Source organism: Mycetocola sp. Y171 (genome assembly GCF_056713165.1).
This window is the reverse complement of the sequence record NZ_JBWYGX010000002.1, coordinates 1,071,692-1,184,188: the sequence shown is the minus strand read 5'-3', so window position 1 is coordinate 1,184,188 and position 112,497 is coordinate 1,071,692. Positions and strand designations below refer to the sequence as shown.

At 66.7% G+C, this 112,497-nt stretch carries 114 protein-coding genes (2 of these 114 only partly in view); 73 read left to right on the top strand and 41 right to left on the bottom strand.

Going from position 1 to position 112,497, the window contains the following annotated elements; all coding sequences use genetic code 11:
- Positions 1-1,453, top strand: partial view of a M66 family metalloprotease gene (locus AC1M2K_RS15370; RefSeq protein ID WP_480241610.1) — the 3' portion only. The gene continues 713 nt to the left of window position 1, outside the view; only the last 1,453 of its 2,166 coding nucleotides appear in the window; its start codon lies beyond the left edge, outside the window; the stop codon is at positions 1,451-1,453.
- Positions 1,454-1,475: 22 nt separating this feature from the next.
- On the opposite strand, the gene AC1M2K_RS15365 is transcribed toward AC1M2K_RS15370, so the two are convergent.
- From AC1M2K_RS15365 to AC1M2K_RS15335, 7 genes are all read right to left on the bottom strand, one after another.
- A complete protein-coding gene (locus AC1M2K_RS15365; protein WP_480241609.1) occupies positions 1,476-1,694 on the bottom strand; it encodes a helix-hairpin-helix domain-containing protein in 219 nt (72 codons plus the stop codon).
- Positions 1,684-2,751 carry a S66 family peptidase gene (locus AC1M2K_RS15360; RefSeq protein ID WP_480241608.1) on the bottom strand — a complete coding sequence of 356 codons (1,068 nt, stop codon included), beginning with the start codon at positions 2,749-2,751 and terminating at the stop codon, positions 1,684-1,686. The genes AC1M2K_RS15365 and AC1M2K_RS15360 overlap by 11 nt, the downstream gene beginning before the upstream one ends.
- Positions 2,748-3,305: a hypothetical protein gene (locus AC1M2K_RS15355; RefSeq protein WP_480241607.1), complete on the bottom strand. Its 558-nt coding sequence runs from the start codon at positions 3,303-3,305 to the stop codon at positions 2,748-2,750. The genes AC1M2K_RS15360 and AC1M2K_RS15355 overlap by 4 nt, the downstream gene beginning before the upstream one ends.
- 97 nt (positions 3,306-3,402) lie before the next feature.
- A complete protein-coding gene (locus AC1M2K_RS15350; RefSeq protein WP_480241606.1) occupies positions 3,403-4,485 on the bottom strand; it encodes an NYN domain-containing protein in 1,083 nt (360 codons plus the stop codon).
- A gap of 98 nt (positions 4,486-4,583) precedes the next feature.
- Entirely contained in the window at positions 4,584-4,880 is a 297-nt protein-coding gene (locus tag AC1M2K_RS15345) for a DUF503 domain-containing protein (RefSeq protein WP_480241605.1), read from the bottom strand.
- A gap of 75 nt (positions 4,881-4,955) precedes the next feature.
- A complete protein-coding gene (locus AC1M2K_RS15340) occupies positions 4,956-6,746 on the bottom strand; it encodes a DEAD/DEAH box helicase (protein WP_480241604.1) in 1,791 nt (596 codons plus the stop codon).
- Between the two features lie 78 nt (positions 6,747-6,824).
- Positions 6,825-7,115, bottom strand: a complete 291-nt coding sequence (locus AC1M2K_RS15335) for a DUF4287 domain-containing protein (protein ID WP_480241603.1) — start codon at positions 7,113-7,115, stop codon at positions 6,825-6,827.
- 195 nt (positions 7,116-7,310) lie between these two features.
- On the opposite strand from AC1M2K_RS15335, the gene msrA reads away from it, so the two are divergent.
- A complete protein-coding gene (gene msrA, locus AC1M2K_RS15330; protein WP_480241602.1) occupies positions 7,311-7,829 on the top strand; it encodes a peptide-methionine (S)-S-oxide reductase MsrA in 519 nt (172 codons plus the stop codon).
- Between the two features lie 244 nt (positions 7,830-8,073).
- Here msrA and AC1M2K_RS15325 read toward each other — a convergent pair whose 3' ends face one another.
- Genes AC1M2K_RS15325 through AC1M2K_RS15305 form a run of 5 tightly spaced genes read right to left on the bottom strand, consistent with a single transcriptional unit; the run spans position 8,074 to position 10,325 of the window.
- Positions 8,074-8,574 carry an SRPBCC family protein gene (locus AC1M2K_RS15325; RefSeq protein WP_480241601.1) on the bottom strand — a complete coding sequence of 167 codons (501 nt, stop codon included), beginning with the start codon at positions 8,572-8,574 and terminating at the stop codon, positions 8,074-8,076.
- Entirely contained in the window at positions 8,571-8,921 is a 351-nt protein-coding gene (locus tag AC1M2K_RS15320) for an ArsR/SmtB family transcription factor (RefSeq protein ID WP_480241600.1), read from the bottom strand. Before AC1M2K_RS15320 ends, AC1M2K_RS15325 begins: the two co-directional genes overlap by 4 nt.
- A 57-nt stretch (positions 8,922-8,978) precedes the next feature.
- A complete protein-coding gene (locus tag AC1M2K_RS15315) occupies positions 8,979-9,194 on the bottom strand; it encodes a helix-turn-helix transcriptional regulator (RefSeq protein ID WP_480236301.1) in 216 nt (71 codons plus the stop codon).
- On the bottom strand, positions 9,188-9,613 hold the full coding sequence (locus AC1M2K_RS15310) for a hypothetical protein (protein ID WP_480241599.1): 426 nt from the start codon (positions 9,611-9,613) through the stop codon (positions 9,188-9,190). Before AC1M2K_RS15310 ends, AC1M2K_RS15315 begins: the two co-directional genes overlap by 7 nt.
- Positions 9,603-10,325 (bottom strand): DUF4386 domain-containing protein, encoded by a 723-nt coding sequence (locus AC1M2K_RS15305; protein WP_480241598.1) that lies wholly within the window; start codon positions 10,323-10,325, stop codon positions 9,603-9,605. Before AC1M2K_RS15305 ends, AC1M2K_RS15310 begins: the two co-directional genes overlap by 11 nt.
- Before the next feature lie 193 nt (positions 10,326-10,518).
- Between AC1M2K_RS15305 and AC1M2K_RS15300 the strand changes: the two genes are divergently transcribed.
- Both AC1M2K_RS15300 and AC1M2K_RS15295 read left to right on the top strand, forming a co-directional pair.
- Positions 10,519-11,298, top strand: coding sequence for a class I SAM-dependent methyltransferase (locus tag AC1M2K_RS15300; RefSeq protein WP_480241597.1), 780 nt, complete (start codon positions 10,519-10,521; stop codon positions 11,296-11,298).
- Positions 11,299-11,530: 232 nt separating this feature from the next.
- The gene (locus AC1M2K_RS15295; protein ID WP_480241596.1) at positions 11,531-12,079 is read left to right on the top strand and encodes a nitroreductase family deazaflavin-dependent oxidoreductase; all 549 of its coding nucleotides are present in this window, start codon (positions 11,531-11,533) and stop codon (positions 12,077-12,079) included.
- A gap of 64 nt (positions 12,080-12,143) precedes the next feature.
- On the opposite strand, the gene AC1M2K_RS15290 is transcribed toward AC1M2K_RS15295, so the two are convergent.
- Complete coding sequence (locus tag AC1M2K_RS15290) at positions 12,144-12,653, bottom strand: ASCH domain-containing protein (RefSeq protein ID WP_480241595.1); 510 nt, start codon at positions 12,651-12,653, stop codon at positions 12,144-12,146.
- 101 nt (positions 12,654-12,754) lie between these two features.
- On the opposite strand from AC1M2K_RS15290, the gene AC1M2K_RS15285 reads away from it, so the two are divergent.
- The 4 genes from AC1M2K_RS15285 to AC1M2K_RS15270 all read left to right on the top strand — a co-directional run bounded on the left by AC1M2K_RS15285 (position 12,755) and on the right by AC1M2K_RS15270 (position 15,614).
- Positions 12,755-13,300 (top strand): TetR/AcrR family transcriptional regulator, encoded by a 546-nt coding sequence (locus AC1M2K_RS15285; RefSeq protein WP_480241594.1) that lies wholly within the window; start codon positions 12,755-12,757, stop codon positions 13,298-13,300.
- A gap of 38 nt (positions 13,301-13,338) precedes the next feature.
- Entirely contained in the window at positions 13,339-13,908 is a 570-nt protein-coding gene (locus AC1M2K_RS15280; RefSeq protein WP_480241593.1) for a GNAT family N-acetyltransferase, read from the top strand.
- Between the two features lie 4 nt (positions 13,909-13,912).
- Positions 13,913-14,401, top strand: coding sequence for an N-acetyltransferase family protein (locus AC1M2K_RS15275; protein WP_480236309.1), 489 nt, complete (start codon positions 13,913-13,915; stop codon positions 14,399-14,401).
- Positions 14,402-14,585: 184 nt separating this feature from the next.
- Positions 14,586-15,614 (top strand): ScyD/ScyE family protein, encoded by a 1,029-nt coding sequence (locus AC1M2K_RS15270; protein WP_480241592.1) that lies wholly within the window; start codon positions 14,586-14,588, stop codon positions 15,612-15,614.
- Between the two features lie 80 nt (positions 15,615-15,694).
- Here the strand turns inward: AC1M2K_RS15270 and AC1M2K_RS15265 are convergent, their stop codons facing one another.
- Positions 15,695-16,528 (bottom strand): class I SAM-dependent methyltransferase, encoded by an 834-nt coding sequence (locus AC1M2K_RS15265; RefSeq protein WP_480241591.1) that lies wholly within the window; start codon positions 16,526-16,528, stop codon positions 15,695-15,697.
- Positions 16,529-16,669: 141 nt separating this feature from the next.
- Between AC1M2K_RS15265 and ligD the strand changes: the two genes are divergently transcribed.
- Positions 16,670-17,719: a non-homologous end-joining DNA ligase gene (gene ligD, locus AC1M2K_RS15260; protein ID WP_480241590.1), complete on the top strand. Its 1,050-nt coding sequence runs from the start codon at positions 16,670-16,672 to the stop codon at positions 17,717-17,719.
- Positions 17,720-17,827: 108 nt separating this feature from the next.
- Here the strand turns inward: ligD and AC1M2K_RS15255 are convergent, their stop codons facing one another.
- Positions 17,828-18,880, bottom strand: a complete 1,053-nt coding sequence (locus tag AC1M2K_RS15255; protein WP_480241589.1) for an ATP-dependent DNA ligase — start codon at positions 18,878-18,880, stop codon at positions 17,828-17,830.
- Between the two features lie 99 nt (positions 18,881-18,979).
- Here AC1M2K_RS15255 and AC1M2K_RS15250 point away from each other — a divergent pair, with 99 nt between their 5' ends.
- On the top strand, positions 18,980-19,417 hold the full coding sequence (locus AC1M2K_RS15250) for an MSMEG_6728 family protein (protein WP_480241588.1): 438 nt from the start codon (positions 18,980-18,982) through the stop codon (positions 19,415-19,417).
- Between the two features lie 4 nt (positions 19,418-19,421).
- Complete coding sequence (locus AC1M2K_RS15245) at positions 19,422-20,267, top strand: DUF72 domain-containing protein (protein ID WP_480241587.1); 846 nt, start codon at positions 19,422-19,424, stop codon at positions 20,265-20,267.
- An 18-nt stretch (positions 20,268-20,285) separates the two neighbouring features.
- On the opposite strand, the gene AC1M2K_RS15240 is transcribed toward AC1M2K_RS15245, so the two are convergent.
- The gene (locus tag AC1M2K_RS15240) at positions 20,286-21,992 is read right to left on the bottom strand and encodes an NAD(P)/FAD-dependent oxidoreductase (RefSeq protein WP_480241586.1); all 1,707 of its coding nucleotides are present in this window, start codon (positions 21,990-21,992) and stop codon (positions 20,286-20,288) included.
- 159 nt (positions 21,993-22,151) lie between these two features.
- Here AC1M2K_RS15240 and AC1M2K_RS15235 point away from each other — a divergent pair, with 159 nt between their 5' ends.
- The 4 genes from AC1M2K_RS15235 to AC1M2K_RS15220 all read left to right on the top strand — a co-directional run bounded on the left by AC1M2K_RS15235 (position 22,152) and on the right by AC1M2K_RS15220 (position 27,937).
- On the top strand, positions 22,152-24,797 hold the full coding sequence (locus AC1M2K_RS15235; protein ID WP_480241585.1) for an ATP-binding protein: 2,646 nt from the start codon (positions 22,152-22,154) through the stop codon (positions 24,795-24,797).
- On the top strand, positions 24,790-25,668 hold the full coding sequence (locus AC1M2K_RS15230) for a hypothetical protein (RefSeq protein WP_480241584.1): 879 nt from the start codon (positions 24,790-24,792) through the stop codon (positions 25,666-25,668). The genes AC1M2K_RS15235 and AC1M2K_RS15230 overlap by 8 nt, the downstream gene beginning before the upstream one ends.
- Before the next feature lie 64 nt (positions 25,669-25,732).
- Positions 25,733-26,512 carry an alpha/beta fold hydrolase gene (locus tag AC1M2K_RS15225; RefSeq protein ID WP_480241583.1) on the top strand — a complete coding sequence of 260 codons (780 nt, stop codon included), beginning with the start codon at positions 25,733-25,735 and terminating at the stop codon, positions 26,510-26,512.
- A gap of 63 nt (positions 26,513-26,575) precedes the next feature.
- Positions 26,576-27,937, top strand: a complete 1,362-nt coding sequence (locus tag AC1M2K_RS15220; protein ID WP_480241582.1) for a maltokinase N-terminal cap-like domain-containing protein — start codon at positions 26,576-26,578, stop codon at positions 27,935-27,937.
- 4 nt (positions 27,938-27,941) lie between these two features.
- Here the strand turns inward: AC1M2K_RS15220 and AC1M2K_RS15215 are convergent, their stop codons facing one another.
- From AC1M2K_RS15215 to AC1M2K_RS15205, 3 genes are all read right to left on the bottom strand, one after another.
- On the bottom strand, positions 27,942-28,451 hold the full coding sequence (locus tag AC1M2K_RS15215; protein WP_480241581.1) for a mycothiol transferase: 510 nt from the start codon (positions 28,449-28,451) through the stop codon (positions 27,942-27,944).
- 26 nt (positions 28,452-28,477) lie between these two features.
- Positions 28,478-28,876: a DoxX family protein gene (locus AC1M2K_RS15210; RefSeq protein ID WP_480241580.1), complete on the bottom strand. Its 399-nt coding sequence runs from the start codon at positions 28,874-28,876 to the stop codon at positions 28,478-28,480.
- A gap of 66 nt (positions 28,877-28,942) precedes the next feature.
- The gene (locus AC1M2K_RS15205; protein ID WP_480241579.1) at positions 28,943-30,139 is read right to left on the bottom strand and encodes a baeRF2 domain-containing protein; all 1,197 of its coding nucleotides are present in this window, start codon (positions 30,137-30,139) and stop codon (positions 28,943-28,945) included.
- 275 nt (positions 30,140-30,414) lie between these two features.
- On the opposite strand from AC1M2K_RS15205, the gene glgX reads away from it, so the two are divergent.
- From glgX to treZ, 3 genes are read left to right on the top strand one after another with little or no spacing between them, the layout of a single operon-like run.
- The gene (gene glgX / locus AC1M2K_RS15200; protein ID WP_480236323.1) at positions 30,415-32,625 is read left to right on the top strand and encodes a glycogen debranching protein GlgX; all 2,211 of its coding nucleotides are present in this window, start codon (positions 30,415-30,417) and stop codon (positions 32,623-32,625) included.
- A complete protein-coding gene (gene treY / locus AC1M2K_RS15195; protein ID WP_480241578.1) occupies positions 32,622-34,952 on the top strand; it encodes a malto-oligosyltrehalose synthase in 2,331 nt (776 codons plus the stop codon). Before glgX ends, treY begins: the two co-directional genes overlap by 4 nt.
- 1 nt (position 34,953) lies before the next feature.
- Entirely contained in the window at positions 34,954-36,696 is a 1,743-nt protein-coding gene (gene treZ, locus AC1M2K_RS15190; RefSeq protein ID WP_480241577.1) for a malto-oligosyltrehalose trehalohydrolase, read from the top strand.
- Here the strand turns inward: treZ and AC1M2K_RS15185 are convergent, their stop codons facing one another.
- A complete protein-coding gene (locus AC1M2K_RS15185) occupies positions 36,697-37,203 on the bottom strand; it encodes an O-acetyl-ADP-ribose deacetylase (protein ID WP_480241576.1) in 507 nt (168 codons plus the stop codon).
- Between the two features lie 93 nt (positions 37,204-37,296).
- Between AC1M2K_RS15185 and AC1M2K_RS15180 the strand changes: the two genes are divergently transcribed.
- Positions 37,297-37,656, top strand: a complete 360-nt coding sequence (locus tag AC1M2K_RS15180; protein WP_480241575.1) for a nuclear transport factor 2 family protein — start codon at positions 37,297-37,299, stop codon at positions 37,654-37,656.
- 25 nt (positions 37,657-37,681) lie between these two features.
- Here the strand turns inward: AC1M2K_RS15180 and AC1M2K_RS15175 are convergent, their stop codons facing one another.
- Positions 37,682-38,656, bottom strand: coding sequence for an LLM class F420-dependent oxidoreductase (locus tag AC1M2K_RS15175; RefSeq protein WP_480241574.1), 975 nt, complete (start codon positions 38,654-38,656; stop codon positions 37,682-37,684).
- A gap of 70 nt (positions 38,657-38,726) precedes the next feature.
- Positions 38,727-39,098 carry a VOC family protein gene (locus AC1M2K_RS15170; RefSeq protein WP_480236329.1) on the bottom strand — a complete coding sequence of 124 codons (372 nt, stop codon included), beginning with the start codon at positions 39,096-39,098 and terminating at the stop codon, positions 38,727-38,729.
- A gap of 160 nt (positions 39,099-39,258) precedes the next feature.
- Between AC1M2K_RS15170 and AC1M2K_RS15165 the strand changes: the two genes are divergently transcribed.
- Positions 39,259-39,645, top strand: coding sequence for a VOC family protein (locus AC1M2K_RS15165; protein ID WP_480241573.1), 387 nt, complete (start codon positions 39,259-39,261; stop codon positions 39,643-39,645).
- Between the two features lie 4 nt (positions 39,646-39,649).
- Here the strand turns inward: AC1M2K_RS15165 and AC1M2K_RS15160 are convergent, their stop codons facing one another.
- Genes AC1M2K_RS15160 through AC1M2K_RS15145 form a run of 4 tightly spaced genes read right to left on the bottom strand, consistent with a single transcriptional unit; the run spans position 39,650 to position 42,412 of the window.
- Positions 39,650-40,774, bottom strand: coding sequence for an acyl-CoA dehydrogenase family protein (locus AC1M2K_RS15160; RefSeq protein WP_480241572.1), 1,125 nt, complete (start codon positions 40,772-40,774; stop codon positions 39,650-39,652).
- Between the two features lie 22 nt (positions 40,775-40,796).
- The gene (locus AC1M2K_RS15155; protein WP_480241571.1) at positions 40,797-41,195 is read right to left on the bottom strand and encodes an RNA-binding S4 domain-containing protein; all 399 of its coding nucleotides are present in this window, start codon (positions 41,193-41,195) and stop codon (positions 40,797-40,799) included.
- A gap of 9 nt (positions 41,196-41,204) precedes the next feature.
- A complete protein-coding gene (locus AC1M2K_RS15150) occupies positions 41,205-42,044 on the bottom strand; it encodes an MBL fold metallo-hydrolase (RefSeq protein WP_480241570.1) in 840 nt (279 codons plus the stop codon).
- Between the two features lie 29 nt (positions 42,045-42,073).
- Positions 42,074-42,412, bottom strand: a complete 339-nt coding sequence (locus AC1M2K_RS15145; RefSeq protein WP_480236334.1) for a hypothetical protein — start codon at positions 42,410-42,412, stop codon at positions 42,074-42,076.
- 209 nt (positions 42,413-42,621) lie between these two features.
- On the opposite strand from AC1M2K_RS15145, the gene AC1M2K_RS15140 reads away from it, so the two are divergent.
- Both AC1M2K_RS15140 and AC1M2K_RS15135 read left to right on the top strand, forming a co-directional pair.
- Positions 42,622-42,948 carry a DUF7882 family protein gene (locus AC1M2K_RS15140; protein ID WP_480241569.1) on the top strand — a complete coding sequence of 109 codons (327 nt, stop codon included), beginning with the start codon at positions 42,622-42,624 and terminating at the stop codon, positions 42,946-42,948.
- On the top strand, positions 42,945-43,181 hold the full coding sequence (locus AC1M2K_RS15135) for a hypothetical protein (RefSeq protein WP_480241568.1): 237 nt from the start codon (positions 42,945-42,947) through the stop codon (positions 43,179-43,181). Before AC1M2K_RS15140 ends, AC1M2K_RS15135 begins: the two co-directional genes overlap by 4 nt.
- Here the strand turns inward: AC1M2K_RS15135 and AC1M2K_RS15130 are convergent.
- Positions 43,178-43,717, bottom strand: coding sequence for a Dps family protein (locus AC1M2K_RS15130; protein ID WP_480241567.1), 540 nt, complete (start codon positions 43,715-43,717; stop codon positions 43,178-43,180). The genes AC1M2K_RS15135 and AC1M2K_RS15130 overlap by 4 nt on opposite strands.
- A 174-nt stretch (positions 43,718-43,891) precedes the next feature.
- On the opposite strand from AC1M2K_RS15130, the gene AC1M2K_RS15125 reads away from it, so the two are divergent.
- From AC1M2K_RS15125 to AC1M2K_RS15115, 3 genes are read left to right on the top strand one after another with little or no spacing between them, the layout of a single operon-like run.
- Complete coding sequence (locus AC1M2K_RS15125; protein ID WP_480241566.1) at positions 43,892-45,025, top strand: type III polyketide synthase; 1,134 nt, start codon at positions 43,892-43,894, stop codon at positions 45,023-45,025.
- Positions 45,022-45,747, top strand: a complete 726-nt coding sequence (locus AC1M2K_RS15120) for a methyltransferase domain-containing protein (RefSeq protein ID WP_480241565.1) — start codon at positions 45,022-45,024, stop codon at positions 45,745-45,747. Before AC1M2K_RS15125 ends, AC1M2K_RS15120 begins: the two co-directional genes overlap by 4 nt.
- Entirely contained in the window at positions 45,740-46,864 is a 1,125-nt protein-coding gene (locus AC1M2K_RS15115) for an FAD-dependent oxidoreductase (RefSeq protein WP_480241564.1), read from the top strand. The genes AC1M2K_RS15120 and AC1M2K_RS15115 overlap by 8 nt, the downstream gene beginning before the upstream one ends.
- Positions 46,865-46,868: 4 nt before the next feature.
- Here AC1M2K_RS15115 and AC1M2K_RS15110 read toward each other — a convergent pair whose 3' ends face one another.
- Positions 46,869-47,732, bottom strand: coding sequence for an SGNH/GDSL hydrolase family protein (locus tag AC1M2K_RS15110; RefSeq protein ID WP_480241563.1), 864 nt, complete (start codon positions 47,730-47,732; stop codon positions 46,869-46,871).
- A 128-nt stretch (positions 47,733-47,860) separates the two neighbouring features.
- On the opposite strand from AC1M2K_RS15110, the gene pgsA reads away from it, so the two are divergent.
- From pgsA to AC1M2K_RS15090, 4 genes are all read left to right on the top strand, one after another.
- Positions 47,861-48,478, top strand: coding sequence for a CDP-diacylglycerol--glycerol-3-phosphate 3-phosphatidyltransferase (gene pgsA, locus AC1M2K_RS15105; RefSeq protein WP_480236342.1), 618 nt, complete (start codon positions 47,861-47,863; stop codon positions 48,476-48,478).
- A 51-nt stretch (positions 48,479-48,529) separates the two neighbouring features.
- Positions 48,530-48,997 carry an FHA domain-containing protein gene (locus AC1M2K_RS15100; protein WP_480237333.1) on the top strand — a complete coding sequence of 156 codons (468 nt, stop codon included), beginning with the start codon at positions 48,530-48,532 and terminating at the stop codon, positions 48,995-48,997.
- Positions 48,998-49,000: 3 nt separating this feature from the next.
- Positions 49,001-49,732, top strand: a complete 732-nt coding sequence (ftsR, locus tag AC1M2K_RS15095) for a transcriptional regulator FtsR (RefSeq protein ID WP_480236343.1) — start codon at positions 49,001-49,003, stop codon at positions 49,730-49,732.
- Positions 49,733-49,883: 151 nt separating this feature from the next.
- A complete protein-coding gene (locus tag AC1M2K_RS15090) occupies positions 49,884-50,429 on the top strand; it encodes a MerR family transcriptional regulator (protein ID WP_480236344.1) in 546 nt (181 codons plus the stop codon).
- Positions 50,430-50,461: 32 nt separating this feature from the next.
- On the opposite strand, the gene AC1M2K_RS15085 is transcribed toward AC1M2K_RS15090, so the two are convergent.
- Both AC1M2K_RS15085 and AC1M2K_RS15080 read right to left on the bottom strand, forming a co-directional pair.
- Positions 50,462-51,043, bottom strand: a complete 582-nt coding sequence (locus AC1M2K_RS15085; RefSeq protein WP_480241562.1) for a dihydrofolate reductase family protein — start codon at positions 51,041-51,043, stop codon at positions 50,462-50,464.
- 213 nt (positions 51,044-51,256) lie between these two features.
- Positions 51,257-52,075, bottom strand: coding sequence for a ParA family protein (locus AC1M2K_RS15080; RefSeq protein WP_480237334.1), 819 nt, complete (start codon positions 52,073-52,075; stop codon positions 51,257-51,259).
- A 75-nt stretch (positions 52,076-52,150) separates the two neighbouring features.
- On the opposite strand from AC1M2K_RS15080, the gene AC1M2K_RS15075 reads away from it, so the two are divergent.
- From AC1M2K_RS15075 to def, 3 genes are all read left to right on the top strand, one after another.
- Positions 52,151-55,558, top strand: coding sequence for a pyruvate carboxylase (locus AC1M2K_RS15075; protein WP_480241561.1), 3,408 nt, complete (start codon positions 52,151-52,153; stop codon positions 55,556-55,558).
- A gap of 69 nt (positions 55,559-55,627) precedes the next feature.
- Positions 55,628-56,890 (top strand): MinD/ParA family ATP-binding protein, encoded by a 1,263-nt coding sequence (locus AC1M2K_RS15070; RefSeq protein WP_480241560.1) that lies wholly within the window; start codon positions 55,628-55,630, stop codon positions 56,888-56,890.
- Positions 56,891-56,915: 25 nt separating this feature from the next.
- Complete coding sequence (gene def / locus AC1M2K_RS15065) at positions 56,916-57,407, top strand: peptide deformylase (protein WP_480236348.1); 492 nt, start codon at positions 56,916-56,918, stop codon at positions 57,405-57,407.
- Between the two features lie 103 nt (positions 57,408-57,510).
- Here def and AC1M2K_RS15060 read toward each other — a convergent pair whose 3' ends face one another.
- Positions 57,511-59,337, bottom strand: coding sequence for an AMP-dependent synthetase/ligase (locus AC1M2K_RS15060; RefSeq protein WP_480236349.1), 1,827 nt, complete (start codon positions 59,335-59,337; stop codon positions 57,511-57,513).
- Between the two features lie 176 nt (positions 59,338-59,513).
- Here AC1M2K_RS15060 and AC1M2K_RS15055 point away from each other — a divergent pair, with 176 nt between their 5' ends.
- The 3 genes from AC1M2K_RS15055 to AC1M2K_RS15045 all read left to right on the top strand — a co-directional run bounded on the left by AC1M2K_RS15055 (position 59,514) and on the right by AC1M2K_RS15045 (position 62,617).
- On the top strand, positions 59,514-60,479 hold the full coding sequence (locus AC1M2K_RS15055) for an ROK family glucokinase (RefSeq protein WP_480241559.1): 966 nt from the start codon (positions 59,514-59,516) through the stop codon (positions 60,477-60,479).
- Positions 60,480-60,496: 17 nt separating this feature from the next.
- Positions 60,497-61,186: a lysophospholipid acyltransferase family protein gene (locus AC1M2K_RS15050; protein ID WP_480236351.1), complete on the top strand. Its 690-nt coding sequence runs from the start codon at positions 60,497-60,499 to the stop codon at positions 61,184-61,186.
- 105 nt (positions 61,187-61,291) lie between these two features.
- Positions 61,292-62,617 carry a class II 3-deoxy-7-phosphoheptulonate synthase gene (locus AC1M2K_RS15045; RefSeq protein ID WP_480237335.1) on the top strand — a complete coding sequence of 442 codons (1,326 nt, stop codon included), beginning with the start codon at positions 61,292-61,294 and terminating at the stop codon, positions 62,615-62,617.
- Positions 62,618-62,674: 57 nt separating this feature from the next.
- Here AC1M2K_RS15045 and pknB read toward each other — a convergent pair whose 3' ends face one another.
- Entirely contained in the window at positions 62,675-64,615 is a 1,941-nt protein-coding gene (gene pknB, locus AC1M2K_RS15040) for a Stk1 family PASTA domain-containing Ser/Thr kinase (protein WP_480241558.1), read from the bottom strand.
- A 120-nt stretch (positions 64,616-64,735) separates the two neighbouring features.
- Positions 64,736-65,815, bottom strand: a complete 1,080-nt coding sequence (locus AC1M2K_RS15035) for a LysM peptidoglycan-binding domain-containing protein (RefSeq protein ID WP_480241557.1) — start codon at positions 65,813-65,815, stop codon at positions 64,736-64,738.
- 150 nt (positions 65,816-65,965) lie between these two features.
- Here AC1M2K_RS15035 and AC1M2K_RS15030 point away from each other — a divergent pair, with 150 nt between their 5' ends.
- Positions 65,966-66,310, top strand: a complete 345-nt coding sequence (locus AC1M2K_RS15030) for an Rv2175c family DNA-binding protein (RefSeq protein WP_480241556.1) — start codon at positions 65,966-65,968, stop codon at positions 66,308-66,310.
- Positions 66,311-66,338: 28 nt separating this feature from the next.
- Here AC1M2K_RS15030 and AC1M2K_RS15025 read toward each other — a convergent pair whose 3' ends face one another.
- Positions 66,339-67,433, bottom strand: coding sequence for a polyprenyl synthetase family protein (locus AC1M2K_RS15025; RefSeq protein ID WP_480241555.1), 1,095 nt, complete (start codon positions 67,431-67,433; stop codon positions 66,339-66,341).
- 78 nt (positions 67,434-67,511) lie between these two features.
- Between AC1M2K_RS15025 and AC1M2K_RS15020 the strand changes: the two genes are divergently transcribed.
- The 21 genes from AC1M2K_RS15020 to AC1M2K_RS14920 all read left to right on the top strand — a co-directional run bounded on the left by AC1M2K_RS15020 (position 67,512) and on the right by AC1M2K_RS14920 (position 91,482).
- The gene (locus tag AC1M2K_RS15020) at positions 67,512-67,895 is read left to right on the top strand and encodes a DUF3040 domain-containing protein (RefSeq protein WP_480236356.1); all 384 of its coding nucleotides are present in this window, start codon (positions 67,512-67,514) and stop codon (positions 67,893-67,895) included.
- 329 nt (positions 67,896-68,224) lie between these two features.
- On the top strand, positions 68,225-68,656 hold the full coding sequence (gene mraZ / locus AC1M2K_RS15015; protein ID WP_480236357.1) for a division/cell wall cluster transcriptional repressor MraZ: 432 nt from the start codon (positions 68,225-68,227) through the stop codon (positions 68,654-68,656).
- Positions 68,657-68,759: 103 nt separating this feature from the next.
- Positions 68,760-69,716, top strand: coding sequence for a 16S rRNA (cytosine(1402)-N(4))-methyltransferase RsmH (rsmH, locus tag AC1M2K_RS15010; RefSeq protein WP_480241749.1), 957 nt, complete (start codon positions 68,760-68,762; stop codon positions 69,714-69,716).
- Positions 69,713-70,300, top strand: coding sequence for a cell division protein FtsL (ftsL, locus tag AC1M2K_RS15005; protein WP_480236358.1), 588 nt, complete (start codon positions 69,713-69,715; stop codon positions 70,298-70,300). The genes rsmH and ftsL overlap by 4 nt, the downstream gene beginning before the upstream one ends.
- Before the next feature lie 42 nt (positions 70,301-70,342).
- Positions 70,343-72,127 carry a peptidoglycan D,D-transpeptidase FtsI family protein gene (locus AC1M2K_RS15000; RefSeq protein ID WP_480241554.1) on the top strand — a complete coding sequence of 595 codons (1,785 nt, stop codon included), beginning with the start codon at positions 70,343-70,345 and terminating at the stop codon, positions 72,125-72,127.
- A gap of 71 nt (positions 72,128-72,198) precedes the next feature.
- Positions 72,199-73,614, top strand: a complete 1,416-nt coding sequence (locus AC1M2K_RS14995; protein WP_480241553.1) for a UDP-N-acetylmuramoyl-tripeptide--D-alanyl-D-alanine ligase — start codon at positions 72,199-72,201, stop codon at positions 73,612-73,614.
- The gene (gene mraY / locus AC1M2K_RS14990) at positions 73,608-74,702 is read left to right on the top strand and encodes a phospho-N-acetylmuramoyl-pentapeptide-transferase (protein WP_480236361.1); all 1,095 of its coding nucleotides are present in this window, start codon (positions 73,608-73,610) and stop codon (positions 74,700-74,702) included. The genes AC1M2K_RS14995 and mraY overlap by 7 nt, the downstream gene beginning before the upstream one ends.
- A 4-nt stretch (positions 74,703-74,706) precedes the next feature.
- Positions 74,707-76,224 carry a UDP-N-acetylmuramoyl-L-alanine--D-glutamate ligase gene (murD, locus tag AC1M2K_RS14985; protein WP_480241552.1) on the top strand — a complete coding sequence of 506 codons (1,518 nt, stop codon included), beginning with the start codon at positions 74,707-74,709 and terminating at the stop codon, positions 76,222-76,224.
- On the top strand, positions 76,193-77,398 hold the full coding sequence (gene ftsW, locus AC1M2K_RS14980; RefSeq protein ID WP_480236363.1) for a putative lipid II flippase FtsW: 1,206 nt from the start codon (positions 76,193-76,195) through the stop codon (positions 77,396-77,398). Before murD ends, ftsW begins: the two co-directional genes overlap by 32 nt.
- Positions 77,395-78,471, top strand: coding sequence for a UDP-N-acetylglucosamine--N-acetylmuramyl-(pentapeptide) pyrophosphoryl-undecaprenol N-acetylglucosamine transferase (locus AC1M2K_RS14975; RefSeq protein ID WP_480241551.1), 1,077 nt, complete (start codon positions 77,395-77,397; stop codon positions 78,469-78,471). Before ftsW ends, AC1M2K_RS14975 begins: the two co-directional genes overlap by 4 nt.
- 69 nt (positions 78,472-78,540) lie before the next feature.
- Positions 78,541-79,938, top strand: a complete 1,398-nt coding sequence (gene murC, locus AC1M2K_RS14970) for a UDP-N-acetylmuramate--L-alanine ligase (RefSeq protein WP_480241550.1) — start codon at positions 78,541-78,543, stop codon at positions 79,936-79,938.
- Positions 79,939-79,941: 3 nt separating this feature from the next.
- Positions 79,942-80,886: a cell division protein FtsQ/DivIB gene (locus AC1M2K_RS14965; protein WP_480241549.1), complete on the top strand. Its 945-nt coding sequence runs from the start codon at positions 79,942-79,944 to the stop codon at positions 80,884-80,886.
- A 158-nt stretch (positions 80,887-81,044) separates the two neighbouring features.
- Positions 81,045-82,244 (top strand): cell division protein FtsZ, encoded by a 1,200-nt coding sequence (ftsZ, locus tag AC1M2K_RS14960; protein WP_480236367.1) that lies wholly within the window; start codon positions 81,045-81,047, stop codon positions 82,242-82,244.
- Positions 82,245-82,246: 2 nt separating this feature from the next.
- Positions 82,247-82,954, top strand: coding sequence for a YggS family pyridoxal phosphate-dependent enzyme (locus AC1M2K_RS14955; RefSeq protein WP_480241548.1), 708 nt, complete (start codon positions 82,247-82,249; stop codon positions 82,952-82,954).
- A gap of 37 nt (positions 82,955-82,991) precedes the next feature.
- Positions 82,992-83,495 (top strand): cell division protein SepF, encoded by a 504-nt coding sequence (locus AC1M2K_RS14950; protein ID WP_480236369.1) that lies wholly within the window; start codon positions 82,992-82,994, stop codon positions 83,493-83,495.
- A gap of 7 nt (positions 83,496-83,502) precedes the next feature.
- Positions 83,503-83,805, top strand: a complete 303-nt coding sequence (locus AC1M2K_RS14945) for a YggT family protein (protein ID WP_480236370.1) — start codon at positions 83,503-83,505, stop codon at positions 83,803-83,805.
- A gap of 123 nt (positions 83,806-83,928) precedes the next feature.
- The gene (locus AC1M2K_RS14940) at positions 83,929-84,561 is read left to right on the top strand and encodes a DivIVA domain-containing protein (protein ID WP_480236371.1); all 633 of its coding nucleotides are present in this window, start codon (positions 83,929-83,931) and stop codon (positions 84,559-84,561) included.
- A gap of 4 nt (positions 84,562-84,565) precedes the next feature.
- Entirely contained in the window at positions 84,566-85,255 is a 690-nt protein-coding gene (gene lspA / locus AC1M2K_RS14935) for a signal peptidase II (RefSeq protein ID WP_480241547.1), read from the top strand.
- A complete protein-coding gene (locus AC1M2K_RS14930) occupies positions 85,255-86,175 on the top strand; it encodes an RluA family pseudouridine synthase (protein ID WP_480241546.1) in 921 nt (306 codons plus the stop codon). The genes lspA and AC1M2K_RS14930 overlap by 1 nt, the downstream gene beginning before the upstream one ends.
- A gap of 89 nt (positions 86,176-86,264) precedes the next feature.
- Positions 86,265-89,729 (top strand): DNA polymerase III subunit alpha, encoded by a 3,465-nt coding sequence (gene dnaE, locus AC1M2K_RS14925; RefSeq protein WP_480241748.1) that lies wholly within the window; start codon positions 86,265-86,267, stop codon positions 89,727-89,729.
- Positions 89,730-89,805: 76 nt separating this feature from the next.
- Positions 89,806-91,482, top strand: coding sequence for a hypothetical protein (locus tag AC1M2K_RS14920; protein ID WP_480241545.1), 1,677 nt, complete (start codon positions 89,806-89,808; stop codon positions 91,480-91,482).
- On the opposite strand, the gene AC1M2K_RS14915 is transcribed toward AC1M2K_RS14920, so the two are convergent.
- A complete protein-coding gene (locus tag AC1M2K_RS14915) occupies positions 91,479-91,964 on the bottom strand; it encodes a flavin reductase family protein (protein WP_480236375.1) in 486 nt (161 codons plus the stop codon). The two genes, AC1M2K_RS14920 and AC1M2K_RS14915, sit on opposite strands and share 4 nt — an antisense overlap.
- Positions 91,965-92,084: 120 nt before the next feature.
- Here AC1M2K_RS14915 and hisD point away from each other — a divergent pair, with 120 nt between their 5' ends.
- The 3 genes from hisD (at position 92,085) to AC1M2K_RS14900 (ending at position 95,083) form a co-directional block, all read left to right on the top strand.
- A complete protein-coding gene (gene hisD / locus AC1M2K_RS14910; RefSeq protein ID WP_480241544.1) occupies positions 92,085-93,395 on the top strand; it encodes a histidinol dehydrogenase in 1,311 nt (436 codons plus the stop codon).
- 129 nt (positions 93,396-93,524) lie between these two features.
- Positions 93,525-94,019 carry a transcriptional regulator NrdR gene (gene nrdR, locus AC1M2K_RS14905; protein WP_480236377.1) on the top strand — a complete coding sequence of 165 codons (495 nt, stop codon included), beginning with the start codon at positions 93,525-93,527 and terminating at the stop codon, positions 94,017-94,019.
- A gap of 29 nt (positions 94,020-94,048) precedes the next feature.
- Positions 94,049-95,083: a quinone-dependent dihydroorotate dehydrogenase gene (locus AC1M2K_RS14900; protein ID WP_480236378.1), complete on the top strand. Its 1,035-nt coding sequence runs from the start codon at positions 94,049-94,051 to the stop codon at positions 95,081-95,083.
- A 15-nt stretch (positions 95,084-95,098) separates the two neighbouring features.
- On the opposite strand, the gene AC1M2K_RS14895 is transcribed toward AC1M2K_RS14900, so the two are convergent.
- Positions 95,099-95,692, bottom strand: a complete 594-nt coding sequence (locus AC1M2K_RS14895; RefSeq protein ID WP_480236379.1) for a DUF3043 domain-containing protein — start codon at positions 95,690-95,692, stop codon at positions 95,099-95,101.
- 39 nt (positions 95,693-95,731) lie between these two features.
- Here AC1M2K_RS14895 and AC1M2K_RS14890 point away from each other — a divergent pair, with 39 nt between their 5' ends.
- The 5 genes from AC1M2K_RS14890 (at position 95,732) to AC1M2K_RS14870 (ending at position 100,845) form a co-directional block, all read left to right on the top strand.
- The gene (locus tag AC1M2K_RS14890) at positions 95,732-97,150 is read left to right on the top strand and encodes a M20/M25/M40 family metallo-hydrolase (RefSeq protein WP_480241543.1); all 1,419 of its coding nucleotides are present in this window, start codon (positions 95,732-95,734) and stop codon (positions 97,148-97,150) included.
- A gap of 107 nt (positions 97,151-97,257) precedes the next feature.
- Entirely contained in the window at positions 97,258-97,617 is a 360-nt protein-coding gene (locus AC1M2K_RS14885) for a HesB/IscA family protein (protein ID WP_480241542.1), read from the top strand.
- Positions 97,618-97,790: 173 nt separating this feature from the next.
- Positions 97,791-98,696, top strand: coding sequence for an aa3-type cytochrome oxidase subunit II (gene ctaC / locus AC1M2K_RS14880; protein ID WP_480241541.1), 906 nt, complete (start codon positions 97,791-97,793; stop codon positions 98,694-98,696).
- 2 nt (positions 98,697-98,698) lie between these two features.
- Positions 98,699-100,429 carry an aa3-type cytochrome oxidase subunit I gene (ctaD, locus tag AC1M2K_RS14875; RefSeq protein WP_480236383.1) on the top strand — a complete coding sequence of 577 codons (1,731 nt, stop codon included), beginning with the start codon at positions 98,699-98,701 and terminating at the stop codon, positions 100,427-100,429.
- Complete coding sequence (locus tag AC1M2K_RS14870) at positions 100,429-100,845, top strand: cytochrome c oxidase subunit 4 (RefSeq protein ID WP_480236384.1); 417 nt, start codon at positions 100,429-100,431, stop codon at positions 100,843-100,845. Before ctaD ends, AC1M2K_RS14870 begins: the two co-directional genes overlap by 1 nt.
- 83 nt (positions 100,846-100,928) lie before the next feature.
- On the opposite strand, the gene AC1M2K_RS14865 is transcribed toward AC1M2K_RS14870, so the two are convergent.
- From AC1M2K_RS14865 to ctaE, 5 genes are all read right to left on the bottom strand, one after another.
- Positions 100,929-101,705 (bottom strand): methyltransferase domain-containing protein, encoded by a 777-nt coding sequence (locus tag AC1M2K_RS14865; protein ID WP_480241540.1) that lies wholly within the window; start codon positions 101,703-101,705, stop codon positions 100,929-100,931.
- Positions 101,706-101,798: 93 nt separating this feature from the next.
- Positions 101,799-103,418, bottom strand: coding sequence for a cytochrome bc1 complex cytochrome b subunit (qcrB, locus tag AC1M2K_RS14860; protein WP_480236386.1), 1,620 nt, complete (start codon positions 103,416-103,418; stop codon positions 101,799-101,801).
- Positions 103,415-104,497 carry a cytochrome bc1 complex Rieske iron-sulfur subunit gene (gene qcrA / locus AC1M2K_RS14855; RefSeq protein ID WP_480236387.1) on the bottom strand — a complete coding sequence of 361 codons (1,083 nt, stop codon included), beginning with the start codon at positions 104,495-104,497 and terminating at the stop codon, positions 103,415-103,417. Before qcrA ends, qcrB begins: the two co-directional genes overlap by 4 nt.
- 41 nt (positions 104,498-104,538) lie before the next feature.
- Positions 104,539-105,354 (bottom strand): cytochrome bc1 complex diheme cytochrome c subunit, encoded by an 816-nt coding sequence (qcrC, locus tag AC1M2K_RS14850; protein WP_480236388.1) that lies wholly within the window; start codon positions 105,352-105,354, stop codon positions 104,539-104,541.
- Between the two features lie 21 nt (positions 105,355-105,375).
- A complete protein-coding gene (gene ctaE, locus AC1M2K_RS14845) occupies positions 105,376-106,005 on the bottom strand; it encodes an aa3-type cytochrome oxidase subunit III (protein ID WP_480236389.1) in 630 nt (209 codons plus the stop codon).
- A gap of 142 nt (positions 106,006-106,147) precedes the next feature.
- On the opposite strand from ctaE, the gene trpD reads away from it, so the two are divergent.
- The 8 genes from trpD to AC1M2K_RS14805 form a co-directional block, all read left to right on the top strand.
- Positions 106,148-107,206 (top strand): anthranilate phosphoribosyltransferase, encoded by a 1,059-nt coding sequence (gene trpD / locus AC1M2K_RS14840; protein WP_480241539.1) that lies wholly within the window; start codon positions 106,148-106,150, stop codon positions 107,204-107,206.
- 93 nt (positions 107,207-107,299) lie between these two features.
- Positions 107,300-108,298 carry a dihydroxyacetone kinase subunit DhaK gene (gene dhaK, locus AC1M2K_RS14835; protein ID WP_480241538.1) on the top strand — a complete coding sequence of 333 codons (999 nt, stop codon included), beginning with the start codon at positions 107,300-107,302 and terminating at the stop codon, positions 108,296-108,298.
- Between the two features lie 32 nt (positions 108,299-108,330).
- Positions 108,331-108,978: a dihydroxyacetone kinase subunit DhaL gene (dhaL, locus tag AC1M2K_RS14830; protein ID WP_480241537.1), complete on the top strand. Its 648-nt coding sequence runs from the start codon at positions 108,331-108,333 to the stop codon at positions 108,976-108,978.
- Positions 108,975-109,652 (top strand): dihydroxyacetone kinase phosphoryl donor subunit DhaM, encoded by a 678-nt coding sequence (gene dhaM, locus AC1M2K_RS14825; protein WP_480241536.1) that lies wholly within the window; start codon positions 108,975-108,977, stop codon positions 109,650-109,652. The genes dhaL and dhaM overlap by 4 nt, the downstream gene beginning before the upstream one ends.
- A gap of 194 nt (positions 109,653-109,846) precedes the next feature.
- The gene (locus tag AC1M2K_RS14820) at positions 109,847-111,175 is read left to right on the top strand and encodes a C40 family peptidase (RefSeq protein ID WP_480241535.1); all 1,329 of its coding nucleotides are present in this window, start codon (positions 109,847-109,849) and stop codon (positions 111,173-111,175) included.
- 52 nt (positions 111,176-111,227) lie between these two features.
- A complete protein-coding gene (locus AC1M2K_RS14815) occupies positions 111,228-111,542 on the top strand; it encodes a hypothetical protein (RefSeq protein WP_480241534.1) in 315 nt (104 codons plus the stop codon).
- On the top strand, positions 111,539-111,856 hold the full coding sequence (locus AC1M2K_RS14810) for a 4a-hydroxytetrahydrobiopterin dehydratase (RefSeq protein ID WP_480241533.1): 318 nt from the start codon (positions 111,539-111,541) through the stop codon (positions 111,854-111,856). Before AC1M2K_RS14815 ends, AC1M2K_RS14810 begins: the two co-directional genes overlap by 4 nt.
- Positions 111,857-111,998: 142 nt before the next feature.
- Positions 111,999-112,497: the 5' end (the start) of an arylsulfatase gene (locus AC1M2K_RS14805; RefSeq protein ID WP_480241532.1), read on the top strand. Its footprint extends 1,043 nt past the window's final position; 499 of the gene's 1,542 nt are visible here — the first part of the coding sequence; its start codon is at positions 111,999-112,001; its stop codon lies off the right edge, out of view.

Genomic DNA, 112,497 nt, shown 5'->3' with positions numbered 1-112,497 from the left:
GGCGGTGTTCCCGACGTCCGGCTGCGGTCCGGGCTGGGACGCCCTCCACTCTCAGGTGGCGAATGCCAGGACGGCGGACGGGAACCAGCCTGGCTGGGTGTACTACGGTCTGCTCCCGGCCGGTGTCCCGATGGGGCCGGTCGGCGGGTGTGGCGGCGGAGGAGTCGCGGTCGGTCCGATCAACCAGCCGGGGACACTGGCCCACGAGGCAGGACACGCCTGCGGACTCGAACACGCGCCGGCCGGCGGTGCGCCCAACCCCGACCCTTCGTATCCCGTCTACGAGCCGTACGCGCCTGCGTCGATCGGCGAGTTCGGTCTCGACGTCAACAACGGCGCCATCGCGTCGCCGCAGTCCTTTCGTGACTTCATGGCATACGGAGGCCCAAGCTGGATCGGGCTTTACCACTACGGGCGTCTCCTCAGCAACGACAGGCTGTCACCGAGGACCGTTGGCATCGACGAGTGGTGGTGGAAGGATCTGGTGTGGCAGGAGATCAGGAAGTGGCCGCCGATCCCCGAACCTGATCCGCCCTTCGACCTGCCACCGTTCGAGTTGGAGTTGCCGATGTCACCGCCCTCGCGTGCTGAGCAGGTCCTCTCGCTCATCGTGAAGGTTGTCGACGGCAGCGTTGCCGACGTGCTCCACGTCGCACGGGTCGAGGCGCACACCGCGCTTCATCGGGCGACGGAGACGTCGTTCACAGCGAACCTCAGAGACGAGGGTGGCGGACTGCTCGCCAGCGGCTCGTTCTTCCGGCTGGAGACCTCCGCGTGCGGATGCGGCGACGGTGGAGGCGGTCATCACGGCCACCGGGCACCGAAGACCTACCTCGCCCAGGCGTTCGTGGCGGATGTCGCACCCGGCTCCTCGATCGAGATCACGGATCGGGACGACAAGACCGTGTGGCGTCGAGAAGCACCTGCAGAGCCGCCGGTCGTCAAGGTCGGCGACGCCAGGCAGGACGACAACGGCGACCTCTGGGTGCAGTGGGATTCATCGGGAGACGTGGCCGAATATTGGCTCCGCTGGTCCGCCGACGGGCGGAGCTGGAGGTCGGTGGCCACAGGCCTCACCGAGCGCGAGGCCCAGATCCCGACGGCCGACCTGCCCGGGGGAGACGGATTGCTGCAAGTCGTGGCGCACGACGGATTCTTCTCCGCGTACTCCGAGCCATTCCCCGTCCCGCTCCGCAAGCAGCGGGGGTCCGTCGTCATCCTTCATCCGGTGGAGCAGTTCACATACCGGGCCGGTCAGACGGTCCGACTGTGGGCATCCATCGCCGGAACGGAAGGGGTCGGCGACGAGGCCGCATGGGCGGTCGACGGCAACGACGTCGCTCACGGACTGGACGCCTGGGTCACCCTCGAGCCGGGGGAGCGTGTCGTGACGGTCCGGATCGCCGATGCGGAGGCGAGTGTCACCGTTCAGGTCGAGCGTTCGCCTGAGTGAATCCAGCGCGGTCGCGGAGCCCTCAGTCGGGCTCCGCGAACGCCAGCCCGCGCGCGGCGAGCTGCTCGGCGAGGATGCGCACGGCTTTCGGACCGACGCCGTGGATCTGGAGAAGCTGCGATGGCGTGACGGCGGTCAGCTGGTCGAAACGGGTGTACCCGTGCACGGCAAGCTCGCGCCTGGCGGTCCTGCCGATCTCGCGTGGGAACTCCGTCGGAACCGCAGCGTCCTCAGGGGGCATGGTTCACGGCTCCTCCCTGTGACCTAGACCCCAGGGTCTGGTCGAGATGACTGCCGCCTGCCCCATGGACGAGACGCGCGGAACACCCGTTGACGATGGACATCTGCGGCGGGACGTGCCCGCACTCGACGTCGGCGATGATCGGCAGATCCAGCGACGCCAGCGCGTCCAGGACGGCCTCGTCCTGGGTCAGCGTCGGTGCGTTCGGGGCCGAGGTGCGGCCGATCAGGATCGCGGAGGCTCCATCGAAAAACCCTGCCAGACGCATTCCGTGCAAGGCTCGACAGATCAGGAACGCGTTCTCCTCCGACGCTTCGACATACACGAGAGTCGCCTCGTCCCCGTCCGCACCTCTGAGACGCGCTGTGTCGCCGTATCGGGTGCCGGTGAGAGGCGCGACCGTCTCGATGCAACCGCCGATGAGTCGTCCGGTGACATCGACCGGTGCCGTTCCGCTGTCCAGGCGCCGCCACGTTCCCGACCCGTTCATCGTGTGTGCGGTGAGTGCGGGATTCGCGGTCCAGTCCTCCCACTCGCCTGCGTGATGCACGCCGGCGGGCGACTGCCGGATGACGGACCCACCCGGTGACGAAGCGACGTCGATCCACGACGCCAGGGACTCCGGCAGATCGAACGGGGTGTCCATCAGGTTCGGGCCGTGAATCGTGGCCCACCCCGACAGCAGCGTGAGCGGGACGAGAAGGGTGGAGATGTCTGAGTAACCGACGACCCACGTCGGCTCCGCCCGCCCGAGCGCCTCGAAGTCGAGGTGCGGGAGCAGGTCGATCGCCGTCTCGCCACCCCACGGGGGAATGACGAGCTCGATGCCAGGGTCCAGGAGCATCCGCATCAATTCGGCTGCGCGTTCCTGAACGGGGGCGCTGATGTGTCCGTTACCGTCCATGCATGAACCGACCTCGACCCGGTAGCCGCGCGCTTCGAGCCACCGGACGGCGAAATCGAGCCGGCCGCGGTGCTCGGGGCCCACGCCGCTGGACGGCGAGGTGACCCCGATTCGCGCTTCGGGTGAAAGAGGGCGAGGGAAGCGGACAGTCATTGATCGGTGCCGGCCGACGGGGCTTCGGCAGGCTGGGGCGCCGGCGCCGGGGCCGTGCGGTCTTCCAGCATCCCGAGCAGCCAGCCGCCGGGGAGGAGGACGACGCCGATCGGGGTGAGCAACGCCGAGAGGAACCACAGGACGGACAGGAGGTCGTTCTCAACCGGGGTGAACTCACCGGTCGTCTGCGGCGGCTGCCACATCGACGCGTCAAGGGTCACGCCTGCGACGAGGAACACGATGCCCAGAACAATCGCAACACGAGAACTCAGACGTGGAGGCAGGCGCGGTTCATCGGCGGATGCCGCCGCCTCCGCCGCGACGTGTGCCCTGACACGGTGGATCTGTCCCGCGACGATCGACGCCACCAGGAAGGCGGCGCCCAGAGGAAGAGCGATACCGCCGAGGGTGATCACGACCCAGACGAGCAGGCTCGACGCCAGTTCCTGCCCGCCGAGAGCGAAGGCCGCGGTGACGACGAGGTTGCCGGTGAGCAGCCCGATGAGAGCGAGAACCGCTCCGAGCCACCAGCCGCGCCGGGGTGTCAGCCACATGGTGGTCATCCTTCGATCAGGTTGCTGATCAGGTCTAACTGGAGATTGGGCATGGCTCGAAGCTAGCGCAGTTCCTGCCGGGGCGAAATGGTGGAGATCAGCGGCCGGAGAGCGCCGGTGACAACCGGACCAGTCTGGCGGTGCTCGTCTCGTCGAGGTCGGCGACGGCGTCGCGGGACTTCACGAAGTCGGAGAACGAACGGAAGCCGAGCGCTTTCTCGCTGAACGATGGGTCCATCCGCTTCATCTGGGTCTTCACGTTGGAGCTGTGCAGCCAGTCGGCGTCGTCCTTTTCGTGGCCCAGGCGGAGGGCGCGTTCGAGCAGGCCGGTCGCGACCTCCTGCGGGTCTGGCTCGGGCTCGACGTCGTCTTCGATGACCGGGTCGGGCGACTTGGCCCGGCGCGACGCTCGTCTCCGTGCCGGCGCGACGGCAGAGTCAGGGTCGGAGAACACCGGGGCCACGGCCGCCGGGGCGTCCTTCGCCGGAGCATCCGTGGTCGCATCATCGGTGACAGGCTTCTTCGCGCGTGACGGCCGCGTGCTCGGAGCCTGTGCCCCGTCGGTCTTCGCCTGCGCCTTTTCAGTAACGGCTGGAGGAGCGATGGGCTTCACGCCCGGAAGGGCGTCGTATGTCGCGAATTCGTCGCACGCGGCGGCGAGCGAACGGCTCGTTGAGCCGGCGACCCCGATGCCGACGACGTACCGGCCGAGTCTTTTACAGCGCTGGGCGAGGGCGATGTAGTCAGAGTCGCCCGCGACGATGACCACGTGGGTGAGGTCGGGGAGCCGGAACATGTCCTCGACCGTGTCGACGGCCAGGCGGATGTCCGCACCGTTCTTCGCATACGCGGCAGCGGGGAAGAGCTGTACGAGGTCGACGGCACGGCTGACGAGCTGCCCGCGGTAGTCGGCGTTCACCTGGGCGGACCAGTCTGCGTACGCTCGGGTCAGGACGAGGGTTCCGAACGAAGAGGCGAAGTCGATGACGGCGCCGATGTCGACGGTGGCGCGTCCGAGTTTCTCGGCGATCTCGGGGTCGGCGTCGCGGTCCGAGGCGCTGAAGCCCCTCGCGCGATCGCGCATGAACTGGCCGCGTCCGTGCACCTGGTCATAGCGCGAGATCACGATGTTGTCGAAGTCGATGTAGACCGCGACGCGTGTGTCGACGGGTTCAGGCATGGGGGCTCTTCTCGCTGAGTGGTGTGCTCCCAGTCTGGCCTGTGCCCGGCGGACGCGCCAACAGCGGGGCGGATGTCATCGGGCATCCGCCGCGTCTCTCATTCGTCCGAAGAGGTCGCGAATCCACGATGCGCGGACAACAACTCGAGTTCCGGGCGGTTCGCCACCGAGCGCTCGACTTCGTCGAGGACGTCCACCGCATGGTGATGATCGGGGGACACGACGGTTGCGCCGATCGCGGCGCGCCGGTGCAGGTCGAGGTGTCCGACTTCGGCTGCGCTCACGTCGAACCGTCGCCGAAGGTCCGCGATCAGGGGGCGAACGATCGAGCGTTTCTCCTTGAGCGAGTGCACGTCGCCCAGCAGGAGGTCGAATTCGATCCAGCCGATCCACATGTCCTCAGGATGCCACGCCGTCGACGAGAACGGCGCCCGAACGAAACCGTTCGGGCGCCGTTCAGAGAATCGTGCTCAGTAGCGGGGTTTCCGCGCTGGCCTGTCGTCGCGCTTCGCGGGGCCGCCGCGGTCCGGACGCATCTCGATGAGCTTGCCGCCGATGCGGGTTGCCGCGAGGCTGTTGAGGACATCATCCGACAGGTTCGCTGGGAGCTCGACGAGCGAGAAGTCGGGGCGGATGTCGATGTGGCCGAAATCGTTCCGGCTCAGCCCACCCTCGTTGGCGATCGCGCCGACGATCTGGCGCGGTTCCACCTTCTGGCGCTTGCCGACCGCGATCCGGTAGGTGGCGAAGGGTGAATCGCCGCTGCGAGGGCGGCGTTCGGGGCGGTCGCTCCTGGCGTCGCGTCCACCACGGTCGCTCCGGCCGCCGCGGTCGTCGCGGGACTTTTCGCGTGATGCCGTCCTGTCACGCTCGAATTCCTGCTCGCGGCGCTGGGCGCGCTCGTCCTCAGCGGAGAGCAGCAGCGGGGAGTCGCCCTGCGCGACGACGGCGAGGGCGGCCGCGACGTCGACCTCAGGCACGTCGTGGTGCTCCATGTAGTGGCCGATGATGTCGCGGAAGCGACTGATCCGGTCTTCCTGGCCGAGGGCATCCGTGATCGCGTCGTCGAAGCGGGTCAGGCGGGTGGCGTTGACATCGTCGACGCTCGGGAGCTGCATCTGCGTCAGCGGCTGGCGGGTGGCCTTCTCGATCGCGGTGAGCAGGCGGCGTTCGCGCGGAGTGACGAAGCTGATCGCCGTTCCGCTGCGTCCGGCACGACCGGTGCGGCCGATGCGGTGCACGTAGGACTCGGTGTCGATCGGGATGTCGTAGTTGACGACGTGGCTGATCCGTTCGACGTCGAGACCACGGGCGGCGACATCGGTGGCCACGAGGATGTCGAGTTTGCCGGACTTCAGCTGATTGACGGTGCGCTCACGCTGGGCCTGGACGACGTCACCGTTGATCGCGGCGGCCGAGTAGCCGCGGGCACGCAGCTTCTCGGCGAGGGTCTCGGTCTCGTTCTTCGTGCGGGTGAAGACGATCATGCCTTCGAAGTTCTCCACCTCGAGGATGCGGGTGAGGGCATCCACCTTCTGCGGGTAGGAGACGACGAGGTAACGCTGGGTCGTGTTCACCGAGGTCGTGGTCTTGTTCTTGACCGTGATCTCTTCGGGGTCGTGCAGGTACTTGGCCGAGATGCGACGGATCTGGGCGGGCATCGTCGCCGAGAACAGGGCGACCTGCTTGTCGTCCGGGGTGTCGGCGAGGATCGTCTCGACGTCTTCGGCGAAGCCCATCTTGAGCATTTCATCGGCCTCGTCGAGGACGAGGTACTTCAGCTCGGACAGATCGAGCGTGCCTTTGTCGAGGTGGTCCATGATGCGGCCGGGCGTGCCGACGACGACGTGGACCCCGCGGCGGAGGGCAGACAGCTGGACGCCGTAGCCCTGTCCACCGTAGACGGGCAGCACGTGGACGCCTTTCAGGTGTGAGGCGTACTTCTCGAACGCCTCGCAGACCTGGAGCGCGAGTTCGCGGGTGGGGGCGAGCACGAGTGCCTGCGGGGTCTTCTGGGAGAGGTCGAGGCGCGACAGAATCGGCAGCGCGAACGCCGCCGTTTTGCCCGTACCGGTCTGGGCGAGGCCGACGACATCGCGACCGGCGAGAAGCGGGGGGATGGTCGCTGCCTGGATCGCGGACGGTGTCTCGTATCCGACGTCCCGCAGTGCTTTGAGCACCGCGTCATCGAGCCCGAGCTCGGAAAAGGTCTGGCCGGCGGTTTTTTCGTCGCTGGGCGTGGTGGTTTCAGGGGAAGTCATAGGTCTAACGGTAGTCCTATGCGGATGTGCATCCGTTGTGGGGATGCCGCTGGAGGTGCTTCACGCCCCGGATCGATCTCAGTTCGGCTTCGACGCCTTGCCGTCGAGCCACAGCTCGCTCGAGCCGTCGCTATGCACACCGCTCGTTCCGACGTGCTTGTCCGAGATGGTCGGACCGTTCTTCAGCACGTGGACGAAGGCCATCGCGTGTCCGCGCCCGAGGCCGTAGTCGTCCTTGAACCACTCGATGACAGCCGCGGCCTTGACCGGCGGCACATCGAGGCCGCGCTCACCCGCGATGGCGAGCAGCTGGCGCGGGGTCAGCCCCGTCTTCTCTTCAATGGTGTCCAGGTACGCCTGAAATGACATCCGTGCAACCTCGTTTCGTCTGCGTGTTCTCCTGCCTGATCAATCATGGCGAATGGAGGGGTCCTCGGCCAGTCGTCTGACCCCGGACTCTCGGCGCGTACTCAGGAATCCGGGAACAGCAGGGGCCGTACCCCTGTTCTCTTCAACGTGCCCATGCCCGACAATGGACAGGGTTCAACACTGAGGAGGCCACACATGACCGGTACCACTGAAACCGCGATTCTCGCCGGCGGATGTTTCTGGGGAGCGCAGGAGCTTCTCCGCAAGCGCCCAGGAGTGATCTCGACCCGGGTCGGCTACTCCGGCGGGGAAACCCCCAACGCGACGTACCGCAACCACGGTAACCACGCCGAGGCCGTCGAGATCGTCTTCGACCCAGAGCAGATCTCCTACCGCGATGTGCTCGAGTTCTTCTTCCAGATCCACGACCCATCGACGATGAACCGCCAGGGCAACGACATCGGCGCCAGCTACCGCTCGGCGATCTTCTACCTCAGCGAGGAGCAGAAGCGCGTCGCGGAAGACACCATCGCGGATGTCGACGCGTCAGGACTCTGGCCGGGCAAGGTCGTCACCGAGGTCACTGCGGCCGGTCCGTTCTGGGAGGCCGAGGAGGAGCACCAGGACTACCTGGTGAAGTACCCGAACGGCTACACCTGCCATTTCGTGCGCCCGGGCTGGAAGCTGCCGCGTCGTGAGGACGTCGCCAGCTAGCGAAAAGCACAAACGAAACGCCCCCGAGATCATCGGGGGCGTTTCTTTCGTCACGGACCGCACGGGACGGTGCCGGCGTGGTCAGGAGATGAGCACGTACACGAACCCGCCGATGCCGACGATACCGATGACGACGCTCAGCCAGAGGAGGAACCCAGGGATGCCCGCACGCGCTGGCCAGGTCGGGATGTGATTGCTCATGATCCCAGCCTACGGCGAACGCGCGCGGTGCCGCCAGATCGTGTCAGCGTGAGACCGAACTCTCCGCGAGGATTCCGTCGATCTGTCCCATCGCCTCGGTCATTCCCTCGATCATGCCCATCTCGGACATCTGCTGGAGCTGCTCGGCGCTTGTGAACCTGGTGACCGAAATCATCCGGGTCACGCCGGCATCCTGCTCGAAGGTGACGACGCACCGGGTGGTGTCCTCCGGATCGAGGGGCTCACCGTCGTCGCCGGCGAAACCGTCTTCGAACTCGAGCCGGTTCGGTGCGTCGATGGCGATGACTTTCCACCAGCCGTGAGCCTTCTGGCCCTCGGGTCCGGTCATGTAGTAGCGGGCGTCGCCGCCGGGAGTGAACTCGAGGCGATCGAACGTCGCCGGCCAGGTGGGCGGTCCCCACCAGCGCTCGAGCTGCCTCGGGTCTTCCCAGACCTGCCAGACACGGTCGACGTTCGCGTCGAACTCAGCGGTGAAGGTGAGCGTGAGGTTTTCGACGTCCTTGTGAGAACTGACTACAGTCACTGTTCTTCTCCTTTCGGTGGGCCGGCGAGAATTTCGCCGATCCGGATGGCACGGTCGTGCCAGATCTGTTCGTAGGCACCGAGCAGATGGGCTGCCCGGCGGAGAGACTCGACGTTTCCATGCACGATCTGCTCCCGTCCTCGTCGCTCCTTGGTGACGAGCGTCGCCCGTTCGAGCACGGCGACGTGCTTCTGTACGGCGGCGAAGCTCATGGCGTAATGCTGAGCAAGCATCGACACCGACTGTTCTGTCTGAAGGGTCCTGGTGACGATGTCGCGACGGGTCGCATCCGCCAGTGCCTGGAAGATGCGGTCCACTTCGCTGTCGCTCAACTGATATACAACCATTTGGTTGTACGTTAGCACAGCGTCCACGGCAATACCAGTGGTCCATAACCCGGTAGTTCACGCGTCGTACTGGAACACCTCGTCGAGCGGCACGCCGAACGTCATGGCAATCTGAAAGGCGGTCTCCAGTGAGGGGGAGTAGCGGCCCTGTTCGATCGCGATCACCGTCTGGCGGGTGACGCCGATCTGTTCGGCGAGCTCGGCCTGGGTCATCTCACCGCGCGCGAAGCGGAGGGCTCGAATCGAGTTCGTCACCCGGCTTTTCTTCACCACTGGGCGAACCCGCGGCGGTATGCGGTGATCTTCACGATGGTGGCCGCCACAGCGGCGAGGACGAAGGCAAGGTAGATCACGTTGGCGATCCAGAACGTGTCAGCCTCGAGCATCGCCAGAAGCAGGGCGACGATCGCGCCGGCCAGCACGAACGCGTGGCCGATGTACTCGCCCCTGCGATAGATCTGGCGATCCCGCTGGTCCTTCTTCTCCCTGTCGGGTCCGGAAGAGATGCCGATGACGATGCCCGCGATGATGCCGGCCAGGATCGCGCCGCCGATCGTGGACAGCATCGGCAGCACGTACGGCGTGGCGGTGAGCGGCGTCTCCGACTGGGACAACAGGACGACCAGGTAGGTCACGTACCCGGCGACGGCGATGATCCCGAACGCCCAGGTGTTCTTCTCCTCAGACGACATCGGATGCCCCCGTGTTCGATCGGTCGCCGAGCTTGCGTCCCGAGATGAGGAGCCAGAAGATCAGTGCCACTTCACCGACGAAGGTGAAGAGCGCGAAGGTCGGCGAGAAGTCCGGAACGAGCACGGCGCCGAATCCGTCGGCAAGGTAGCCCAGCCCGGCTATGACGAGCAGGACGCCGAAGATTCGCGGCATGAAGCCTGACCGGAAGCCGAGCCAGCCGATGACGAGCAGGTGAACGGCGAAGAGGATCAGGCTCACCTGCCAGGTGGCGTCGTAGGCCTCGATCGCGCGCATCGCCTGGGCGGGTTCGTCGAGAAGTGCAGGAACCGTCACGAGCTGGCTCACCGCGACGACCAGGCCGCCGGCGTATGCCGCGCGGAGTGCGGCGGCTGTCACCGCGAGGCCCCGGTTCACGGGCTCGAGAATGACGAGCAGGGCGACGGCCACGACGATGTCGAGGAGAGCCACGATGATCATCGCAGCGATGCCGGCGCGGAAGAGCGGTTCGGCTGCGGCGATGTTCGCGGTGGTCCTGGCGGCGTCGCCTGCCGCGATGAGCGGGGTCAGGGCGCCGAAGTTTGCCCAGCCGCCGAGGACGGCCATGAGCGCGAGCGAGATGCCGGCGACCATGCTTGCCTGACCGGGAGCGGCGGCGGCGTGTTGGGTGTGTCCGTGCGGGCGTGCCCGTGGTGGGCGGTGAAGTGTGGCCATGACCGGCTCCCTGGTTGACGGGTGGATTACGTAAATGTAAAACAGACCAGACTCAATGTCAAGAATTCTTTACATGATGTCAGGTTGACCAGACATCGAGCGGGTCAGAGCCACCGTGAACGTCGGTCGTCCTGGTGTTAGTGTGACCGCCGGGGCGGATCCCGCCAGGATTCATCGCGATGAAGGAGAGCACGTGGACGGCGCCACTGAGGATGCGTGGTCGGCGGTTGCGGGGGAGTGGGCTGAGCTCTGGGGCGACGTCGCACACCCCGTCCGCCGACGGATCATGGAGCTCACCGGCATCCGTACCGGCTCACACGTGCTCGACGTCGGCTGTGGCAGCGGAGAATTCCTCGCCATGCTCGAGCGGGCCGGCGCGGTGACGGCGGGCATCGATCCAGCCCCCGCGATGATTGAACGGGCGCGGTCGCGTGTGCCGGCCGCAGACCTCCGGCTGGGTTCCGCCGAGTCTCTCCCATGGCCGGCGAACACCTTCGATGTCACTGCTTCCGTCAACGCGCTTCAGTTTGCTGACGACACTCACGCCGCGCTCGGCGAACTGGCGCGGGTCACTGTTCCCGGCGGGTTCATCGCTGTCGCGAACTGGGCGGAGGGGGAGCGCAACGACCTCAATGTCATCGAGGCCGCCGTCGCGGCATCCTTCGACGAGGAACTTCTGCCGGACGGTGACCTTCGCATGCCGGGAGGTCTGGAACGACTGGTCGACGGCTCTGGTCTGCTCGCGCTGGCCTCGGGACTGGTGGAGGTGCCGTGGGAGGTGCCAGACGATGTCCGGCTCGTCCGCGGCATTCTGATGGGTGAAGACGCAGACGGACTCGCCGCCGGCGCTGCAACAGTGATCGAGGCGGCGCAACCCTTCCTGACCGGTGGCGGGGGATACCGGCTGGTGAACGCGTTCCGGTATGTGATCGCTCGGACCCCACCGGCCGACGGTGCTCGCGCGGAGCATTGAAGCCGAAGTCAGGTCGTGCGGTGGGTGCCCGGCGTCGTCGCCCGATCTGAGCGCACAACAACCGCAGGATGAGCCGCTACGGTCTGCAGTTCGAACGGAAATGGACGGTACGTCCCAGGCACCGCGTCGGTGCACAGCGGATCCGTGCCACGGTCCATCGATGGGCTCCTCCGCATACTGACTGTTCCGGTGGGGAATGCTATCGGCACCCTGTGCGGTCCAGAATGAAGGCATGCCCACCGTGCTGCATGTCGTCCGTTCCATCGTCGCGCCGGTCACGCGCACGCGTCTGTTCCGTTGGATCGGTCCACGCGTGCTTCCGCCACTTGAACGTCTCGTTCGTGTTCTCAGCAGGGGTCGCATCCAGGTGAGCGGCCTCCTCGTTCCGTCGCTCGTGTTGCATTCGGTCGGGGCGAGAAGCGGTGTCGTTCGCGACACCGTTCTGATGTACACGCCGGACGGCAGCGGGCGCGCCATCGTCGCCGGCACGAGCTTCGCCCGCGACAGGCACCCTTCGTGGACCTACAACCTGGCGGCACACCCGCAAGCGTCGATCACGGTGCGCGGGAGATCGTTCGCGGTTCACGCGAGCCGGATCGCCGACACCGAGCGCGACGCGGCATGGCAGCGCATCGAAAGGCAGTGGCCCGGCTATCGCGGCTATGAGCGGGATTCAGGAAGGACTGTGCGCCTCTTCCTTCTCCAGCCGGTTCGCAGCATCCCAGCCGAAGAAGAGGTCCCGCATGATGGCACTCGCGATCCACTCGACCGACCCCTCTGACGGGGAACGGATCCCCAGGCACTTCTCAACGGAAGGGGAGAACGACAGTCGTCCGTCGGCGTGATCAGTCGGCGAGGTCGGGCGGCCAGACCACCCGGAATCGCTCGAGCACGATCTCGTCCGATTGGCTCCAGGTCGTTCCCCGTGCGGCGCAGGTGCGGGTCCAGTAGTTCGCGTGCCCACGCCTCCAACTCGCCAGCGTGCGGTCGTCCTCGCCCTCGTCCCACGCGAATGTCTCGTCGACGCTGTCGAAGGTGCCGAGCCGGAATTCGACGCTGCGCATGATGATCCGTGGTATGCCTGTGCTGTCGCAGGCGATCCAGTGCGAGCCGATCCTCGGCAGGGGGTCACCGTCGGCAGCGAATGCGGCGGCCAGCTCGGCTGTCGCTCGTTTTGCCCCGTGCATCACCTCGTGCAGCAGTTCGTCGGCCAGGCGCGCTGAATCGCCGAAGTGTTCGACGGTGTATTCGGGGCAGGTGCGTACGGCGTCCGGGTGGGCGGCGGAGTACTCGGCCCAGAACGCCGCCCCCGCCGCGGTGTCCGGCGCTGCAGCCGGGAGTTCATGATCAGGCATCCGTCCAGTGTTCCAGATGGCCGAGTCGCACGGGTGAGCTGTCGGCCCCGGATGCTCCCCACTGACGGGCGGCGAGACGTCACGACGATTATCGTGTTCGGATGACGACCACACGAACACGTGCCCTGGACGCGGCCATCGAGCTTGTCGGGACCGAGGGCCTCAGGGCTCTCACCCACGTGAGGGTCGACGACCAGGCCACATTGCCACGGGGATCGACGTCGAACTACTTCCGTACACGGGCGGCGCTTCTCGCCGGCGTGGTCGAGCGCATCATCGATCGCGAGCTACCCCAGGTGGAGGCGGCGGAGGAACTCCCTGCCACCGCCGATGAACTCATCGACGCCCTCTGCACGCTGCTCGACGCCACCACGGGCCAGGGGCGGACGCTCACGACCGCGCGGCTCGTCGTGTTCCTCGAGGCCAGCAACGACCCGGACCTGCGGGAAGCCCTGGCCAGGGGGCGTGTCGCCATGGAGGCCGCAACGGTCGGGATGCTTGCGCGGATGGGTGCCACGAATCCGGAGCCCGGAGCAGCTGCGATCATGGCATGCTCTGAGGGTGTCATCCTCCATCGGATCGCCCGCCACGACGAGACCGACCCCCGCGCGGTGATCGAACTCGTGGTCCGTGCCGCCCTGCACTGAACTCGAAGGTGTCGGACGGTCGTCGTATGCTCGGCAGCATGAGCTCGCGAGAGAAGGTCCGCGTGTGGATCGAACCGTGGGGCGCCGATGACCAGCCGGTGCTCGAAAGAAGCAACACTCCGGAGATGACGCAGTTTCTGGGCGGGCCGGAAACCCCCGGGCAAATCGTCGCGCGTCAGGCGAAATTCCTTCGACTGTGGGAGTCAGGAGAGGCCCGCATGTTCACGATCCACGCCGAGGGCATCGCCGAAGCCGTCGGGTCGGTCGGATACTGGACGACGTCCTGGCACGATGTTCACGTTTACGAGTCGGGCTGGAGCGTCGCAACCGCCTATCAGGGCCACGGTTTCGCGTCGCAGGGACTCTCAGCGTGTCTCGATCACGCTGCTGACCACGGCGACAGGGATGTCGTCGTGGCATTTCCCCGGGTCGACAACACGGCGTCCAATGCCCTCTGCCTGGCCCTCGGCTTCGACCTCAGCGGGGTGGAAGATTTCGAGTACCCGCCGGGCACACCGATCCGCGTGAACGCGTGGAGATACGACCTCGTTGCCCTTCGGAGTCGGCCCCGGCCGGGGGGAGATGCCACATCCACCCTGCAAGAATGACGTCGTGACTCTCACGGCATTCCACTTCGGCGACCAGACCATCACGCTGCGCCGGGCCGGTCTCTCCGACGTTCCCGGCATCGTCTCCCTTCTCGCAGCCGACCAGTTGCGCGCAAACGTCGACTCGACGGCCGACGCGCATCGAGCCGGCTATGAGCGGGCGTTCCGAGCGATCGACGGCGACCCGGCGCACCTTCTCGTCGTGGGGACCGATGCTCACGGCGGCGTCATCGCCACCATGCAACTGACGTTCATTCCCGGCCTGGCTCGAGGCGGAGCAACTCGACTCCAGATCGAGGCGGTCCGTGTCGACGCCGACCTGCGAGGGATTGGCGTCGGTGGCGCGATGATCGAATGGGCCATTGATGAGGGACGGCGACGCGGTGCGACCCTGGTGCAGTTGACCTCCGACCGGTCCCGCGCCGCCGCTCACCGGTTCTACGAGCGACTGGGCTTCGAACAGTCACACGCCGGCTTCAAGCGCGCCCTCTGACGTCCCTTGCCCGACCTGGAGTGACGGGTTGACGCATTGGTCGGCCGGGAGCAGTATGGGCGCGTTAACACCGCGCTGCAGCTACTGAATCCCGTGGCCAGAGAGCGGGAAAGCGACGAACGCCGGGATGGCCTCCCCGCACCCACGAACATCCGGTCACGTCACATAACCACCGGAGAATCCAATGAAAACCTCACGAACAGCATTGTTCGGTGCCGCCGTCGCGGCACTTCTCCTGCCGGCACTCGTCGTGCCGAGCGTCGCAACTGCGACACCGAAACCCCATCAACCCACGGTCTCCGTCCTCGCCTCCGGGCTGGAGGGAACGAGCGGGAGCGCGTTAGGCCCTGACGGGGCACTATACGTCCCCGAAGGACTGACCGGCGAGATCACCCGGGTGGACCTGCGGACAGGGCGGACCTCCACCTTCGCGAGCGGCCTGCCGGAGAGAGTAGGTGACCTCGGGGGCGCCATCGACGTGGCCTTCGTGGGTCGCACCGCATACGCGCTCGTCACGCTCGTCGACGCTGATTCGTTCGGCGGCACGAGCATCAGCGGCATCTACCGAATCGACGACCGCGACAGCTGGACCGTCGTCGCGGACATCGGGGCCTGGTCGGTCGCGAACCCGCCTGACACCGACTTCTTCGTCGCGAGCGGCGTCCAGTTCGCCCTTGAGACCGTGAGGGGCGGCTTCCTCGTCAGCGACGGGCACCACAACCGCGTCCTGTTCGTGTCTCATCGGGGAGTGATCTCCGAAGCGATGACATTCGGCAACATCGTCCCGACGGGTCTGGAGGTCTCCGGCCGCACGGTCTATCTCGCAGAGGCAGGGCCGTCTCCCCATGTCCCTGCAGATGGCAAGGTGGTCGCATTCCCGCTGAAGGCCAGGTCAGCTGAGGTGCGGACTGTGGCCGCCGGCTACAGCCTCCTGGTGGATGTCGAACTGAGCCGATGTGGGCGCCTCTTCGCGGTGTCCCAGGGCGACTCGGTCCTGAACAATCCCGAAGGCGCGCCAGGCAAGCCCGACAGCGGTGAATTGCTCAAGGCCAATCGCAACGGCACCTTCTCCGTCGTCGCAGGCGCGCTCGACTGGCCGACCTCGGTCGAGCTGGTCAGGGACAACGCGTATGTCGTGACCCTGAACGGCGAGGTGCTGAAGATCACGAGTGTGACGGGGAAGGGGGAGTGCCGCGGGCACAGTCACCGCTGACACGCACACACAGACGGACCCCCGCTTCGGTGCAGTCGAGGCGGGGTCCTCCCTGTCTGGACGGAGGCGGCGTCCGCGGGTCAGCCCTTCTTCCGAGCGGTCACGAGCAGGTACTCCCAGTCGATGGCACCTGACCCGCGATCGAGCCGGCGGCCGAGCTCCGCCAGTTCGCGGTCGAGAGATGCGACGCGTTCGGCGTCGTCACCGATGTTCCTGTAGGTCGCGATCGTGGGACCGTAGCGCTCCTTGAAGTAGTCGCGAAGCGCTTCACCAGAGTCGAACATCGTCACCGCGAGGTTCTTCCGAGTCGCGGTGACGTCCGTGACTGCGTCGCCGAGGAGCGAACGGACATGGGTTTCGTCACCCCATCGCGGCGGTGGAGTCGCCCCGGGTGGCGGTGGCGGCGCGTACGGTTTCATCGTCGCGAACATCTGGCCGATGAAGCCCTCAGGCGTCCAGTTGATCAGGCCGATCGTGCCTCCTGGCCTGCACACTCGGAGAAGCTCAGCAGCGCTGACCTCGTGGTGCGGCGCGAACATGATGCCGACCGTGGAGATCACCGTGTCGAATTCCCCGTCTGCGAACGGAAGCGCCTCGGCATCCGCCTGCTTCCAGTCCAGGCTGACGCCGAGCTCCTCCGACCGCCGGCGACCCACGTCGAGGAGTTCGGGGGTGAGGTCGCTGGCGACGACGCTGGCACCGGCCTGAGCGGCCGGGATGGCTGCATTGCCTGACCCGGCTGCGATGTCGAGAACGCGTTGCCCGGGTCCGATCCCGCAGGCGTCGACGATGGTCGTGCCGAGTTCGGAGATGATGTCAGACGCGAGCGTCGGATAATCCCCGAGTGCCCACATGGAGCGGTGTTTGGCCTTCAACGCGCGATCGGCATCCGTATCTGTGATGACATCCGTCATCGTTCTTCCTTTCGTTCGGGCGGCGCTGAACCATGCCGCCGGCTTTTTCTCCCTCAGGATGCGCCGCTTCGATCCTTCCGACAAGGGGGCCCTGTGCGATGCCCATGGCCCGTCGGCCTGCCACGCGGGTAGGTTGTCAACATGGCAAACGACGCAGTTGTGCTTCCGGTCCCTGGTCCGAACGGCGAACGCGAGGTGCGCATCTCCAGCCCCACCCGTGTCCTCTGGCCGGAGCCCGGCATCACCAAGCTCGACCTCGCCCGCTATCTCATCGGTGTCGGTGACGCTTTTATCCGGGCGAACGGAGACCGACCCGTCTCGCTGCAGCGCTTTCCGGGAGGGATCGACGGCGAACAGTTCTTCTCGAAGAACCCGCCGAAGGGAGCCCCGGACTACGTCCGTGCCGTTCCCGTTGTGTACCCGAGCGGCCGGTCCCATCCGCAGCTCGTCCTCGACGAACCGGCGGCGGCGGTCTGGGCCGCTCAGATGAACACCGTGGTGTTCCATCCGTGGCCGTCGCGCGCCGGCGACTCCGACAATCCGGACCAGCTGCGCATCGACCTCGACCCGCAGCCGGGCACCGACTTCGCCGATGCCATTCCCGCCGCGTTCGAGCTGCGCTCGGTCCTCGAGGAGGCAGGGCTGACCGCTTACGTCAAGACCAGCGGCAACCGCGGCATCCACGTATTCGCGCCGATCGAACCTGTTCGTGAGTTCCTCGACGTGCGGCACGCCGTCATCGCGACGGCCAGGGAACTCGAACGTCGGATGCCGGACGCGGTCACGACGAACTGGTGGAAGGAAGAGCGCGGAGAACGGATCTTCGTCGACTTCAACCAGGCCAACCGCGATCGGACGATGGCCGGGGCGTACAGCCCGCGTGCTCTCGCACACGCTGCGGTGTCATGCCCGCTCGACTGGGCTGAACTCGAGGGTGCAGACCCGACGGCGTTCACGATCCTCACCGTCCCTGAACGCCTCACGAGGGTCGGCGATCCGTGGGAGAACATGCACGACGAGCCCGGCACCATCGACGTCCTGCTCGAGTGGTGGGAGCGGGACGTCTCGAATGGGCTCGGCGAGCTTCCATTCCCGCCAGACTTCCCGAAGATGCCGGGGGAGCCACCCCGTGTGCAGCCGAGCAGGAAGAACGCGAAGAATTGGGACGAGGACGAGAAGAAGATCGATTAGTCGAGTACGTCGCCCTGCACGCTCAACAGGAGGCACGCACTCAGATCCGGCGTTTCTTCCTGTTGAGCGTCGCTGGGGACAGTTTCTTCCTGTCGGCGTGAGCTCTGACTAGTCGAGCACGTCGCTGAGGTCGTACGCGATCGGTCGGTCGAGCTGGTCGAAGGTGCACGATGTCGCTTCACGGTCAGGGCGCCAGCGGAAGAACTGCACTGTGTGCCTGAACCGCATGCCCTCCATCTGGTCATACCTGACCTCGAGCACGCGACTGGGCTCGAGCTGGACGAAGGTCCTGTCCTTCCCGGACGAGAATCGGCTCCGATCCTTCTCGCCGGTCACGGCGGCTCCGTCATCACCGCGGACGACGAGAGGCGCCAGTTCGTCGACGAGCTCCAGGCGTTTCACGTTGCTGAATGCCGACGCCCCGCCGACGCCCTGCAGGTTCCCGTCCGCGTCGTAGAGCCCGAGGAGGAGCGACCCGACTCCCTGTCCGCTGGTGTGTACGCGGTAGCCGAGTAGCACGACGTCGGCCGTCCGATGGTGCTTCACCTTGAGCATCCGCCGTTTCCCGGGGGAGTAGGGCTCCGCAAGGGGCTTCGCGACCACACCGTCGAGCCCTGCCCCCTCGAACTCGACGAGCCAGTCGCGGGCCAGCGCCACATCGGTCGTGGTCCTGGTGAGGTGGAGCGGATGTTCGAGGGGGCCGACGAAGGACTCGAGCGCGGCTCGCCGCTCTGCGAACGGGGTGTCGAGGTAGCTGTCGTCGCCGAGCGCCAGGAGGTCGAACGCGACGAACATCGCCGGCGTCTCAACAGAGAGCATGGCGATCCGGCTGGCGGCCGGGTGGACCCGCTGGGACAGTGCCTCCCAGTCGAGTCGCTGGCTACCCGGCTCCCCGCTCGGTACGACGATTTCACCGTCGAGGATGCAGGGGGAGGGGAGGAATCGGGCGAGGGCATCCGTGAGTTCGGGAAAATACCGGGTCAGCGGCTTGGCGCCACGACTGCCGATCTCCACGGTCGTGCCGTCGAACGAGACGATCGCCCTGAAGCCGTCCCACTTCGGTTCGTAGCTGAGTCCGCCCGCGACGCTGTCGGGCTCGGGAACGGAATCCACCGCCTTGGCGAGCATGGGGGCGGGAAGGGCGGCAGGCGAGAAGTCCATGGGTCGATCCTGCCCGAGTGACGGCTCCGGCGACAGGGCCGGATGGTGAACGTCAACCCTCATGACGGGCGGCATCGCCGGTGTTAGCGTTCTGGCACTGTGCAGACCTTCCTCCCGTATCCGTCATTCGTCGACAGCGCCCGCGTCCTCGACCGCGCCAGACTCGGCAAGCAGCGTGTCGAGGCGCTGCAACTCCTGCGAGCCGTCACGATCCCCACATACGGCTGGCGCCACCACCCGGCGGCGAAGATGTGGCGGGGCTACGTCCCCGCACTGACGCGGTACGGTCTCGACATGACGGATGCCTGGATCGAGCGCGGTCACGCCGACTCGGTCCGGCCGCAGATCCTCGAATTCGCTCCGGAGGTGGAGACGCTCGGCCAGGACGAGCTGGACCTGCCGCCCTGGCTCGGGAACCACGCCCTCCACCTCAGTCATAGGTCGAATCTTCTCCGGAAGGACCCTGAACACTACGGCGGACTGTTTCCCGGAGTTCCCCACGACCTTCCATACGTCTGGCCGACGGAGACCCGGTAGGACCGTGGCCACCGCTTTCATCGGCATCTCCGGTTGGAGGTACAAACCGTGGAGGGGTGTGTTCTACCCGAAGGGCCTCGTCCAGAAGAATGAGCTCGCGTTCGTCGCAGAACGTCTCAACTCCGTCGAGATCAACGGCTCCTTCTACGCGCTGCAGACTCCGGCGAGCTTCCAGCGCTGGGCCGCAGAGGTGCCTGATGGCTTCGTCTTCGCGGTCAAGGGCGGACGGTATCTCACTCACATCCTCCGGCTGAAGAACATCGAGACGGCCCTGCCGAACTTCCTCGCCTCAGGGGTCCTCGCACTCGGCCCCATGCTCGGTCCGCTTCTCTGGCAGCTGCCACCGACCCTCGCATTCGACGCGGGTCTCATGCGGTCATTTCTCCACGCACTCCCGCGCACCACCGCCGCCGCGGTCGAGGTCGCGCGCGGCCACGACGAACGCCTCGATGGGCGATCGTGGCTGCGGACAGATGCGGACAGGCCACTCCGGCATGCGGTCGAGGTCCGGCATCCGAGCTTCGAATGCCAGGAGTTCGTCGAGCTGATGCGCGAGAACGATGTCGCGATCGTGGTTGCGGACAGTGCCGGGCACTTTCCGCAGATCTTCACGGTGACTTCGGACATCGTCTACGTCAGGCTCCACGGGGCACAGGAACTTTACGTCAGCGGCTACCCGGACGCCTTGCTGCGCACGTGGGCCGATCGGATCGGGGGCTGGCTCACCGGCGCGGGAATACCGGACGGCAGACCGAGGGATGTGTACGTGTACTGCGACAACGACGTGAAGGTGCGCGCGCCGTACGACGCCATGCGGCTGCGAGAGCTCGTGGCGGAGCGACACCCCTGAGTTTCGACACGACCGGCGTCAGCGACGGGGCGCCGAACGCTCGGCGAGGAACGCGTGCACAGAAGAGATCACCACAGAGCCCTCGCCGACGGCAGAGGCCACGCGCTTCACCGAGCCGCGCCGGACGTCGCCGATGGCGAAGAAGCCGGGGACGGACGACTCAAGAGCCCCAGGCGGCCTCTCGTGGGACCAGATCCGCCTGCCGCCCTCGAGCACCACGTCGCTTCCGGTCCAGACGAATCCCCAGTTGTCGCGAAGCACCGCCGCTGGAACCCAGTCGGTGTGCGGGGCAGCACCGATGGTGATGAACAGGGCATTGCTCGGTACCGTCGTCTCCTCGCCGCTGACCCGATGGCGAAGCACGAGATGGTCGAGCCGGTCTCCATCCCCACCCCCTCCGACGACCTTGGCCTGGGTGATCACGGTCACGCCCGCTGCGGTGAGTTCGTCGATGAGGTACTGCGACATGCTGGCGGCGAGGTTCTCGCTGCGAACGATGAGCGAGACGGATGCCGCGTAGCGGGCCAGGTGCAGGGCGGCCTGCCCGGCGGAGTTCCCGCCGCCGACGACATGGACGATCCTGCCGGACTGTGCCTTGGCTTCGACGGCGGACGCCCCATAGAACACGGCCGAACCCACCCACGGGTCGAGCCCGGCGATGGCCAGTCGACGGTACGACACTCCGCTGGCGAGTACGACCGAACGGGCTCTCACGGTGTCCGTCCCGACGTCGAGCAGGAACCCGTCCTCGTCGATCTGCATTCCGGTGACCGCCCTCGTATGGGCGAACCGGGCACCGAACACCCAGGCCTGCTGGTACGCGCGCTCCGAGAGTTCCGCCCCTGAGACGCCGCGGGAGAATCCCAGATAGTTGCGAATGAGCGAGCTGGAACCTGCCTGCCCGCCGATCGACTCCCGTTCGAGGACGAGCGTGTCCAGCCCCTCGGAGGCGGCGTAGACGGCAGCGGCGAGTCCGCCTGGGCCCGCGCCGACGATGGCGAGGTCGACAGTGCCTGTCGGAAGCACGGTGTTGAGCCCGACCGCTTCGGCCAGCTCGGCATTGTCCGGGTCGACGAGGAGCCGGCCATCGGTGAGCCGGACGGCGGGGGCATCCGGCTCGGCCGTCCCCGTCTCCTCCGCTGTGGTCCGCGCGAGCGGTGACCCCGGTTCGGCGTAACGGAACCGGATGCCGGCGCGCGAGAGAAAACGGCGGATTTCGTGTACGCGGGGGAGAGCGTCACGCCCGAGGACCACGGCGTCGGGTGGGTGATCAGCGGCCGCCCGCTCCCACTCGAGGAGGAACTCGGTCACCGTGCGGTGGAAGTATTCGTCAGGACTGCGCCTCGGCAGGATGACGTAGTAGTCGATCTGGCTCCTCGTCATGGCCGTGAGGATCGACTCGGCGACGGACGAGTCGACCCAGGATCCCCACCGGATGACGAGACCGCGGCGCACATCGGGAAACAGCCGCCTGGCGACGTCGAAGACGGTGTTGCCGTCCTCGTCCTCGGTGAGGTCGTCGGAGAGCAGGAGCGCGACCGGATCGCCTGCTGTAGACGCCGAGCGAAGCGCCCCGGCGGATTCGGCTGCGCTCGCCGATGCCGTGATGCGGTAGTCCGTGGCGTAGCGACGGCGGAGCTCGGCGACGAGCCGGTCACGGATGGCCGCGTCCGCCGCGCAGGTAAGGATGATCGGCACCCGTGCCCCGCCGTTGTCGACCGTCATCACGTCCTCCGCCCCGTCCCGGCCAGGTCCGCGCGTGCCTCGCGGTGGTGCCGCGTCGATTTCTGCGGGCGAGTGTACTCCGGGCTGCTGGCTGGCACCACCGGTCGGAGTGACTGAAGGGGCTGGACTCGACGAGCGGATCGGCCCAGAATTCGAATCATGACACCTCCGTCGCGGGCGATCCGGACGCCCGATCAGCGTCTGCGCGTGTTCGTCAGTTCGACCCTCAAGGAGCTGGCGCCTGAGCGCAAGGCTGCTCGCGCCGCCATCGAACGGCTGCACCTGGCGCCGGTGATGTTCGAGCTCGGCGCCAGACCGCACCCGCCGCGCGACCTCTATCGCTCGTACCTCGAGCAGAGCGATGTCTTCGTCGGCCTCTACGGAGACCGCTACGGGTGGGTTGCGCCAGGGGAAGACGTGTCCGGCCTCGCCGACGAGTACCTGCTCTCACCGCGGGCGATGCCGAAGCTCATCTACATCCGCGAGACAGCCGATGGCCGCGAGCCGCGCCTCACCGAACTGCTCGACCGCATCCGGTCCGACGACACAGCATCCTTCAAGTACTTCACGGAGCCCAGGGAGCTGAGGGCGTTCCTCGAGGCGGACCTCGCGACGCTGTTGGCGGAGCGGTTCGACCAGAGCCGCGCGGAGCCCGCCGTCGTGCTGCCCGATGAGCCCCCCGCTGTGCTCGGTCCGGACGACGCTGTGGTCCTTCCTGCGCCGTTGACCGAACTGATCGGTCGAGACAGCGAGCTCGATTCTCTCGAACGGATGCTGCGCAGCAGGTCGACCCGGTTGCTCACCCTCACCGGTCCTGGCGGTATCGGCAAGAGCCGGCTGGCCATCGCCGCCGCCGACAGGGTGAGCGACGCATTTCCAGGCGGCGTGCAATTCGTCGACTTCTTGCCCGTGCACGACCCGACACTGGTGGCGAACACGATCGCGCAGGCTCTCGGCGTGCGCGACATCGGTGACACCCCCGTCATCGAGAAGCTGTCCATGGCGCTGAAAGACCGGCGGATGCTCCTCGTACTCGACAACTTCGAGCAGATCGTCGGTGGAGCGCCCACGCTGACCGAACTGCTGTCCACCTCTCCTGACCTGACCCTTCTCGTCACCAGCCGCACTCTCCTCAGGGTGTCCGTTGAACACAGCTTTCCCGTCGGACCCCTGCCGGTGCCCGACGCCGGGGTCCCGACAACACCAGACGCAGTGGTACGAGTGCCAGCCGCCGCCCTGTTCATCGAGCGTGCGCACGCGGTGAAGCCTGACTTCGAGGTGACACCGGCCAACGTGGCCGCGATCGTCGGGATCTGCACCGCCCTCGATGGCGTGCCCCTCGCGCTGGAGCTCGCGGCAGCGAAGATCCGAGTGCTGTCGCCAGCGGTCATGCTCGAGCGACTCGACCGTCTGCTGCCGTTCCTGGGTGACGGTCCGCGTGACCTGCCCGCACGGCAGCAGACGCTTCGCAAGACCATTGAGTGGAGCACGCAGATGCTCGGGGAGTCGGAGAAAACCCTGCTTGCCACGATCGGCGTGTTCGAAGGCGGGTTCTCACTCGAAGCCTGCGAGGCGGTCTACGACCCCACCGGCACGGCGGATACGCTCACGGCACTGGGGGCACTCGTCGACAGCAGCCTCGTCAGCCAGCAGGACCGCGGCGACCGCTCGTACTTCACCGTCCTCGCCACGGTGCGCGCCTACGCGCTCGAGCAGCTGGACGCCGACGGCTCCCTGGCGGAGATGCGGGAACGCCACGCCAGCTTCTTCCTGGCACTCGGTCAGGAAGCCGAGAGCAGGCTGGAGGGCCCCCTCCAGCATGAGTGGGTACGCCGGCTCGCTGACGACACCGACAATCTCCGGGCGGCCGAGCGGTATTTCCTCGAACGGGAGGATTGGGACCGCGCCGCAGAATTCGCGTGGACGCTGTACATCTTCTGGTGGATCGATGGCCACCACGGGGAGGTGCGCCGCTGGATGGAATCCGTTCTCTCATCCGGGGCACCGCTTGCCGACTTCAGCCGCGCGGTGGCGCTGTATTACTCGCGTGCGATCACGTTCTGGCAGGACCCGGACGGGCAGGTGGTGCCCGGCCTGATCGAGAGTGTCGAACTGTTCCGCCGGACGGGGGACCTGCCCAGTGAGGCGCTGACCCGCATCTCCCTGGCGCTCGCCTTGCTCACATCACCGGTTCCGGACCCGGTCGGGGCAGGAGACCAGCTCGAGTCCAGCCTCGCGCTGTTCCGGGACGCCGGTGACACCTGGGGAGAGGCGATGGCGCTCGTCACCCTCGGCCGGGTCGCGCTGCTGCAACAGGACGTGCAGAGAGCGCTCGAGCGGTTCCAGGGCAGCCTCGACCTCGCCCGGGCGCAGCCGGACGAACTCAGCGAGGCCATTGCCCTGCATCACCTCGGCTGGGCGCAGATTCTTGTCGGTGCGCTTCCAGCCGCGCAGGCATCGTTCGATGAAAGCCTGAGCCTGTCGCTCAGCCTCGCCCACGACGAAGGAATCGCATACGGCCTGGAAGGCATGGTGGCGACAGCGGCCTCCCTGGGCGACGTCGAGCGTGCCGGGCGCCTGCTCGGAGCTTCCGAACGGCTGAGGGAACAGACCGGCCTCTACAACGCACCATCGTTCTCGTTCCACCAGCAGTGGGTCGGACAGATCCTCGAGAGCGAGCGGGCAGCGCTGTTCGAGCAGGCCCGGGCTGCCGGACGCACACTCTCGGCGAAGGCGGCGGCCGAAGAAGCCCTTCGACTTCCCGTCGATGAGCCGCCCCTGAAAGGAGACCTCAAAGATGCCTGACCCTGATCCCTCCGTACCGGGTCGCACCCGGCCCGTACGCGGTGATGACGGCATCCGACCGCTCACCAGAGCGGTCGCCGTGCTCGTGCTGCCCTTCCTTGCGGCTGCGTTCGTCCTGCTCTATCTCTTCCCGGCCGACACCGAGCGACTCTTCGCGTGGACCATCCAGCCCCCTCTCACTGCCATGGTTCTGGCAGCCGCATACAGCGGTGGCATCTGGTTCTTCATCCAGGTCCTCAGGCAGCGACGCTGGCACCGCGTGAAATACGGATTCCCTGGAGCACTACTCTTCGCCACGCTCCTCGCGCTCGCCACGGTGCTGCACTGGGATCGTTTTCACTTCGGCCACATCTCGTTCATCACCTGGGCGACGCTCTATCTCGTCACTCCGGTCCTCCTGCTCAGCGTCCTGATCATCAACTGGCGCGCGGACCCCGGCAGACCGGATGCCGTCGACACGACGATTCCCCGGCCGGTGCGAATTCTCCTCGCCGTTTTCGGAGCGGCGTCGCTGGTGACCGGCCTTGTGCTGGTTCTCGCTCCGACGGTGGCCGTCGGAGCGTGGGCATGGGAGGTCACGCCGTTGACAGCGCGCGTGGTCGGAACGGTTCTCACCCTGCCAGGTACGGTGCACGTGTGGCTGCTGGTCGATTCCCGGTGGACCGCCTTCAGATGGATCTTCCAGGCACAGTTGGTCAGCCTGGTCTTTCTCAACCTCGCAGTTCTCCTCTGCCGGGACCAGCTTCTCTGGCAGAACCCCGTCACAGTCCCCGTGGTCGGAACGCTGGTCCTGGCGCTGGTCGCGTACGCCTGGCTGTACCTGTTTTGCGAGCGCCGCGCTCGCCGAACGCGTGGGCCGGCAGAATCGTGAACGCGAGCGGTCCGTGCCACCGCGCACACCGACACAGACACCGACACCGACACCGGGAGTGCAGATGACCGAGTTCGTGGAATCCGCAGACGGAACCCGTATCGCTTACGACATCGAGGGGTCCGGCCCCGCCATCATCCTCGTCGGGAGCGCCAATCAGTTCCGGGCGTTCGACACCGGGTCCGCCGAGGTCGCGCACCGCCTTGCGGCATCCGGTTTCACCGCCGTCACCTACGACCGTCGCGGCCGGGGAGAGAGCACAGACAGCCTGCCATACGACGTCGACCGGGAGGTGGAGGACATCGGCGCCCTCCTCGCCGTGGTCGGAGGTACGGCGGCCCTGTACGGCAGTTCGTCCGGAGCGGTCCTCTGCCTCTGGGCCGCCGCAGCCCTGCCGGGGGTGACGAAGCTCGTGCTCTGGGAGCCGCCGCTCGACCTGGAGAGTGACGGCTCCGAGAATCTGGCCGGTCTCCGGGAACGCCTCGCCGCCGGCGATCGCGAGGGGACCGTCGCGTTCTTCATGAGGGACATGCCGCCGCAGTGGTTCGAAGGTGCGAGGAAAAGCGCCGCCTGGCCCACTCTGCTGTCGATCGCTCACACCCTCGCGTACGACGCCGCCGTGCTGGAGAAGGCCGAACGGGGCACGTTCTCCGACCAGTGGGCCGGAGTCACCGTTCCCGTGATCGTGCTGGTCGGAGAAGAGACCCAGCCGATCTTCCCGCCCGCAGCGTACGCGATCGTCGCGGCCCTGCCGAATGCCACCCAGCGCAGGATCGACGCCAGGAACCACGGGTGGGAGCCCGCCGTCATGGCGAAGGAGATCTCCGACTTCCTCATCAGGTGAAAGCCTGTCAACCCCGCGGGGCGGCGGACCGGTCTGAAGGGTGGGCGTAATAGTCTTCGTACTATGTCATTGCTGACGAGTCACCTCGACCTCATCGCCCCCTGGCTGGGCTCCCAACGCTGGTTTGCCAGCAAAGGGCGCCTTCCGGAACTCGAGCTCATCGGCAGTTGGCAGATCCCAGCGGACGACGCTCGTGTGCACACCCACCTGATCATGGACCACAGCGGTGCTGACCCTGTCCTCTATCAGGTGCCGGTCACCGAGCGCACGACTCCGCTCCCCGACGCCGACGGCGCCCTGATCGGGCGGTTCCCTGAAGGGGACGAGACCGTCTACCTGTACGACGGGCCGCACGATCCGGCATATGCCGAAGCCCTCCTGCGCATGATCACGGCGAACGCCACCGCGGAGTCGGAGGGGGCCGATGCCACAGGGCGCGCCTTCGGCGCCCTCGAGATCTCGGCTATCCTCGCTGCGCGCGTCCTCACCGGCGAGCAGTCGAACACCTCGATCATCTACCGGGTGACGACACCGGAAGGACCCCTCAGGGTGATCTGCAAGGTGTTCCGTGCCCTCCACGACGGTGACAACCCCGATGTGGTGCTCCAGTCGGCCATCGCCGCTGCCGGGTCCGCGAGCGTGCCGCACTCCATCGGCTGCGTCGTCGGGGAGTGGGACGACATCGGGCAGACGGCAGGCCGCGCCCGCGGCCACCTCGCCTTCGCCCAGGAATTCCTCGCAGGGGCGGAGGACGCCTGGCGATTCGCGTTGCGCGCCGGAGAAACCGGGGTCGATTTCACCGAGCGCGCGTTCGACCTCGGTGTCGTCACGGCCGAGGTGCACCGCACCCTCGCCACGTCGTTCGGCACCAGTGGGCCGACCCCATCCGACATCGCCGAAACGCTCGGAAGCTGGAAGTCACGGCTTCAGCTCGCCATCAACGAAGTCCCGGCCATCGCCGAACTCCGCGACGTGATCGAGAATCTTTACGCCACGGTCGGGTCCCTCGAGTGGCCCGCCCTGCAGCGCATCCACGGTGACTACCACCTCGGGCAGGTCCTCCTCGCCGACGGCCACTGGATCCTTCTCGACTTCGAAGGCGAGCCGCTCCGCCCCATGCTCGAACGGTCCCGGCCAGACTTCGCGCTCAGGGACGTCGCTGGCATGCTCCGCAGCTTCGATTACGTGGCCGGATCGCTCGGAAGCACGGAGCAGGCATCTGCCTGGACCAGTGCGTCGAGGCGCGCCTTCCTCAGCGGTTACATCGAGGAGTCCGGCACCGATCTTCGGGCGCACCGGGAGCTTCTCGACGCGTTCGAGATGGACAAGGCCGTGTACGAGGCCGTGTACGAAGCCCGCAACCGGCCGGACTGGCTACCGATTCCGCTCTCCGCCCTCCGCAGGCTGGCCGCCCGCGCGCGCTGACCGCTCAGCGGCGCAACAACACTCCGCGGGCGAACGCGGCCTGCCCGACGTGCTCGAGGTCATCGGCGAGAACGCTCACCAGGCGGACGCCGAGGGTGACAGCCGGCGTCCAGTTCTCGTCGACGATGCGGTCGAAGTCGCGGTCAGACAGGCCGGAGAGGAAGTGTGCCGTCCTGTCGTGCACTTCGTCGAAATAGCCGAGCAGCAGGTCAGGGGACTCGACGACGACGGCGGCGACGTCATCGCTCGAGTGGCCGTAGCCCGTGTCGGCCGCGGGCAGCGGAAGCCGGAACCGGTCCACCCAGCCGGCGGACAGCCAGATCTGGTCGGTGCCGACCAGATCGGCGATGTGATCGTCCTGGACCCGGGTGAGGTGCCAGATCAACCACGCGATCGTGTTCGCGTCCGGGTCGATGCGCGCCATCAGTGTGCGCGCGTCCAGGCCGTCGACGGCGCGGTGGACTCCCTCTCTGACGCGCCCGAAGGCATCCGTCAGCAATTCAGGACCGGTCATGTGTGCTCCTCGGATGTCGGTGGATGTCAGGTGGTTGGTGGGCCGCTTCGTCCGACACGCAAGGCGAGCGCGATGAGCGGGAGCTGCAACGGCAGGCGGAGCACGGCGATCACCCGTGCCGCCATCGGCTGGGAGCGCACCACGCGCACCGTGCGGATGTTGGCCGGGAACACCGCGACGAGGAAGACCGCGGAGAGCAGACCGCCGATGCTCCTCGTGCGACGGGCGACCACGAGTCCGGCGAGGGCCCATTCCGCCAGGCCCGATGCATACGTCCAGGACCGGCTGGAGCCGGGCAGGAGACGGGGCACGATCGGATCGAATACGCCGGGGCGCAGGAAGTGAATCGCTCCGGTCACCGCGAACATACAGGCGAGCAGCGTGCTCGCCGTGTTGGAACGCGGGGGAGCCGTCTTCGTACTCATCCAGCCACAGTAGGCGATGCATGGCCGCCGCGGCGCGGTGGTGTCTGGGCGTGCCGTGCGATCGGGCTACCGGGTCTGTGTCCACCTCGGCGTGCCGGGGATCGCAGGGCCCGTCGGCCAGCGAAGGACGCCCGCGACCCCCGCGCGTTCCGGCAGCCGTCCTGGCCCGACGAACATCAGCCGGGAGTCCGACACCAGGGCGGCGCGTGCGAGCGCGACGGCAGCGGGCACCGACTCGAGCACGGTGGCTCCGAGTGCTTCTTCCGGTGCGGACGCGACCCAGGGCTCCGATGCGAGCGCGAAGAGCTTCCGACTGCCCACCGCTTCGGGATCGAGGAGCATCGTCTCAACCTGACCCTGCTGAAGGGCGTGGATGACCGCGCCGACCCCGACGGCGCCGTTCTCGAAGTCGCCAGCAGACAGCCGGTCGACGGCGGCCGCCTCGTCCGAAGCCTGCAGCTCGTCGAGCTTCTTCGCGACGTGCTCGTTCAGGGCGCCCCGTGACGAACCGGCTGCTCTGACGTGCGACGATACGGTCGTCGAGATCTCCCTCGCCGCGGGGGACAGCTCCTCGGCGAGCAGCTGCACGGCGCGCAGGTCCCCGGCAAGGACGACGAGCCGGGGGCGGAGCTCCCGCACGAGGGAGTCGACGGCGTCGGCGAGCTGGTTCTGGTTCTGCTTCCAGATCTCCTCCGAGTGGTGCTGGTAGCGGCTGTGCGACCACCCGCCCGCCTGCACCTTGTTGAGGCTGTCCGTGCGGCCCTGAACGTCCGTGCGGTGCAACATGGCCGACTGGCTGGCGCGGAACACATGGATCTCGCCGCCCTCCCGTCCGGCTTCCGCGATGAGGTAGGTCGCGTCGTTCCCGCGACCGATGAGCAAGGGGAGGAGATTCGGCACAGCCGTGTACGCCACGATCTCGGCCGATGCCATCGGCCCAGCGAGGACCTCGTCGATGATGGGCTCCCCGTCGGTCACGACGAGGAACCGGGAGGACGGCCGGCCGACACCGGTCGGTTCGGACAGGATCCGGTCGACCACACGGCGGTCGGCGGCGGGGGCGCCGCCGGCGGCGAGCGTGTCCTGGACGGACTGCCTGCGGGCTTCGGCGTCCTGCCCTGAGCCGTCGAAGAGTGCGGCGGCGTCTGCGTGCACGACGGTGGAGCGACTGTCCCGGCGCCACAGTGCTGCCCAGGTTCTCGCCTCTTCAGTCTGGATGCCCCTGGTTGCGGTCTCGTTCTCCTGCGCTGGTCGATCGGCCATGATGTTCCCCTCCAGGCTGTGTCAGCTCCACCCGGGGTCGTGCCGTGACGACGACCGCTCGACGGTGTCGCGATCACTTCCATGAAACTCGTGCAGCCCGACCGGCACAAGTCCCACTCGCCTCCCCGTCGGGTCCGGGCAGGCGACCGCGCCTATCAGCCGTCGGGCGGAAAGGGAAGGGAATCCGGACGAATCTGCCGACCGCGGGGTGACGAACTAGATTTGTACCCACACCGCGCGAGTATTCGCGGGTGGAGCCTCTGACAAGGAGATCGATGGAATCCTGGCCCGGAACCGCATACCCCCTCGGTGCGACGTACGACGGCAGTGGCACGAACTTCGCCGTGTACAGCGAAGCAGCACACAAGATCGAGCTGTGCCTCATCGACGAAGAGAACGGAACGGAGACCCGGATCGAACTCCGCGAATCCGAGGCCTTCATCTGGCACTGCTACCTCCCCGAAGTCCAGCCCGGACAGCGCTACGGCTACCGCGTCCACGGCGAATACGACCCGAGCCGGGGCAAGCGCGCGAACCCGAACAAGCTTCTCCTCGACCCGTACGCGAAAGCGACCTGCGGAAAGAACGACTGGAGCCAGGCGCTGTTCTCCTACAACTTCGGAGACCCAGACTCACGCAATGACGAGGACTCCGCCCCTCACACGATGCTGAGCGTCGTCGTGAACCCGTTCTTCGACTGGGCGGGCGACCGGCATCCCCGTGTTCCGTACAGCCAGAGCGTGATCTACGAAGCCCACGTGAAGGGGCTCACCGAGCTCAACGAGGCCATCCCGGAAGCCCAGCGCGGCACGTACTCCGGAATCGCCCACCCCGCGACCATCGAGCACCTGCAGAAGCTCGGCGTGACCGCGATCGAACTGATGCCGGTGCACCAGTTCGTCCAGGACTCCACCCTCCTCGACCAGGGCCTGAGCAACTACTGGGGTTACAACACCATCGGCTTCTTCGCCCCTCACAGCGACTACGCCTCCACGGGCGAGGCCGGCCAGCAGGTCCAGGAGTTCAAGGGAATGGTTCGTTCCCTTCACGCCGCAGGCATCGAGGTCATCCTCGACGTCGTCTACAACCACACGGCAGAGGGAAACCACCTCGGACCGACCCTGTCCTTCCGCGGGCTCGACAACGAGGCGTACTACCGCCTCGAAGAAGACGACATGCGGTACTACACGGACTACACGGGCACGGGGAACACGCTCAACGTCCGGCACCCGCACTCCCTGCAGCTCATCATGGACTCGCTGCGCTACTGGGTCACCGAGATGCACGTCGACGGATTCCGCTTCGACCTGGCCAGCGCCCTTGCGCGCGACCTGTACGAGGTCGATCGTCTGTCGACCTTCTTCGAGCTCGTGCAGCAGGACCCGATCGTCTCGCAGGTGAAGCTCATCGCCGAGCCGTGGGACGTCGGCCCCGGCGGCTACCAGGTCGGGAACTTCCCGCCGCAGTGGACGGAGTGGAACGGCAAATATCGCGACACGGTTCGCGATTTCTGGCGCGGGGAGCCCTCGACCCTTGCGGAGTTCGCGTCCAGGCTCACCGGCTCGGCAGATCTCTACGAGCACTCAGGGCGTCGCCCCGTCGCCTCGATCAACTTCGTCACCGCGCACGACGGTTTCACGCTGCGCGACCTCGTGTCGTACAACGAGAAGCACAACGACGCCAACGGCGAAGGCAACAACGACGGTGAATCGCACAACCGCTCGTGGAACTCAGGTGAAGAGGGCGAGTCGGACGACCCCGTCGTGCTCGGCCTCCGCGCCAGGCAGCAGCGTAACTTCATTGCGACGATGCTCCTGTCGCAGGGAGTCCCGATGCTGCTGCACGGTGACGAACTGGGCAGGACCCAGCAGGGCAACAACAACGGGTACGCGCAGGACAACGAACTGACCTGGGTCCACTGGGACCAGGCGGACGCTCCACTCATCGAGTTCACCGCAGCCGTCGCGCGGCTCAGGAAAGAACACCCGGTGTTCCGTCGCAGCCGCTTCTTCGACGGGCGCCCTGTCCGGCGCGGCGAGGGCGAACCGCTGTCGGACATCGTGTGGCTCAACCGCGAAGGCGAAGAGATGCAGCCGGAGGACTGGGACGAGGAACTCGCCAAGACCGTCGGAGTGTTCTTCAACGGCCAGGGCATCCGCGAGCGCGATGCCCGGGGTCAGAACGTCGTCGACGTCAACTTCCTGCTCTACTTCAACGCCGACGCCGAGGACGCCGAGTTCACGCTTCCGCCGGAGGAATACTCCGAAGCGTGGGAGATCGTGGTGGACACAGCGGGGGAGGGCGCCGATTCGGTCGCTCGCCCGGCAGGTGCCCTGCAGTCCGTCGCGGCCCGGTCGATGCTCGTCATGCGCGCATACAAGAAGCCTGAAGCCGAACCCGACCACTCGGTCGCGGCTTCGCTGGCGGTGCTGAGCGGATCCCAGCTCACGACGCCGGCCGAAGTCCGCCCTGGCGCCGTCGTATGAGACTCCCGCTCTCGACCTATCGTCTCCAGATCCGTGAAGGGTTCGACCTCGCTGCGGCCGCCGACCTCACCGACTACGTCACGTCGCTCGGGGCTGATTGGCTGTACCTGTCTCCACTTCTCGTGGCCGAACCCGGGTCCGATCACGGCTACGACGTGATCGACCACTCGAGGATCGACCCCGTGAGGGGTGGCGCAGAGGGGCTCGCCGGTCTTTCGGCCATCGCTCGGGCTGCGGGCAGGGGCGTCCTCGTCGACGTCGTCCCCAATCACATGGGCGTCGCGACGCCGTCAGCCAATGCGTGGTGGTGGGACCTCCTCACCCATGGCGAGGAGTCCAGGTATGCAGAGGCCTTCGACGTCGACTGGGCGGCGGCGGGCGGCCGCATCCGCATCCCAGTGCTCGGCGACGGGGACGGCGAACTCGACGCTCTCACGATCGTCGACGGACAGCTGCGTTACTACGACAACGCGTTCCCGCTCGCACCGGGATCGGCGGACGACGGCGCGGATGCCAGGACGGTCCACGACCGGCAGAACTACGAACTGGTGGACTGGCGCCGTGCGGACGCCGACCTCAACTACCGCCGCTTCTTCGCGGTGAACTCGCTCGCCGGCATCCGCGTCGAGGTGCCGTGGGTATTCGCCGAATCACACGCGGAGATCGTCCGCTGGGTCCGTGAGGGACTCGTCGACGGACTTCGGGTCGACCACCCAGACGGCCTCGCCGACCCGGGCGGCTACCTCGACGCCCTGCAGGCGGCGACCGGAGGAACGTACGTCCTCGTTGAGAAGATCCTCGAGGGCGACGAGCAGCTCCCACCGAGCTGGGCCACAGGAGGCACCACCGGCTACGACGCCCTCGGCGACATCGATCGCGTCCTCGTCGACCCAGCCGGCAAGCCCGTCCTCGACGCGCTCGAAGGCAGACTCGAGGGAACGACGACGACGGACATCGACGCCCTCTGGCCCGAGCTCGTCCATGAGAACAAGCGACGGATCGCCGACGGCATCCTGCGCTCGGAGGTCCTGCGGCTCGCGCGGCTGGTTCCCGACATCGTCGGTGCCGACGACGCGATCGCCGAACTGCTGGCAGCCTTTCCCGTGTACCGCTCGTACCTGCCGTTCGGGATCGAACACCTCGAACACGCCGCACTCACCGCTCGCGAGAGGCGCCCTGAACTGGCGTCCGTCGTCGACGCCCTGGTCCCTGTGCTCGCCGACCCCGAGCATCCAGCGGCGATCCGGTTCCAGCAGACCTCCGGAATGGTGATGGCGAAGGGCGTCGAGGACACCGCGTTCTACCGGTACAGCCGTCTCACCTCGCTCAACGAGGTCGGCGCGGACCCCGGAGAGTTCAGCATCGACGTCGCGGAGTTCCACGCCAGGCAGCAGCACCGCCAGGCCACCCTGCCCGCGTCGATGACGACCCTGTCGACCCACGACACGAAACGCGGGGAGGACGTCCGCGCCCGGATCTCCGTGCTGGCAGAGATCTCCGCCGACTGGGAAGCCACACTCGACGAGCTGCGCGCGCTGGCGCCACTCGACGACGGACCGTTCGAGAAACTGCTCTGGGAAGCGGTTCTCGGCGCCTGGCCCGTTTCGCAGGAACGACTCGACGCGTACGCCGAGAAGGCGTCCCGCGAGGCAGGCACATCGACCACGTGGACAGAGCCGGATAAGGCCTTCGAAGCCAGGATGCACGGCCTCGTGGCCGCTGTCTTCGAGGATTCCCGTGTGTCAGGGATCGTCTCCGGACTCGTCGAACGGATCTCGCAGGCGGGCTGGTCCAATTCGCTCGCCGCGAAGCTGATCCAGCTCACGGCACCTGGCGTCCCGGACGTCTACCAGGGCAGCGAGCTGTGGGAGACCTCCCTCGTCGACCCGGACAACCGCCGGCCCGTCGATTTCGACGTGCGTCGCGAGTACCTGTCCCAGATCGACAAGGGCTGGCTGCCGGCCGTCGACGAGACCGGAGCGGCGAAGCTGCTCGTGACGTCGCGGGCACTCCGGCTGCGTCGGGACCATCCCGACTGGTTCTCCCGCTACCTGCCTGTGCCCGCGTACGGAGCGGCAGCCGACCACGTGGTCGCCTTCGACCGCGGAGACGCCGTCACGGTGGCGACCCGACTGCCGCTCGGCCTCGAGGCTGCGGGCGGATGGGCGGACACGACATTGGAGATCGCCGGCAGGTCCTGGATCGACACACTCACGGGCGAGAGGCACAGGGGCGGCTCGGTGCGACTGGCCGACCTGCTCCGGCAGTACCCGGTCGCGCTGCTCGTCGCAGACGAATTCGACGACAACCGAGCGATGGGGCACTGACATGGGCGACGGCATCCGCGTCTGGGCACCCGCTGCCTCGCGCGTCGACCTGAGGATCGGCGACGAGACTCTCGACCTGACCCGGGCGGACGGGGGCTGGTGGGCACGGCCTGGGCTCGACCCGGCGCCCGGCGCCGACTATGGCTTTCTCGTGGACGGTGACGGCCCGTTCCCCGACCCGAGGTCGCGGCACCAGCCCGAGGGCGTGCACGGCCTCTCCCGGGTGGTGGACAGGGACGCACACGACTGGGCGGATTCCGCATGGACCGGGCGCCAGCTCGCAGGAGCGGTGATCTACGAACTTCACATCGGCACCTTCACCCCTGAGGGCACGTTCGACGCAGCTGCCCTCAAGCTCGACCACCTGGCGTCGATCGGCGTGGACTTCGTCGAACTCCTTCCGGTGAACGCCTTCAACGGCACACACAACTGGGGTTACGACGGAGTGCTCTGGTACGCCGTCCACGACGGGTACGGCGGCCCCGCAGGCTACAAGCGGTTCGTCGACGCCTGCCACGCAGCGGGGATGGGCGTCATCCAGGACGTCGTCTACAACCACCTCGGCCCCAGCGGCAACTACCTACCGAAGTTCGGACCATACCTCACCGACGGCCCCGGGAACACGTGGGGGTCTTCCGTCAACCTCGACGGGCCGGACTCAGACACCGTGCGGCGCTACATCATCGACAACGCCCTGATGTGGCTCGACGACTACCACGTCGACGGGCTGAGGCTCGATGCCGTCCACGCGCTCACCGACCACAGTGCAGTGCACGTCCTCGAACAGCTCGCGGATGAGGTCGCCGCCCTCAGCGCATTCACGGGGCGCCCGCTCAGCCTCATCGCCGAGTCCGACCTCAACGACCCGAAGCTCGTCACACCGGTCGAAGCGTCCGGTTACGGCCTCGACGCGCAGTGGAGCGACGACTTCCACCACGCCGTGCACGTGGCGGTCACCGGTGAGACGACCGGCTACTACGCCGATTTCGAACCGCTCTCCGCGCTCGGCAAGGTCCTGACCCGTGGCTTCTTCCACGACGGGACCTACTCGAGCTTCCGCGAACGTGTCCACGGCCGACCCGTCGACACCGAACGCATGCCGTCGTGGCGGCTCGTCGTCGCAAACCAGAACCACGATCAGATCGGCAACCGCGCGATCGGGGACCGGCTCACGGCCCAGCTCGATCCTGGACAACTCGCGATAGCCGCTGCGCTCACCCTGCTCGGCCCGTTCACCCCGATGCTGTTCATGGGGGAGGAGTGGGCGGCATCGACGCCCTGGCAGTTCTTCACCTCCCACCCCGAACCCGAACTCGGCCGGGCGACTGCTGAAGGAAGGATCGCGGAGTTCGCGCGCATGGACTGGGATCCCGACGTCGTCCCCGACCCCCAGGATCCTGAGACGTTCGAACGGTCGAAGCTCGACTGGAGCGAGCCCGCCGGCGGGGACCACGCCAGGGTGCTGGAGTTCTACCGGGCCGCCGCAGACGTGCGAAGGAGACGGCCCGAGTTCACCGACCCCCGGTTCGCGCACACGACCGTCGAGCTCGATGAGGACGAACGCTGGCTGGTGCTGAGCAGGGGAGACGCGGCGATCGTCGTGAACGTCGGAACCGATGTACGCACGGTCCCGGTCCTGCCGTCGGAGATCCTGCTGTCCTTCACGGCAGACGGGTCGGAGATCGGTGTGCCACGCGACGGTCGCATCGAGGTTCCGCCGCACTCGGTCGTGGTCCTCGGCTGATCAGGCGTCGATGGCTGCTGCGAAGGCTTCGGCGGCCGGCCGGTTGAAGGCGACGAAAGTGACAGGGATGTCCGTTCCCGCGGCTCGCACCGTCCGAACGGCGATCGACGCGGCATCCGCCATCGGCCAGCCGTAGATCCCGGCCGAGATCGCGGGGAAGGCGATCGAGCTCGCCCCGACCTCAACGGCCACGCGGAGGCTGTTGCTGTAGGCGGATGCGAGCAGCGCGGAGCGGTCGTCGTCCCGATCCCACACCGGTCCGACCGTGTGGATCACGAATCGTGCAGACAAGCGGCCCGCCGTCGTCGCCACCGCTTCGCCCGTCGGCAGCCCACCGGGAAGGCTGGTCGCCCTCAGTCGACGGCACGCCGCGAGGATCTCGGGTCCGCCAGCGCGGTGGATGGCACCGTCGACGCCGCCCCCGCCGAGCAGCGAACTGTTCGCCGCGTTGACGATGGCGTCGACATCGAGTGCAGTGATGTCGCCTTCGACGAGTTCGATGCGCACCCGGATCCTTCCCTGTCAGGCGCAAGCGTACCGCTCGTCCTTCGTCCGTCCCAGTGGTTGCCCGCGCAGCAGTTCTCGCGGTACACCGGGATCATGACAGATCCCCTCGCACACTGGATGGCCGCCTATCAGACCGCATGGGAGTCGAACGACCCCGACCACATCCGCGCGCTCGTCACCGACGACGTCGTCTACAGGAACGAACCGTGGACGGAACCCTGGCGCGGGGCCGAGGCCGTCGTGACAGGCTGGTTGGCTCGCAGGGACGAGCCGGGCAACCACACCTTCGAGTGGTCTCCGGTCGTCGTCACCGACGACGTCTGGATCGTCGAGGGAACGACGGCGTACACCGACGGCAGGACATACAGCAATCTCTGGGTGATCCGGCCGGGGGACGGGGGCAGGGCGCACGAGTTCACCGAGTGGTGGATGGACCAGGCCTCACCGTCCTGACCTCAGCGGGCTGATCCGTGGCCCGTCACAGCGAGCGGAGTCGCTCGAGGAGCGGACCGGCCGCCTCGCGGAGGAAATCGTCCTGGCGGCGATCCCCGACCTGCACGATCGCGATGTCGGTGTATCCGGCTTCGATGAACGGCCTGGCTGCCTCCGCGATCTCGTCGAGGTCCGGTCCGCACGCGATCGCGTCCGCGACGTCCTCCGGTCGGACGAACTGTGAAGCGCCGGCGAATCCGGCAGGGGTCGGGAGGTCGGCGTTGACCGCCCAGCCTCCGGCGAACCAGCGGAACTGTTCGTGGGCCTCGGCGATCGCGGCATCCTTGTCAGGGCCCCAGCAGACAGGGATCTGACCGATCACGCGCGCAGCGGATGCATTCCCGCCGTGAGCTGAACGCCAGGATGAGACGAGGTCCGCATCCGGCTCGGTAGAGATGAAGTGGTCGGACAGCGGAGCGAACCTGGCGATGGACTTCTCGCCGGAGACCGCGATGCCGATGGGCACCCCGTCGTCGGGGGCGTCCCAGATCCGGGCGGAATCCACGCGGAAATGGTCGCCGTCCCAGGTGACGAGCTCGCCGGTGAGGAGCTCGCGGATGATGTGCACGGCCTCCTCGAGCATGTCGTGACGGAGGTCCACGGACGGCCAGCCGGTGCCGACGACGTGCTCGTTGAGGTTCTCGCCTGCGCCGAGTCCCAACAGGAAACGTCCCTCGGCGAGGAGCTGGAGGGTCGCCGCCTTCTGGGCGACGACGGCGGGGTGATAGCGGAGTGTCGGACACGTCACGAAGGTGGCGAGGTCGACCCGCTCGGTGGCCTGGGCGACGGCGCCGAGCAGTGTCCAGGCGTACGGCGCATGGCCCTGTTCGGTCAGCCAGGGGGAGTAATGGTCGCTGCAGACCTCGAAGTCGAAGCCGAGCCGCTCTGCCTCGACCGCATACCGCACGAGGTCGCGCGGGCCGCTCTGTTCCGTCATCAGGGTGTAGCCGTATCGTGTCATGGCCCGAACCTGTCATTGCGGGCAATCGGGGTCAAGGGGCTGTGCCTCGACCCCGGTCATGCGGTAGCGGTCAGCCCTGTGGCACGATCTGCTGCAGTGCCCAGCGGTTGCCGTCCGGGTCCGAGAAGAAAACGAAGCGGCCCCAGGGCTGGTCGTCGACCTCAGTGGCATCCACACCGTTCTTCAGCAGGTGTTCCCTGGCTGCGTCTGCGTCCGGCACGACCACCTGGATACCCGTCTGCGACCCCGGCGCCATCTCCGTGATCCCCTCGCCGATGACAATCGAGCACGCCGAGCCAGGGGGTGTCAGTTGCACGAAGCGCAGGCCCTCCGACACGGGGAAATCGTGGTCGGCGTGAAATCCGACCTGGTCGACGTAGAACGCTTTCGCCCGGTCGACGTCGGTGACCGGGACGGCGATGAGTTCGATTTTCCAATCCATGGAATCCTCCTCAGGATGTCTTGTCGCTTCGAGTCTAGGAAGCCATCAGGACCCATCGTGTCCTCATTCCGCGATGTTTTCCAGGCCCTCTCGCGGTCCCGGATCCGGTGTGCCATCGTGAACGGAGTCCTCGAAGACAACGAAGAAGAAGGAGCGAACCATGTTCACACCCGTCCACGGATTCAGCGGATTCAGCGTGTCTGACATCGACGCCGCCCGGTCGTTCTACTCCGGACAGCTCGGTCTCACGGTCGCCGACGACGAGATGGGTATGCTGCGGATAACGCTGCCGGGAGGGGCCGAGGTCATGGCGTATCCGAAACCCGACCATGTCCCTGCATCCTTTACGATCCTCAACTTCCTCGTCGCAGACGTCGACGCAGCTGTCGACGCTCTCAACGGCAAGGGGGTCGCCACGAAGATCTACGACGACGCCGACCTTCCGACCGATGACAGGGGGATCATGCGCGACAACGGCCCGACGATCGCCTGGTTCCGCGACCCGTCTGACAACGTGATCGCCGTCATCGAGGACACGACCCTGTAGCGGCTCAGCCCTGGTCGGTCACCGGGCCGAGCAGGGAGTTCGCAACGGTCGAGTGCGCGGACTCCGGGTCGCTGGGGTGGAACAGCCCGGCAAGGGAGTCCCGGTACAGGCGGGACAGCTCACCGTCGGCGTCGTATGACCCTCCGCCTGCCACGCGGATGGCCGTCTCGACGACCCCGCGGCTGACATCCACCGCCCGGGTCTTTGCACCGACGAGCAGACGGAACCAGGCAGCGCCGGGGTCGGCGAGTGCGTCGACCTCGGCAGCGAGCGAGTCCAGTTGCGGCGCGATCGAGTCGAGCTCGATGGCGGCGTCTGCGAGCTGCCAGCGAATGTCGGGGTCATCGGCGTAGCTGCGGCCGTCATGCTTCATCGACGTGCGCCGGCGCGCAGCCTCGACCCCGAGTTCCAGCGCACGGTCTGCGATTCCCGCGTAGACGGCGCCGATCAGCAGCAGGAAGTTGCTGAAGATGCCGAAGATGTACGGGTCGGCGCTCGGCCCGACGGGGAGCACCCTGGCGATGCGTTCAGCCGGAACCCGTGCGCCCGTGAGTTCGGTGGTGAAGGACTGGGTGGCCCGCATCCCCAGCGGGTTCCAAGCGCCGACCGGGCGGTGTCCTCCCGTCTCCCTGGTGAGATAGCCGTGCACCAGCGTCGGATTCGCCGGGTCGGAGTCGTCGCGGCCGAAGACACCGAGGCGGGTCCAGGCCGGCGAGAGCGAGGTGAAGATCTTCCGTCCTGTGAAAGAGAAAGAGCCGTCTGGCCCGGGCTCGGCAGCCGTCCGTGAGTCGAACATGACCTCGTCGTTCCCTGCTTCGCTGTTCCCGAACGCGAACAGTTCGCCGCGGCTGGCGTCGTCGAGGATCCAGTCCAGGCCGGAATCGCCCCGATCGTGCAGGACCCTGGCCACCCCGACCACGACGTGGTGCATGTTGACCCCGAGTGCGGTTGCCGGCGCGTAGCGGGCGAGCAGCCGCTGGTTCCTGACCGCGTCGCCGAGGGACTGGGGAGCGAGGTACCCGGCCGCGCGGAGCTCGTCGAGATCCTCGGTGAAGAACCGGTTGTCCCGGTCGTATTCCGGTGCCCGCGAGCGGATGCGCTCGAGCAGGTCGATCGGCAGGTCGGTCACCGTCCCAGACTAGCGAACCACGTCAGTCCAGGAGGTTGCCTTCCGAGTCCCTGCCTCGAAGTTTCTCCATGTCTCGACGCTCCCGTTTGGTGGGCCTGCCGGCCCCGGGGTCGCGCATCGGACGCAGCGCCACTTCCTCGCGCGGTGGGGGAGGAGGAGTCTTGTCGACGAGGCATTCGGCGGCCACGCTCGCGCCGACGCGTTTGACCACGATCCTCGCCACGACCACGATCCGGTCGAAACCGCCCTCACGAACCCGGATCTCGTCGCCGATCCGCACCGGGTGCGATGCCTTCACGCGTTCGCCGGCGACGCGGACGTGCCCGGCCCGGCAGGCCGTCGTCGCCATCGACCTGGTCTTGTAGACACGGACCGCCCACAACCAGCTGTCGACGCGCGCACTTGGCACGGGGGTATTCATCCGTCGAGCCTACGGGCGCTGTCGGCCCTCGGCCGACAGCAGGGTGTAGCCCCTGAGCACGGCCGACTCGATGATCTCGACCGGAAGTCGCGACGCAGACGCGACACGTTCGCTCGCGGATTCGATGGGCTCTGACCTGTCGAAGGCCTGGCGGATTCCGTCGGCGACGACCCGCAGGGTGCGGGCCTGGTCGATGAGGAACGCCCGATCCACCGCAGTTCCGTGCCCGGGGATCACGACGTCGCCCTCCCCGACCAGATGGGAGAGGTCGTGGAGCACGTCGGGCCAGTCGAGCGGAAAGCTCCCCGACCCGTACATCGGCGGTCCCGACTGTTCGACGACGTCTCCGACAAGCCAGGCGCCGGCGTCAGGCACTTCGACGATGAGGTCCGTGTCGGTGTGGCCGGGGGCAAGCGGATGCAGACGCACGATCCGCCCGCCGAGGTCGATGTCACGTGTGGCGGAGACAGCGACGGTCGGTGGGGTGAGCACGACATCGCGCCAGTCGTACTGAGGGGATGCCGCGGGGTCGGCCGTCCACGCCGTGAGGCGCAGCCGCTCGTACTCGTCGAAGTGCCGGGGGATGAGGTGGTGACCGAAGATCTCCGCGTCGGTGAACACCTGGTTCCCGAACGTGTGGTCGTAGTGGGCATGGGTGTTCACCACCCACCTGACCGGGAGACGGGTGAAGGCAGCGACATCGTCGCGGATCTCACGGCCCTCCCGGGGATTGCAGCGCGTGTCCACCAGGAGGACTCCGTCGTCGCCGGCCACGAGGCACACCGAGATGTCGAGCGGATCGTAGCGCCGCTGGTAGACCCGGTCTGCGACTTCGTTCCACGATGACATGGGACGATCCTACGGCGGTCGGACCGGCGTCAGACGATCTCGAAGTAGTCCAGGTCGAGGACGTCCTTGGGAGTCGGCTGAGCGGAGGGTTTGCTGGGCTGGAGCGCGCGCGTCTTCGCTTCGAGATCCTCGACGATCGCCGCGTCGGTCGGATCCTCGCCGTCACTCGCGGCAGGCATTGAGAACAACTGGCTCGACGGCCCGACGAGGAGATGCGCGTGACCGGAGATCGTTCCGTCCGTGACGATCGGGATGGCGATGATGTCGGCCTTTCCCGAGTCTGCGAGGGCCTGCGCGTACCTGAGAACGGCTTTGCACATCACATCGCCGGTCAGTAGTGATCCGCTGGAATAGAAGAGTCGTCTCATGCGGTCGACTGTCCTCTGGTCGGGCAATCTGCTCAAGGGCCTTGTGGAGTGGAGCCCGGATCGATACGGCCCGCGAGGAACGCGAGGAACGTGAGAGCCCGGTGCTGCACGCCCCGTGTCAACCCCCAAGGTGGACTGGGTGGGCAAGCTAGGGTACAAGGTGGATTGGTGTCTTCCCTCTCCGTCAGCGCAACTTCGAAAGGTCCCGGATGGGAAAGCTCTTCTATGATTCGACGCTGACCGTCGACTTCGATGACCGGGTGCTCGCACACCTCCAGATCGTGATCGGCGCGAAACTTCGACGAGGCGAATCCTTCTATTTCAGCTGGAAGGACGACCCGGGCGTCGGCGACGGGAGGAGCACGATCTGGCTCGCTCCGAACATCCCGCTCCATTACAAGTACTTCGGCTCGCGCCTTCCCGCCCTCAACCGGGAGTGGATCATCGCTCTGAGTGCCTCCTCGAACTCGGCAGGCGGCCTCCAGATCGTGCCTGAGCCGAAGCCGTCGAACGGTCCGAGCGAGGACCCCCAGTGAAGCGCATCGAGGTCATCTACGGCGGCGTGAAGTACACGATTCCGAACCGGGATCTCGCCGATGTCCAGAAGGAGATCACCGACGCGATCGCCGAAGGGTCAGTGCACTGGCTCGAGGCGAACAGCGGCGAAGGCATCCTCGAGCCGGCGCATCTTCTCATCGGCAACGGTGTTCCCATCGTTGTCGTCGACGTGATGGCGACAGTGCACTCCGAGAGCGCCAGCCCGCTCTAGCTCTTCCCGATCGTGCGGTTCTCGGCGCTGATCATCCAGGCGTACTGTTCCAGTTTCGCGATGATGGCGTGGAGGATGTCTGCTGACGTCGGATCTTCCTCGTCGACCTGGTCGTGTACGTCGCGCATCGTGCCGACGGCTGCTTCGATCCTGACGGTGATGAGGTCGATCGTCTTCGCGGTGTCCACCTCGCCACCGGGGAATGCCGGAAGAGTGGTCGTGGCCGCGACCGAGTCGCTGCGGCCGTCCGGGGTGGCGTGAAGCGCCCGCATCCGTTCGGCGACCTCGTCCGAGAATTCGCGGGCGGCTTCGACGACCTCGTCGAGCTGGAGGTGAAGGTCGCGGAAGTTCTTCCCCACGACGTTCCAGTGCGCCTGCTTGCCCTGCACGTGGAGTTCGATGAGGTCGACGAGCACCTTCTGCATGCTGTCAGCGAGTTCCTTCGATGCCGTGAACCCCCGCTCAGGCTTCTGCCGCCTCGTGGTCTTCGCTCCCGTGGATGACGAGCCCGGTCGTTCCCGTGTTGCAGTTGACATGGAGAAGTCCTTTCGAGGTGTGTGCGGCATCGGACACGTTAGAGGTTCCCCGTGAAGCGGCTCAAGGCCTTGCATTCCCTCACGAAGCTGCTACCGGTAGCCCGAGTCGCTAGGGGTTTCCTGCGGAATTCGCAAGTGCGAGGTGAGGAGGGGTTCCTCTGCCTAAGGTGAACTATGCCCGTGCACGTACGAACGATCCAGACCGCGCTGCCGCCGACCGTCCTGGTGCAGTCAGAAGCCCGCGAGGTCTTCGGTTCGCAGCCAGGCCTGACCCGGCTGGGTGAGCGACTCGTGCGCACCTCGTTCGACGTGTCAGGTATCGAGTCCAGACGCAGTGTCATCCGTGATTTCGACCCGGAGTCGGACAGCGACCCGGTCTTCTTCGACCCGTCTACCGGCTCGCTGCTGTCCCCGTCGACTCGGGTGCGCAACGATTTCTACATCCAGGCGGCCGGTCCGCTCTTCGCCGAAGCGGCCAGGGCCGCCATCGACGCCTGCCCGGATGTCACGGCCGCCGACATCACACATGTCGTCACCGTCTCGTGCACCGGGTTCTACGCGCCGGGGCCCGACTACGAACTGGTCAGGGAACTCGGGTTGCGGACGACCACCCAGCGCTACAACATCGGCTTCATGGGTTGTTACGCCGCTTTCCCTGCGCTGAGGGCGGCTGCGGCGTTCTGCGCGGCCGATCCCGAGGCCGTCGTGCTCGTGGTGTGCTGCGAACTGTGCACGATCCACGTGCGGTCGTCGAACGAGCCCGACCAGATCGTGGCGTCGTCCGTCTTCGCTGACGGAGCCGCAGCGGCGATCGTCACGTCACGGCCTCCGGCGACGGATGCCCCCACCCTGACGATCGACCGGCTCGCGAGCGAACTCACCCCGGTGGGTGAAAAGGACATGGCATGGACCATCGGCGACGACGGATTCGAGATGGTGCTCAGCGCCGCAGTGCCGAAGATCATCGACAGCTACATCGAGGGTGCCCTCGAGCCGCTGCTCTCGCCTGACCCGCACCTCGCTGCCGACCCGGCCGGCGGCATCCGGCATTGGGCGATCCACCCGGGCGGCCGAAGCATCCTCGACAAGGTCGAATCGAAACTCGGGCTCACCGAGAGCCAGCTGGAGCCGTCGCGCAGGATCCTGCGCGAGTACGGCAATATGTCGAGCGCCACAGTGCTGTTCGTGCTGAAGGAGATCCTCGACGCCGACGGCGGTACGGACGACGAGCGCGTGTGCGCGATGGCGTTCGGTCCTGGCCTCACGGTGGAGACCGGGCTGTTCACCCGGGTCGCCGCGGCTCGATGACCGTCGTTGTGCCTGGGGTGCTTCCCGACCTCGCCCGCCGCGACGAAGATCTCGTCGAGCTGATGGATGAGCCGCTCTGCGACCTCGACGCCCTGTTCAGGACCTATGCGGCATTCCCGGCCGTCAACCGCGTCGTCGCCGGGTGGCGGTGGACATACGCGACCCTGCTTCGGCCACGATTCACCGGGCCGGTGCACACCGTGGTCGACGTCGGGGCGGGCGGGGGAGACGTGGCGAGGGCGCTGATCCGGTGGGCGCGGAGCGACGGCGTCCGCCTGGAAGTCACCGCGATCGACCCCGATCCCCGAGCCGCCGCCTACGTCGAGACGCTGCCGGCGGTCGACGGATTCGTCTATCGCCGCTGCTCGAGCACCGAACTCGCCGACGAGGGATCCCGGTTCGATTTCGTCGTGTCGAACCACGTGCTGCATCACCTCACCGCTGCGGAACTCGGCACCGTGCTCGCGGATTCCGAGCGCCTCGCCCGGATCGCCGTCGTTCACAGCGACATCCGCAGGTCTGCGGCCGCGTACGTGCTGTTCTCCGCCTTCACCGCCGTCGGATTCGGCGGGTCGTTCATCCGTGGAGACGGACTGCTCTCGATCCGCCGCAGCTACCGTCCCGCAGAGCTCGGTGCCGTCGTGCCTCCTGGGTGGACGGTGAGCGGGCAGGTGCCGTTCCGGGTGCTGCTCACGAAGGACAGGATGCGCCCTGGTGCGTGACGTCGTCGTCGTCGGCGCTGGACCCGTCGGCAGCTTCGTCACCGCCCTGCTCCTGGACGCCGGACTCGACGCCATCGCCGTCGATGCCCGTGCGGAGGAGGCGCGCCACTCGCGGGCAATCGGCATCCACCCGCCGTCGCTGGTCCTGCTCGACGCCATCGGGGTCGCCGCGCCCGTTCTCGCCGCCGGCGTCCAGATCCGCCGCGGCGTCGCGCGCACCCGCGGGGCAGACCTCGGCACCCTCCGCTTCGCCGAGGAGGACGCCCCGCCGATCGTCGCCCTACCCCAGCACGTCACCCAGGCACTGCTCGATGGGGCCGTTGAGATCCGCCGTTCCGACGGCATCCGCCGTGGCGTTCGCGTCACGGGGCTCTCGCGAACCGGCGGGGCGCTCATCGTGCGCGGAAGTGACGCGAACGGGCCGTGGGAGGAGCCCACACGGTTGGTGGTGGGCGCAGACGGCGCTGACAGCGTCGTGCGACGGCTGGCCCATGCCAGGGCATCGACGCGCCACTATCGTGACCGCTATGCGATGGGTGACTTCGCCGACACCAGCGGCGACGACGCCATCGCCGTGCTCCACCTCGAGCGCGGCGGAATCGTGGAGTCGTTCCCGCTGCCGGGCGGCATCCGTCGTTGGGTGGCGCATGTGGGGACGGATGTCGCCGGGCCAGCGGCCCTCGCGAGCCTCATCGCCGAGCGGACCGGAACAGGGCCAGACGCTGCGACCGCGACGATGTTCAGCGCTTTCACTCCGAGAAAGACGTCGGTCGAGAACCTCGCCGGCCCCGGTATCGTGCTCATCGGTGACGCCGCCCACGAGGTGAGCCCGATCGGCGGGCAGGGCATGAATCTCGGGTGGGCGGATGCCGCCGGGCTCGCCGCGATCCTTCCCTCCGCGCTCCTGCCGGGAGACGATGGCGCGTCCATCCGCGCGTTCAGCCGTGACCGGCTCACGGTCGCGCGTCGTGCTGCGCGTCAGGCCGAGCTCAACATGATCCTCGGTCGCCCGGCTCCTGGGCCGCTTCAGGCCACTCGTTCAGCGTTCGCCCGGGTGGCGTCGCGTTCACCGGTGGGCGACCACCTCTCGCGGGTGTTCACCATGGCGGCTCTCTGACCGGTTAGCGGCGGATGGCGTCGAGCACGGTGGCAGCGGTGACGCCTGAGCCCGCCGGGCTGGGGTGCAGCAGATCGGGAAGCAGAAGGGTGTCGGCGTCGGGGGAGTCGAGGTACGCCGTGTGCACGTCGATCGGCCGGATCGCCTGGTTCTCGGCGAGCCACGCGGTGACATTGTCGATCACCGCGGTGTGTGCGGCGGCCCACTGGTCGAACCTCGGGTTCTCGAGGATGGCGGCGTAACCGACCGACTCGGGCCAGTACCGTTCGACCTCGGCGACGAGGGCGGTCAGCTGCGGCCCCACCGTCTCCGGTTTCGGAACGTTATTGAGGCCGTGGTTGAAGACCACGAGGTCGGGCTGTGCTGGCATGAGGGCGGCGAAGTGGTCGAGAGAGTACGCGCCGGTCTTGCCGCTCGCTGAACCGTTCCAGACGATGATCGGCGCGGATGCTCCGTCTTCGTTCGACCGGATCTCCGGCAGGTAGGTGTTGGTGAGGATGTCCCACGGGTGCTGGATCAGTGGGCGGTCGAGTTCCTCGGACAGCTCACGGAAGGCGAGGTCGACCCACTCGCCCGGCTCGTTTCCGGTCGAGTCGCCGATCACGGAGACGACGAACGGGCGGCCAGAATCTGTGAGGCGATCCCGGGCGTCGGCGAAGGAGACGAGGCGCGACCGGGGTTCTGCGGCGACCACGGGTCCGTCGTCGGCACCGGCCGATGTGCCCGCTGCCGGGCGCGGGAGTGTGGCGAAGGCGACGCTGACCAGCACCGCTCCGACGAGGACGGGGACACCGACCCTGAGGAGCACTGTCGACACGAAGCCGGGACGCCGGGATCCCCGGCGAAGAAGGCGTCGCGTCGTGCTCATGGGTCTAGGGTACGTGCCCGCGAGGGGTGCGAATGACATGTCACCACCTTTGGGGTGACACGGGTCGATCCCCGGCGCATGCCGCGCGCCGGACAGGGTCGCAACCGGCCATTCAATAGACTGGCAGGGTGGCACACCGGGATAACCCAGAACCGAGCGACCGCATCCTGACGGTCCCGAATCTGCTGAGCTTTCTGCGCCTCGCGCTCGTTCCGGTCTTCCTCATCCTCCTGGTCGAGGGGGAGGACGTCGTCGCCCTGATCGTGCTGGCACTGTCCGGCTTCACCGACTTCCTCGACGGCTGGATCGCGCGCCGGTTCAACCAGGTGTCGAAGCTCGGCCAGCTGCTCGATCCGGCCGCCGATCGCCTGTACATCCTCGCCGCGCTGCTCGGACTGGGGTGGAGGGACCTCATCCCGTTGTGGCTCGTTGTGGTGATCATCGCCAGGGACATCATGCTGGTCGTGCTCGCCGCCGTTCTCGCGAAGATCGGGCACGGTGCCTTCCCGGTGAACTGGGTGGGCAAGTGGGCGACCGCGTGCCTGTTCGTCGGGCTGCCCCTGCTGATGCTCGCCGCTGCGTTCCCCGACACGGCGAACTACACGCAACCGTTCGGGATGATCTTCGCCGTGGTCGGAGCAATCCTCTACTGGTGGGCGGGTGTGCTCTATCTCGTCCAGACGGTGAAGGCATCCGGAAAACGCGAGGGACAGACCGGGTCGCGATCCGATACGCTGGAACCCTAGGAGGTACAGGTGTCATATCCCAACGAGCAGAATCCCCCCACAGGGGCGTTTCTGCGCGAGCCGGCTGCACACGATGATGCAGCGGGCGCCGCAAACGGTACAACCGCAAGTTTCAGTCGTGACCTGGCCGCCAGTCTGGCCAACGTCGACAGTGACATCAGCGCAGAGGAGCAGGAAGCGATTGCCGCCCTGCCCAGCGGTTCTGCCCTGCTGATCGTTCGTCGCGGCCCCAACTCCGGTGCCCGATTCCTGCTCGACGCCGATGTCACGCCGGTCGGTCGTCACCCGGATGCCGACATCTTCCTCGACGACGTCACGGTCTCCCGCCGTCACGCGGAGTTCCTGCGCCATGGTGTGGCGTTCGAGATCAAGGACCTCAACTCGCTGAACGGCACCTACTTCGACGGCGTGCGTATCGACAGCGCACTGCTGAGCGACGGCGCCGAGGTGCAGATCGGCAAGTTCCGGCTGACCTTCTACCCGTCACGCCTCGACCTGCTTCCGCCCTCGGACGCCTAGACCGTGTCTGCCCAGGCAGCGCACCGCAGCTACGAGCGCGACCCCGGCAACGGCAAGACCCAGGCGGCGCCACAGCTCCTCAGCATCGGCCAGGTACTGGCGCGGCTGGCGAAGGAGTTCCCGGACCTCAGCAACTCGAAGCTGCGGTTCCTGGAGGAACAGGGACTCGTGTCGCCGTCACGCACCAAGTCCGGCTACCGCAAGTTCTCCCCGAAGGATGTCGAACGTCTCCGGCTCATCCTGTCGATGCAGCGCGACCATTACCTGCCGCTCAAGGTGATCCGCGGCCACCTGGCCGACCTCGACGCCGGGCGGGCGCCCGTTCTGCCCGGGGCTTCTCCCACAGGGCAGATCTCCACGATCATCCCGGCAGGACGGCGATATCAGCGCGACGACGTGCTCCGGGAGACCGGGGCGTCTGCCGCCCTCTTTTCGGAGGCCATCTCGGCATCCATCATCACGCCCGGCGACAGCTACGGCGAGGATTCGGTCCAGGTGCTCCGCTCACTCGTGGCGCTTCAGCGCTGCGGCATCGAGCCGAGGCACCTCCGTGGCTACCGTGCCACCGCCGAGCGCGAGGTCAGCATGATCGAGAGCGCCCTGCTTCCCATCGCGCGACGCAAGGATGCCGCCAGTCGCGCGCGCGCCGCGGAACTCTCCGGTGAGATCGCCGGTCAGCTCGACGTGATCCGCGCCAGCCTGGTCCGCAGCGCGCTCGGACGGTTGACGTCGTAGACTGAACCCAGGCGCCGCGATTGTCACAGAATGATCACGGCCACCCGACACGCCGGACCGTTCGGTTCGGATGTCGTTGTAGAAGCCGACAGCCCTCGGTACCGTGGACTGTGCGGTACCGCCGCAGCAGATTCTTCAGAGGAGTACACGGATGAGCGAAATTCCCGCCAACGATAATCCTCGCTATGACCTCGGGCTGCTGTTCACCGATGGACTGCCCGAGATGGACGACCAGGCCGGCTACCGTGGCGCTGTCGCCGCGCGGGCCGCAGGCATCAGCTACCGCCAGCTCGATTACTGGGCACGCACCGGTCTCGTCGAGCCGACCGTGCGTGGTGCAGCCGGATCCGGTTCGCAGCGTCTTTACGGCTTCCGAGACATCCTCGTCCTCAAACTCGTCAAGCGTCTGCTCGACACCGGGATCTCACTCCAGCAGATCCGCACCGCCGTCAATCAGCTCCGGGAGTCAGGGGTCAACGACCTCGCCCAGACCACGTTGATGAGCGACGGAGCCAGCGTCTACCTCTGCACGTCGGACGATGAGGTCATCGACCTCGTCAGCCGCGGGCAGGGCGTCTTCGGCATCGCCGTCGGCAAGGTGCTCCGCGAAGTGGAGACGAGCCTCATCGAGTTCGACTCGCAGGCTGCAGACCCCATGGACGAGCTCGCCGCTCGTCGCGCCGCGCGCTCCGCCTGAGTCCGCGCCGCCCGGTTATCCGCTCAGATCGGTCAACGCCGCACTCGATAGCGCAGGTGAAGCACCCGGTCGCCTTGAATCACCACGTCGGGATCCTCCAACAGGTGCTGCGCGTGAACCGATCCGAAGAACCGCTCACCCGTCCCGAACACGACGGGTACGACGTCCATCCGCACCTCGTCGATCAGACCCGCGGCAATGGCCTGACCACCGACGTCGCCAGCGGCGACCTCGACGATGCGGTCACCCGCGAGTTCCTGCGCCAGGGCCACGGCTGCCTCGACGCCGTCGACGAAGTGAAACGGCGCCTCGGGGTTCCAGCCCTCGGGCTCCGGTCTGTGCGTGACGACGACCATGTGGTCGACCCCGCTCGGAGGTATCCCGTCCCAGCCGTCCGTCATGTCGAAGACGCGGCGGCCGACGATTGTCACTCCGATCTGGTCCCAGTACCGCCGGGTGTAGTCGTAGGACGCCTGTGACACCTTCAGGACACCGCTCTCGTCCAGCGGGACGTCACCGCTGGTCAGCCAGTCGAACAACGGTCCGGGCTGATCGTTCTCGTCTGCGACGAAGCCGTCGACCGAGACCGAGCTGTACATGACCACCGTGCCCACGGGGCCCTCCTTTGCTTGGGGTGGCCCCATTTTAGCGAGTCGTGCGTGACGGGCGCGCGACGTCGTCCGCGGATGCGAGGGATCGCTGCGCGACATCAGTGACCCATGAGTGAGGTGATCACCTGGGACGAACCAGCGAAAGCATCATCTCCGGTCGACGGCATCAGCTGCGCGAGGAGTCCTCGCCCGGAACTGATGCCCTCGCCGGAGTGGCTAGCGTGCGGCTTTGGCGGCGTCGGCGTACTCGCCGACGCGACCGGTCCGGAGAACGCGGTCGAGGAGCTGGTCGAAGTTCGACGCCATCTCCTGTGCGCTGTCGCCCGGCCAGATGTGCAGTGGCTTCGCCGCACCCTGCGCCTGCTGGAGCGATGTGCGCTCGGGCAGCTGAGGGCTGAGGACGAGGGGACCGAACATGTCGCGCAGTTCCTTGATCCGGAACTGGTGTTCCATGGACTGCGAACGCACGCGGTTGACGACGATTCCGAGGGGCTGGAGCCTGGGGCTGAGGCCCCTGCGGATCTCCTCGATGGCGCGAAGGGCGCGGTCGGCGGCTGCGACCGAGAAGAGGCCGGGTTCGGTGACGACGACGACGCGGTCACTGGCCGCCCACGCCGTGCGGGTGAGGGCGTTGAGGGAAGGTGCGCAGTCGATGAGCACGAGGTCGTAGTCGTCCTCGACGTGAGCGAGCGCCTCTTCGAGCTTCCAGATGTCGCGGATCGACGGGTGCGGGCCGTCGAAGTTGATGGCTGACGGGCTCCCGATCAGCACATCGATGGTTCCAGGGTGCGTCTTCGTCCAGCCGCTTGGCGCGATCGCCTGGCGGACCGTCTTCTCCTTCGGCGAGGCGAGTACGTCCGCAACATTCAGGCGGCCAGCGAGCGCGATGTCCATGCCTGTGGAGACATCCGACTGCGGATCGAGGTCGACGACGAGGGTCCGGACGCCCTTGGCGAACGCGGCGGAGGCCAGGCCAAGGCTGACGGTGGTTTTCCCGACGCCTCCCTTGAGGCTCGAGACGCTGAGTACGTGCACAAGTAGATACGTTACCTTCACTAAGCTGGGAGAACCTAACCGTTCCCTGTGCGCTGTGCTGCCAGAGAGGTCTGCATGTTCAAGAAAATTCTCGTTGCCAACCGAGGCGAAATCGCCATTCGCGCGTTCCGCGCCGCTTACGAACTCGGGGCAAAAACCGTTGCGGTCTTCCCATACGAGGACCGCAATTCCATGCATAGGCTGAAGGCCGACGAGGCCTATCAGATCGGCGAACCCGGACACCCGGTTCGTGCGTACCTGGACGTGGCCGAGATCATTCGCGTCGCCGTCGAATCCGGCGCAGACGCCATCTACCCGGGTTACGGCTTCCTCTCGGAGAACCCGGAACTCGCCGAGCAGGCTGCCGCCAACGGCATCACCTTCATCGGCCCGACGTCGAACGTGCTCGAGATGGCCGGCAACAAGGTCACGGCGAAGACGCACGCGATCGAGGCGGGCGTCCCCGTTCTCGCCTCGACCCCCGCGTCACGCGACATCGACGAGCTCCTCGCCGGGGCAGACGAGGTCGGCTTCCCCCTCTTCGCCAAGGCCGTCGCCGGCGGTGGCGGAAGGGGCATGCGCCGGGTGGCCACGAAGGAAGAGCTGGCCCCGGCACTGGCAGAGGCCATGCGTGAGGCCGACAGTGCTTTCGGCGACCCCACCATGTTCCTCGAGCAGGCGGTCATCCGCCCGAGGCACATCGAGGTGCAGATTCTCGCGGATGCCGGCGGCGAGACCGTCCACCTGTTCGAGCGTGACTGCTCCGTCCAGCGCCGCAACCAGAAAGTCGTCGAGATCGCCCCTGCGCCGAACATCAGCGACGAGCTGCGCGCGAACCTGTACCGCGACGCCATCGCGTTCGCCAGGTCGATCGGCTACGTCAACGCAGGAACCGTCGAGTTCCTCCTCGACACCGCAGGAGAGCGCGCAGGCAAGCACGTCTTCATCGAGATGAACCCACGCATCCAGGTCGAGCACACCGTCACGGAGGAAGTCACCGACGTCGACCTCGTCCAGGCACAGATCCGGATCGCGGCGGGCGAGAGCCTCGCCGAGCTCGGGCTGACCCAGGACAAGATCCAGTTGCACGGCGCCGCGCTGCAGTGCAGGATCACGACCGAGGACCCGTCCCAGAACTTCCGTCCCGACACCGGCAAGATCACCACCTACCGCTCTCCTGGTGGCGGCGGCATCCGTCTCGACGGCGGAACGATCAACCCGGGTGCTCAGATCAGCCCCCACTTCGACTCGATGCTCGCCAAGATGACCTGCCGCGGCCGTGATTTCCCCGCTGCCGTCGCCCGCGCCAAGCGCGGACTGGCCGAGTTCCGCATCCGCGGTGTCTCCACCAACATCTCCTTCCTGCAGGCCGTGCTCGAGGATCCGTCGTTCGTGGCAGGCGACTTGAGCACGTCATTCATCGACGAGCGCCCACAGCTCGTCCGTGGCCGGGTCTCGAAAGACCGCGGAACGAAGATCATGAACTGGCTCGCCGACGTCACGGTGAACCAGCCGCACGGACCCCGCCCGACGAACTTCCACCCGGCCGAGAAGCTGCCGGCGATCGATCTCAGCCAGCCAGCACCCGCCGGTGCCAGGCAGCGGCTCCTCGAGCTCGGACCACAGGGCTTCGCCCGTTCCCTGCGCGAGCAGACCGCCCTTGCCGTCACCGAGACCACCTTCCGCGACGCCCACCAGTCGCTCCTGGCCACACGCGTGCGCACCCGCGACCTGCTCGCAGCGGCACCGCACGTCGCCAGGCTCACACCCGAGTTGCTCTCGGTCGAGGCCTGGGGCGGCGCCACCTATGACGTGGCGCTCCGGTTCCTCGGCGAAGACCCGTGGGAGCGGCTGTCGAGCCTCCGTGAGGCCCTGCCGAACATCAACATCCAGATGCTCCTCCGTGGGCGCAACACCGTCGGTTACACGCCGTATCCGACGGCGGTGACGGATGCCTTCGTCCGCGAGGCCGCAGACAGTGGCGTCGACATCTTCCGCATCTTCGACGCGCTCAACGACGTCAACCAGATGCGCCCCGCCATCGAGTCAGTGCTCGCAACGGGAACGACCGTGGCCGAGGTCGCCGTCTGCTACACCGGTGACCTGCTCGACCCGGCCGAGGACCTGTACACGCTCGACTACTATCTCAGGCTCGCCGATGAGATCGTCTCTGCGGGTGCCCACATCCTCGCCATCAAGGACATGGCCGGGCTGCTCAGGCCTGCAGCGGCCGCCCGACTGGTCTCGGCATTCCGCGACCGGTTCGACGTTCCCGTCCACGTGCACACCCATGACACCGCGGGCGGGCAGCTCGCCACCCTGCTGGCTGCCAGCCAGGCCGGCGCTGACGCCGTCGACGTGGCCAGCGCGCCGATGGCAGGGACGACGAGCCAGCCGTCGGCATCCGCCCTCGTCGCCGCCCTTGCGCACACCGAACGGGACACGGGCCTCTCGCTGAAGGCCGTCACAGACCTCGAGCCGTACTGGGAAGCGGTCCGCCACATCTACAAGCCGTTCGAGTCAGGTCTTCCCGGCCCGACCGGCCGGGTCTACCGCCATGAGATCCCGGGCGGCCAGCTCTCGAACCTGCGACAGCAGGCCATCGCACTCGGACTCGCCGACCACTTCGAACTGATCGAGGACATGTACGCGGCCGCGAACAGCATCCTCGGTCGTGTGCCGAAAGTCACGCCGTCGTCGAAGGTCGTCGGCGACCTCGCCCTCTACCTCGCGGCCGTGAAGGCAGACCCGGCCGACTTCGCCGAGAACCCCGACAAGTACGACGTGCCGGATTCGGTCGTCGGTTTCATGGCCGGGGAACTCGGAGACCTTCCGGGCGGCTGGCCCGAACCGTTCCGCAGCAAGGTCCTCGCCGGGCGACACATCGACATCGAGGTGGCACCGCTCAGCGACGATGACCAGAAGCTGCTCGACGGAACATCGCTCGAGCGTCGCTCGACGCTCAACCGCCTGTTGTTCCCTGCGCCGACCAAGCAGTTCGAGCACGTGCGTGAGACCTATGGCGACCTCTCCGTCGTCGACACCATCGACTACCTGTATGGGCTGGAGCCCGGCGCCGAGCACGTGATCGAGATCGGGAAGGGCGTGCGCCTGTACGCCGGCCTCGAGGCGATCGGCGAACCGGACGACAAGGGCATGCGCACCGTCATGACCACTCTCAACGGCCAGCTGCGCCCTGTCTTCATCCGAGACACGAGCATCAAGGTCGAGACGAAGGCGGTCGAGAAGGCCGACACGTCCAAGCCGGGTCAGGTCGCCGCTCCGTTCTCCGGAGTGGTGACGCTCAAGGTCCAGGAGGGCGACGTCGTCGAGGCCGGTGACGCGGTCGCGTCGATCGAGGCCATGAAGATGGAAGCGGCGATCACGACAGCGATCTCCGGCCGGATCCAGCGCCTCGCCATCCCCGGCACCCAGCAGGTGGAGGCCGGCGACCTGATCGTGGTGGTGCAGCCGGGGGAGTAGCCGGCGTGTCGGGATTTCCGGGCACCCGCCTAAACTTGAGGTCGAACCCGAACGAAGGGGGTAGCTCTCATGGCTCCCACCAAACCAGGCGGCGGCTCCCCGCGTCACACCACTGACGACCTCGTCGAGCCCAGGCTCGACGACGGCGGCGTCGACACGGCCGCGCTCGACGTCGTCGGATCCCCGGCGACGGTGACCGTGCAGCTCCCTGCTGCGCCGATCCACGACATCCCCGAGGACGAGCAGGCGGTCGCCATCGACGACGTCGCCGTGAACCCTGACTCCGAGCAGCCGGTCACCCGGTCGGTCGAGGTCATCGCCACGGTCGTCACCGTGCCCGCGGCGGAGGAATCTCCCAGTGTCAGCGCCACGCGCTACCAGACCGGCGCACCTGAGTCGTCAGCGCAGCTCACGAGCGAACGCCTGCTCGAGGGAACCCCGGCGACTCGCGTGCCCCCGGAGGGTCGGTGGCAGCGCCTCGTCTACGACCTGACCGGGCAACGGGTGAACCTCGGCGACTCGGCCGAAGTGACGGCACGCAAAGACCTCGACCGTCGCATCCGCCGGTCCTTCGAGGGCGGGGCGCGCTTCGTGCCCGTGCTGACCAGGAAGGGCGGTGTAGGCAAGACCACGGTCACAGCGCTCCTCGGGATGGCCCTCGCGGATTCCCGCGACGACCGCACCATCGCGATCGACGCCAACCCCGACCGCGGGACCCTGTCCGAACGGATCGCTCAGCACACCGACTTCACGGTTCGGGACATCGTGCGAGATGTCGACAGCATCACCGGCTACAACGAGTTCTCCTCACACGTCGCTCGCGACGAGACCAGACTCGACGTCCTCGCGTCTGACACGGACCCCCACCTGGCTGAAGCGTTCAACGAGAACGACTACGACATCGTCGCCGACCTGGCCGCCCGGTATTACTCGCTCGTCCTCACCGACTGCGGCACCGGCATCGTGCACTCCGTCATGAGGGCGACGCTGGCCCGCGCAGACTCCGTCGTCATCGTCTCCGGCTCGAGCGTCGACGAAGCCAGGCTGGCCTCTGAGACGCTGACCTGGCTCGAGCAGAACGGCTACGAGCACCTCGTGACCAATGCCATCGTTGCTCTCAACACGGCGACGCAGGGCTCCCACATGGTCAGGCTCGATGAGATCGAGAGCCACTTCCAGTCCCGGGTGCGCGAGATCGTACGCATCCCCTACGACCCTCAACTCGCTGCCGGCGCGGCGATCACGTTCCGTGACCTCCGTCCGGTGACGCGCCACGCTGCCCGCACACTCGCCGCCCTCGTCGTCGAGGGCATTCCCTCGCGGCGCCCATGACCGCACACCACAACGAAAGACACCAGTGACAGAACGACAGATCCGCATTTTCGGGGACCCGGTCCTCAAGACCGTTTCCGAACCGATCGGAGACATCGACGATGGCGTCCGCGGCCTCGTGGACGACCTGCTCGACAGCGTACGGCCGCCAGGGCGGGCCGGAGTGGCCGCCAGCCAGATCGGGGTGAATCTTCGGGCATTCAGCTACAACATCGACGGCGACATCGGCTACATCCTCAACCCGGTCATCGTCGAGACGCAGGGGGAGAAGGAACCCGTCGACGAGGGATGCCTTTCTGTCCCGAATCTCTGGTACCCGACACCGCGCTACCCGTTCGTGCGCGTCACCGGCCTCGACCTGGACGGCAACACGATCGAACTGAGCGGCACAGGACTGCTGTCGCAGGCGCTGCAGCACGAGATCGACCACCTCGACGGACTGCTCTACCTCGACCGCCTCGAGAAAGAGAACCGCAGGGCTGCCATGAAAGAGATCCGCGAGAGCGACTGGTTCTAAGCCGCACGGCCTGGGCTGACAGGCGCAGGCGACAACAAGAACGCCGGCCGGTTCCGAACCCCGAGGGGAACGGAACCGGCCGGCGTCTTCGGTCCGACGGGGCCTAGCCGAGCGGGATGCCCTGCGTGGGGGCGTCAGCGTACAGCTTGTCGATGTCCGGTGCGAAGTCCTTGAGGATCACGTGGCGCTTGATGCTGAGCTTCGGCGTCAGGTGACCACTCGCCTCGGTGAATTCTGTCGGGAGGACAACGAACTTGCGGATGGATTCGGCGCGCGACACCCGGGTGTTCGCCGCATCGATCGCCCGCTGGATCTCGGCGAGCACTGCGGGGTTCTTCGTGGCCTGGTCGAGGCTGAGCGACGCGTCCTGGCCGTTGTTGCCGAGCCAGGTGCCGATCATTTCCGAGTCGAGGGTGATGAGCGCGGAGATGAACGGGCGCTGGTCGCCCACGACGACGACCTGGCCGACCACAGGGTTGGACCGGATCGGGTCTTCGAGGGCGGCGGGTGCGACGTTCTTCCCGGCAGCCGTGACGATGATCTCCTTCTTGCGACCGGTGATCGTGAGGTTGCCGTCCTTGTCGAATGCACCCAGGTCGCCTGTGCGGAACCAGCCGTCGTTGAACGACTCGGCGGTGGCCTCGGGGTTCTTCCAGTACTCCTTGAAGACGTTGATTCCCTTGACCTCGATCTCGCCGTCGTCGAGGATCCGGATCGAGACACCGGGCATCGCCGGTCCGACCGTGCCGATCGGCGTCTTCCCTGGGCGGCCGACAGAGGCGGGCGCCGTGGTCTCGGTGAGTCCGTAGCCTTCGAGGATCTCGATACCGAGGCTGTGGAAGAAGTGGCCGAGCCTCTGTCCGAGCGGCGCAGACCCCGAGACGGCGTATTCGACGTTGCCACCCATTGCGGTCCGCAGCTTGCCATAGACGAGCCGGTCGAACAGCGCGAACTGCAGCTTCAGCCCGAGAGGGATCGAGCCGCCCTTCTGCTTCGCGATCGAGTGCGCGACGGCGACGTCTGCTGCCTTGCGGAAGATCTTGCCTTTGCCCCCTGCCTCCGCCTTCTGCTCGGCCGAGTTATAGACCTTCTCGAATACGCGAGGCACGGCGAGGAGGTAGCTGGGCTTGAACGACCCGAGCGACGGCAGCAACTGCTTCGTGTCCGGCTGGTGACCGGTCTTCACGCCTGCGTGCACGTTGAGCACTGAGATGAATCGCGCGAAGATGTGCGCGAGCGTGATGAACAGCAGGGTGGATGCCCCGTTGGGGCCGTCGACGACCTCGCGGAGCGCGACGGCCGAGTTGCGTGACAGCTCGACGAAGTTCGAGTGGGTGATGACACAGCCCTTGGGCTTCCCGGTGGAACCAGAGGTGTAGATGAGCGTCGCGATGTCCGAACCGACGGCGAGGTTGCGCCTGCGCTCGATCTCTTCGTCGGAGACGGATGTCCCTGATGCTGCGAGCTTGTCGAGGTCGCCGAGCGCGATCTGCCACACGTTCTGCACCAAGGGCACGTCCGGGTGGACCTCGTCGAAGCGCGCGAAGTGGTCGGCGGTCTCGACGATCATGGCGACGGCGCCGGAGTCGGTGAGGTTCCACTGCACCTGGCTGGGAGAGCTGGTCTCGTAGACGGGAACGAGGATGGCGCCGGCGAACCAGGTCGCGAAGTCGATCAGGGTCCATTCGTAGCTGGTCTTGGCCATCAGGCCGATCTTGTCGCCAGGCTGGATCCCGGCGGCGACGAGGCCCTTCGCGAGGGCGACGACCTGGCGATGGAACTCGGCGCCGGAGACATCCACCCATCCTCCGTTCCTGGGGAGGGCGAAGAGGGGAGCGTCAGGCGTCTGCCTGACCCGGTCGACGAGGAGGTCGGTCGCATTGGCGTTCGGATCGGCGGCGACGACGGCGGGTACTTCGAACTGTTGCAAGGTAACTCCTTTGGTACCTGTAGGGGCAAGGTACGTCCTACTCTAGAGGGCGCGCTGCCGCCGATCCCGATCAGATGGCGGGACTTGGGCCGGATCACTAAACTGGCACGGGCCGCGAGGATCGTTGTTGTGGCTTTCGACAATTCACCCCGACCCCGGCCCTGGAGGTTTTTCGCGTGCACGCCATTGGCATCGACATCGGCGGGACCAAGATCGCCGGCGCCCTGGTCGACGATGACGGTGTCATCGTCGCCGATGCACGCGTTCCGACTCCGGCCGGCCCGACCCAGCTGATCGAGGACGCCGTCGTCGAGATGGTGGCCCGTCTGGCATCCGGTCGCGAGGTCGAGGGTGTCGGGGTGGCAGCCGCAGGGTTCATCGACGCCGCCCAGTCGACCGTCTATTACGCACCGAACATCAACTGGCGTAACGAGCCGTTCCAGGCGCGGCTGTCCGCTCGCATCGACCTGCCGATCGTCATCGAGAACGATGCCAACGCCGCAGGCTGGGCCGAGTTCCGATACGGCGCCGGACGCCTGTACAGCGATATGGTCATGCTCACGATCGGCACGGGGGTCGGCGGTGCGATCGTCACCGAGGACCGCCTTTTCCGAGGCGGCTTCGGAGCAGGCGCCGAACTCGGCCACCTGCGCCTCGTCCCTGATGGCCTCCCGTGCGGCTGCGGCCAGCACGGCTGCCTCGAGCAGTACGGATCAGGGCGCGCGCTGTTGCGGATGGCGAACGAGTTGGCGGATGCCGGCGGCATCGGCCAGGCTCTCGCCGAACGGCGTGCGGTCACCGGCGTCCTCGCCGGACACGATGTCTCCGACCTGATCAGCGCCGGTGACGGCGGTGCACTCGCCGCCGTGCGCCAGCTCGGCAACTGGCTCGGCCAGGGTTGTGCTTCGCTCGGAGCCGTCCTCGACCCCCAGCTGTTCGTGTTCGGCGGTGGAGTGGCGCAGGTCGGGGAACTGATCCTCGAGCCGATCCGCCACGCCTACCTCGATCACCTGCCTGCGAGGGGATACCATCCCGAACCGGAGTTCCGCATCGCAGAACTCGTCAACGACGCCGGTGTCGTCGGTGCGGCCGATCTCGCGCGGGTCGCCGCCCGTCGCTCCGCCCCCGCGAACAGCGCATAGAGGATACTGGGACAACGATGTTCTATTGGTTCATGAAGTACCTGGTGGCGGGGCCGCTGCTGAAGTCCGTGTTCCGGCCCTGGGTGATCGGCCAGGAGAACGTCCCGCGCACGGGTGGCGTGATCATGGCGTCGAACCACCTCTCGGTCATCGACTCGGTCTTCCTGCCCCTCTACCTCGACCGCCGGATCTCCTTCCTGGCGAAGAGCGAGTACTTCACCGGCAAGGGCCTCAAGGGCTGGGTGACGCGGGTGTTCATGAAGGCGACGGGCCAGTTGCCGATCGACCGCTCGGGGGGCAAGGCGTCAGAGGCATCCCTGAACACGGGTTTGCGCGTCCTCGGTGGCGGCGACCTCCTCGGGATCTATCCGGAGGGCACGCGGAGCCCGGACGGCAAGATGTACAGGGGCAGGACCGGGGTGGCCAGGATGGTCCTCGAGGCCGGAGTCCCCATCGTCCCGATCGCGATGATCGACACGGAGAAGATGATGCCGATCGGCAGGAGGCTCCCTCGGATCCGCAGGATCGGGATCATCATCGGCGAGCCGCTCGACTTCAGCCGGTTCGAGGGGATGGAGGGTGATCGCTTCATTCTGCGCTCGATCACGGATGAGCTGATGTACGAAATGCAGCGGCTCAGCAAGCAGGAATACGTCGACGTGTACGCCACGAGCGTGAAGGAAAAGGCGCCAACTCTTTCGCGGTAGGGTTGAAAAATCGGGCTGCATCGCGGCTCGAATCCCCTCACGAAGAGAAACAGGAAGCGTTCCGTGGTAGATCCAACTGATCCGGTGGTATTGGCAGATGATTCTGTGATTGCCGGGTTGGACTATTGGCGTGAACTGCCGATCAAGCAGCAGCCTGACTGGCCCGATTCGGATGCCGTCGGTCGCGCCAGCGCGCAGATCGCCTCGTTCCCTCCCCTCGTCTTCGCCGGCGAGGTCGACATCCTCCGTGAACGACTGGCCCGTGCGGCCAGCGGTGACGCCTTCCTGCTCCAGGGAGGCGACTGCGCCGAGACCTTCGCGGGTGCGACTGCCGACCAGATCCGCAATCGGGTGAAGACCCTCCTGCAGATGGCCGTCGTCCTCACCTACGGCGCGTCCATGCCTGTCATCAAGATGGGCCGGATGGCCGGGCAGTTCGCCAAGCCGCGATCGAGCGACACCGAGACTCGCGGGGACGTCACCCTTCCCGCGTACCGTGGCGACATCGTCAACGGCTACGACTTCACCCCTGAGTCCCGCCGTGCAGACCCGAACCGGCTCGTGCAGGGGTACCACACGGCAGCGTCGACGCTCAACCTGATCCGCGCGTTCACGCAGGGCGGATTCGCCGACCTGCGCCAGGTGCACAGCTGGAACAAGGGTTTCGCGTCGAACCCGGCGAACCACCGCTACGAGCAGCTTGCTCGCGAGATCGACAAGGCCATCCGTTTCATGGAGGCAGCAGGCGCCGACTTCGACGAGCTCAAGCGGGTCGAGTTCTACACGGCTCACGAGGCGCTGCTGATGGACTACGAGCGGCCGATGACGCGGATCGATTCCCGCACAGGGACGCCGTACAACACGTCATCGCACTTCATCTGGATCGGGGAGCGCACGCGCGACCTCGACGGAGCACACGTGGACTTCCTCTCCAGGGTACGCAACCCGATCGGTGTGAAGCTCGGCCCGTCGACCTCCGCCCAGGACATGCAGGATCTCATCGAGAAGCTCGACCCCGATCGCGAACCGGGGCGGCTCACGTTCATCACCCGCATGGGCGCAGGCAAGATCCGCGACGCGCTTCCGCCGCTCCTCGAAGCCATCAAGGCGTCAGAGGCGAACCCGCTCTGGGTGACCGATCCGATGCACGGAAACGGGATCACGACGCCGAACGGGTACAAGACCCGCCGGTTCGATGATGTCGTCGACGAGGTCAAGGGCTTCTTCGAGGCGCACCGCGCAGCGGGAACGCACCCGGGCGGCATCCACGTGGAGCTCACGGGGGACGACGTCACCGAGTGCCTCGGCGGATCCGAGCAACTGGACGAGGCGTCGCTCGCGACGAGGTACGAATCGCTGTGCGACCCGCGTCTCAACCACATGCAGTCGCTCGAACTGGCGTTCCTCGTTGCAGAGGAACTCGGCAAGTAGGACCGACAGACGAAGGCGCAGGGGCCGAGCCCCGGCGCCTTCGTCGTATGCCTCGGGTTACGGGGCTTCGAACAGGTACGCCGTGATCGTCACGGTCGATCCGCGCTTGAGTGACGTGCCTGCGACCGGGTCGGTGGCGTCGACGGTCAGCAGCGGGCTGCCCCAGTTCGGTTCGGCGATGTCGCTGACCACCTCGACGACGAAGCCCGCTTCTTCGAGCAGTTTCTTCGCGGCGGCCACGTTGTCGTCGATGACGTCGGGCACGTCGACGAGGTCGACACCCTTGGAAACGACGAGGCTGACGGTGTCCGTCGGCCGGAGGGTGCCCTCTGGGAGCTTCGCAGAAATGACGAGGCCCTTGTCGATGGTGTCGCTGAACGCTTCGGCGACGTCCTCGGCGACGACGAGGCCGCTCTCGGTCAGTGCCGTCCGTGCAGCATCGGGGGAGAGCCCGACCACGTCGGGTACCGCGCCCGCCGAGACGACGAGGTCGACCGTCTCACCCTGGAGGATGGTTCCGCCTGCCGAGTAGTCCGCACCGCTGGCCGGGTCAGTGGCCGAGATCACGGCACCGGCCGCGACGTCGGCGTTGAACTGTTCGTCCACAGCGCCAAGCGTGAGCCTGTTGTCGGCGAGGAAGGTCTCGGCATCCGTCCTGGCCATGCCGGCGAGGGCAGGCACCTGGACCTCCTGCCGGCCGAGGGAGATGTTGATCGTGACCGTGCTGTCCTTGCCGACCTGGGTGCCTGACGCCGGGTCGGTGCTCGACACCAGCCCTGCGGCGACGTCGAAACTGTTCTCCTCGCCCTCGACCACTTTCAGACCGAGGTCGGTGAGCGTCTCCGTCGCCTCTTCCGGGGTCTGGCCGACGAGGCTCGGGATGAGCACCTGGGAGCCGGGACCGGCGCCGAAATACCAACCGGTGCCCCCTGACACGGCGGCGAGCAGAAGCACGAGGGTGAGGATCCACCAGCCCTTCGCCCGGCGCTTCGCCGTCTTCGTGCGCAGTGCGCCGACCGCGTCGAGCGGGGCGACGGGGTCCGTCGACATGTTCGCGGAGGTGAGGGCCTGGGTGAACTCGGCGGTGTCGCTGATCGGCGCGGCCGCCGGCATGAGCATGGTCGGGTGGTGGGCGGTCGCAGCGCCACCGAAACCGAGCTGCTTCTCCACCTCCCGGAGGCGTTCGAGGAGTTCCCTGGCGTCGCTGGGGCGCTCGTCTGGCGACCGTTCGGTGGCCCACAGCACGAGATCGTCGAGCGGGTCTGGCACCGATGGGGTGACGACGCTCGGCCGGGGCACCGACTCGTTGGCGTGCTGGTAGGCGATCTGCATCGGCTGTTCGCCCTTGTAAGGCTGTTCTCCGGTGAGCATCTCGTACATCATGATGCCGAGTGCGTAGATGTCGCTCCTGGCGTCTGCGACGCCGCGGGTGACGAGCTCGGGGGAGAGGTACGCGATCGTGCCGAGGAGCGACTGCCCGGTCGCGGTGTTCGCGCTGGCCGCGCGGGCCAGCCCGAAGTCGCTGATCTTGATTCGGCCGTCGTCGGCGAGGAGCACGTTCTCTGGTTTGAGGTCACGGTGGATGATGCCGGCGCGGTGTGCGGCCGCGAGGCCGCTGGTGACGGCGTCCATGATGTCGACCACCTGGCGTGGGGTCAGCTTGCCGTGGTCGCGGAGGAGGTCGCGGAGGGTGATCCCAGGCAGGTACTCCATCACGAGGTAGGCGAGGTCGGAGTCCTGTCCCTGGTCGAACACACTGACCACGTGCGGATCGGCCAGGCGTGCTGCCGACCTGGCCTCCTGGACGAAACGGTTCCGGAAGTTGCTGTCGTCGGCGAGATGCCCGTGCATGACCTTGATGGCGACGCGGCGTTCGAGACGACGGTCGGTGGCCAGGTAGACCGTTGCCATCCCGCCGCGCGCGATCCGCGATCGCACCTCATAACGGTCGTCGATGAGACGACCGATCATGGGGTCGGTCTGCTGGCTGGTGGTCACGCTTTGAATTGTATGGAGCGGCGTGCGTCGAACGCTGACAAAACACCGGCGGAGCCCGCAATGGCGCGAGATTCGTGACCGGATCGTGAGAAAGTCACGCGGGCGCCGTCACCGGCGCGGTCAACCCAGCTGGCTGAGCCAGGCGCGCGCCGACGTCTCCCACTTCGCATAGGCGTCAGGGTGAGCAGATTTCTGGACGGCCTGCGCCGCTGCGGTGACAGACATCGAGGTCCAGCCCGGGATATCGAGCAGCCCGATCGTCAGGCCTGTGTTCGGGTTGGACGAGCCGCCGAAGAAGGCCTTGGTCGCCCTGACAGGGTCGAGCACCTGAGCCGGTGTTCCCCAGCCCTGACTCGGTCGCTGCTGGAACAGTCCGAGTGAATCCCGATCACCGAACTGCACGTTGCGCAGGCTGGACTCCTGTGCGGCAGCCGCGAGGGCGATCACGATTCCGGCGTCGCTCACCCCCAGGCTCCTGGCGGTCTGAACGATGATGAGGGCGTTCGCGGCCATCTCACTACTGAGCGGCGTCACAGCCCCGGCCGACGCGTGCGGGGTCGGAACCGGCGCCGCCGCAGGCGGCGAGACGGGGGCGGCCGCCTTCGGAGTTGCATGCGCACCGGCAGCGGGAATCACCAGGGACTGGCCGGGGTAGATGATGCTGGCCGAGCCGAGGCCGTTGGCCGCGAAGATGGCCGAGATGCTCACGCCGTGTGATCCGGCGATGCCGCTCACGGTGTCGCCTGAGACGACGGTGTAACTCGTCGATGGCCCGGGTGCCGGCGCGGGGGCCGGTGCGGTTTTCGCCGCGGGTGGAGCCGGCGTCGCGGTCGCGCCGGTGAGTTTGAGGACCTGGCCAGGGAAGATCAGGCTGGACCAGCCGAGGCCGTTGAGGGCGAGGACGGATGCCGTGGCGAGGCCGAACCGGGACGCGATGGTCGAGACGGTGTCGCCAGAAGCCACCGTGTATTGGGCCGGGGGAGCCTGAACCGCGGCGGGTGCGACGGCCTGGGGCTTCGGGGCAGGGCTGGGCGCGCTCGACCTGGGCTTCGACGCGTGGGGCGAGGCGATCGCTTCAGACGGCAGGGCGATCTGCATGCTCGCGGCGAGGGAGCCGCTGAGGATGATCGGAAGCGTCAGGTTGCGCGCACGCTGGCGCACGTCGACCGCTGGCCGTGAGGTCGGTGTTCGTTGCGCCATTTAATGGCCCCCATTCGTGTGACATTCGACCCTCAGGGTGCCATACAGGCGCGGCGGGAGTCAATCACTGTGACTAATGAGGTTTGGCGTAACACAACCGAAACAATGCGCTGGGTCCGCCCGGCCGAGTCGACGTGTCACACTCGTACCGTGACACATGTGTATGCAGAACGACAGTGGCTGACCATCCCCGACCTGGTCGAGAAGCTCGGCCTGACCCCCAGCAGGATCCGGCGCCTCGTGGAGGAGCGTCAGCTCCTCGCGGTGAAGATCGACGGTGTCCTCAGCGTCCCCGCCGACTTCCTCGACGAGGAGGACCTGCCGCTGAGCGAGTTGCGCGGGACCCTCTTCGTGCTCGCCGACGCGCGGTTCACCGATGACGAGGCCATGGAGTGGATGCTCAGCACCGAGGAAAGCCTCGGTGCCGCTCCGATCGACGCGTTGAGGGCCGGCCGGAAGGCCGAGGTCCGCCGCGTCGCGCAGGCCCTGGCCTGATCGACGTCCGACCGGTTGCGCGTCTCGCCTAGTACGTGCGCCGGGTGACGGCATCCGCCATCGTGTGCAGGCGGGCGATCGCCTCGTCGGACAGCGGCGCCCCGTCCAGGGCGGCGCCGGCGGCGGCGACGTTCTCGGCGATCATCGCCTCCACCTTGTCGACCGCTCCTGAATCCCTGATGGTCGCCTGAAGCGAGGAGATCTGCTCAGGGGTGAGGTCCGGATCGCCGAGGAGCTCATCGAAGATCCGGCGAGCGGTCGGCGGCAGTGCCGCCCGGGTCAGGGCCACCAGGACCGTGCGCTTGCCTTCGAGGAGGTCGTCGCCGCTGGGCTTCCCCGTCACTGCCGCGTCCCCGAACACGCCGAGGAGGTCGTCGCGCAGCTGGAAGGCGATGCCGAGGGGCAGGCCGAAGGCGCGCAGTGCGGCCACCTGCTCATCGGTGCCTCCGCCGAGCAGGGCGCCTATCGCCAGCGGGCTCTCGATCGAGTACTTCGCGGACTTGTAGATGAGGACCTGGGTGGCACGGGCCAGCTGTTCGTCCTCGCCGTGGGTCCGCCACGCCCGCTCCTCGAGGATGTCGAGGTACTGTCCGGCCGTCACCTCCGAGCGCATGCGGACGAATTCGGATCGCGTGGCGCGTGCCACCTCGGGCGAGCAGTCGGAGAGGCCCTCGTCGAGCAGCTCGTCGCTCCAGCCGAGGAGGAGGTCGCCGAACAGGATGGCTGCCGCCCGGCCGTACTGGTCACCGTTGCCTGCCCAGCCCTGGACGCCATGCAGGGTTTCGAATCGCTTGTGAGCGGCAGGCGCACCGCGTCGCGTGTCCGAGTTGTCGATGATGTCGTCATGGACGAGCGCCGCGGCGTGGAAGATCTCGAGGGAGCCGGCCACGGAGACGATCGATCCGAGTGCGTCCTCCGACGAAACCGATGCGCCGGAAACGCTGTTCCAGCCCCAGTAGCAGAAGCTCGCCCTGAACCTCTTGCCACCGCTGAGAAACTCCCGAGAGAACAGGGAAAACGGGGCGAGGTCCGATCCGACCTGAGCGAGAATGGACTCCTGCGACGTCAGGAAAATGTCGATCCGCGACTGGACCAGATCGTTGAGGTTGACGGTTTCACTCACAGCGCTAGCCTAGCCATCTGAGCATGGCTAGAATTGCAGCGATGGACCTGCGTCGCACCCGAGTTGGAGGGGAACATCATGCCACTGTCTGAACAGGAGCAACGGCTTCTCGATGAGATGGAGCGCAACCTCTACCGCAACGACGCCGACTTCGTGTCGACTGTCGGAGACCGGCGGGGTCGCCCCACCTATCGAAGCATCGCGCTCGGAAGCGTCATCACCATCGTCGGTGCGATCGCCCTCGTCCTCGGAGTCGTCCTCCAGGCGCCCGTCGTCGGCATCGTCGGATTCGGTGTCATGCTCGCCGGCGTGATGGTCGCCATCACCCCGGGCAAGGTGAGCGCAGACGCCTCGGGCGATCGCGAAAGCTTCCCTGCCTCCGCCCAGAGTTCGACCAAGGGGTCCACGACGTTCATGGACCGGATGAACAACCGCTGGGACAAGCGCCAGGACGACCGCTAGGCGGATCCTCCACTTTCCACCCCACCGAACTCCACTTCCCACCCACCCCGCACCACGCACACAGGGTCGACCACATGGTCGGCCCTTTTTTTGTGCCCGGAAACTCCCGCCAGGGATGCCGTGATGTCCGCCTTCGTTCGGTTGCGCCGCTTCACGCCCAATTTCCTTCCCAGCTGCTCCATTTCCCTCCACCCTTCTCTGCGCCGCCATTCCGGGGGACAAGGCGCTCAATTTGCCGATTTTCCCTGATATTCGTGGAATTGTGGTGCAAAGTGGAGTAAAGTGGAGAACACCTGAAGGTTGGCCGGAACGAGAGGGGGGACGTTGCGATGTTTCTTGGCACGTACGCCCCCAAGCTCGACGAAAAAGGCCGCATCATCCTGCCGGCCAAATTCCGTGACGAACTCGCAGGGGGAGTGGTGATGACCCGCGGCCAGGAACACTGCGTCTACGTGTTCAGCACCCGGGAGTTCGAGTCCCTCCACGAGAAGATCCGCCAGGCTCCTGTGACGAGCAAGCAGGCCCGCGACTACCTCCGCGTCTTCCTCTCCGGAGCAAGTGCTGAGACCCCCGACAAGCAGCACAGGGTCACCGTCCCCTCCACTCTCCGCAGCTACGCCGGCCTCAGCCGTGACCTCACGGTGATCGGCGCCGGTTCCCGTGCCGAGATCTGGGACACCGAAGCGTGGGAGACCTACCTGGCCGAACAGGAAGCCGCATTCTCAGACACCGCCGAGGAGGTGATCCCCGGACTCTTCTAGTCCCTGTGACCTGACTCCCAGCCGTTCACGCGCCCTGACACACTTCCCCGGTGCCAGGTCGGAATGGATGGGGATCAGGCCACACGGCCTCTCCGGACACATCATGGAACTCGACAACATCCACACCCCCGTCATGCTCGACCGTTGCATCGAGCTGCTCGGCCCGGCCATCGGCCGCCCGGGCGCCGTCCTCGTCGACGCCACCCTCGGAATGGGCGGCCACGCCGAGGCGTTCCTCGAGCGCTTCCCCGATCTCGTCCTCGTCGGCCTTGATCGCGACCTCGACGCCCTGGCGATCGCCGAGGAGCGGCTCAAGCGATTCACCGGACGGTTCCACCCCGTGCACACGGTCTACGACGGCATCCGCGAGGCACTCGACGGCCTCGGGATCGCTGAGACCAGCGGAATCCTGTTCGACCTCGGTGTCTCATCCCTCCAGCTCGACCGCGTCGACCGTGGCTTCTCCTACTCACAGGACGCTCCGCTCGACATGCGAATGGACGCGACGAGCGAGCTGACGGCTGCACACATCCTCGCCACGTACCGCGAAGGCGACCTCCGTCGCATCTTCGAGGACTACGGCGAGGAGAAACTGGCCGGCAGGTACGCCCGCAAGATCATCGAGGCACGTGCGGTCGAACCGATCACCAGGTCCGGCCAGCTCGTCCAGCTGCTGCAGGAAGCCACCCCTGCAGCCGTCTCACGAGCAGGACACCCGGCGAAGCGGGTCTTCCAGGCTCTCCGGATCGAAGTGAACACCGAGCTCAGCGTGCTCAGGACGGCCGTCCCCGCTGCCCTCGACACGCTCGAGGTGGGCGGCCGCATCGTCGTGCTCTCCTACCAGTCGCTCGAGGACCGCATCGTCAAGCGCGACCTGCAGGCCGCTGCGGCGTCGACCTCACCGGCCGACCTGCCCGTCGAACTGCCCGAACACTCCGCCCGCTTCAAGCTCCTCGTCAGGGGAGCCGAGCTGGCCACAGACGCTGAAAAGGCACGGAACCCGCGCGCAACACCCGTCCGGCTGCGCGCGGCTGAACGACTGAAGTTGAGGAACACATGAGCGCGACAGCAGTTCACGACCACCTGGCGTTCGCACCCGCTCCACGGGAACACGCGCCCCGACCGGTCCGCGCCGTCCCGGCGACAGCAGCACGCAAGGCCCGACCGAAGCTGGCATACGCCGTCGTCGCGGTCTCCGGTGTCCTCGTCATGGTCGTCGTGCAGCTGCTCCTCAGCGTCGGCCTGAGTCAGGGCGCCTACGAGATCTCGTCGCTCCAGCGCGAGCAGACCACGCTCGGCTGGCAGCAGCAGTCGGTGTCAGACGACCTCCTCGAGGTGTCGTCACCCCAGTACATCGCCGCGAACGCTCAGGCACTCGGCATGGTCATCAACGGCACCCCTGCCTACCTGCGCTTGTCTGACGGCGCGGTCATCGGCGTCCCTGCGGCGGCCACTGCTCAGACCGAGATCCCGGTCGGGGCTTCGACCCTCGTCGCCAACTCGCGGATCGACGGCGTACCACTGGTGACCGTTCCTGGTGCGAGCGTGGAACCGGATGCCGGGAACACGGGCGTGGCAACCGGCGACGAGCCGGTCGCGCCCATATCGTTGGAAAACGGCATTCCCGCGCCCCAGACCCGCTAGGCGCCTGATTCCCGGATGTCACGGTTCAAAGGACGACGCGTGGTGAAGCACTCACTTTCGACACGACGGCGGGTGACCGTCGCGATCCTCTGTGTCGTCGTGATCGTCGGTGCCTTCGTGGTCCGCCTCGTCGACATCCAGGTCGTCAGGGCCAACCAGCTCGTCACGGCCTCCCTGTCGAAGACGAGCGGCGCAGGCACGATCTACGCGCCTCGGGGCAACATCGTCGACACCAACGGCGTCCTGCTCGCCGGCAGCGTCACCCTGTTCGACGTCACCATCTCACCGAAAGACGTCGACGACGTCAGCCGCACGGACGAGAACGGTGACAAGATCACCGTGCCTGTCGCTGACGCCCTCGCCGAAGTCGCCGCCATCACCGGTCAGAAGGCCGCTGACCTCCAGGCGGTCGTGGACGACGCCCTGGCGCAGGATGCCTCGGCGAACTTCGCCTACCTCGCCCGCGGGGTCGACTACGAGACCTACCAGGCGCTGAACGAGCTGAAGAAGCAGGGCACGTGGTGGATCTACACCCAGCAGACCTCGGGGAGGACCTATCCGAACGGTGCCGTCGCCGGGAGCATCCTCGGCTACGTCGGCAGCGACAACAGCGGGCTCGGCGGTCTGGAGATCGCCCAGGACTCCTGCCTCACCGGTGAGAACGGCCAGCAGGCCTTCCAGCGCAGCAAGGACAACGTCGCGCTGCCGGGGACGACGGTCGTCACCAAGGAGGCCAAGCCGGGTGGAGAGCTGAAGCTCACCATCGACAGCGACCTGAACTGGTACCTCCAGCAGCTCGTCGCCTCGCAGGTCCAGGCACAGGGCGCGCAGTGGGGGACCATCACGGTCACAGAGGCGAAGACCGGCAAGATCCGTGCCATCGCCGAGGCCCCGTCCCTCGACCCCAACGACATCTCGGCGACGCCGGCGGACGGTCGCCGGTCGTACGTGTTCCAGAACCGGTTCGAACCGGGCTCGGTGTTCAAGCCGCTCACGGCGGCATCCCTCATCGACGCCGGCCTCGCCACCCCTGCGTCCCAGGTCGTCGCCGACTACCGATACCACCCGGAGAACGGGGCAAGCATCAAGGATGCCCTGCCGCACGAACGCCAGCAGCTGACCCTCGCCGGGGTACTCCAGACCTCGTCGAACACGGGCACCAGCCAGCTCGGCGAGAAGCTCAGCCCCGAGAAGCGGTACGACTATCTCGACGCCTTCGGGATCGGCCACAAGAGTGTCATCGGTTTCCCGGGGGAGCAGCAGGGCACGCTGCACCCGTGGCAGGAGTGGGACAACCAGACTTACTACACCACCATGTTCGGCCAGGGTGTCGACGTCACCGGCATCGAACTCGCCGGCGCCTACCAGGCACTCGCGAACAAGGGTGAGAAGCTCCCGCTCCAGCTGATCGAGGGCTGCACGTATCCCGACGGCACCGTCACCGAGGTGCCAGAAACCCCCGAACCCGTGCGGATCGTGTCCGAGAAAGCCGCCCTGGAGACCCTCGGGATGATGGAGACCGTCGTGACCGAGGGGTTCTGGTCCGAACAGCTCGAGATCCCCGGCTACCGGGTCGCAGCGAAGTCCGGAACGGGTGAGCAGATCATCGCCGGTATACTTCAAGACACGTTCTTCTCATCGATGGCCGGAGCATTTCCGGCAGACGACCCCGAGTACGTGGTGACCGTGACACTCAAGGATCCGCTCTACAAGCGCTCGAGCGCCGCAGCGGCACCCGTGTTCAAAGAGGCCGTCCTCCAGGTGATCAAGAAGTACGGCATCCCGCCGTCGTCCACCCCAGGCGCGGACTACCCGGGCACCTACTAACCCATGCGCGCGGGACCATTCACACTCGCGCAGGCCGCACAGACCCCGTCGTGCCGGAAAGACATTTTTTCATGATTCGTTTGACCCTGTCCGAGATCGCCGACCGGCTGTCCGGTAGCATCCACCCCTCGGGAACCGACGCCTCAGGCGACACCGTCGTCAGTGGCCCCGTCGAGACCGACTCCCGCGAGATCGTGCCTGGAGGCGTCTTCGTGGCCAAGCGCGGCGACGACACCGACGGACACCTCTTCGTCGGAGCTGCCGTCGAACGAGGTGCAGCCCTCGCCGTCGTCGAGCACCCGGTCGACGACGCCGTCGCGCAGATCGTCGTCGAGGATGCCGTGACGGCGCTGGGCGAGCTCGCCCGATTCGTCGTGGAACGCGTGCGTGCCGCAGGCGACCTCACGGTCATCGGGATCACCGGATCCAACGGCAAGACGACCACCAAGAACATGCTCGAAGCCATCCTCTCCGCCGAGGGCGAGACGGTGGCGCCGATCCGCTCCTTCAACAACGCCGTCGGGGCCCCGACGACCATGCTCAGGGCGACGGAGTCGACCAGGTTCCTCATCGTCGAAATGGGGGCAAGCGGCATCGGCGACATCGCCAGGCTCGTCGCCATGGCGAAGCCTGACATCGGTGTCGTCCTCAAAGTCGGGCTTGCCCACGCCGGCGGTTTCGGCGGGATCGAGTCGACGCTGCGGGCGAAGACCGAAATGGTGACGGATCTCGCCGACGGCGCCGTCGCCGTCCTCAACTCCGACGACCTCCGGGTCGAGTCGATGGCGGACAAGACCCGCGCCAGGGTGCTTCGCTTCGGCCAGGAGGACGCCGCAGACGTCCGTGCGACCCTGGTGTCCGGGTCCAGGACGGGAACGACGTTCACCGCGCAGGTGCCGGGGGAGGATCCGGTTCAGATCCGGCTTCGCGTCCTCGGCGAGCATCACGTGATGAACGCGCTTGCCGCGATCGCCGTCGCACACACCCTCGGCGTCCCTCTCGTTCGTGCAGCAGCTGCGCTCGAAACCCTCACCAGGGCCGAGCGCTGGAGGATGGAAGTCCTCGGCGGGCGCGACGACGTCACGATCATCAACGACGCGTACAACGCCAGCCCCGACTCGATGTCGGCCGCCATCAAGACACTCGCGCAGATCGCGGAGCCGGGAAAGCGGACCATCGCCGTCCTCGGGGCGATGAGCGAACTCGGTGAGTATTCCGGCGAGGAACACGATCGCATCGGGCTCCAGCTCGTCCGTCTCAACATCTCCCGCCTCGTCGTCGTGGGTGCCGAGGCCCGCCGGATGCACATCAGCGCCATCAACGAAGGCTCGTGGGACGGCGAGAGCGTGTACTTTGGCGATATGGATGCGGCCTACGACTATCTCGCTGCAGAGCTCACCCCGGGGGACACGGTGCTCGTGAAATCCTCCAACTCTGCGAAACTGCGATTCCTGGGCGACCGATTAGGAGAACTGTTCTCGTGGTAGCACTTCTCACGGCCGGCGCCCTCGCGATGGCCTTCTCGCTCTTCCTCACCCCGCTCTTCGTGCGCCTGTTCAAGAAGCTCGAGTGGGGCCAGTTCATCCGCGACGACGGACCGAAGTCCCACCACGCGAAGCGCGGAACGGCGACGATGGGCGGGATCGTCATCATCGCGGCCACCCTGTTCGGATTCTTCACGGCGATGCTCATCACCGGTGACGCGATCAGCGTGTCTGCGCTGCTCGTGCTGTTCATGATGGTCGGGCTCGGCATCGTCGGCTTCATCGACGACTTCACCAAGACGCGTAAACAGCGGAGCCTCGGGCTCGGCGGCTGGGCGAAGATCTTCGGGCAGGTCGTCGTCGCGGTGAGCTTCGGCATCCTCGCCATCAGCTTCCCAAGCCCTGAGTCCATCACCCCTGCGTCGACCGCGATCTCGCTGACCCGCGATCTGCCCCTCGACTTCCTGATCCTCGGCCCGGTCATCGGCGTCGTCCTGTACCTGTTGTGGACGAGCTTCATCGTCACGGCGACCTCGAACGGAGTCAACGTCACCGACGGACTCGACGGGCTCGCCACCGGTGCGTCCATCCTGGCGATCGGGTCGTACATCGTCATCGGGTTCTGGCAGTACAACCAGTCCTGCTTCGGATCCGCCCTCGCCGAGGAGGTGGCGTACAAGTGCTACGAAGTCCGCGATCCTCTGGCGCTGGCGATCGTCGCAGCCGCGATCTGCGGTTCGCTCATCGGCTTCCTCTGGTGGAACACGTCGCCGGCGTCGATCTTCCTCGGTGACACCGGTTCGCTCGCCCTCGGTGGTGCCCTCGCCGCTCTCGCGATCCTCACCCGCACCGAACTGCTCCTCCTCCTGATCGGTGGCCTGTTCGTCATCGAGACCGGCTCGGTGATCGTCCAGCGTGCGTACTTCAAGATCACCCGCGGCAAGCGTATCTTCCGGATGAGCCCCATCCACCACCACTTCGAGCTCAAGGGCTGGGCCGAGATCACTGTCGTCGTCCGGTTCTGGATCGTCGGGGGCCTCCTCGTGGCCGCCGGAGTGGGAACCTTCTACCTCGAATGGATCCTGAGATAGCACCATGACGAACCGACTGGACACCCTGACCAGCTGGCACGCCGATTGGACGGGACTCCGCGTGGGAGTCCTCGGCCTCGGCGTGACCGGATTCTCGGTCGCAGACACCCTCGCTGAGCTCGGCGCAGACGTCCTCGTGGTCGCCTCGGTGGCCGGGGACGACCACGCAGGTCTCGTGGACGTGATCGGCGCCAGGCTGGTGCAGAGCGACCTCGCCGAAGCCCCTGCAGAGCTCATCGACCACCGCCCGGATGTGCTCGTGGTGTCGCCCGGTTTCGTGCCCACCCATCCGATCCTCGGCTGGGCCAGAGACGCCGGTATCCCGGTCTGGGGCGACGTCGAGCTCGCCTGGCGGGTTCGCGACAAGGTCGGTACCCCGGCCGAGTGGATCCTCGTCACAGGGACCAACGGCAAGACCACGACCGTGCAGCTCACGGCAGCCATGCTCGCCGAGTCCGGCCTCCGCGTCGCGCCGTGCGGCAACATCGGTGTGCCCGTCCTCGACGCCATCCGGGACCCCCAGGGATTCGACGTGCTCGTGGTCGAGCTGTCGAGTTACCAGTTGCACTACCTCGGCGGGCAGGCCGGTCCTGACAAGGTCACCCCATTCTCGAGCGTGTGCCTCAACATCGCAGACGACCACCTCGACTGGCACGGCTCGCTCGAGGCATACATCGACGCCAAGGCCGAGGTGTACTCCCGCACGCGGGTGGCCTGCGTCTACAACCGGTCAGACGCGGTGACCGAGGAAATGGTCAGGCGAGCAGACGTCGAGGAGGGTGCCCGCGCCATCGGCTTCGGGCTCGGCGTCCCCGGACCGAGCGATCTCGGCATCGTCGAAGGCATCCTCGTCGACCGTGCCTTCCTCGAGGAGCGGTTCACCTCTGCACTCGAACTGACGACGATCGACGAGCTCACCGGTGTCGGGCTCGCCGCCCCGCACATCGTCGCCAACATCCTCGCGGCCGCCGCCCTCGCGCGGTCCTTCGGCGTGACACCTGCCGACATCCGCCAGGCACTCCTCGGCTTCGCCCTCGATGCGCACCGCATCCAGCTCGTCCTCACCGCAGGCGGCGTCGGCTGGGTCAACGACTCCAAGGCCACGAACCCGCACGCGGCGGATGCCTCCCTGCGCGCGTACCCCTCTGTCGTCTGGATCCTCGGAGGGCTGCTCAAAGGGGTCGACGTCGGCGAGCTGGTCTCCCGGCACGCCGACAGGCTTCGCGGCGCCGTGATCATCGGCATCGACCGTGTCGCCGTCCGCGCCGCATTCCAGCGACACGCCCCTGAGGTCCCGGTCTTCGAGGTGCAGGCGGATGACACTGAAGACGTCATGACGGAGGCCGTCGAACTGGCGTCAGCACTGGCTGCATCCGGCGATGTCGTCCTCCTGGCTCCGGCCGCGGCATCCATGGACCAGTTCGCGGATTACGCCGAACGGGGCAGACGATTCACCGAGGCCGTGCAGCGACGATGGGGAGGGTTGAACGATGAGCGCCCCGACGACCAGCCGCCCGCGTAGCGACGACGGCGCAACCTCCTCCCGCATCTCACTCGGCCGCGTGCTGACCGCCCAGTCACGCAACTACATGCTCGTGCTCGGCACGACGCTCTTCCTCGTCGCAGTCGGACTCGTGATGGTGCTGTCATCGTCCTCAGTCGACTCGTTCCTCGACAACAAAGGATTCTTCGGCGGGTTCTGGAAACAGGCCACGTACGCCGTCGTCGGCATCCCGATGATGCTCGTCATCAGCAGGGTCCCCGTGCGGTTCTGGAAGCGCTGGGCCTGGCTTGCCCTGGCTGGCGCGCTCGTGCTGCAGCTGCTCGTCTTCACTCCGCTCGGCATCGCCGAAGGCGGTAACCGCAACTGGATCGCGGTCGGCCCGATCAGCGGTCAGCCGTCCGAGCTGCTCAAGCTCGCCCTCGCCCTCTGGCTCGGTGCCGTCCTCGGCAGGAAGATGCACCTCCTGGCCGACTGGAAGCACGCACTCATCCCTGTCGTCCCCATCGCGGTGCTCTCTCTCGGGCTCGTCCTCGCCGGTCACGACCTCGGAACAGTCGTCATCATGGCCGGCATCGTCATCGGGGCGATGTTCTTCGCCAACGTCAGGCTCCGCTTCCTCGCCGTCCCCGTGCTCGGCGGGCTTCTGCTCTTCTTCGTCATGGCCGTCATCAGCCCCAACCGGATGGCACGGATCATGACGTTCCTCGACGAGGAATGCCTCGACTACGAGAACCTCTGCTGGCAGCCGCTGCACGGCACATGGGCGCTGGCCAACGGGGGAGTGTTCGGTCTCGGACTCGGCAACTCCCGTGAGAAGTACTCGTGGCTGCCTGCAGCGAGCAACGACTACATCTTCGCCATCATCGGCGAGGAACTCGGCCTCATCGGGGCCGTCGTAGTCCTGGTGATGTTCGTCCTGCTCGCCGTCGCGTTCGTCCGGGTCATCCGTTCGAGCACCGACCCATTCGTCCGCATCGCCACAGGCGCCATCATGGTCTGGATCATCGGACAGGCCTTCGTGAACATCGGAGTCGTCCTCAGACTCCTCCCCGTGCTCGGCGTCCCCCTACCGTTCATCTCTGCAGGAGGAACCGCTCTCTTGACCTCGCTCGCCGCCATCGGAATCGTGCTCTCGTTCGCCAGGGAGCAGACCGCCCCCCGTCGGATCTCCGACGATTGGAGCCGGTCGTGACCTGCTACCTCCTCGCAGGCGGAGGGACAGCCGGGCACGTCAACCCGCTGCTCGCCGTCGCCGACGCCATCACAGAACGCGAACCGGATGCCACGGTGCACGTGCTCGGGACGAAGGAAGGCCTCGAGGCGCGCCTCGTGCCCGCCCGCGGGTATGACCTCCTCACCATCGCCAAACTGCCCTTCCCGCGCCGGATCAACCGGAAGGCCCTGAGCTTCGGATCCCGGTTCTCGGCCGCCGTCCGCGAGATCACCGCGATGATCGCCGAGCACAAGGTCGATGTCGTCGTCGGATTCGGCGGATACGCCGCAGCCCCCGCCTACCTGGCCGCGCGCCGGGCAGGCATCCCGCTCGTCGTCCACGAGGCCAACGCGAAACCGGGCCTCGGCAACCGCCTCGGCGCCCGCTTCACCCGGTTCGTCGGCGTGGCCTTCCACGGGACACGGCTCCGTCACTCCCGATTCGTCGGGATGCCGCTGCGCCGGGAGATCGAACGTCTCGACCGGGACGCCGCCAGGCCTGAAGCCCGCGAACTCTTCGGCCTGGCCGAGGACCGCAGGACGCTCCTCGTCACAGGGGGGTCGCTCGGCGCCAGGCGCGTGAACGAGACCGTGTTCGCCGCCAGGCAGGCGATCATCGATGCGGGGTACCAGATCCTCCACGTCACCGGCGACCGCTCCGAACTCACCGATCCTGGGACACCGCACTACGTCATGCTGCCGTACTGCGACCGGATGGACCTCGCCCTCGCTGTCGCGGACTTCGCGGTCTCGCGGGCAGGCGCAGCAACCGTGTCTGAGCTCTCCGCCCTCGGCATCCCCGCAGCATACGTGCCGTACCCGGTCGGGAACGGCGAACAGCGGTACAACGCGGCAGACGCGGTCAACGCGGGCGGTGCCGTGATCGTGCTCGACGCCAAATTCACTCCCGAGTGGATCGAGTCCTCCCTCGTTCCCCTCCTCACCGACCGGATGCGGGTGCAGGACATGGCCGTCCAGTCCCGGCTGATGGGCACCCTCGAGGGGTCGGCCAGAATGATCGACCTCGTCCACGAAGCCATCGCAGCGCGCTGACGTTCAGCCACGTGCGTTATAACTGAACATTCAGCGGAACCAGCAACACAGAACAGAGAGACACCCAGCGTGATCAAACCCGACTTCAGCATCGAGATCCCTGACGACCTCGGCACCGTGCACTTCGTCGGGATCGGAGGGTCCGGGATGAGCGGCATCGCCCGCCTGTTCCTCGGCGCAGGGCACACCGTCACCGGGTCAGACGTGCGCGACTCCGCCAACATCGAAGCGCTGCGGGAACTCGGCGCGACGATCAGCATCGGTCACGACGCCGCAAACGTCGGCGACGCAGACACCCTCGTCGTCACGAGCGCCCTCTGGCCGACCAACCCCGAGTACGTCCTCGCCCAGGAACGCGGGCTTCCCGTACTGCACCGCTCGCAGGCCCTCGCCTGGTTGATCAACAAACAGCGGCTCGTCGCCGTCGCCGGCGCGCACGGCAAGACCACGTCCACCGGCATGATCGTCACAGGACTGCTCGGCCTGTCCGAGAGCCCCAGCTTCGTCAACGGCGGCGTGATCGAGTCGCTCGGCGTGTCCAGCGCCCAGGGCACGGGTGACCTGTTCGTCGTCGAGGCGGACGAATCCGACGGCTCCTTCCTGCTGTACGACACCGCCGTCGCGCTGATCACCAACGTCGACGCCGACCACCTCGACCACTACGGCTCGCTCGACGCGTTCGACGACGCCTTCGTAGCCTTCGCCCAGAAGGCATCCGAACTCGTCGTCATCTCCTCAGACGACCCGGGGGCAGTCCGTGTCACCGCCAAGATCGACGGTCCGCGCGTCGTCACGTTCGGTGAGGCCGCAGACGCCGATGTTCGGGTCCACTCGATCACCACGGAGGGTCCTGTGTCGTTCGTCGTGAGCTTCGAGGGGCAGGACAACGGCGCCACCCTGCGCGTTCCAGGTCGTCACAATGCCATCAACGCCGCCGGTGCGTTCGCCGTGCTCGTCGGGCTCGGGTTCGGAGCGGCGGAGTCGCTCGCGGCCATCGCCGAATTCGGCGGGACGGAGCGACGGTTCGAGCTGCACGGAACCGTCGACGGTGTCAGCGTGTTCGACGATTACGCCCACCACCCGACCGAGGTCGCCGCGGCACTCTCCGCAGCTCGGACGGTCGTCGGCGATGGACGAATCATCGCCGTCCACCAGCCGCACCTCTACAGCCGTACCCGCCTGATGGCAGGCGAATTCGCCGAGACTCTGGAATCGCACGCAGACCAGACCATCGTGCTCGACGTCTACGGCGCGCGTGAGGACCCGGAACCGGGCGTGACGGGTGCACTGGTCTCGGATCGGTTCACGGATGCCTCGAAGGTCGCGTTCATCTCCGACTGGCAGCAGGCGGCGGACTACGTGGCGTCGATCGCGAAGCCTGGAGACTATGTGATCACCCTCGGCTGCGGTGACGTCTACCGGATCGTTCCCCAGCTGCTCGGCTCACTCAGCGCCACCAGGGACTAACCGATGAAACGGCCCTCAGGGTTCACCCCGCAGCGACCGTCGACACCGGAGCCAACCACCAGCGAGCCAGAGCGCCCCGAGCGCCATGCGCGATCGGGCGACGCCGACCGGATCGCCGCGGAAAGGAACCGGACGGCGAAGGAGCCGGAACTCACCGCGCCGATCCCGTTCACCGTTGCTCCCGCCTCCCCTGTGCGCACTCCGGGCCTCCGCGAGGCCCGCAAGCAGCGCAAGCGGGTCGAGCGTGCAGAGGTCAAGCGCTTCACCGCCCACTCCCGTCGTCGCAGGCGAACCTGGCTGATCGTGGTCGGCGGCGTCGTCGGGCTCGCGCTGCTCGCCTGCGCCCTCGCGTACACTCCGATCCTCTCGGTGAGGACCATTCAGGTCGAGGGTGCCGAACGGGTGAGTTCTGACGCCATCGTCGCCGACCTCGCCGGACAGCTCGGCTCGCCCTTCCCCATGGTCGACGAGAGCGCCATCAAGGCCGCCCTCGTGACCTATCCGCTCATCGAGTCATACTCGGTCGAAGCGCGTCCGCCGAGCACGCTGGTGGTGCGCCTCGTCGAACGCACTCCCGTCGGCGCGGTGGCGACAGGAGACGGCTTCACGATCGTCGACGCGGCAGGGGTGGTCATCGAATCCGGGCCCAACCGGCCCGCGACCTTCCCGCTGATCGCGGTCGACGGGGGAATCGAGGCGGACGGCTTCACACCGGCGGCCGAAGTGCTGCGCGCACTGCCAGACGATTTGTTCGCGAGGGTGGATTCCGTCACCGCGACGACGACCGACGATGTGCGGTTCACGTTGCGGGAGAGCGACACCACCGTTGTCTGGGGGAGTGCGGAAGAGGCAGGGCTCAAGGCCTACACCCTCACTGCGCTCATGAAGGCCCAGCCCGGTTTCGAAGAGTACGACGTCAGCTCGCCGAGCGTCGCCGTCGTTCGCTAGCTCCCAGCGGATCGAATTCAGCCCAGACTTCGCGACACGCGGGGTGCGCTCCCGCATGCGACGGGGACTGCGCATAACGTCAGGTTCAAGAAATGCATACTGAGCATAACTTTAAACCTTAACCTGAGGTTGAGGGTTCTTTCCACCGGAGGCCGGACGTGACTACAAACCAGAACTACCTTGCCGTGATCAAGGTCGTCGGCATTGGCGGCGGCGGCGTCAACGCCGTCAATCGAATGATCGAACTCGGCCTTCGCGGCGTCGAGTTCATCGCCATCAACACCGACGCCCAGGCGCTGCTCATGAGCGACGCCGACGTGAAGCTCGACGTCGGACGCGAAATCACCAGGGGCCTCGGAGCAGGTGCGGACCCCGAGGTGGGCCGCCGCGCAGCCGAGGACCACGCCGAGGAGATCGAAGAGGCACTCGCCGGTGCCGACATGGTCTTCGTCACAGCGGGTGAGGGTGGAGGAACCGGCACAGGTGGTGCCCCCGTCGTCGCCAGGATCGCCAAGTCCATCGGCGCACTCACCATCGGTGTGGTGACCAAGCCCTTCGGCTTCGAAGGCCGTCGCCGTCAGGCGCAGGCCGAGCTCGGCGTCGCCAAGCTCAAGGAAGAGGTCGACACCCTCATCGTCGTGCCGAACGACCGCCTTCTGGAGATCAGCGACCGCGGCATCAGCATGCTCGAGGCGTTCTCCACCGCCGACCAGGTGCTGCTCGCCGGTGTCCAGGGCATCACGGACCTCATCACGACGCCCGGATTGATCAACCTCGACTTCGCCGACGTGAAGAGCGTCATGCAGGGAGCCGGCTCCGCCCTCATGGGCATCGGGTCCTCCCGAGGCGCCGACCGTGCCATCAAGGCCGCCGAGCTCGCTGTCGCCTCACCGCTGCTCGAGGCAAGCATCGAGGGTGCCCACGGTGTGCTGCTCTCGATCCAGGGCGGGTCGAACCTCGGAATCTTCGAGATCAACGACGCGGCCAGACTCGTGCAGGAAGCCGTCCACCCCGAAGCCAACATCATCTTCGGTGCCGTCATCGACGACACCCTGGGTGACGAGGTCAGGGTCACCGTCATCGCCGCCGGCTTCGACGGTGGAGAGCCGCCGTCGCGCCAGGGTGAATCGGCTCGCGACGCCGTGATCAGCTCAGGCGGCATCCAGACCAGCGCCCCGGCCGCCGCTGCGACAGCCGCTGCTGTCGGCGGCAGCGACACAGCCGCAGGCGGCGCGGTGCTGACCGAGACGGCTCAGACCTGGAAGGTCACGGAGGAATCCCTCGCGACCCCTCCGGTGACGGCCGACCCGGCATTCGCTGACGAGGACGAACTCGATATCCCCGACTTCCTCAAGTAGGGATGCCGAACGACGACGAACAGGCGCTCGACCAGCTTTCGCTGGCCGGGCGCCTGGCGCGTATCCGTGCCGCCGTTGCGGATGCCGCGTCAGACGCGGGCAGGGACGCGACCGGGATCACGACGATCGTCGTGACGAAGTTCCATCCGGTCGGTCTGATCAGGGACCTGCACCGGCTCGGGGTCCTCGACGTAGGGGAGAACCGGCACCAGGAGGCAGCGGCCAAGGCGGCTGACCTCGCCGATCTCCACGATCTGACCTGGCATTTCGTCGGGCAGCTGCAGTCGAAGAAGGCTCGCCAGGTGGCCGCATACGCCGACGTGGTGCATTCGATAGACAGGCAGGCGCTTGTCGACGCCCTCAGCGCGCCACGGGCGGCACCACTGGACTGCTTCGTGCAGGTGAACCTCACGACCGATCCCGGCCGCGGTGGCGTGGCGCCCGTCGAGCTCGAGCCGCTTGTCGAAAGCGTGCTCGCCACTCCGGCGCTTCGTCTCCTGGGCGTCATGGCCGTCGCGCCACTCGGGGAGGAGCCGCTCGCCGCATTCGCGCGGTTGCGTGGAATGTCCGACCGCGTCCGCGCGCTCGACCCGGCCGCAGACAGGATCTCAGCCGGAATGTCCCACGACTTCCGCGAAGCCATCGCCGAAGGCGCGACACACCTTCGGATTGGGACCGCAATCACGGGTAACCGGCCGTCACCCGGTTAATCTCATAGAAGTAGGAACCGCACAAACGGAGGTAGCGATGTCCAACCCGCTGAAGAAGACCATGGTCTACCTTGGCCTCGCAGATGATGATCTCGAGTACGAGGAGCAGTCGAACGCCGCCCCCGCCGCGCCCGCTGCGTCGAACACGCACAACGCGTCGCACGCGAACACGCAGGGACCGACGCCGGTGCAGAACCGCGCTCCGGTGACCCCGCTGCGTCGCCCGACGGCGACCAAGCAGGCAGCCCCTGCTGAACTCAACGAGATCCTCACGGTGCACCCCAAGCAGTACCGCGACGCACAGGTCATCGCCGAGACGTTCCGTGACGGCGTCCCCGTCATCATCAACCTCTCGCAGATGAGCGAAGGAGACGCGAAGCGCCTCATCGACTTCGCCAGCGGCCTCTCCCAGGGACTGTACGGAAAGATCGAACGAGTCACCAGCAAGGTGTTCCTGCTCTCCCCGGCGCACGTCGCCGTGCTCGGTGATGCCGGCGGAGCTGCGTCAGATGCAGAGTCCACCTTCTTCGCTCAGCAATAATTGACGGGTGGACTCCGTTCTTTCGCTTCTCCGAGGCATCCTGTATTTCGCCCTCCTGCTGTATTTCTTCGTCATGTGGGCCCGATTCGGTCTTGACCTCGTCCGATCCTTCAAGCCGCGCTGGCGGCCCAGGGGATTCGGACTGGTCGCAGCCGAACTCGTGTTCTCGCTGACGGACCCTCCGATCCGGTTCTTCCGGCGCATCCTCCCGCCGGTGCGGATCGGAGCCTTCGCCCTCGACTTCGGCTGGAGCATCACCATGCTGTGCGTCATCATCGCGATGACACTGGTGAATCTGCTCCTGCGCTGATGCGTGAGGCGGGGTATCCTGTAACCCACGTGCCCGACCAGTCGAAATTCCAGCAGACCGCTGCGAGGATTTGCTAGCGTAGGCACGTCCATACGAGCTCAAACAAGTAAGAGGTGGGAAGCCATGGCGCTAACTCCGGAAGACGTCGTCAACAAGCAGTTCCAGCAGACCAAGTTCCGCGAGGGCTACGACCAGGACGAAGTTGATGACTTCCTGGACGAGGTGGTCGTCGAGCTTCGCCGCCTGCTCCAGGAGAACACGGAGCTGAAGGCACGTCTCGAGGGTTCCGACACCGGTGAAGCCCGCACGGCAGAGCCCGTCGCAGCCGCAGCCGCTCCTGCAGAGGTGGCCCCGTCGCCCGTCGCCGCTCCCGTGGAAACGCCCGTCACCCCGTCGGCAGTTGCCGACGACTCCGAGTCCTCATCGAGCCTGCTCCAGCTGGCTCGCCGCCTGCACGACGAGCACGTCCGTGAAGGCGCCGAGAAGCGCGATGCGCTCGTCGCTGAGGGTCACGCCACCGCGGCGCGCGTCGTCGCCGAGGCCGAGGCCAAGCAGCGCGCACAGATGAAGATCCTCAACGACGAGAAGTCCGCTCTCGAAGAGAAGATCGACGGACTCCGGATCTTCGAACGCGAGTACCGCCAGAAGCTGCGCGGCTACATCGAAGGTCAGCTGAAGGAACTGGACGCCAACGGCGGTCCGGCAGCGCAGGGCACCGGCTCCGGCTATGTGACCAGCGAAAAGTCCAACGCTTAAGGTCTTGCCGAAAAAACCTGCTGGTTCTCCCAGTGTGCGGGCGCTCGTCGTCGTGGCCGTCATCGCGGTCACGGCGCTTGCGCTCGATCAGTTCACGAAATACCTCGTCGTCTCCAACCTGCCGCTCGGCGAGCAGGTGAAGGTTCTTGGCGATCTGCTCATTCTGCAGTTCGTCAAGAACCCGGGGGCGGCGTTCTCGCTTGCCGCAGGCAGCACCTGGATCTTCTCGATCCTGGCGACCGCCGTTACGGTGGCGATCATCGTCTTTGCGCGCAGGATCCGGTCCATCGGCTGGGCCGTCGTCTTCGGGCTTCTCCTCGGTGGCGTGCTCGGCAACCTCACCGACCGGCTGTTCCGCGAACCGTCGTTCGGCCTCGGTCATGTCATCGACTTCATCTCCACACCGTGGATGATCCCGGCGATCTACAACATCGCTGACATCTGCATCGTCGTCAGCATGGGGCTGTTCATCATCCTCACGATCAGGGGAATCAACCTGGACGGGACGAGGACGGTGTCCTCGAAGGATGCCGACGCCTCAGCCGCTGAAGGCGAAGGCGCTGAAGGCGAAGGCGCTGAAGACGAGGCCGCTGAGGCACCGAAGGGGGAGACCCCGGCCGGTTCCGTCGAAGCCGCCCCCCTGAGAGACTCTCCGGTCGACCACCCCGCCGAGCCGCGCCGGTCGGACGCCTGATGGAGTCCCGCAGCCTGCCCGTCCCCGACGGGCTCGAGGGCTCGCGCGTCGATGCCGGTCTCGCCAAGGTGCTCGGCTTCTCGCGGAGCTTTGCCGCAGAAGTCGCCGAAGCCGGTGGCGTCACGATCGACGGCCAGCAGGCGGGCAAATCCGACCGCCTTCACGCCGGAAACTGGCTCGAAGTGAGCTGGACGCCGAAACAGGAACCGGTGATCGTCCCCGTCGTCGTCTCCGACCTCACCGTCGTGCATGACGACGACGACATCATCGTGATCAACAAGCCCATCGGCGTCGCCGCGCACCCGTCGGTCGGCTGGACCGGTCCGACCGTCCTCGGGGCCCTCGCCGGCGCCGGATACACCGTCTCGACGTCCGGTTCCGCCGAGCGCGCAGGTATCGTCCACAGGCTCGACGTCGGAACGACGGGGCTCATGGTCGTCGCCAAGAGCGAGCGCGCGTACACGCAGCTCAAGCGGGCGTTCCACGACCGTGAGGTCGACAAGGTGTACCACGCGGTCGTCCAGGGTCACCCTGACCCGCTTGCAGGCACGATCGACGCGCCGATCGGGCGTCACCCCCGCCACGATTGGAAGTTCGCGGTGACCGCGGACGGCAAACCGTCGATCACGCACTACGAGACCGTGGAGGCGTTCCCCAGTGCCTCGCTACTCGAGATCCACCTGGAGAGCGGCAGGACCCATCAGATCCGGGTCCACATGGCCGCCCAACGGCATCCGTGCGTCGGCGACCCGCTGTACGGCAGCGACCCGACGCTCGCCGCGCGACTGGGCCTCACCAGGCAGTGGCTTCACGCCGCCCAGCTCTCGTTCACCCACCCGGGCTCGGGCGACTGGGTCACCTACGATGCGCCATACCCGGCTGACCTCCAGCACGCCCTCGATGTCCTCCGTGAGGATTAGGCTGGGAGTTCATCCCCCAGCTCCACGGAGAAGTCTTGCCCTCATCTGACGACTCGTTCGTTCACCTGCACGTCCACAGCGAGTACTCGATGCTCGACGGTGCCGCCCGCGTCAAACCGCTCATCGAAGCCGCAGTGGCCGAGGGGATGCCTGCAGTCGCTGTCACCGACCACGGCAACATGTTCGGTTCGTTCGATTTCTGGAGCACGGCGACAGCCGCCGGCATCAAACCGATCATCGGCACAGAGGCCTACATCACCCCTGGGACCCACAGGAGCGACAAGACCCGTGTGAAGTGGGGAACGAGCGCCCAGGGGCGCGACGACGTCTCCGGTAGTGGTGCGTACACCCACATGACCCTGCTCTCCGAGACCACGGAGGGCATGCACAACCTGTTCAGGATGTCGTCGCTCGCGTCGATCGAGGGCTACTACTTCAAGCCCAGGATGGACCGCGAGGTGCTCTCCACCTACGCGAAGGGCGTCATCGGAACGACCGGCTGTGCCGGTGGTGAGATCCAGACCCGCCTGCGGCTCGGGCAGTACGACGAGGCGAAGGCGGCTGCGGCCGAGTTCCGCGACATCTTCGGCAAGGACAACTTCTTCTGCGAGGTCATGGACCACGGCATCGACGTCGAACGCCGCACCATGACCGACCTGTTCCGGCTCGCGAAAGAGCTGGACCTGCCTCTCGTCGCCACCAACGACCTGCACTACACGCACGCGCACGACGCCAAGGCGCATGCCGCGCTGCTCTGTGTCCAGTCCGGCTCGACCCTCGACGACCCCAACCGGTTCAAGTTCGACGCAGACGAGTTCTACCTCAAGTCGGCCCAGCAGATGCGCCAGATCTTCCGCGACCACCCTGAGGCGTGCGACAACACGCTGGCCATCGCCGAGCGATGCAACGTCGAGTTCAACACCAAGGCCAACTACATGCCGCGGTTCCCGGTCCCTGCCGGTGAGTCCGAAGAGACCTGGTTCATCAAGGAGGTCGAGCGAGGACTCGTCGAGCGGTACCCGAACGGCATCTCAGACGAGGTTCGGGCGCGGGCAAACTACGAAGCAGGCGTGATCGTCCAGATGGGCTTCCCCGGCTACTTCCTCGTCGTCTCCGACTTCATCAAATGGTCGAAGGAGAACGGCATCCGTGTCGGCCCCGGCCGCGGTTCGGGTGCAGGGTCGATGGCCGCGTACGCCATGAAGATCACCGACCTCGACCCGATCGTGCACGGCCTCATCTTCGAGCGATTCCTCAACCCCGACCGCGTGTCCATGCCCGACTTCGACGTCGACTTCGACGATCGGCGCCGCGGCGAAGTGATTCGGTACGTCACCGAGAAGTACGGCGACGAACGCGTCGCCCAGATCGTCACGTACGGCACCATCAAGGCGAAGCAGGCGCTCAAGGACTCCTCGAGGGTTCTCGGGTTCCCGTTCGGGATGGGCGACAAGCTCACCAAGGCGATGCCGCCGCCCGTCATGGGCAAGGACATCCCCCTCGAGGGGATCTTCGACAAGACCCACCCGCGCTACAAGGAAGCCGTCGACATCCGGACGATCGTCGAAACGGATGCCGAGGCCAGGACGGTCTTCGACACCGCACTCGGCATCGAGAACCTCAAGCGGCAGTGGGGTGTGCACGCTGCAGGCGTGATCATGTCGAGCGACCCGCTGATCGACATCATCCCGATCATGAAGCGGGAGCAGGACGGCCAGATCGTCACGCAGTTCGACTACCCGGCCTGCGAAGCTCTCGGACTGATCAAGATGGACTTCCTCGGGCTGCGCAACCTCACGATCGTCAGCGACGCACTCGACAACATCGAATCGAACCGCGGTACCAGGATCGAACTCGAACAGCTCGCCCTCGATGACCAGGGCGCATACGAACTGCTCTCGCGCGGTGACACCCTCGGTGTCTTCCAGCTCGACGGCGGCCCGATGCGCAGCCTGCTCCGCCTGATGAAGCCGGACAATTTCGAGGACATCTCCGCCGTGATCGCCCTCTACCGGCCGGGGCCGATGGGTGCTGACTCGCACACCAATTACGCACTGCGCAAGAATGGCCTGCAGGCGATCACACCTATCCATCCTGAACTCGAGGAGCCGCTCCAGGAGATCCTCGGAGGGACGCACGGTCTGATCATCTACCAGGAGCAGGTCATGAGCGTGGCGCAGAAGCTGGCCGGCTTCTCGCTCGGGCAGGCAGACATCCTGCGCCGCGCCATGGGCAAGAAGAAGAAGTCGGAGCTGGACAAGCAGTTCGAGGGCTTCAGCGGCGGCATGCACGAACGCGGATACTCGGACGCGGCGATCAAGGCCGTCTGGGACATCCTCCTTCCGTTCTCCGACTACGCATTCAACAAGGCTCACTCGGCCGCATACGGGGTGGTGTCCTACTGGACCGCATACCTCAAGGCGCACTACCCGGCCGAGTACATGGCGGCGCTGCTCACGAGTGTCGGTGACTCGAAGGACAAGGCGGCCATCTACCTCAACGAGTGCCGCCGGATGGGCATCCAGGTGCTCCCACCGGACGTCAACGAGTCGATCGGTTTCTTCCGCGCCGTCGGCGAGGACATCAGGTTCGGGCTCGGTGCCGTTCGAAACGTGGGGTTCAATGTCGTCGAGGCCATCAGTGCCGCGCGGGAACGGGAGGGGGAGTTCACCTCGTTCCACGACTTCCTCCGCAAGGTGCCCCTGCCTGTGGCCAACAAACGCACGATGGAATCTCTGATCAAGGCTGGAGCATTCGATTCCCTCGGGGCGACGAGGCGCGGCCTGATCGAGATCCACGAGGACGCCGTCGACTCGGCCGTGAGTCTCAAACGCAACGAAGCAAACGGGCAGGTCGACCTCTTCGGCGGCATCTTCGAACTGGATGCCACGGCCCAGGTGACGCCTGACCGCCCGGAATGGTCCAAGAAGGACAAACTCGCGTTCGAACGCGAGATGCTCGGCCTGTACGTCTCGGACCACCCGCTCGCCGGACTCGAGCTGCAGCTGGCCAAACACGCGACGACCACGATCACCGACATGCTCACCTCCGAGCACACGCAGGACGGCGACACGGTGACGATCGCCGGTCTCACCACGAGCGTGCAGCACCGTGTCGCGAAGACCTCCGGCAACCAGTACGGCATGATCCAGGTCGAGGACTTCGGCGGTGAGATCACCGTCATGTTCATGGGCAAGGCGTACCAGGAGTTCGCCCCGACGCTCGTGAACGACTCCGTCGTCGTCGTTCGCGGCCGCGTGAGCATGCGGGACGACGGCATGAACCTGCACGCGTACAGCATCTTTTCGCCGGAGATCGAGCAGGGCGGGGTGTCAGGTCCGCTGACGCTCACGATGCCGGATGCCAGGGCGACGACCGAGCTCGTGACGCAGCTCGGCGGCATCCTCTCCAGGCACTCCGGAGACGCCGAAGTGCGGCTCAAGCTCGTCAGGGGCGACGTCGCGCGTGTGTTCGAGATCCCGTACCCGGTGAAGGTCACACCCGACCTGTTCGGCGAGCTCAAGTCGTTGCTGGGCCCGAATTGCCTCGGTTAGGATCGGCTACGCTCGAACCGGACCACCACCAGCTGGCCTGGCGAACGCCCGTATTGCCGTGAACGAAGGATTTCCCATGACGAACCCGCAGACACCGCAATACCAGGAGGGCACGCCCGCTGACGCAGGCGACGCGCCCCAGCAGGGAGCCTTCGCGCCGCAGCAGCCGTCGTTCGCGCCTCAGCAGCACGGCGCCCAGCCGGTCGGCTACCCGCCGTTCGACCAGTACCAGCAGCAGGCCCCTCAGGGGTACCAGCAGCCTCCGCAGGGGTACCAGCAGCAGTACCCGCAGCAGGGGCAGTACACCCAGCAGCCGTACCCGCAGCAGTACGCGCCCGCCCCGCCGCCGCGGCCGCAGAGGCCCGCGCGTCCGAAGACCGATCCGAACGGCGTGCCGTACGGCATCGGAGGATTCACCCTCCGCGAGGTGCTGTTCCTCGGCACGACGGTGTTCGTTCTCATCGCGTCCTTCCTGCCGTTCCTCGGCGGCGACTACGCCGACGTCTTCGGCTACACCAGTGTCTGGGCACCAGCACCGTGGCTCGCGATTCCTGCCGTCCTCGTCCTCGTGGCAGCTGCGGTGCTTCTCGCCGTTCGGCGACTCGCACCGGCCCGGCCGCTCCGCGTCGGTTCGCTGTCCGTCGACCAGTACGCCTCTGTGGCATCCGTCGTCACCGCAGGCTTCTATCTCGGCGCGCTCTTCCTCATCAGCGGATTCCCGGCATGGTTCGGCGGAGGATCCGACCTCCTCGTTCCCGGCGCCGGCGTCATCGTCGGGCTCCTGTTCTCCCTCCTGGCCGTCGTTCTGACCACGCTGGCACCAGTGATCCCGCTGTTCGCCGGCGATTTCTCCGGGCGAGAGGAGTCCGTCGCCCACCGGGTCGCCCGTCCGTCAGGACTCGTTGCCCGCCGCCCACGGGTCGAACGCCCGGCAGCACCCCAGCAGCCGGGCGCCTACCCCGGGCAGCCAGGAGCGCCGCTTCAGCCCGCAGGGCCAGGCGAGTACGCCGCATACCAGCGCCGTGGCTCCCAGCCGGCGCCTGCCCCTCACGACCCGGGCGCCCAGGCGTTCCCACTCGCGGGAGCGGATACCGCAGCGCCGGTGGCGCCGGAGGCAGTTCAGCCGCCATCGGCGGAGACATTCACCGACACTGCAGCCCCGGTCACGGTCGAACCGGATGCCGCCCCGACCGAGGTCTCTCGAGATGCCCAGGTCGAATCCCCGGCCGAGACCGCACCGGACGACAGCGCGCCGGAGCCGTCGGACCCCGGGCAGGACGTCTCCGAGGACCAGCCCCGTCCGCATGAAGACGCGCAGCCGCTCGACCCGGCATTCGTGGCCGCCGACGTCCCTGCCGTCGACCCCGTCGCGTCGGTTTCAGCGACGCAGGTCATCGACGCCCACGACGATCTCGACGACGACCAGGGCGCAGGCCCGGCACCGGTGTCTGCGTTCAGTCACGTCTCCGCGCGGTCCGCCGGTGACTCCGACGACGACGAAGGCACCGATCGGCTCGCGGCAGGGGAGCAGGCGGCCGAATCCCCGACCACTGTGTTCTCGACCCAGCCGTTCTGGGTCTACTCGCCTGTGCCTCGCCAGGTGATCGACGAGCAGACAGGGGCGACGGTCTTCGAGATCGGACCGACCGCGTGGGCGCTGGCGATCATCGATCGCGGCGCCGAGCTCGTGATCCGCCACGATGACGGCCGGATCGGCGTTCTCCGTGACCTCGAGGGCATCACCCGCGGCTAGGCGATCTCTCCCGGGCGCACGTAGCGGCGCTCGTGGTAGATCAGCGGCTCGTCGTCTGGGCCGATCTCACCAGACTCGATCTGAACGACGACGACAGCGCTGTTGTGGACCTGGAGACGTTCGATGATCCGTCCGGTCATCCACGTCGTCACACCGTCGAGAATCGGGAGACCGTTCTCGCCCTCGTGCCAGTGATCGCCGACGAATCTGGCGGCGTTGTCTCCGCTCATGATCTCGGCGAGACGGCGGTTGCGCGCTCCGAGCATGTGGATGACGACGCGGTCGGTGGACACGATGGCCGGCCACGAACTCGCGCTTCTGGCCATGTTGAATGTCGCGAGAGGCGGAACAGCCGACAGCGAGGCGAGGGAAGTGGCGGTGAATCCGACCGGGTCGCCGTCCGGTTTCCTGGCGGTGATGGCGGCCACACCGGCGGCGTGACGCCGGAACGCTGCCTTGAACGCATCCAGGTCTGGTTGCATCGGATTCATTCTGTGCGCTCTCTTTCCGGTCGCCGACAGCCAACCGACCATCCGTGTGCATCAACGAGTGTTCCGCAGGAATATTCCGGGGCGAGAGCGGGCCGATAGGCTGGTATCGCCATGATCCAGACCATTGACCTGCGCGGTGTCAAGCCTACTCGCGCTGAACTCCTGCAGCTCATTCCCCGCCCGGCGGTCGACGTCTCGGTCGCGTCAGCGGCTGCCGAGCGGCTGATCGACGAGGTGCGAACCGAGGGCGAGGTCGCGCTGCACCGTCACGCCGAGCAGTTCGACGGCGTGAGCGACACCCCGATCAGGGTGTCCGCCTCGGACATCGCCGCGGCCGTCGAAGCCCTCGACCCCGATGTCCGGGATGCCATCGAAGCGGCCATCGAACGGGTCAGGACCGCGACCCGGGTGCAGGTCCCCGCCCCCGTGACCACGAGGCTGACCCCTGGCGCGACGATCAGGCAGCGCTGGCAGCCCGTCGACCGCGTCGGGCTCTACGTGCCTGGCGGCAAGGCCGTCTACCCGTCGAGCGTCGTCATGAACGTCGTTCCTGCGCAGGTGGCCGGTGTCGGATCCATCGCGCTCGCGTCACCGGCGCAGCGCGAGCACGGCGGGAAGGTCCACCCCACCATTCTCGCGGCGGCCGGGCTGCTCGGCGTCACCGAGATCTACGCCATGGGGGGCGCGAGCGCGATCGGTGCCCTCGCCTACGGGGTCCCCGGCCTCGGCCTCGACCCGGTCGACGTTGTCACCGGGCCAGGCAACATCTTCGTCGCGGCCGCCAAGCGGCTGGTCCGCGGCCAGGTCGGCATCGACTCCGAAGCGGGCACCACCGAAATCCTCGTCATCGCAGACGTCGACGCCGACCCGGCGCTCGTCGCCGCAGACCTTGTCAGCCAGGCCGAACACGACGAGGCGGCCGCATCGCTCCTCGTCACCGACTCCGTCGACCTCGCAGAGGCCGTCGAGGCCAGGCTCGGGGTCCTCGCCGCGAGCACGACCCACTCGGCCCGCGTGACTGAGGCGCTGGGGGGACCGCAGTCGGCGATCGTCCTCGTCGACGACCTCGCCGCAGCCGCGCGGTTCAGCAACGCGTACGGACCCGAACACCTCGAGATCCAGACCGCGGACGACGAGGCGGTCCTCGCGACGATCACCAGCGCAGGAGCCATCTTCCTCGGCGCCCACTCGCCAGTCAGCCTCGGTGACTACCTCGCGGGGTCCAACCACGTCCTGCCGACAGGAGGACAGTCGCGTTTCGCGTCCGGTCTCGGTGCGTACACGTTCCTGCGCCCTCAGCAGGTGATCGACTACGACCGCGCCGCACTCGGCGAGGTCGCTGACCGGGTGCTCGCCCTGTCGAACGCCGAGGCGCTTCCTGCACACGGCGACGCGGTCAGCGCGCGGTTCCCTGAGCGGTAGCGGCTTCGCGTGGCGCGGGTCGATCGGCTTCGCGCGGGTGAAAGACACCCGCGCAGAGCCGGAACACCGCGCGGGCCGTGCGCGCCGTACAGCGGCCGGACCACCTCGAGCTTCGACTAGTCTTGAGCCATGTTCTGCCCGTTCTGCCGTCACCCCGATTCACGCGTCATCGACTCCAGGACCAGCGATGACGGTCTCTCGATCCGTCGCAGGCGACAGTGCCCCGAGTGTGGCCGCCGTTTCTCGACCACGGAGACAGCCAGTCTCAACGTGATCAAGCGCAGCGGAGTCGTCGAGCCGTTCAGCCGCGAGAAGGTCGTCTCTGGGGTGCGCAAAGCCTGCCAGGGCCGCCCCGTCACCGACTCCGACCTGGCCGTGCTGGCGCAGAAGGTCGAGGAATCGATCCGCCAGACCGGCACCAGCCAGATCGACGCGAACGAGATCGGACTGGCCATTCTCACGCCGCTCCGTGAACTGGACGAGGTCGCCTACCTCCGGTTCGCCAGCGTGTACCAGGCGTTCGAATCCCTCGAGGATTTCGAGGACGCCATCACCCTGCTGCGCAACGAGCACGCAGAACCGGTTGCGTCAGCGGATGCCGCATCACCGACCGCGCAGGCGTGACATCCGCCGCACGGTAACCTTGCACACGCATGTATCGCTTCCTCTTCACCCACGTCCTGTCCAGGCTCGATCCTGAACGCGCCCACCACCTCGCCTTCGTGGTGATCCGCACCCTGCCCAGGGTCGGCCTCACCGCAGCAGTCCGCCGGTTCACCCGGCCGTCGGCGGATCTCGGCGTCGACACCCTCGGGTTGCACTTCGACACGCCGTTCGGCGTCGCTGCCGGGTTCGACAAGGACGGCGAAGCGGTTCTGGGACTCGGGGCGCTCGGGTTCGGTCACGTCGAAGTCGGGACGCTCACCGCACACGCGCAGCCGGGCAACCCGAAGCCGCGCCTGTTCCGTCTTGTCCCCGACCGTGCAGTCATCAACCGGATGGGGTTCAACAACGGGGGAGCGGCATCCGCCGCCCGCCGGCTTGCCCGCCTGCGTTCGGTTCCCGGCCGACCAGTGCTCGGCGTGAACATCGGCAAGAGCCGCGTCGTCGGTGTGGATCACGCCATCGACGACTACCTCGAGAGCACGAGGCTGCTCGCCCCGCTCGCCGACTATCTCGTCGTCAATGTCAGCTCCCCGAACACCCCTGGCCTGCGCGGCCTGCAGGAACTCGACAAGCTGGCTCCACTGCTGGTCGCCGTCAAGCAGGCTGCTGGCAGGACCCCGCTCCTCGTGAAGATCGCGCCCGACCTCACCGATGACGAAGTCCGGCGGATCGCCGAACTGGCCGTCGGGGTCGGACTCGACGGGATCATCGCCACGAACACCACGATCGCCAGGACGTCGCTGTCGACACCGGCGGCCACCGTCGAGGCCGCAGGCGCAGGAGGGCTCTCAGGCGCTCCGCTCGCCGCGCGATCGCTCGAGGTGCTGCGGCTCATCCGGTCGAGCGTCCCTGAAAGCCTGTGCGTCATCTCGGTCGGCGGGGTGGAGACGGCGGCAGACGTGGCCGACCGCCTCGCGGCCGGTGCGAGCCTCGTGCAGGGCTACACAGCGTTCCTGTACCGCGGCCCGCTCTGGGCGCGCCAGATCAACCGAGGCCTGTCCGAGCGCCTGTCGGCATCCTGACCGACCACAGCCAGATCAGGCGGGGCGCTGTCCGCGCTTGACCTGGGGCTTCGGCAGGCGCAGTACGCGCATCTGGAATGCCCGCATGGCGGCATACCAGCGCACACCGCGTTCGACAGAGGTCTCGCCGAACTTCGCGCCGAGCTTCTTCTTCACCGAGAAACCGAGCCAGACGGCGTCGAGGACGGCGATCGCGAAGAAGACCCAGAGCAGCAGCATCGCGTAGACCTGGACGACAGGCGGGAACAGCGTCAGGACGATCACGACGAACATCACGGGGATGAGGAACTCGCCGATGTTGAAGCGGGAGTCGACGACGTCGCGGACGAAGCGCTTCTGAGGGCCGCGGTCGCGGGCAGGGAGGTAACGCTCGTCGCCTGCGGCGAGGCCGATCCTGGCCTTCTCGCGGGACTCGGCCAGTTTCGCTTTCGCGGCCTTCTGCGCTTCCTTGCGGTCGCCGGGGACGAGCGGGCGCTTGTTCAGGGCCTCCCGTTCCTTGCGGGTGGGGGTCGGCCTGCCCTTTCCTGAGTTGCCGGCGAGACGGTCAGCGGTCTCCTCCGGCGTTTCGAGGACGGGCTCGGAAGACGAGTCTGGGGTGTGCTTGGTCACGATGATTCCTTGCGCTGGATATCTCTTAAGATTACCTGCATGACCGATACCGACGAGAACGTCTCTCGAACCCCGTCCGCCGTCGATGACGCGATCCGTTCGGCGGTCGCAGGCGGACTGCCGTCCACCATCGCCGACCTGTCCCGCCTCGTCCGGATCCCGAGCGTGTCGTGGGCGGCTTTCGACCCTGCCCATGTGAAGGAGAGCGCCGAAGCCGTCGCTGCCCTCGTCGAGAACACCGGGCTGTTCGACAGCGTCACGATCACCCAGGCGCCCATCGGCGACACCACGGAACTCGGCCAGCCCGCGGTCCTGGCGACCCGCCGTGCGAAGAACGGCCGACCGACGGTCATGCTCTACGCCCACCACGACGTCCAGCCTCCAGGGAAGGACGAGGACTGGGACTCGAAGCCGTTCGAGCCGACCGTGCGCGGCGACCGCATCTACGGCAGGGGAGCCGCGGACGACAAGGCCGGTGTCATGGCGCACATCGCGTCTCTGAGGGCGCTCACCGAAGCCGTCGGCGACGACATCGACCTGGGACTTGCCCTCTTCATCGAAGGGGAAGAGGAGTTCGGCTCCCGGTCGTTCGCGAACTTCCTCACCGCCAACCGCGACGCACTCACCGCTGACGCCATCATCGTGGCCGATTCGAGCAACTGGGACGAGAAGACGCCTGCCCTCACCATCGGGCTCCGCGGCAACGTCACCTTCCGGCTCACCGTCAGGACGCTCGAGCATGCCTCCCACTCGGGCATGTTCGGGGGAGCGGTTCCGGATGCCATGCTGGCCACGATTCGCCTCCTCGCCACGTTCTGGGACGCAGAGGGCTCCGTCGCCATCGACGGGCTGACCAGGTACGCGGGGGAGACTCCCGCATACACCGAGGAGCAGCTCCGAGAAGAGGCCGGCCTCCTGCCGGGAGTGCAGCCGATCGGAACCGGTTCGCTCCTCAGCCGGATCTGGAACCAGCCGTCGATCACCGTCACGGGGATCGACGCCCCGACGGTGGCCAACGCTTCCAACACCCTCGCTCCCTCCGTGGCCGTCAAGGTCAGCGTGCGGGTCGCCCCCGGCCAGACCGCAAGGGATGCCGCAGACGCCATCGAGAGCCACCTCACCAGGAACGCGCCGTTCGGCGCCGGCATCGAGATCGACGACCTGGACCTCGGTGACCCGTTCCTCGTCGACACCAGCGGGTACGCCGTCGGTGAGGCCAAGCGGGCCATGGCAGACGCGTGGGGAGTCGACCCGGTCGAGCTCGGTATCGGCGGATCGATCCCGTTCATCGCCGATCTCGTCCGTGAGTTCCCCGACGCGGAGATCCTCGTCACCGGAGTCGAGGACCCCCACTCGCGGGCGCACAGCCCCAATGAGTCGCTCCACCTCGGCGTGTTCCACCGCTCCGTGCTGGCCGAAGCGCTGCTGCTCGGCAGGCTCAACGCGCATCAGCGCTGAGCCGACATCCGACCTGCCGGGAATTCCCCCAGCTCGCGCCCGGTTACCGTGCGTAGAATGACATCAGATTTCGCAACCCCTGCGAGCACGACCAACCAAGGAGAGTCATGAGCGACACGACACTGACATCCGCCCCGCCCGCCCACGGTGTCGGGCTGAGCGACACGGCAGCTGCCAAGGTGAAGAGCCTGCTCGAGCAGGAAGGCCGTGACGACCTCCGTCTGCGCGTCGCCGTCCAGCCCGGCGGCTGCTCCGGCCTCATCTACCAGCTGTACTTCGACGAGCGCGTCCTCGACGGTGACGCCACCGTCGACTTCGGCGGCGTCGGAGTGATCGTCGACAAGATGAGCGTTCCCTACCTTGACGGTGCGTCGATCGACTTCGAGGACACCATCCAGAAGCAGGGATTCACCATCGACAACCCGAACGCCGGCGGCAGCTGCGCGTGTGGAGACAGCTTCCACTAGGCGGATTTTCAGGAATTCATGCAGGGGACGCGCCGGGAACGGCGGGTCCCCTGCATCTTTTAACCCCCGCGGGGCCGCCGGAAACCGGGCAGCACGCGCCAAATGGTCGAGAGCGGGGCGATCGATCGGGCTAGACTGATGGCTGAAATAACACTGTCATCGAAAGGTCCCAGGTGCGCTCGAATCGTCGACTCCGATGGGCTGCTATACCGGTTGCCATCACGCTTGCCGTGGTTCTCGCCGGCTGTACCCAGGCCGAACTGCACGGCTATCTTCCCGGATTCGTGGAGGGCGAAGCGCCCGTCACGAATCACACCGAGCGCATAGCAGGGCTGTGGACCACATCGTGGATCGTGCTCCTGGGTGTCGGTCTGCTGACCTGGGGACTCATCATCTGGGCCATCGTGGTCTACCGCAGGAGGAAGGGCCAGACCGGCCTTCCTGTCCAGATGCGGTACAACATGCCGATCGAGATCTTCTACACGATCGTGCCCCTCATCCTCGTTCTCGGGTTCTTCGCCTTCACCGCGCGTGACCAGGCCGCCATCGAGACCCAGTACGAGAACCCTGACGTGGAGATCGAAGTCTTCGCCAAGCAGTGGGCATGGGACTTCGTGTACTCGGGCGCCGTCGACGGCGAAGACGTCTGGTCCGCAGGCGTCCAGGGCGAGCAGGAAGAGGGTGCCCCAGCAGGCGCCATCGACCAGGAGAAGCTCCCCACCCTCTACCTGCCGGTCGGAGCCGATGTCACCATCGCCCTCCAGTCCCGCGACGTCATCCACTCCTTCTGGGTCATCGACTTCCTCTACAAGAAGGACATGTTCCCCGGCAAGACCAACTACATGTCGTTCTCGCCCGAGCGCGAGGGCACATACGCGGGCAAGTGCGCCGAGCTCTGCGGCGAGTACCACTCCCTGATGTTGTTCAACGTCAAGGTCGTCTCGCAGGACGAGTACGACGACTACCTGCAGTCGCTCGCCGACGACGGAAACATCGGCGACTTCGGCGAGGACTTCTCTCGCAACACCAACCTGCCGGGAACCGACGCGCCGGCCCGCGTTGAGGAAGAGAACGAATAGTCATGGCTACAACACTCGAGATCCCAGCGGGCCAGGCCAGGGTCATCAACCGCAACACGGCCCAGCGCAAGGGAAACATCATCGTCAGCTGGATCACCTCCACTGACCACAAGACGATCGGGTACATGTACCTGATCGCCTCGTTCCTGTTCTTCTGCGTCGGCGGCGTGATGGCACTGATCATCCGTGCCCAGCTCTTCGAACCAGGCCTCAGCCTGCTCGAGACCAAGGAACAGTACAACCAGCTGTTCACCATGCACGGCACGATCATGCTGCTCATGTTCGCGACGCCACTGTTCGCCGGTTTCGCCAACGCGCTCATGCCGCTGCAGATCGGCGCCCCCGACGTCGCGTTCCCGCGACTGAACGCCTTCGCGTTCTGGCTGTTCCTGTTCGGCAGCCTCCTGGCCGTCGGCGGGTTCCTCACCCCGCAGGGTGCTGCATCCTTCGGCTGGTTCGCGTACGCACCACTGTCGAGTACGACCTTCTCTCCTGGCATCGGTGGGAACCTCTGGGTCCTCGGGCTCGCGCTTTCCGGATTCGGAACCATCCTCGGTGGTGTGAACTTCATCACGACGATCATCACCATGCGCGCGCCTGGCATGACGATGTTCCGGATGCCGATCTTCACCTGGAACACGCTCGTCACCTCGCTGCTCGTCCTGATGGCCTTCCCTGTCCTGGCCGCCGCGCTCTTCGCGCTCGGCGCCGACCGCGTGTTCGGCGCTCACATCTACGACGCCGAGAACGGCGGAGTGATCCTCTGGCAGCACCTGTTCTGGTTCTTCGGCCACCCCGAGGTCTACATCATCGCCCTGCCGTTCTTCGGGATCGTGAGTGAAGTCTTCCCCGTGTTCAGCCGCAAGCCGATCTTCGGATACAAGACCCTGGTCTACGCGACGATCTCGATCGCCGCCCTGTCCGTCACCGTGTGGGCCCACCACATGTACGTCACCGGCTCGGTCCTCCTGCCGTTCTTCTCCCTGATGACGATGCTCATCGCCGTTCCAACCGGTGTGAAGATCTTCAACTGGGTCGGAACGATGTGGCGCGGCTCAGTGACGTTCGAGACGCCGATGCTCTGGGCGATCGGCTTCCTGGTCACCTTCACCTTCGGTGGACTGACCGGTGTCATCCTCGCATCGCCTCCGCTCGACTTCCACGTGTCAGACACGTACTTCGTGGTCGCGCACTTCCACTACGTGGTGTTCGGAACCGTCGTCTTCGCCATGTTCAGCGGGTTCTACTTCTGGTGGCCCAAGTGGACGGGCAAGATGCTGAACGAGAAACTCGGCTACTGGCACTTCTGGCTGCTGTTCATCGGCTTCCACACCACCTTCCTCATCCAGCACTGGCTCGGCGTGATCGGCATGCCGAGGCGGTACGCCACGTACTCGCCTGAGGACGGCTTCACCTGGATGAACCAGCTCTCCACGGTCGGATCGATGATCCTCGCCCTGTCGATGCTGCCGTTCTTCCTGAACGTCTACATCACGGCGCGCAAGGCACCGAGGGTGACCGTGAACGACCCGTGGGGCTACGGTGGATCGCTCGAGTGGGCGACCTCCTGCCCGCCGCCCCGCCACAACTTCACGTCGATTCCGCGCATCCGTTCGGAGCGTCCGGCCTTCGACCTGAACCACCCCGAAGCCGGCATCCCCGTCGGCATCGGCCCGGCGAAGGACGCCCCTGACGCCCCAACGTACGACCGCGCGGAAGGTGAAGTGAAGTAATGAAAGCGAACGTCAACCTCTTCTGGATCCTCGCCGTCTTCTTCGCACTCGTCGCGGGCATCTATGTGTACTGGAGCCTCGCGGCCGCAGAGGAGATCGAGTGGGTCGGCACCGTCGCACTCATCCTCTCCGCTGTGCTCTCGCTGTTCCTCGGCTTCTACCTCAACCGGGTGCACAAGCATCAGGGCGGCGAACTGCCCGAGGACACCCTGAGCGCCAACATCGACGACGGTGACCCCGAGGTCGGGCACTTCAGCCCGTGGAGCTGGTGGCCGATCATCATGGCCGGCGGTGGAGCACTCATGATGCTCGGTCTCTCGGTGGGCTTCTGGATCTCGTTCATCGCTGCCCCGCTGATCCTCATCGCGGTGATCGGCTGGACCTACGAGTACTACCGCGGATACCACGCTCGCTGAGCGGACCCCGCACGAGAGACGGCCAGGCGCTCAGCGCCTGGCCGTCTCTCTGTGTCCGGGCGGCTGATGCCGTGCCGGGGGACTCAGTCGCGACGGCGGAAGGTCAGCACGGAGACGGATGCCGTGACGCGCGTCGGAACATCCTGGCCCGCTGCGAGCGTGTGATGCGCAGACGGCCCCATGCCGAGCAGGAGCGCGAGGCTGTCGCCCTCGAGGTGCATGAAAAACTCCACCTCGGTCCGCGCTGCGAGGGTGAACCACGGGTCTGCTGAGCGGATCAGGTCGTCCGCCTTGCCCTCGGGTACGTCGAGCGCCAGACCGGCGGCTCGTGCCTCACGGAGATGCGCGCCGGTGGGGACGACGGCGAGAAAGGCACCGTCTGTATCGAGCACGCGGGCGAACTCGGCAAGGTTCCTGGGGGCGAAGACACTCAACAGGACGTCCTGGGACCGGTCGGCGAGCGGCAGGGGCTGCCAGACGTCGAGGACCACCCCCACAGCGCCTGGGACGGCTCCGACAGCGACGCGAACGGCTGCAGGCGACAGGTCGCTGGCGAGGGGAGCCGAGGACGGGAGGGCGGCGCACAGGGCTGAGAGGTAATAGCCGGTGCCGCAGCCGATCTCAGCGACCCGCAGACCGGGAGCATCCGTCACCGCCCGTCCCGCTGCGGAGACGGCCGCGGCGATCGGGGCATAGGCACCGGTGTCGAAGAAGCGGGCGCGGGCCTCGAGCATTGCGGCGCTGTCGCCGCTCACCCTGGTCCTGGGCGGCAGCAGCGACACGTAGCCGCGTTTGTTCACGTCGATGCGATGCCCGGCGTCACAGCCGAGAACGAGGACGTCGATGGGGGAGAGGGGCACCGATCCGCGACCGGCGGAGAAACAGAAGGGGCAGCGCAGCCCTCCTGCCAGATGGCGGAGGGTCAGCGCTGCCCGTTCGGGTGACGTGATCGCCTAGTGGTGGTCGTGCGAGGATTCGAGCTCGGTCTGCGAGACCGGGTCGATCCTGTCCTCGAAGAACCAGCGCGACAGGCTGGCACGGGCACGCTGCCCGACCGTGATCTTGCCGCGGGCGTTCGGGCGGATCATCAGGGGCTGGTAGCTCTCGTGGCTGACGAGCTTCCAGCGCTCGTACTCGTCGACGGGCTCGTGCACCTCGATGTACTCGCCACCGGGGAGGCGGACGATGCGTCCGGACTCGTAGCCGTGGAGGGCGATCGAGCGGTCCTTCTTCTGCAGGGCCAGGCAGGTGCGCTTGGCGATGAAGTACGCGATGACCGGTCCGACGAAGAGCAGGACCTGCAGCGTACGGATGACTCCTTCCATCGTGACGTGGAAGTGCGTCGCGATGATGTCGGAGCTGGCCGCTGCCCAGAGGCACGCGTAGAAGGTGACGCCTGCTGCACCGATGGCGGTGCGGGTCGCGGCGTTACGCGGGCGGTCGAGGATGTGGTGTTCGCGCTTGTCGCCGGTGACCCACGCCTCGATGAACGGGTAGATCAGGACGGTCACGATGAACAGACCGACGACGCCGAGGGGGACGAGGATGCCGAGCGACAGGGTGTGGTCGAGGATCACGATGTCCCAGTTCGACGGAGCCAGTCGGAGCACGCCGTCGGCGAAGCCGATGTACCAGTCCGGCTGGGTTCCCGCTGAGACCGGGGACGGGTCGTACGGGCCGTAGTTCCAGATCGGGTTGATCGTGAACAGCGATGCCATGAGCATCACGACACCGAAGACGATGAAGAAGAACCCACCTGCCTTCGCGGCGTAGACCGGGAGGACGGGGAAGCCGACGACGTTCTGCTGTGTGCGTCCTGGGCCGGCGTACTGGGTGTGCTTGTGCACGACGACGAACAGGAGGTGCAGGGCGATGAGCACGAGGATGATCGCCGGGAGCAGCAGGATGTGCAGCGAGTAGAGACGCCCGACGATGTCGGTGCCGGGGAACTCGCCTCCGAAGAGCAGGAACGAGGTCCAGGTTCCGATCAGCGGGATGCCCTTGACCATGCCGTCGATGATGCGGAGGCCGTTTCCGGAGAGCAGGTCGTCAGGCAGCGAGTACCCGGTGAAGCCCTCAGCCATGGCCAGGATGAAGAGGATGAAACCGATCACCCAGTTCAGCTCGCGCGGCTTGCGGAATGCTCCGGTGAAGAAGATGCGCAGCATGTGCAGGCCGATGGATGCGACAAAGAGCAGGGCTGCCCAGTGGTGGACCTGACGCATGAGCAGGCCGCCGCGGATGTCGAATGAGAGGTCGAGGCTCGACGCCATTGCGGCGGACATCTCGATGCCCTTGAGCGGGACGAACGATCCTTCGTAGTGGACCTCGGCCATCGACGCCTGGAAGAAGAACGTCAGGAACGTTCCTGACAGCAGGATGATGACGAAGCTGTACAGCGCCACCTCACCGAGCAGGAATGACCAGTGGTCGGGGAAGATCTTGCGGCCGAGCTCCTTGACGGCGGTCGAGATGCTCGTGCGCTCGTCGATGTAGTTCGACGCCGCTGCGGTGAAGCCACCGGACTTCTGAGCCGGTGTCGTGGTTTCGGCGGGGGCCGTGACGGTGTTCAATGACGCTCCCAGAAGCTTGGGCCGACAGGTTCGAGGAAGTCGCTCTGGGCGATGAGGTAGCCCTCGTCGTCGATCGCGATGGGAAGCTGCGGGAGGGGACGGGCTGCCGGGCCGAAGATCACGGCGCAGTGGTTGGTGACGTCGAACTGCGACTGGTGGCAGGGGCACAGCAGGTGGTGGGTCTGCTGCTCGTACAGGGCGACAGGGCAGCCGACGTGGGTGCAGACCTTGGAGTACGCGACGATGCCGTCGTACGACCAGCCCTTCTTGTCCTCATCCTCGACGAGGTCTTCCGGCTTGAGGCGCATGAGGAGGACGATGGCCTTCGCCTTCTCCTCCAGATAGCCCTCCGAGTGTCCGACTTCGGCCAGACTCTCCGGGATCACGTGGAACACGGAACCGACGGTGACGTCTGAGGCCTTGATGGGCACGCCGGACGGGTCACGGGCGAGTTTCTCGCCTTCCTTCCACATGGTGTGCTTCAGGAGGTCGACCGGGTTCTGGTTCTCAGGCGCGAGGCCACGGAACAGTACGACGGCAGGCAGCGGGAACGCGATGAGCGCACCGATGAGGCTGTTGCGGATCAACGAACGGCGACCGAAACCGGACTCGGTGTTCGCCTCGTCGAAGATCTCCACGGCACGAGCCCTGGTGTCTTCGCTTCCGCGGACCGGGTGGCGGATGTCGATGCCCTCCTGGTCGTGCATGATCGCCTTGCCCCAGTGCACGGCCCCGATACCGAGGGCGAGCAGTGCGAGCGCGAGGCCGATGCCGATGAAGAGGTTGTTCAGCCGGACGGACTCGAGGTCCTCCGGGATGATCGGGAACGCCATGTACGCCGCGATGGCCCACACGCTGCCCACGATCGACAGGTAGAAGAGGGTGTAGACCGTGCGCTCAGCACGCTTGTCCTTCTTCGGGTCGATGTCGGTGACACGGTGCCTGTGCGGGGGGAATCCCGGGTTCGGAACCGCGTCCCTGGCCACAACCGCCGTACCGACGGCGTGTTCGATGCCGTGGCCGTGGTCTGACGAGTCGGCAGCGGCGAGTTCCGTGCCGCTGTTACCGTCCTGTGCCATTGTGCTCCTTCGTAGTTCTGCGCGTTGTCATTGCCCGGTGCCTAGTTCGACCGTGCCGTGATCCACACGGTGATCGCGACGATGGTCCCGAGGCCGAAGATCCAGAGGAACAGGCCTTCGGCGACGGGGCCGAGGGAACCGAGCGGGTGTCCGCCAGGCGACGGGCTGTTCTCCATGAACTTCAGCGCGGAGATGATGTCGCGCTTGTCTTCCGGTGAGAGGTTGGCGTCGTTGAAGACCGGCATGTTCTGCGGTCCGGTGACCATTGCCTCGTAGATGTGCTCCGGGGCGACCCCGGTCAGCGCTGGGGCGTACTTGCCCTGGGTCAGAGCGCCACCGGCTCCGGCGACGTTGTGGCACATTGCGCAGTTGATCCGGAACAACTCGGCGCCGTTGGTGAGGTCGCCTTCTCCGTCGAGGAGTTCATCGTCGGGGATGCCGGGGCCTGGTGCCGTCGTCGCGACGTACTCCGCGAGCGACTGGATCTGCTCCTCGGTGAACTGGACGGGCTTCTCCGGTGCCTGCGGGCCCTGGGCCTGCATCGGCATCCGGCCGGTTCCGACCTGGAAGTCGACCGCTGCCGCTCCGACGCCGATCAGGCTGGGGGCGACATCCGTGCCGTCAAGGTCGAGACCGTGGCACGACGCGCAGTTGGCCTGGAAGAGCTTCTTGCCGTCCTCGACGCTCGCAGCCGACACGGCGTGAGGAGTCTCGGCGCTTGCGGTGCTCGTGGAGAAGGCTGCGTATGCGCCACCGGTGAACAGCAGCCCTGCGGCGATCAGGGAGATCGTGGCGAGAGGGGAACGGCGGCCCTGCTTACGGCCCGTGCGGGCGGAGGGTGATGGTGTCCTGAGCATTCGTGTGCTGTCTTCCGGTTGCTATTTCAGTATGTAGATGACGAAGAAGAGACCGATCCAGACGACATCGACGAAGTGCCAGTAGTAGGAGACGACGATCGCGCTTGTCGCTTCCTTGTGGCCGAAAGCCTTGACGGCGTACGAACGGCCGATCACGAGGAGGAAGGCGATGAGGCCGCCCGTCACGTGAAGACCGTGGAAACCGGTGGTGAAGTAGAACGCGGAACCGTAGGCGTTGGAGGAGAGCGACACGCCCTCGCTGACGAGGGTCGCGTACTCGAAGATCTGGCCGGCGACGAAGATCGCGCCGAGGGCATAGGTGAGGAAGAACCACTCGACCATGCCCCACTCGCTTGGCTTCCAGCCGATGGAGCGCGGCTGCATCCGCTCCGCCGCGAACACGCCGAACTGGCAGGTGAACGAGGACGCCACGAGGATGATCGTGTTGACCGTCGAGAACGGAATGTTCAGCAAAGCGGTCTCGCTGGCCCACAGGTCCGGTGCCACGGAACGGAGGGTGAAATAGATCGCAAACAGGCCCGCGAAGAACATGACCTCGCTGCCGAGCCACACGATGGTGCCCACGGCGACAGTGTTTGGCCTGTTGATCTTCGGGGCTCTCGCCGCATAGTTCAATGAAGTGCTCGTCACCCTTCCATTATGGCCGATATCCCGGCAGCTTTTTCGCAATCGGGGCCCCTCAGGCCCGAGTCTTTAGTTAGGCGAGCCTTAGTTCTGGCCGGGAGTCGACCGGGAATTCGCCCAACTGTCCGCTGTCGATACCATTTGAGCTATGTCTGATTCCCCGAGCTGGCCATACATCCTCACCGAACTGCTGGGTGGCACCGACCTCAGCGTCGCCGAAGCCACCTGGGCGATGGAGCAGGTCATCAGCGGGGAGGCCACCTCAGCGCAGATCGCCGGGTTCCTCGTCGCGCTCAGGGCGAAGGGTGAATCCGTCAACGAAATCGTCGGATTCCGCGACGCGATCCTCGAAAAATCCGTGCATCTTCCGGTCGACTCGATGGCCCTCGACATCGTGGGAACAGGGGGAGACCGATTCGGCACGGTGAACGTCTCGACCATGGCCTGCGTCGTCGTCGCGGCAACGGGGGTTCCTGTGATCAAGCACGGCAACCGCGCCGTCAGCTCGACGTCAGGAGCGAGTGATGTGCTGTCTGCCCTCGGCATCGACCTGACCCTGTCGCCGGATGCCGTCGCATCCGCCCTGACCGAAACAGGGATCACGTTCGCTTTCGCCTCCGCTTTCCACCCCGGATTCCGCCACGCGGCGCCGGTGAGGGCCGAACTCGGGGTACCGACGGTGTTCAACTACCTCGGCCCGCTCTGCAACCCTGCCCGCCCGGAAGCCTCCGCGGTGGGCGTCGCGCAGCTCGACAGGGTTCCCCTCTTCGTCGGGGTCTTCCAGACGCGGGGCGCGACAGCACTCGTCTTCCGCGGCGACGACGGCCTCGACGAGCTCACCACGACGGGGCACTCCCACATCTGGGAGATCAGCAGGGGACTCGTCACCGAGCACGACCTCGACCCGCGCGACCTCGGCATCCCCAGGTCGAGGATGAGCGACCTCATCGGCGGGGACCCGCAGCACAACGCCGGGGTCGTTCGCCGGGTGCTCGATGGCGAGCAGGGTCCTGTGCGTGACATCGTGCTGCTGAACGCCGCAGCAGGCCTCGTCGCGTACCGGCTCGCTGAGGACCCCGCCCAGATGCAGGTGGGCATCCTTGAGCGGTTCGCCGAACAGCTCGAGGTGGCCAGGGAGTCGATTGACTCCGGCCGCGCGTCGGCGAAGCTCGACGAGTGGGTGGCAGCGACACAGGCGGCCCGCTGACCCCTTCCGCGCGCAGGTCGCAGACGGCTAGGTTGAGTGCAGGCTGCCCCAGCCGGCACCAATCCCCGGTTCGCGCACAAGCAGGAGAGTTCAATGAAGAAGCTCATCAACGACCCGAAGAACGTCGTCACCGAAGCGGTCGAAGGATTCGCGTTAGCGCACGCGGACATCGTTCGCGCCTCGACGGATCCGATTTACCTGGTCAGGGCGGATGCCCCGTCGGGCAAGGTCGGAATCGTCTCGGGCGGCGGAAGCGGGCACGAGCCACTCCACGGCGGGTTCGTCGGCTACGGCATGCTCGACGCCGCGGTCCCCGGCGCCGTGTTCACCTCGCCGACTCCTGACCCCATCGTCGCCGCAACCACCGCGGTGGACGGAGGCAAGGGCGTGCTGCACATCGTCAAGAACTACACCGGCGACGTGCTCAACTTCGAGACAGCTGCCGACCTCGCCGGTGCCGATGGGATCGAGGTTCGGAGTGTCATCGTCAACGACGACGTCGCCGTCCAGGACTCGCTCTACACCGCCGGCCGCAGGGGAGTGGCGGGGACGGTCCTCGTCGAGAAGATCGCCGGTGCCTCGGCCCAGCGTGGTGACTCACTCGATGAGGTGACCGCCGTCGCCGAGAAGGTGATCGGTCAGGTCAGATCGATGGGCGTCGCGCTCACCCCGTGCGTGGTCCCTCACGCCGGCGAGCCGAGCTTCATCCTTGAAGACGACGAGATCGAGATCGGCATCGGCATCCACGGTGAGCCGGGGCGCGAGAAGGTCAAACTCCAGCCGGCCGACGCGATCGTCGACCGCCTTCTCGGTCCTATCCTCGACGACATCCCGTTCGCCTCAGGCGACAAGGTCCTGCTCCTCGTGAACGGGATGGGCGGGACACCGCAGGTTGAGCTGTACATCGTCTACAGGCACGCAGCAGAAGTCCTCGCCGCCCGCGGTATCGAGGTCACCCGCTCCCTCGTCGGCAACTACACGACGTCGCTGGAGATGCAGGGGATGTCGATCTCGGTGCTCAAACTGGACGATGAGCTGACCGAGCTGTGGGACGCGCCCGTCCAGACCGCAGCACTCCGCTGGGGCCGCTGACCCGTGATCGCGACGCAACGAGAGGACACCCGATGAGCCTGGGCACCGAGTGGGTCACCGAATGGGTGCGGTCGAGCGCCGCCGTCATCGCCGAACACCGGGTGGAGCTGATCACTCTGGACCGGGACATCGGAGACGGCGACCACGGCGAGAACATGGACAGAGGTTTTTCCGCTGTGCTCGCCAAGCTCGACGACCTCCCCGCCGACGCGATCCCCGCGGACGTGCTCAAGCTCGTCGCGACGACGTTGATCTCGACGGTCGGTGGAGCGGCCGGCCCTCTCTACGGGACGGCATACCTCAAAGCCGCTGGCGCGGTCGCAGGGAAGACCGACCTCGATGCGGCTGCGATCGCGTCGCTCCTCGGCGCCGCGCGCGACGGGATCGTCCTCAGAGGCAAGGCGGAGCCGGGCGACAAGACGATGATCGATGCCTGGACGCCCGCGGTCGATGCCGCGGAAGCGGCCGTCGCTGACGGCGCATCGGAGGTCGGCGTGCTCGAGGCGGCGGCGGCGGCGGCGGAGTCCGGGGCAGAGGCGACGGAGCCGCTGGTCGCCCGCAAGGGACGCGCGAGCTACCTGGGGGAGCGCGCCATCGGGCACAGGGACCCGGGAGCCCAGTCGACAGCCCTGCTGCTGCGGGCGGCGGCCGATCGCGCCGCAGGCGTGTCGGCGCCATGACGGTCGGCCTCGTCTTCGTCTCGCACAGTTCGAAGATCGCCGATGGCCTGGTCGACCTCGCCGGGCAGATGGCCCCTGACGTCGCCCTCGTCGCGGCAGGCGGCACGGACGACGGCGGGATCGGGACCAGCTTCGATCTCGTGACCGCGGCGATCGGTCAGGCGGACACCGGAGACGGTGTCGTCATCCTCTGCGATCTGGGGTCGGCCATCCTTACGGCCGAGACCGCTCTCGACTTCCTCGATGACGGGGTGCGCTCCCGAGTGGCCATCATCGATGCACCGCTCGTCGAAGGCGGAGTCGCCGCCGCCGTCGCCGCACAGACCGGGCAGGACAGAGGCGGTGTCGCTGCAGCGGCCAGAACGGCGTTCGAGAGGCCTGAGTCCTCCGTCGCGCAGCAAGAGGACCGAGCGCCTTCCGGATACTCCCGCGTCGTCACCGTGATCAACCGAGACGGGCTTCATGCGCGCCCTGCCGCCGATTTCGTCAAGCTCGCAGGCACGTTCACCTCACGGGTCACCGTCAACGGCAAGGACGCGAAGAGCCTGCTCGCGATCATGGCCCTCGGCCTCGTTCGCGGACGCGATGCGGAGATCGCCACGGAGGACCCGGACGGCCGGCCTGCCGTCGACGCTCTGGCCGACCTGGTCGCCTCGGGGTTCGGCGAGGACTGAGCGCACACGCCTCCGGTCGTGTGTGACTGGAGTTGCCAGTGGTGCGCGTGTGACGCGGTTCTGTTAGGTTAGCCGACGGTGCTCTTACCTCATCTCGCAGCAATGCGCGGAGAAGCGACCCGGTGAGTCGTGATCTGGGGGAGTGCTGCATCGCCGGGCGGTTCTGGCCTGGCGTCACAGAGGGGGCACAATCCATGAGGGTCAGACGACGATCGATCGCGGCCGGACTGGCGCTCCTTCTCGCTGCAGGTTCCCTCCTGGCGGCTTCCCCGGCATCCGCTGCCCCCAGCTATCCGACCTGGGAAGACCTGCAGGCAGCACGGAGCGATGCCGCCGCCGCCGAAGTGCAGATCACCGCCGTCACCGACCTGATCGCGTCCCTCGAATCGGCGGCAGCAGAAGCGACCATCACCGCGCAGAAGGCCGCGGAGACCTACCAGGTTGCCAGGGACACCGAGGCCAGGGCGCAGGACGCCGCCGACCGTCTCGCTTCTGAACTCTCGGAGGCGACGGCGGAGGCCGCTGCCGCGTCCAGACAGCTCGGCTCGCTCTTCGCGCGGATGGGCAGGAACGGGAACGCCGACGTCTCGGCGGCGCTGCTCGTCGACTCCACGAACGCAGACAACGCGCTCTACCGTCTCAGCGCCGTGTCGAAGCTCACGTCCCGCTCAGCGCACCTCGTCGACGACGCCGAGCAGGCCGCGAACTCGGTGACCTCGTTGAGCGCGCAGGCGGATGCCGCCGCCACCGTGCTCGAGGACGCCGCGGCAGAGGCCGAATCCCGACTGGCCGATGCCGACGCGGCGGCGGACGCCGCCGACGCGCGCCTCGCGGAGCAGCAGGAGCACGAGGGCGAGCTGTACGCCCAGCTCGCGTTCCTCACCGACGCGTCCCTGTCGATCGAGGAAGCCTACCTCGCCGGAGTCGCCGCACTGGCGGACCGCGACGAGACCGCGCCGCCGGCGACACCGTCTGCACCGGCCGAACCGTCGACACCGGCAGCCCCGCAGACTCCGCAACCGGCCCCAGCCCCAGCCCCAGCCCCAGCCCCAGCGCCGGCCCCGGCTCCCAGCCCGACACCGAAGCCACCCGTACCAGGGAACGGCGGGGGAGCGCCACTCGCGGGCACAGCGGCAGCACGAAGCGCCGTGGCGTTCGCCACAGCGCAGGTCGGAGACTGGTACCGGTTCGCCGGCGAGGGCCCGAACGTGTGGGACTGCTCGGGCCTCACGATGATCGCCTACCGGCAGGCAGGAGTCACCATCGGCGCGCACACGGTCGGAGCCCAGTACCGCTACCTTCGCGATCGTGGTCGCCTCGCCCCGGTCAGCGGCGGACTGCGTGCGGGCGACCTGCTGTTTTACGCCCAGGGTTCGACGACGGACAGCCAGCAGATGTATCACACGACGATGTACATCGGCGGAGGCATGATGGTCGAGGCGCCGCAGCGCGGCAAGCAGGTGCAGATCACTCCGCTGCGCACTCTCCGCCTTGTCCCGTACGCCGGCCGGCCCACCGGATAGCGGCCGGTAGCAGGTTCCTGAGAATTCGTCAAATCGGGAGTACCATGATCCCATGGTCCGGATCAAGAACACGGAGACCACGGACGGCCGGCTGGTCCGGTCGGCTGCGTGGGTCGACCGCAAACTGACACCCGTCTTCGGCCCGCCCCCGGTCGGGCCGTACGCCGACGACGGCAGGGCGCCGGTGTCCACCTGCCCGGTCTGCGGGCATCCGATGGCGGAGCATCGCATCGATCACTCTGCGCGCAACGCCATTCTCGAATGTCCTGCGCCGATCGACCACAACCTGGAGTTCAACGATCACTCGCCCCTCGACGAACTCGGGATGCCGTTGCACGGCCCGCGGCCGGCGAAGAAGGGGCGATGAGCGGCACCCAGACGCTCACACCTGGTGAAACGGCCGAGGCACTGCGGGGGAGCGGTTTCCGGCACGAAGGCGCGGAACTCACCGCCTCCTTCCGTACGGGCGACTTCGCCACCGGCGCCCGTCTCGTCGCCGCCATCGCCGAGGCTGCTGAGGAACTCAACCATCACCCCGACCTGACGCTCAGCTACGGAGTCGTCGGGGTGCGACTGTCTTCACACGACGCGGGTGGAGTGACACAGCGTGATCTCGAACTCGCCCGCAGGATCACCGCGGCGGCCGGTGCCGTCGTCGCGGACTCGTCCCCGGCCGGTTGAAGGCGCGCGACCGGGCCGCCGACGGGCGACGGGTCGCGATCACCCGGATCGGGGGATACCTGGCCTTCCTCCGACTCGAAGAATAGGACGAAACGAGTGCTCTAGCGCCACTCCGGCGCGGGCGGAACTCAGGAGGGCCACGATGCCGAACGGCAAACCGAACATTCTCGTGATCTGGGGCGATGACATCGGCATCACCAACCTCAGTTGCTACAGCGACGGTCTGATGGGCTACCGGACGCCGAATATCGACAGGATCGCCGAAGAGGGGATGCGTTTCACCGACTCGTACGGCGAACAGAGCTGCACGGCAGGCCGGTCCTCGTTCATCACCGGCCAGAGCGTGTTTCGGACCGGGCTGAGCAAGGTGGGGATCCCCGGCGCGGACATCGGCCTGCGGGCCGAGGATCCGACCATCGCCCAACTGCTGAAGCCTCACGGCTACGCGACGGGGCAGTTCGGTAAGAACCACCTCGGAGACAAGAACGAGTTCCTGCCGACCGTCCACGGTTTCGATGAGTTCTTCGGCAACCTCTACCACCTCAACGCCGAGGAAGAACCCGAATCGGCGAACTGGCCGAGCCCAACGGAGTTTCCGGAGTTCAACGAGCGATCCCGACCGCGAGGAGTGATTCACTCCT

Bases quoted from the DNA above. Each gene is read 5' to 3' on its own strand.
- AC1M2K_RS15365 (WP_480241609.1), bottom strand. From the start codon at position 1,694: ATGCCCCCTGAGGACGCTGCGGTTCCGACGGAGTTCCCACGCGAGATC.
- AC1M2K_RS15360 (WP_480241608.1), bottom strand. From the start codon at position 2,751: ATGACTGTCCGCTTCCCTCGCCCTCTTTCACCCGAAGCGCGAATCGGG.
- AC1M2K_RS15355 (WP_480241607.1), bottom strand. From the start codon at position 3,305: ATGTGGCTGACACCCCGGCGCGGCTGGTGGCTCGGAGCGGTTCTCGCT.
- AC1M2K_RS15350 (WP_480241606.1), bottom strand. From the start codon at position 4,485: ATGCCTGAACCCGTCGACACACGCGTCGCGGTCTACATCGACTTCGAC.
- AC1M2K_RS15345 (WP_480241605.1), bottom strand. From the start codon at position 4,880: ATGTGGATCGGCTGGATCGAATTCGACCTCCTGCTGGGCGACGTGCAC.
- AC1M2K_RS15340 (WP_480241604.1), bottom strand. From the start codon at position 6,746: ATGACTTCCCCTGAAACCACCACGCCCAGCGACGAAAAAACCGCCGGC.
- AC1M2K_RS15335 (WP_480241603.1), bottom strand. From the start codon at position 7,115: ATGTCATTTCAGGCGTACCTGGACACCATTGAAGAGAAGACGGGGCTG.
- msrA (WP_480241602.1), top strand. From the start codon at position 7,311: ATGACCGGTACCACTGAAACCGCGATTCTCGCCGGCGGATGTTTCTGG.
- AC1M2K_RS15320 (WP_480241600.1), bottom strand. From the start codon at position 8,921: ATGGTTGTATATCAGTTGAGCGACAGCGAAGTGGACCGCATCTTCCAG.
- AC1M2K_RS15310 (WP_480241599.1), bottom strand. From the start codon at position 9,613: ATGTCGTCTGAGGAGAAGAACACCTGGGCGTTCGGGATCATCGCCGTC.
- AC1M2K_RS15305 (WP_480241598.1), bottom strand. From the start codon at position 10,325: ATGGCCACACTTCACCGCCCACCACGGGCACGCCCGCACGGACACACC.
- AC1M2K_RS15295 (WP_480241596.1), top strand. From the start codon at position 11,531: ATGCCCACCGTGCTGCATGTCGTCCGTTCCATCGTCGCGCCGGTCACG.
- AC1M2K_RS15290 (WP_480241595.1), bottom strand. From the start codon at position 12,653: ATGCCTGATCATGAACTCCCGGCTGCAGCGCCGGACACCGCGGCGGGG.
- AC1M2K_RS15285 (WP_480241594.1), top strand. From the start codon at position 12,755: ATGACGACCACACGAACACGTGCCCTGGACGCGGCCATCGAGCTTGTC.
- AC1M2K_RS15280 (WP_480241593.1), top strand. From the start codon at position 13,339: ATGAGCTCGCGAGAGAAGGTCCGCGTGTGGATCGAACCGTGGGGCGCC.
- AC1M2K_RS15270 (WP_480241592.1), top strand. From the start codon at position 14,586: ATGAAAACCTCACGAACAGCATTGTTCGGTGCCGCCGTCGCGGCACTT.
- AC1M2K_RS15265 (WP_480241591.1), bottom strand. From the start codon at position 16,528: ATGACGGATGTCATCACAGATACGGATGCCGATCGCGCGTTGAAGGCC.
- ligD (WP_480241590.1), top strand. From the start codon at position 16,670: ATGGCAAACGACGCAGTTGTGCTTCCGGTCCCTGGTCCGAACGGCGAA.
- AC1M2K_RS15255 (WP_480241589.1), bottom strand. From the start codon at position 18,880: ATGGACTTCTCGCCTGCCGCCCTTCCCGCCCCCATGCTCGCCAAGGCG.
- AC1M2K_RS15240 (WP_480241586.1), bottom strand. From the start codon at position 21,992: ATGACGGTCGACAACGGCGGGGCACGGGTGCCGATCATCCTTACCTGC.
- AC1M2K_RS15235 (WP_480241585.1), top strand. From the start codon at position 22,152: ATGACACCTCCGTCGCGGGCGATCCGGACGCCCGATCAGCGTCTGCGC.
- AC1M2K_RS15230 (WP_480241584.1), top strand. From the start codon at position 24,790: ATGCCTGACCCTGATCCCTCCGTACCGGGTCGCACCCGGCCCGTACGC.
- AC1M2K_RS15225 (WP_480241583.1), top strand. From the start codon at position 25,733: ATGACCGAGTTCGTGGAATCCGCAGACGGAACCCGTATCGCTTACGAC.
- AC1M2K_RS15220 (WP_480241582.1), top strand. From the start codon at position 26,576: ATGTCATTGCTGACGAGTCACCTCGACCTCATCGCCCCCTGGCTGGGC.
- AC1M2K_RS15215 (WP_480241581.1), bottom strand. From the start codon at position 28,451: ATGACCGGTCCTGAATTGCTGACGGATGCCTTCGGGCGCGTCAGAGAG.
- AC1M2K_RS15210 (WP_480241580.1), bottom strand. From the start codon at position 28,876: ATGAGTACGAAGACGGCTCCCCCGCGTTCCAACACGGCGAGCACGCTG.
- AC1M2K_RS15205 (WP_480241579.1), bottom strand. From the start codon at position 30,139: ATGGCCGATCGACCAGCGCAGGAGAACGAGACCGCAACCAGGGGCATC.
- glgX (WP_480236323.1), top strand. From the start codon at position 30,415: ATGGAATCCTGGCCCGGAACCGCATACCCCCTCGGTGCGACGTACGAC.
- treY (WP_480241578.1), top strand. From the start codon at position 32,622: ATGAGACTCCCGCTCTCGACCTATCGTCTCCAGATCCGTGAAGGGTTC.
- treZ (WP_480241577.1), top strand. From the start codon at position 34,954: ATGGGCGACGGCATCCGCGTCTGGGCACCCGCTGCCTCGCGCGTCGAC.
- AC1M2K_RS15180 (WP_480241575.1), top strand. From the start codon at position 37,297: ATGACAGATCCCCTCGCACACTGGATGGCCGCCTATCAGACCGCATGG.
- AC1M2K_RS15175 (WP_480241574.1), bottom strand. From the start codon at position 38,656: ATGACACGATACGGCTACACCCTGATGACGGAACAGAGCGGCCCGCGC.
- AC1M2K_RS15170 (WP_480236329.1), bottom strand. From the start codon at position 39,098: ATGGATTGGAAAATCGAACTCATCGCCGTCCCGGTCACCGACGTCGAC.
- AC1M2K_RS15165 (WP_480241573.1), top strand. From the start codon at position 39,259: ATGTTCACACCCGTCCACGGATTCAGCGGATTCAGCGTGTCTGACATC.
- AC1M2K_RS15155 (WP_480241571.1), bottom strand. From the start codon at position 41,195: ATGAATACCCCCGTGCCAAGTGCGCGCGTCGACAGCTGGTTGTGGGCG.
- AC1M2K_RS15150 (WP_480241570.1), bottom strand. From the start codon at position 42,044: ATGTCATCGTGGAACGAAGTCGCAGACCGGGTCTACCAGCGGCGCTAC.
- AC1M2K_RS15145 (WP_480236334.1), bottom strand. From the start codon at position 42,412: ATGAGACGACTCTTCTATTCCAGCGGATCACTACTGACCGGCGATGTG.
- AC1M2K_RS15140 (WP_480241569.1), top strand. From the start codon at position 42,622: ATGGGAAAGCTCTTCTATGATTCGACGCTGACCGTCGACTTCGATGAC.
- AC1M2K_RS15130 (WP_480241567.1), bottom strand. From the start codon at position 43,717: ATGTCAACTGCAACACGGGAACGACCGGGCTCGTCATCCACGGGAGCG.
- AC1M2K_RS15125 (WP_480241566.1), top strand. From the start codon at position 43,892: ATGCCCGTGCACGTACGAACGATCCAGACCGCGCTGCCGCCGACCGTC.
- AC1M2K_RS15120 (WP_480241565.1), top strand. From the start codon at position 45,022: ATGACCGTCGTTGTGCCTGGGGTGCTTCCCGACCTCGCCCGCCGCGAC.
- AC1M2K_RS15110 (WP_480241563.1), bottom strand. From the start codon at position 47,732: ATGAGCACGACGCGACGCCTTCTTCGCCGGGGATCCCGGCGTCCCGGC.
- AC1M2K_RS15090 (WP_480236344.1), top strand. From the start codon at position 49,884: ATGAGCGAAATTCCCGCCAACGATAATCCTCGCTATGACCTCGGGCTG.
- AC1M2K_RS15075 (WP_480241561.1), top strand. From the start codon at position 52,151: ATGTTCAAGAAAATTCTCGTTGCCAACCGAGGCGAAATCGCCATTCGC.
- AC1M2K_RS15070 (WP_480241560.1), top strand. From the start codon at position 55,628: ATGGCTCCCACCAAACCAGGCGGCGGCTCCCCGCGTCACACCACTGAC.
- AC1M2K_RS15050 (WP_480236351.1), top strand. From the start codon at position 60,497: ATGTTCTATTGGTTCATGAAGTACCTGGTGGCGGGGCCGCTGCTGAAG.
- AC1M2K_RS15035 (WP_480241557.1), bottom strand. From the start codon at position 65,815: ATGGCGCAACGAACACCGACCTCACGGCCAGCGGTCGACGTGCGCCAG.
- AC1M2K_RS15020 (WP_480236356.1), top strand. From the start codon at position 67,512: ATGCCACTGTCTGAACAGGAGCAACGGCTTCTCGATGAGATGGAGCGC.
- mraZ (WP_480236357.1), top strand. From the start codon at position 68,225: ATGTTTCTTGGCACGTACGCCCCCAAGCTCGACGAAAAAGGCCGCATC.
- rsmH (WP_480241749.1), top strand. From the start codon at position 68,760: ATGGAACTCGACAACATCCACACCCCCGTCATGCTCGACCGTTGCATC.
- ftsL (WP_480236358.1), top strand. From the start codon at position 69,713: ATGAGCGCGACAGCAGTTCACGACCACCTGGCGTTCGCACCCGCTCCA.
- AC1M2K_RS14995 (WP_480241553.1), top strand. From the start codon at position 72,199: ATGATTCGTTTGACCCTGTCCGAGATCGCCGACCGGCTGTCCGGTAGC.
- murD (WP_480241552.1), top strand. From the start codon at position 74,707: ATGACGAACCGACTGGACACCCTGACCAGCTGGCACGCCGATTGGACG.
- ftsW (WP_480236363.1), top strand. From the start codon at position 76,193: ATGAGCGCCCCGACGACCAGCCGCCCGCGTAGCGACGACGGCGCAACC.
- AC1M2K_RS14965 (WP_480241549.1), top strand. From the start codon at position 79,942: ATGAAACGGCCCTCAGGGTTCACCCCGCAGCGACCGTCGACACCGGAG.
- AC1M2K_RS14955 (WP_480241548.1), top strand. From the start codon at position 82,247: ATGCCGAACGACGACGAACAGGCGCTCGACCAGCTTTCGCTGGCCGGG.
- AC1M2K_RS14950 (WP_480236369.1), top strand. From the start codon at position 82,992: ATGTCCAACCCGCTGAAGAAGACCATGGTCTACCTTGGCCTCGCAGAT.
- AC1M2K_RS14940 (WP_480236371.1), top strand. From the start codon at position 83,929: ATGGCGCTAACTCCGGAAGACGTCGTCAACAAGCAGTTCCAGCAGACC.
- AC1M2K_RS14930 (WP_480241546.1), top strand. From the start codon at position 85,255: ATGGAGTCCCGCAGCCTGCCCGTCCCCGACGGGCTCGAGGGCTCGCGC.
- dnaE (WP_480241748.1), top strand. From the start codon at position 86,265: ATGCTCGACGGTGCCGCCCGCGTCAAACCGCTCATCGAAGCCGCAGTG.
- AC1M2K_RS14920 (WP_480241545.1), top strand. From the start codon at position 89,806: ATGACGAACCCGCAGACACCGCAATACCAGGAGGGCACGCCCGCTGAC.
- AC1M2K_RS14915 (WP_480236375.1), bottom strand. From the start codon at position 91,964: ATGCAACCAGACCTGGATGCGTTCAAGGCAGCGTTCCGGCGTCACGCC.
- hisD (WP_480241544.1), top strand. From the start codon at position 92,085: ATGATCCAGACCATTGACCTGCGCGGTGTCAAGCCTACTCGCGCTGAA.
- nrdR (WP_480236377.1), top strand. From the start codon at position 93,525: ATGTTCTGCCCGTTCTGCCGTCACCCCGATTCACGCGTCATCGACTCC.
- AC1M2K_RS14900 (WP_480236378.1), top strand. From the start codon at position 94,049: ATGTATCGCTTCCTCTTCACCCACGTCCTGTCCAGGCTCGATCCTGAA.
- AC1M2K_RS14890 (WP_480241543.1), top strand. From the start codon at position 95,732: ATGACCGATACCGACGAGAACGTCTCTCGAACCCCGTCCGCCGTCGAT.
- AC1M2K_RS14885 (WP_480241542.1), top strand. From the start codon at position 97,258: ATGAGCGACACGACACTGACATCCGCCCCGCCCGCCCACGGTGTCGGG.
- ctaD (WP_480236383.1), top strand. From the start codon at position 98,699: ATGGCTACAACACTCGAGATCCCAGCGGGCCAGGCCAGGGTCATCAAC.
- AC1M2K_RS14870 (WP_480236384.1), top strand. From the start codon at position 100,429: ATGAAAGCGAACGTCAACCTCTTCTGGATCCTCGCCGTCTTCTTCGCA.
- qcrA (WP_480236387.1), bottom strand. From the start codon at position 104,497: ATGGCACAGGACGGTAACAGCGGCACGGAACTCGCCGCTGCCGACTCG.
- qcrC (WP_480236388.1), bottom strand. From the start codon at position 105,354: ATGCTCAGGACACCATCACCCTCCGCCCGCACGGGCCGTAAGCAGGGC.
- trpD (WP_480241539.1), top strand. From the start codon at position 106,148: ATGTCTGATTCCCCGAGCTGGCCATACATCCTCACCGAACTGCTGGGT.
- dhaK (WP_480241538.1), top strand. From the start codon at position 107,300: ATGAAGAAGCTCATCAACGACCCGAAGAACGTCGTCACCGAAGCGGTC.
- dhaL (WP_480241537.1), top strand. From the start codon at position 108,331: ATGAGCCTGGGCACCGAGTGGGTCACCGAATGGGTGCGGTCGAGCGCC.
- dhaM (WP_480241536.1), top strand. From the start codon at position 108,975: ATGACGGTCGGCCTCGTCTTCGTCTCGCACAGTTCGAAGATCGCCGAT.
- AC1M2K_RS14820 (WP_480241535.1), top strand. From the start codon at position 109,847: ATGAGGGTCAGACGACGATCGATCGCGGCCGGACTGGCGCTCCTTCTC.
- AC1M2K_RS14815 (WP_480241534.1), top strand. From the start codon at position 111,228: ATGGTCCGGATCAAGAACACGGAGACCACGGACGGCCGGCTGGTCCGG.
- AC1M2K_RS14810 (WP_480241533.1), top strand. From the start codon at position 111,539: ATGAGCGGCACCCAGACGCTCACACCTGGTGAAACGGCCGAGGCACTG.